This is a genomic window from Blastococcus sp. SYSU DS0533, assembly GCF_054050775.1.
On record NZ_JBJGZZ010000010.1, the window covers coordinates 56,190 to 163,082 of the forward strand.

Sequence of the window (106,893 nt, forward strand, 5' to 3'; positions counted from 1 at the left end):
ACGCCGACGCCGTGCGGCTGCGCGAGGTCGCCGACCGGCTGCTGACCGCGCTGCGCGCACCGGTCCGGGTGGGCATCCGCACCATCGCGGTGACCGCCAGCATCGGTGGCGCACTCGGAGCGGCCGGCTGCACCGCCGAGGAGCTGCTGCACCAGGCCGACACCGCCATGTACGCCGCGAAGCGGACCGGGAAGGACTCGTGCTCCCTGCTGGGGGCGGCGGAGGACGCGCTGCCCTGACGGCGGGGGTGTCTCAGGGCTGCTGCGGCACCCGGCCCAGGCCCACGAGCAGCCGGCGCAGCAGCGCCGCCAGTTGCTCCCGCTCCCCCGACGGCAGCGCCTCCAGCAGCCGCCGCTCGGTCTCCAGGTGGTCGGGCAGCGCCGCGTCCAGGGCCGCGCGGCCCGCGTCGGTGAGCGTGACGACGACGGCCCGCCCGTCGGCCTCGCTGCGCTCACGCGTGATCAGGCCCCGCTCCTCCAGCCGGTCGAGCCGCTGCGTGATGGCGCCGGAGGTGACCAGCGCCGTGCGCATGAGCGCGGTCGGCGTGAGCTGGTAGGGCGCCCCCGCCCGCCGCAGGGCCGCCAGGACGTCGAAGGAGGGCGCGTCGAGCCCGTGCCGCGCGAAGGTGGCCCGCTGGGCGAGGTGGACCTCGCGCTGGAGCTGGGTGATGCGCCCGACGATCCCCATGGGGGAGCAGTCGAGGTCCGGACGCTCCCGGGCCCACTGCTCGAGGATCAGGTCGACGGCGTCCTCCACGTCGCTCACCGTAACGGCCCCGGCGGCCCGGAGAGCCCGGCGCGCATCAGCGCAGGCGCGAGCTGAGCCGGACGGTGAAGCCGGCCGGTCCGTGGAGGAGGTCGACGTGGTCCCACAGCTTGCGGGTCAGCCACAGGCCCATACCGCCCTGGGCGAGGTCGACCCCGTGCGCCGGGCGGTACCCGGGAAACGGGATGTCCGTGCCGCGGCCCTGGTCGGTGATGGCGCACACCATCCGCTCGCCGTCGGCCCACACGCGGGCCGAGACCGGACGGGCCCCGTGCCGGAAGGCGTTGCTGGCGATCTCGCTGGCGGCGAAGTGCAGGTCGGCGGCCTGGTCGGGGTCGGCCACGTGGGCGTGGACGACCCCCCGCAGCAGGCGGCGCAGCTCCGCGAGCGACGGAGCGTCCTCCACCGCCAGCACCGGGACCTGGTCCTCGAGCGGTTCGCGGGGCACCGCGAGCCTGCGCGCGTAGTCGGCGGGCTCCTCGAACGCCCCGCTCGGGACGACCCGGCCACCGGTGAGCACCCACGGGTGCGTGGCGGCCGCGCCGGCGAGCACCTCCGGGGGGAGCACGCGGCGGTCGAACAGGCACAGGCCTTGCACCGGCCGGGCGGCCAGCAGCAGGTTCACGGCGGCCTCGAAGCGCAGCCCCTCACGCCAGTCGCGGGGCGCGGGCCCGAACTGCACCTGGCCGGTGAAGCGCAACCGGCCCGACCCGGTGCTCCGCGCCCGGCGCACCAGCTCCGTGCCGGCGGCGACGGCGTCCGGGACCGTGGTGCCGAGCAGGCACAGGCGGGTGTCCTCCTCCACGGACCCGGCCCGCTCGCCGAGCGCGGCGGTGATCAGCGCCGCCGTCTCGGGTGGGCAGGAGAGGACGACCAGGTCGCCGGCCCGCAGCCCTTCCTCGAGGTAGGGCAGGGCGGCACCCACCAGCTCCTCGTCCGAGCCGACCGGCGCGGCGACGTGCGGCACGCCGCGGCCAGGGACCGCGCCGTGGGCGCGGGCAGGGGCGGGCGCTCCGACCACCGCACCCTCGCCGGGCACCTGCGTCATCCGGTCTCCCGCACCTTCGGACCGCAGTTCCCGGCCGACTGGTTGAGCATTCTGCGACATCGTCGGTCACGTCCCGCAGGAGGGCGCGGCGAGAACCGCCACGTCACCCCTCGGGGCGACCACCGGGCACCCGATGCAACCGGTGGCGGTGGGGTCGGGCCCCACCGCCACCGGCCCCCCAGGTCGCATCCGGTGCCGCGTCTTGCACCGGGACCCCGCGACCGAACGGCGAGCTCGCCGGCGTCGCCGGGGCTCTGCCCACCTCTTCGTCACCACCGTGGAGCGGCTACAGCGGAATCACCCGGACGGTGGACCTCCCTGGTTCCGGATTCCCGGCCGTCCCACCAGCCCCACCGGCACCGCCTCAGCGTCTCCGGGACACCGTCACCGTGAACTTCGGGTCCCGGTCGGCCACCCGCGTGGGCCCGACCACCCGGTTGAGTGCCGGGCGGTAGCGGAGCGCCGAGTTGTAGACCGTCCAGAGCTCGCCGCCGGGACGCAGCAGCCGCGCCGCCGCCACGAAGAGCCGGTCGGCGGCCGTCGTCACCACCGCCGCGCCCACGTGGAAGGGCGGGTTGCAGACCACGAGGTCCACCGAGCGGTCGGGCACGGTCGCGGCGGCGTCGTCCCGCCGCACCTCGATGCGGTCGGCGACGCCGTTGGCGGCCGCCGTCGCCGCGGCCGACGCGACGGCGGCGGCGGACTGGTCCACGGCGAGGACGCGCAGCTCCGGGCGCCCGCGGGCGAGCAGCGCGGCCAGCACGCCGGTGCCGCAGCCGAGGTCCACGGCGGTCCGCGCGTCCGGTGCCATCCCCGGGAGCGCCCGCAGCAGCGCCCGGGTGCCGATGTCGATCCGCGTGCCGGCGAACGCCGCCCCGTGGGCGCACACCGTCAAGCCGAGATCGGGGTGGTCCTGCCGCCGGGGGAACGACGAGGAGCGCGGCCGCGGCCCGCGAGCCACGAGCACCCGGGACTTCTGCCGCGCCAGCGTCGCCCGCACCTCGGTGAACGAGTCGGCGAGGACGTCGTTCATCGCGTGCGTCATGTGCTTGACCCGGCCGCCCACCAGGACGGTGACCTCCGGGGACGCCGACGCGGCCACCACCTCGGCGATCTCGCGCAGCGCGTCCAGCCCCTTGGGCGCCTTCACCAGCACCAGCCGCGCGCCGGCCGCCAGGCCGGGGCCGAGCGGCAGCGACCGGGAGGCGCCGCCGAGTCCCACGCGCTCCGCGTTCGCGGCCAGCGCCCGCTCCCCCACCAGCAGGTCCTGCGCCACCCGCACGCCGATGAGCCCGTGCCGGGCGGCGAGCCCCAGCGCGAGCGCACCGTAGGAGTCGTCGACGACGGCGACCTCACCTGGCCCGCAGCCGGGGACCAGCCCGGCCGCGAGGTCGAGCAGCAGCCGGTCGGTCGCGTCGACGGCGACCAGGTCGGGGGCCTCGACGTCCGGGGCGCGCCGGAGCGCGCCGAGGACCTCGTCGGGGGTCAGCGCCACGCCGGGGTCAGCCGCGCGGTGTCGCGGCGACGAGCTCGGTGACGACGCGGGCGAGCCCGGGGCCGACGTCCTCCTGCAGGAAGTGCCCGCCGCCGGCCAGGGTGGTGTGCGCCATCCCCCGCGCGCCCGGTACGAGCTTCTGGAACACCCGGTCGCCCCCGCCGGTGATCGGGTCGGAGTCGGAGAAGGCCGTGAGGAAGGGCTTCTCCCAGCGCGCCAGCACCTCCCAGGCCGCCCGGTTCGCCGCGGCGGCCGGGTCGTCGGGCGACGTCGGCACCAGCGCGGGGAACTGCCGGGCACCCGCGGTGTACCGGTCGTCGGGGAACGGCGCGTCGTAGGCGGCCACCACCTCGGGGGCGAGCCCGCCTGCGGTGCCGTTGCCGACGATGCGGCCGATGTGGAACTCGGGGCTCTCCTGCGAGAACCGCTGCCAGGCCAGGAACGCCTCGCTCATCCGCTGATCACCGGTGGGCAGGCCGGTGTTGGCGACGACGACCCGGGCGAACCGGCCGGGGTTCTCGGCGACCAGCCGCAGCCCGATGAGCCCGCCCCAGTCCTGCCCGACGAAGGTGATGTCCCGAAGGTCGAGCTCGTCGAGCAGCGCCTGGCGCATCCACCCGACGTGCCGGGCATAGGTGTAGGCGGAGCGCTCGACCGGCTTGTCGGAGCGGCCGAACCCGACGAGGTCGGGCGCGACGACGCGCAGACCGGCGTCGACCAGCACCGGGATCATCCGGCGGTAGAGGAACGACCAGGACGGCTCGCCGTGGAGGAGCAGCACCGTCTCGCCGTCGGCCGGGCCCTCGTCGACGTAGGCCACCCGCAGCCGCCCGCCCTCGCCGTCGTCGACCTCGACGTAGCGCGGTTCGTACGGGAAGCCGGGCAGATCGGTGAAGCGTTCGTCAGGGGTGCGGAGAGTCTCCACGGTCCGGCCTCCATGTCGTGGGCATAGGAAGCTATGCGTGCGTGTGCGGGAGCTGAACCGTATGCATAGCTTCCTAAGCCTGGGGGAGGCGGGCCGGGCTCAGACGCCGGGCAGGCCGATCGGGCAGGAGACGCCGGTCGAGTGCACCGGGCAGTAGCCGTTCGGCACCTTGTAGAGGTACTGCTGGTGGTGGTCCTCCGCGTAGAAGAACTCGCCCAGCGGCGCGATCTCGGTGGTGATCTCGCCATAGCCGGCCGCCGTCAGCCGCTGCTGGTAGGCGTCGCGGGTCGCGCGCGCCGCGGCCTCCTGCTCGGGCGAGGCGTGGTAGATCGCCGAGCGGTACTGGGTGCCGACGTCGTTGCCCTGCCGCATGCCCTGGGTGGGGTCGTGGTCCTCCCAGAACGCCTTGAGCAGCTGCCCGTAGGAGGTCTGCGCCGGGTCGAAGACGACGAGCACCACCTCGGTGTGCCCGGTGCGGGCCGAGCACACCTCCTCGTAGGTGGGGTTCGGCGTGAACCCACCGGCGTAGCCGGCCGCGGTCGAGTGGACGCCGGGCAGCTGCCAGAACACCTTCTCCACGCCCCAGAAGCAGCCGGCCCCGAAGACGGCGGTCCGCAGGCCCTCGGGGAACGGCGGCCGGATGCGGTTGCCGTTCACCGCGTGGACCTCGGGCACGTGCGGCAGCGGGTCGGGACGGCCCGGGAGGGCGTCCTCGGCCGAGACGGGCTGCGCCTTGTACCGGGAGAACAGCATGTCGCCACTCTAGGTCGGTCGTGCCACACCGATCCGCGCTCGTCAGCGGCAGCGGTCTTGCCGCGCACCCCGGCGGGCGGTAGCGTCGACTCCATAAGCTGCAACTTATGAATGGGGAGGAAGGCATGGCCCCGATCGATCCGGTCTCCACGGCCGGCCTGGTCACGCGCGAGGTGCGCACCGGCTCCCGGGACGGCGCACCGACGCGCATCGCCGTCGCCCGCCGCACCTACCGCGCCGACCGGGCGCAGGTCTGGGGAGCGCTCACCGACGCCGAGCGGCTGCCCCGCTGGTTCCTGCCGGTGACCGGCGACCTGCGCATCGGCGGCCGCTACCAGCTCGAGGGCAACGCCGGTGGCGTGGTCGAGCGGTGCGACGAGCCGGAGTCCTTCGCCGTCACGTGGGAGTTCGGCGGCATGGTCTCCTGGCTGCAGGTGCACCTGGCGCCGTCGGACGGCGGGACGGCCCTCGAACTGGTCCACGAGGCGCCCGTCGACCCCGGGTTCTGGGCGCAGTTCGGGCCGGGCGCGGTGGGTGTGGGCTGGGACCTGGCGCTCATGGGTCTGGGGCTGCACCTGGACAGCGGCGCACCGGTCGACCCGGAGATCGCGGCAACGTTCACGCTCACGTCCGACGGGGCAGAGTTCGTCCGCCGGGCGGCCGCCGGGTGGGGCGACGCCGCGGCCGCCGACGGCGACGACCCCACCGCCGCGCGCGAGGCGGCCGACCGTACGGTGGCGTTCTACACGACCCCGCCGTCCGAGGATGCCGCCGGGAGCTGAGTGAACGGGACCTTCGAGGCGCTGGGGGATCGCACCCGCCGGCAGATCCTGGAGCTGCTCTCGTCGGGCGAGCAGCCGGCGGGGGCACTGGTGCAGGCGTTGCAGGGCTCGGCCTCGATCTCGCAGCCCGCGGTCTCCCAGCACCTGCGGGTGCTGCGGGAGGCCGGGCTGGTCACCGTGCGGGCCGAGGGCACCCGCCGGCTGTACGCCCTGGACCCGTCCGGGATCGCGGCCGCCCAGGCCTGGCTCGTGGCCCTGGCCGACCCGCTGGCCGCCTTCGCCCAGTCCCTGGACGCGCTGGCGACCGAGGTGGCCCGGGGGCAGCGGGCCCGGCGCTCGGCGTCGGGGCACCCGGGGGCCGCGGAGCGCGACGGCCGCTCCGCCTGAGCAGGCCGGCCGGGCCGAGGGGCGCCGGCGTCCCTGCGCCCGGCAGGATGGCCGCATGCCGATCACGACCCGCGAATGGCAGCTGGCGGCCCGCCCGCACGGCGAGCCGACCCCCGACGACTTCCGGCTCGTGGATCTCGAACGCCCGGACCCGGCCGAGGGGCAGGTCGTCGTCCGCATGCTGGTGATGTCGGTCGACCCCTACATGCGCGGCCGGATGAACCCGGGGAAGTCCTACGCGGCCCGCTGGGAGATCGGCGAGACCATGAAGGGCGGTGCGGTCGGCCGGGTGGTGGCGTCCCGCTCCCCCGCCGTCCCCGAGGGCGCCCTCGTCCTCGCCGACGCCGCCTGGCGGGACGTCGCCGTCCTGGACGCCGCGCACGTGCGGGTGCTGCCCGAGCTGCCGGGCATCCCGCCCAGCTACCACCTCGGCGTGCTCGGCATGCCCGGGCTCACCGCCTGGGCCGGGCTGTTCCGGCTGGCGGAGTTCCGGGAGGGCGACACCGTGTTCGTCTCCGGAGCCGCGGGCGCGGTCGGCAGCCTGGTCGGCCAGTTCGCGAAGCTGAACGGGGCCGCCGCGGTCGTCGGCAGCGCCGGGACGCCGGAGAAGGTGCGCTGGCTGACCGAGGAGGTCGGCTTCACCCGGGCGTTCGACTACCACGACGGCCCGGTCGCCGACCTGCTCACCGGCGCCGCACCCGAGGGCATCGACGTCTTCTTCGACAACGTCGGCGGCGAGCACCTCGAGGCCGCCATCGGCGCCTTCAAGGAGTTCGGCCGGGGCGCGCTGTGCGGCGCCATCTCCGGCTACAACGCCACCGAGCCCGCGCCGGGGCCGCGCAACATGTTCATGATGGTGACCAAGAAGCTCAGCCTGCGCGGCTTCATCGTCGGTGATCACGCCGACCTGCGGGACGAGTTCACGACGAAGGTCACCCGCATGGTCACCTCCGGAGAGCTCGTCGTCCGGGAGACCGTGCGCGAGGGCCTGGAGAACGCCGTCGACGCGTTCCTCGACCTCCTCCGCGGCGGCAACACCGGGAAGATGGTGGTGAAGCTCGCCGACTGACGCCGGTTCCCGCCGGGCGGGACGGGGCAGAGTCCGGTGCATGTGGCTCTTCCTCACCCGCCGGCTCCGCATGTGGCTGATCCTGACCGTCGTCGTACCACTGGCCACCGGTGTCCTGCGCCGGCTCGGCCGCGCGCTCGAGCGGCGGCGCGGGCCCTCGACGGTCAGCAACGCCCTGTTGAAGGCAGGGGACCTCGGCGACCGGGCCCGGGCGAGCCTGCGCGGCGGTCGCCGGTCCCGCCGGGCGTGACCGGGCCGGTCCTGGAGACCCGAGCGGCGACCGCTCCGCCGCGGGCGGTCGTCCTGTTCTGCCACGGTGGGACGGTGGCCAGCGTGGAGCCGCCCAAGGAACGGGCGCTCTCGCTGGTGCGCATGCGCGCCATCGAGCAGTTCGTCTCCGGGGCCGCGGCCGGGCAGGGGCTCACCACCTGCCTGCTGCGGTACCGGGTCGCCGGCTGGAACGGGGCCGCGGCCGACGCCTACGCCGACGTGCGCTGGGCGTTGGACCGCATCCGGGGCGAGCACGGCGAGCTGCCCGTCGTCCTGGTCGGCCACTCGATGGGCGGGCGGGCCGTCCTCCGCGCGGGCGGGCACGACGGCGTCGCGGCGATCTGCGCGCTGGCGCCCTGGACGCCGCCCGGCGAGCCCGTGGGCCATCTCCGCGACCGCACCGTCGCGATCCTGCACGGCCGGGGCGACCGGTGGGTGCCCGCGCAGCTCTCGGCCGACTTCGCGGTCCGGGCCCAGCGCGCGGGGGCCCGGGTCGCCCGGTTCACGATCCCCGGCGGCCACAGCATGCTGCGCTCGGCGCACCGCTGGCACGCCTTCGCCCGCGACGTCGTCCTCGCCGGGGCGGGGCTGGCGCCGCTGCGGCCCGACCTCGCCGAGGCGCTGGCCCGTCCCGCGCCCGGGGGCCTCGCCGTCCCGCTGTGAGGACGGCAGATCCGCTGCGGTGATCGGCAGCAGCGGCTCTCGTCGCCGGGGCGTGGCCCCCCTACCGTCGGCCCGGTGATGGACTGGAGCACCGAACCGGCCGCCGCCGCGGCCCACTTCGCCCGCCGGCTGGCCGTGGAGACCGACGTGAGCGACGTCCACGCCGCCCTGGAGACCGGCCACCCGGGGTTCGTCCTGCTCGACACCCGCAGCAGTCAGGCATGGCAGCAGGGGCACGTGCCCGGCGCCGTGCACCTGCCGGGTGCCGAGATCCCCCGTCGGGCGGCCGCGGAGCTCGACCCGGCGGTCCCGGTGGTCGCCTACTGCTGGGGGCCGGGCTGCAACGGCGCGACGCGTGCGGCGCTGCGGCTCGCCCGGCTCGGCCACCGGGTGCGCGAGATGATCGGCGGGTTCGAGTACTGGGCGCGGGAGGGGCTGCCCGTGGTGGGGCCGGACGGCGTGCACCGGGCCCCGGCCGACCCGCTCACCGCCCCGGGGGTCAGGTGCGGGTGCTGACCACCGGCACCGGGTCGTCGGCGAGGCGGGCCCACAGCAGCTCGTCGTGCTTCACACCGTCGCCGTAGCGGTAGGAGCGGCGCAGCCGCCCTTCGTGGGTGAAGCCCGCCTTCTCCGCGACCCGGCCGGAGGCGGGATTCTCGACGGCGTGGCACAGCTCGACCCGGTCGACGGGCAGCGCGCCGAAGGCCCAGCGGCAGGCGGCGTCGACCGCGGCCGGTGCCAGCCCCCGTCCGCGCGCCTCCGGGACCGTCCAGTAGCCGATCTGCGCGTTCGCGTGCAGCCGGTCGACGGAGTGCAGGGAGACCGAGCCGAGCAGCTCGCCCGCGGGATCGACCAGGGCCCAGGACGCGTGGTCCCCGGAGGTCCAGTCCATCCGCCGCCCGAGCAGGACCAGGGCGTCGGTCCGGGTGGCCACGCCCCCGCCGTTCCACCGACGGAGCTCGGGGTCCTGGAACGCGGCCCAGAGCGGCTCGATGTCGGTCTCCCGCCACGGTCGCAGCAGGAGGTCGCCCACCGGGAGGTCGACGGGCTGCAGCGGCTCGGTCACGCCTCCGATCGTGCCGCAGGCTCAGCCCTCGGCCGAGCCGGGGGCCGTCATCGGCTTGTGGGTCTTGCCGGCGATCGCGTCGGGCATCAGCGCCGAGAGGCGGCCCATCAGCTTGCTGGTCACCGACCCGGCGAACACCGAGGCCTCGCCCTTCATCAGGCCCTCGAACCCCTGCCGGGCGACCAGTGCCGGGTCGTCCTTGCTGTCGCTGGCGCCCAGCTTGGTGTCGGTGAGGTCGCCGCGGTCGAAGAACTCGGTGTCGGTGGGGCCGGGCAGCAGGGCGGTGACCGTCACGCCGGTGCCCTCGAGCTCCTCGCGGATGCCCAGCGCCAGGAACTGCACGAAGGCCTTGGTCGCGGAGTAGACGGCCTGGAAGGGCTCGGGCGCCTGCGAGGCGACCGACGAGGTGAACAGGATCCGCCCCTCGCCGCGGCCCACCATGTCCTGCGCGACTCGCTTGGCCAGGTGCATCGTCGAGATGCAGTTCAGCTCCACCATCCCGATCTCCCGGTCGAGGTCGGTCTCGACGAAGCGGCCGCCGACGCCGACACCGGCGTTGAGGGCGGCCACATCGAGCGGCCGGCCGGCGCCGCGCACGGCCGCGACCACCTTCTCGACCTCCGCGCGCCGGGTGAGGTCGGCCCGGATCGGCGAGACGGCCGCACCGCGCTGGCGCAGCTGCAGGGCCGCCGCGTCGAGCTCGGCGTCCTCGGCGACGACCACGAGGTCGAACCCGTGCTCGGCGAACTGCTTGGCGAGCTCCAGCCCGATGCCGCTGGACGCACCGGTGACGAGGGCGAGCGGGCGGGGCGTTGCGTCGGACACGGGACCTCCAGCGTGGGACGGCGGGACCGCCTCTCCGTGCCCAGGAAGACCCCGGTGCACTCCTGCCGCGCGTGTCGGCGGCCGTCGCCCCGGGGTAGCCCGCCACCGTGGACGTGCGCGTGCGGCCGGCCCCGGAGCTGCGCTGGCTGCTCGGCCCCCGCTACCGGGCGGCCGGCGAGCGGCCGCTGCGCTTCGACCCCGGGGCGACGGCGGGGCACCTCGTGCAGGCCGCCGGGATCCCGCTGACCGAGGTCGGGGCCATCCGGGTGGACGGCGCACCCGCGCCGGCCGGTGCCCGCCTCCGCCCCGGCGCGGTGCTCGAGGTCGGACCGGCGCCGCGGCCGGTCGCCGTCCCTCCGGGCGGCTTCCTGCTCGACGTCGGGCTGGGCGCCCTCGCCCGGCGGCTCCGGCTGCTCGGGACGGATGCCGCCTGGTCCAACGACGCCGACGACCCGGCGCTGGTCGCCCGCGCGGCCGCGGAGGACCGGGTGCTGCTCACGCAGGACCGGGGCCTGCTCATGCGCCGCGCGCTGCCGCACGGCGCGCTCGTGCGGGGTGCCCGGCCCGAAGAGCAGCTGGACGACGTGCTGGACCGGTTCGCCGTGCCGCTGGCGCCGCTCACCCGCTGCACCGCCTGCGGCGCCGCTCTCGACCCGGTGCCGAAGGAGGCGGTCGCCGACCTGCTGGAACCGGGCACGCGCCGCAGCTACAAGGCGTTCTCCCGCTGCGCCGCCTGCGGGCGGGTGTACTGGCGGGGCGCCCACGGCGCGCGCATCGACGCGCTGGTCGAGCGGGCCCGGCGCGCCGGCCGGGGCAGGAAAGCCTGACCTTGGCCCCGGAGGGCCACCGGTCGGCCCCGGCGTGACACGCGGGGCGGGCAGAGCAGGAGCGACCGCCCACCCGGACACCCTGCGAGGCCGCCGTGTACCTGTCGAAGACCGAGGCCGCCGTCCTGCCGACGACGCTCCGCGCCCCCGCGCACCGCCCGCCGGGGACCGGGCCGGGACGTCGCCGGCTGTGGTCGATGCTCGGCCCGGCCTTCGTCGCCGCCGTCGCCTACGTCGACCCCGGGAACTTCGCGACCAACTTCTCCGGCGGCGCCGCGTTCGGCTACACCCTGCTCTGGGTCATCGTCGCGGCCAACCTCATGGCGATGCTCATCCAGTCGCTGACGGCGAAGCTCGGCCTCGCCACCGGCCGCGACCTGGCCACGCTGTGCCGGGAGAACCTGCCCCGGCCGGTCACCCGGGGGCTGTGGCTGCAGGCCGAGGCGGTCGCCATCGCCACCGACCTCGCCGAGATCGTCGGTGGGGCGGTGGCGCTCCACCTGCTGTTCGGGGTCCCGCTGCCGATCGGTGGCGTCATCACCGCCGTCGTCGCCTTCATCCTGCTGGCCGCCCAGTCCAGGGGGTACCGGCCGTTCGAGCGGGTCATCGCCGGCCTGCTGCTGGTCATCGGGATCGGCTTCGGCTACACCCTGCTCGGCGCCGGCGTCGACCCGGGCGGGCTCGCCGGCGGCATGGTGCCCTCCTTCGACGGCGCCGAGAGCATCGTGCTGGCGACCGGGATCCTGGGGGCCACGGTGATGCCCCACGTGATCTACGTGCACTCCGCGCTGACCCCGGGCCGCTACGGCGACGCCGTCACCGCCGGCCGCACCCGGGAGGGCCGGGGCCGGCTGCTGCGGGCCCAGCGCATCGACATCGTCGTGGCGATGGGGCTGGCCGGTCTGGTGAACGCCGCGATGCTGGTCATCGCCGCCCAGCTGTTCACCAGCGGCAGCGGCGTGGACAGCCTCGAGGGCGTGCACGCCGGGCTCGGTGACCAGCTCGGCACCGGCGCCGCGCTCGCCTTCGCCCTCGCGCTGCTGGCCTCGGGCTTCGCCTCCTCGTCGGTGGGCACGCACGCCGGGCAGGTCGTGATGGCCGGGTTCCTCAAGCGGCACATCCCGGTGCTCGCCCGCCGGCTGATCACCGTGGCCCCGGCCCTGGCCGTGCTCGTGCTGGGCGGGGACCCGACGACCGCGCTGGTCTGGTCGCAGGTCGTGCTCTCGTTCGGCATCCCGTTCGCCCTTGTGCCGCTGCTGTGGCTCACCAGCCGCCGCGACCTGATGGGGAGCTGGGTGAACCGCCGGACCACCACCGTGGTGGGCAGCGTCATCGCCGCCCTGATCGTCGGGCTCAACGCCCACCTGCTCCTCGGCCTCGTCCTCTGACGGCGGTCAGGGCGCAGAACGCAGGACGGAGAGGTGGTCTACGCTCGGCGGGCACAACTGAACGCACATCAACAGCAGGGGAGCGCTTCGGCGCTGAGAGTGCGGGACACCGCAGACCCTCGAACCTGATCCGGGTCATGCCGGCGCAGGGAGTCTGGAGGAAAGACATGGCCGAACCGGCCGTCCGCCCGTCGTCCGCCGCGACCACCGGGGAACAGCCCCGCACCGTCCGCTGGCGCACCGTCGACATCGTCGTCACCGCCGTCCTGGGTGTCGCCTTCGGCGTCGTGTTCTGGGCGTGGAACCTCGTCTTCGGCGTGCTCGCCGAGCCGCTGGACTTCTTCCCGCCGCTGTCGGCGGTGCTCAACGGCGTCTACCTGATGCCGGGGGTCGTCGCCGGGCTGCTGGTGCGCAAGCCCGGCGCCGCGGTCTTCGCCTCGACGCTCGCCGCGGCGGTGAGCCTGCTCATGGGCTCGCCCTACGGCGGGATCATCGTCGTCTACGGCCTGGTGCAGGGCCTGGGTGGCGAGCTCGGCTTCCTGCTCACCCGCTACCGCAGCTTCGGGTGGGGCACCGCCCTGCTGGCCGGCGTCACCGCCGGGCTGTCGACGGCGGTCCTCGACAACTCGCTGTACTACAGCGAGCTGGGCTTCCTGACCTACCAGGTGCCCTACACCGTCTTCACGGTGCTCTCCAGCGTGCTGCTGGCCGGGGTCGTCGGCCTGCTGCTGGTGCGCGCGCTGGCCCGCACCGGGGCGCTGGGCGCCTTCGCCGCCGGCCGCGAGCGCGTCTGACCCCGCGGGTGCCCAGGCGCAGCACCCGGGACGCCCTGCCGCTGTCACCTCCCGGGAGCGGGGGCGGAGCGGCCGGGTCGCCCGGGCCGGCCCGGGTCGTCGCCCGCGGGCTGGGGGTCCGGCACGCCTCCCGGCGGGCCTGGGCGCTCACCGGCGTCGACCTCGTCGTCGAGCCCGGGGAGCGGCTGTTGCTGACCGGTGCCTCCGGAGCGGGCAAGTCCACGCTGCTGGCCGCGCTGGCCGGGATCCTCGACGACGAGGGCACCGAGGTCACCGGTGAGCTGACCGTCGGCGGTCTGCACCCTCGCGCCACCCGCGACCGGCTGGGTCTGCTGGCGCAGGACCCCGACAGCCAGCTGGTCATGACCCGCGCCGGTGACGACGTCGCCTTCGGCCTGGAGAACGCCGGCCTGCCGCCGGAGGAGATCTGGCCGCGGGTCGACGGGGCGCTGGCCGCCGTCGGCTTTCGGTACGGCCGCGACCGGGCGACCCACGCGCTCTCCGGCGGGGAGAAGCAGCGGCTCGTGCTGGCCGGCGCGCTGGCCCGGCGGCCCGGCCTGCTCCTGCTCGACGAGCCCACCGCCCAGCTGGACCCCGACGGCGCGGCCCTGGTCCGCGACGCCGTCGCCCGCGCCACCGCGGACCGCTCGGCCACCGTGCTCGTCGTCGACCACGACGCCGCGCCCTGGCTGCCGCTGGTCGACCGGGTGGTCGAGCTGGTCCCCGGTGGCCTCGTCGCCCACGGCCCCGGCTGGCGGCCCCTCCCCCGGACGGCAGGGCTGCGACTGCCCCCCGCGGCGGACGGACCGGTCCTGCTCGCCGCCGAGGCGGCCGGCTTCGCGTACCGGGGCACCGCCCGTCCGGCGCTGCCGCCCACGGACCTGCAGCTGCACGCCGGCCGGGTCACCGCCGTCACCGGGCCCAACGGCAGCGGGAAGTCCACGCTCGCGCTGCTGCTGGCCGGCCTGCGGGGTCCCACCACCGGGCGGGTGGCCGCCGCCGCCGAGCTCGCCGCGGGCACGCGCCGGGGCGAGCCGGCGCCGCACCGCTGGCGCGCCGCCGAGCTGGTCAGCCGGATCGGCACGGTGTTCCAGCACCCGGAGCAGCAGTTCCTGACCGGTCGGCTGCGCGACGAACTGGCCCTGGGGCCGTTGCGCTCCGGGGAGCACGCCGAGGCGGCCCGGCGCACCGCGGAGGATCTCCTGGAGCGGCTCGGGCTGGCCGCGTTCGCCGACGCCAACCCCTACACCCTGTCCGGCGGGCAGCAGCGCCGGCTGTCCGTGGCCACCGCGCTGGCGACCGCACCCCGGGTGCTGGTGCTCGACGAGCCCACCTTCGGCCAGGACGCCGGCACCTGGCGAGAGGTGGTGACGCTCCTGGCGGAGCAGCGGGCCCGGGGCTGCGCGGTCGCGGCGGTCACCCACGACGCCGACCTCCTGGCCGCGCTCGCCGACGATCGGGTGGCGCTGCGGTGACGGCCTCGCTCGCGCTGGGGCCGGCCCCGGGCACCGCGCTGTCCCGCATCAACCCGGTGGCCCAGCTGACCGCGATGGCCGTCGTCACCCTCGTGCTGCTCACCAGCCTCGACGTGGTCACGCCGGCGGTCGTCGTGCTGTTCGAGCTCGCGCTGTTCCCCGCGGCCGGCCTCACCTCCCCCTACGCCGTGTGGGTGCGCACCTGGCCGATGCTGTTCGGCGCCGCCAGCGTGGGCCTGGTCAACGTCTGGCTGGCCGAGGAGGCCTCCCTGGTCACCGGTGCCGGGCTGGCGCTGCGCGTGGTGGGCCTGGCCCTGCCGGGGGTGCTGCTGGTCGCCAGCACCGACCCGGTGCGCCTCGCCGACGCCCTCACCCTGCACTGGCGGCTCTCGCCGCGGTTCGCCTTCGGTGCGCTCGCCGCACTCCGGCTGGCGCCGCTGCTGGTGGCCGAGTTCGAGGCCCTCCGCCTGGCCCGGCGCACGCGGGGCGTCGAGGCCGGCCGCAACCCCGTGGCGCGGGTGCGGCTGCTGGCCGGCATCGGCTTCGCGCTGCTGGTGGGGGCGGTCCGCCGCGGCTCCCGCCTGGCGACGGCGATGGACGCCCGCGGCTTCGACTCCGGCGCCCCCCGCAGCAACGCACGCGGCTCCACTCTGCACCGGCGCGACGCCTGGTTCGTCGCCGCCGCCCTCGCGGTGTGCGCGCTGGCGGTGACGGCGAGCGTGCAGACGGGCCACTGGTCCCCGGTGTTCGTCGGCTGACCGGGTGTGAGGTGCGCGACATCAGGTTTAGCGGCCGCCGCTCCGGCCGATAGCGAACGGTCAGGCCTCGTGCACCGGGGGGCCGGGAACCGAGGAGAGCAGCGGCGTGACGAGGCAGGCGGCCGGCACGATCTGGCCGTCGGCGTACCCACCCGCCGCCGAGCAGGTCCTCGTCTGGCACCTGCGGGACGTCGCCGAGCTGCCCGGGGTGCGGGCCGAGGTCCGTTCCCGCCTCGCCGGACCCGGCGCCGGGGACCTCCTGGACCGGCTGGTGCTGGCCCTGGACGAGATGGCGTCCAATGCCCTGCGCCACGGGGGCGGGGAGGTCCGGGCGGCGCTGCGCACGACCGGTGACGCCTACCTGCTCGAGGTGACCGACCAGGCCGCCGGGAGCCCGCCGACGCCGGCGGTCGGCCGGGACCCGAGCCTCGGCGGGCTCGGGCTGTACCTGATCGCCGAGCTGGCCGCCGACCACGGCTGGTACGCCGAGGCCGGCGCCAAGCACGTCTGGGCGCTGCTCCGCCGCTGATCGCCGCGGTCGGTCCTGCGGGTGGGGACCGAGCGGGTCAGTCCTGCGGGTGCAGCCGGAGCGCCACGAGGGCGACGTCGTCCTGGAGGCCCTCGGGGCGGAGCCGCTCCAGCAGCCCGTCGCACAGCTCGGGGAGCGGCCGGTCGGCCAGCTCGGCCAACGCCGCCCGCAGCCGGGCGGTGCCCTCGTCGAGCGAGAGGTCGCGCCCCTCGACCAGGCCGTCGGTGTAGAGCAGCAGGGTGCTGCCCCGCGGCACCGCCACCACCGTCTCGGTGCGCCGCGTGGCCGGCTCGACCCCCAGCATGAGCTCGGCCCGCTCGCCGGCCAGCTCCTCGATCCGGCCGTCCGGCCGCAGCACCAGCGGCGGGGGGTGGCCGGCGTTGGACCAGCGCAGCCGGGTCACGCCCGCGGCCCGCTCCTCGTCGCGCTGCTCGACGCGCACCACCGCGGCGGTGGCCAGCGTCCCCACCCCCAGGCCCCCGATGGCGAGGTCGAGGTCGGTGAGCACCCCGGCCGGGCCGATGTCGCGGTACGCGATGCCGCGGAGCATCCCGCGCAGCTGGCCCATGGCCGCCGCCGCCGCGGTGTCGTGCCCGACGACGTCGCCGATGACCAGCACCGTGGCGCCCGAGGGCTGCAGGAAGGCGTCGTACCAGTCACCGCCGACCTCCGCGACCGCCATCGCCGGGTGGTAGCGCACCACGATCTCGGAGTGGTCCGGCTGCGGCGGCTCCGTGAGCAGGCTTCGCTGCAACCCCTCGGCCAGCCGGCGCTGCTGCTCGTAGAGCCGGGCGTTGTCCAGCGCCAGCGCGACCCGGCCGGCGACCTCGCGCACCGTCGCCACGTCCTCCTGGTCGGGCAGCGGCCGGTCGGCGGACCGGTAGACGCTCAGCGCACCGAGCGTCCGGCCGCGCGCCGACAGCGCCAGCGTGATCGCCGACCCCGGCGCCAGCTCCCAGAAGGCGTCGCTGACCTCGCCGGCGGGCAGGGTGCGCCCCACGGCCGTGCCGACGTCGGGCACCACCAGGACCTGCCCGGAGGCGAGCGCCCGGAGGATGGGGGCGTCCGGCGGGAGCGAGGCCAGCCGCAGGGCGGCGTAGCGGCGGACCGCGTCCCGGCGCTCCGGGACGCGGTGCCAGCTGGCGACGTCGCGCACCCGGCCGTCCTCGTCCGTTAGGCTCACGATGGACCAGTCGCCGAGCTCGGGGACGAGCAGCTCGGCGACCCGCTGCAGCGCCTCCTCCTCGCGAGGCCGGGTGCCCAGGGACGCCGCGATCGCGGTGGTGGTGTGCGCGACGAGCGCGAGGCGGGCGGCGCTGCGGCGGGCCTGCTCCTCCGCCGCCCGGCGCTCGGTCACGTCCAGGAAGGAGACCGACAGCCCGTCGGGCGTGGGCCAGCTGCGCACCTCGAACCAGGCGTCCAGCGGCGCCGGGTAGTAGGCCTCGAACAGCTGCTCGCGGCCGCTCTCCACCGCCGCCCGGTAGTGCCGCTCGAAGTCGCTGCCCACGGCGGCCGGGAAGAGCTCCCAGACCACCCCGCCGATCAGGTCGTCGCGGGAGGCACCCAGCACCCGCTCGGCCTCGGCGTTGACGTAGGTGAACCGCCATTCCCGGTCCAGCGAGAAGAAGGAGGCCTTCATCGCGTCCAGCAGGCGCGCGATGCGCACGTCCTCCTGGCGCTGCGGCGTCGTGTCGAAGCCCGCGCCGAGCAAGCGCACCGCGGAGCCGCCGTCGTCCCGCACCGCCCGGCCCCGGCCCCGTACCCAGCGGGTGTCCCCGGACGGGAGGACCACCCGGAACTCGGCGTCGTAGTCGCCGCGCCCGTCGATGGCCGCCTGCAGGGCCTCGACCGTCCGCTCCCGGTCGTCGGGGTGCACCCGGGAGACGAAGGCGTCGATCGTCTCGTCGAACTCCGCCCGCTCGTAGCCGAACAGGGCCAGCAACCGGTCGTCCCACAGCAGCCGGCCGGTCTCCAGGTTCCAGTCGAAGCTGCCGATGCCGGCGGCGTCGATGGCGAGCTCGAAGCGCACCCGGTGCGCCTCGTACTCGGCCGTGAGCGCCATCAGCTGGAGCTCCGTGCTCACCGAGTCGGCGAGCTGCCGCAGCAGGGCGACGTCGCGGTCGGTCCACTGACGCACCTGCTGCTCGACGGCGCAGAGGGCGCCGATCGGCTCGCCGCCCGAGGCGCGGACCGGGATGCCGAGGTAGGCGGCCACCATCCCGGACCGGACGGGCTCGCGGCCGGCCAGGCGCTCGTCGCGGGCCGCGTCGGGCACGACCAGCGGGGCGTCCTCGGTCACCGCTGCGGCGCACAGGGACCGGTCGAGCGGCACCCGGGCCCCGATGCCGCCCGGCGGCAGCCCGGTGCCGGCCACCGCGGTCTGCACCTCGCCGACGAGCGAGACCTGGACGGCGGTGCAGTCCAGCAGCCGGGTGGCGAGGTCGGTGAGGCGCTGGAGGCTGCGGGAGCCGAGGGCCTCGCCGACGAGCGCGCGAACCAGGTCGACGCGGCCGCCCGTACCGGACGCCGTCCCGTGGGCGGCCGGCCCGTCGGGGAGCTCGGCGGCGGTCACGTGGGTTCCCCTCCACAGACGGTCCGCGGGCCGGCGGCACGGTTGTTGCGGCCCCGGCCAGGTGCAGAGCCTGTCACACCGGTGGAGCGGAGGCGTGCACCGCGTCCGCGGGGCCGGCGGCGGGCCCCCGGCCGCCGGGGCGGGCGCCCGGGCCGGGACCGGACCGACCGCGGGTCCGGCCCGCTCCGGCGGGCGCCCGCCGTCCGGCGGGTCGCAGCGGACGGGGCGACCGTCCACCGGCACGTGCGCACGGGCTCCGCGGCGCCGTCGGTCGCCTCGTCCCGGAGCGCCGGCCGGGGACCTCGGGCCCGGCCCGGGCGACGTCCGCATCCCTGCCGGCCGGGGGACCGGTGGCCCGCCACGCCGCAGCCGGCCAGGCGCCGGCCGGTCGGAGACCCGGGCGGTCCCAGGAGGGATCGCGCCGCCGGGTACCGGCAGGGGCCTGTTGTCCACCGTGCCGGACGGTCCGGGGAACCCGCGGTCGCCCGCCGTCCGCGGTCCGTGCCTCCCCGGAGGGTCCGCGCGCTGCATGGCTGGGCAGCAGCCGGGCGGAGGGTCGAGGCCGGATCGGTGGAGCGACGAGGTCTGCGGGTGCCCGGAGGGACACCGTCAGGGGTGGGCCAGGTGCGGCCGAGGTCGGCCGGGGGAGGACGTGCTCGCAGAGCCGGGTCGACGGTCCACGACCACCCGGGGAAGGGGGTGGCCGGTTCCGGCGTGCTCGACGGGAGAGCGGTCGACGGCGGTCCGCGGCTGGGTGCCGTGGTCGCGCAGCAGGATCAGCTCGGCGCCGACGGCGCCGGGCGGTGGTGCGACGAGGGTGCCCGCCCGGTGGTGGGCGCCGGTTCGGTGCCGACCGCGGGCCGGGTTCGTCGCGGCGAGCCGCGGACGGGAGGCGGATCGCCCCGCGCCCCGGCTCCACCGGATCCCTGCGAGGATCGCGGTGCCGGCACCCGAGCGGCCGGTGGCACCGGTGCGAGGACGCGGACCGGGATGGACGGCGGCGTGGACCGCGCCCCGTACCGACCCGGGGACGGCCAGTCCCGCGGAGGACGCCAGCCGACGCGTGGCCGGCTCCGTGCCGCGGGGTCCGTGGGACCCGGGTGGGAGGTGGGACGGCCGGTCGCGTCAGGTGCGGCCGTACCGGTTCGCGACCCCGGCGACGACGCCGGTCCCGCGGGAAGGAGCGCCGCGGCGGGGGAAGACGCCACGGGCTGGACCGAGGGGGTGCTGGGCAGCTCGCGCAGCACCACCGGGGGGTCGAGCTCGCGCAGCACCCGCGAGGCAGGTCTGCCCCAGGCGAGGTGCCGGCCCTGCTCGCCGGCGCCCCACATCGCCATGCGGCGGGTGAAGGCGCGCACCGCGACGCGGCGGCGGCCGGGCATCCGGGCGGGCGGCGGCGCGGTGCGCCAGGCCAGGTGCTGGCCCTGGTCGCCGGCCCCCCACAGCGCCATCCGGCGGGCGATGCCGCGCAGCCCGCCCAGGGGCTCGCGCACCCGCTCGGGCACCACGACGACGCGGGGGGAGTACACCGGCAGCCCAGCCGGGCGGGGAGCGCGGGCCGCCGGTGCGGGCTGGACCGACCGGAGCGGGGCGGGGCGGGCCGCCCGGTGCGCGGCCGACCGGGGACGGGAGCGCGGACGGGTCTGGTCCGCCCGGTCCAGGACGTCGATGAGCCCCGCCAGCGTGCCGGCCGGCTCGTGCGGGGAGCGGTCGACGCGGAGGACGCCGGAGGCCGGCCCGACGGCCTGCCGGCTGCTGCTCATGTCGCCTCCCGAAGTCGTGTCCGCAACCGGGGAAGGTGTCGCGGACAAGGAGAAAGGTAGGGACCGGCGGGCCCGCGGGCCGGTTCTCCGGACACCCCTCCGGAGCCGCGTGACCGAACCGTTGCCCTGGCCCTCCGCACCGCTCGGTGACCCCTCGCCCGGCGCGTGTCCTTGTCGATTCGACGGCGCTCCGCGAGCGTGGGACGGCCACCTCGGGCCGTCGGTCACCTCGGGACGGCGCGGGCGCCCCCGGCGTGTCGGAACCGCACCCGGACGGGGGACCCGTCGAATCGCCGGGTCCGCCGGGGTGGTGTACCTGCTGGTGGGCCCGGCGCCGCCGGTGGTCCTGGGGCCCGAGGACCTGGTGGCCTCCTCGGGCCCGCTGGTGGCCGTCGTGGAGGCCGCCGACGTCGGCGTCCCCGACCGGCTGTTCAGCCTGGTGGCCCTGGTGGCGGTCGCGAACGGCGCGCTGCTGACCATGGTGACCCGCGCCCTCCGGTGGTCCCGGCAGCGCAGCGCCCCGGAGGCCGACCGGGTCGGCTGAGGGGTCCTGGGAGGATGCGCCGGTGACCGACCCGACCCCGCTGGTGATCGACACCGACCCGGGCATCGACGACGCCCTGGCCATCCTGCTCGCCCTGGCCAGCCCGGAGGTCGAGCTCCGGCTGGTGACGACGGTGCACGGCAACGTGGAGCTGGCCCAGGTCACCGAGAACGCCCTCCGGGTGCTGCACCTCGCCGGGCGCTCCGACGTGCCGGTGGCCGCCGGCGCCCAGGCCTCGCTGGTCCACCCGCAGCCCGAGCGGGCCGGGCACGTGCACGGCGCTGCGGGCCTGGGCGGTGTCGAGCTGCGCCCCTCCCCCGCGTCGGTGGACCCCCGCCCAGCGGTCGTCGCCCTCGCCGAGCTGCTGATGGCCTCCCCCACGCCGGTCACCGTGGCCGCCATCGGGCCGCTCACCAACATCGCGCTGCTGCTGGCCGGCCACCCGGGGGCCGCGGAGCGCATCGGCCGGCTGGTCGTGATGGGCGGCTCCGCCGGGCGTGGCGGCAACGTCACCGCCGCCGCCGAGTTCAACATCTGGTCCGACCCGGAGGCCGCCCAGGTCGTCCTCTCCTCCTCGGTGCCGACCGTGCTCGTCGGCCTGGACGTCACCCTGCCCACCGTGCTCACCGAGGAGGGCATCGCCCGTTTCGCCGGCGCGGGCCCGGTCGGCCGCAGCGCGGCGGCGATCCTGCAGCAGTACGTGGACCACGCGCGGGACGCGTACGGCACCGCGGGGGTCGTGGTGCACGACGCCCTCGCCCTCACCGAGGCGATCGCGCCGGGCACCCTGGGCACGGTCCGGCGCGACGTCGTCGTCGACACCACGCCAGGCCCCGGCCGCGGCCAGACCCTGGTCGACCGGCGGGCGATCTCGCGCTCGGCGACGGCGGTCGACGTGGCCGAGACTGTCGACAGCGAGGCCGCCGTGGAGTTCCTCGTCTCCCGGCTGGCCCGGCTGGACGGCTGATCAGCGCGTCCGGGTCCCCTCGACGATCCCGACGGCGATGTCGCGCAGCTTGCGGTTGTAGCGCTGGGACGCCTGCCGCAGGATCTCGAACGCCTGCTCGGCGTCGACGTGCTGCTGGGCCATGAGCACGCCCTTCGCCTGCTCGATGACCGCCCGCGACTCCATCGCCACGCGCATGTTCCGCGCGTGGTCGGCCAGGCGGGCGTGGGCATCGGCGTTGGCGACCGCCACCGCGATCGCCTCCGCCGTCTCCAGCCCTGCAGCCAACGCCTCGGGGGTCGCGAACGCCTCGGGCCGCGTCGAGTAGATGTTGAGCGCGCCGATCCAGGACCCCTGGTAGGGCAGGGGCACCGACAGCGAGCTGCGCACCTCCGTCTCGCGGACGCGGGCGATGTAGCGCGGCCAGCGCTCCTCGGTGCGCATGTCGTCGATGCGCAGCACCACCCCGCCGCGCCCGGCGTCCACGCACGGGCCGCCGTCCTCGGCGTACTGGATCTCGTCGGCCATCAGCGCCATCTCGCCGGTGTAGGCCGCCGTGAACGGCTTGTCCGCGCGGATGAGCGTGGTGGAGACCGCCTCCGCGCCGGGGATCGCGCGGGCCGCGATGGCGGTGATCTCGCCGAGCACGTCGGCCAGTTCCCGGTCGCCCAGGGCCACCCTGCTGAGCTCGCGCAGCACCTCGTCCACCGGCACAGTCTGCCTGGTGGGACCCGCTCGGCTCGCCCCCCTTCGCGCGCCGCGCCCCCATCGGTCAGGATGGGGCGATCCGGGACGCCTCCGGCAGCGCCTTGCGGAGCAGACGCGAGAGGACGAGATGGCCGACGAGCAGGCCCACGACGCGTGGCCGTCCGCGCCCGTCCCCTCCGTCCCCGGCGACGTCTGGCACTGGCAGCTCGAGGCGATGCACGTGGTGTCCCGGGTGCGCACCGACCTCCGCGCGCGGATCGCCCATCCCTCGGTGTCCGCCGCCTCCACCGAGGACGCGCGGGACGGGCTGCTCCTGGTGTTCGAGGAGCTGGCCTCCAACGCGCTGCGGCACGGCGGGGGCGACGTGCGCGCGCTGGTGGTGGCCGGGCCCGCGGGCTGGTTGCTCGACCTCAGCGACGAGGCGCCCGACCGCCCGCCGGTGCCGGCCGTCGACCGGGACCCGGCGCTCGGCGGCATGGGCCTGCACCTCGTGGCGCAGCTCTCGAACGACTACGGCTGGGAGCGGCGGCCCGGCCGCAAGCACGTCTGGGCGCTGCTCCCCTCCGGCAAGGAGCCCGCCGAGCCGCTGCGGGACCGGCTCCCCGAGCAGCGCTCCCCGGGCATCACGCGCGACTAGGGGGACCAGGTCGCTCGTCGAGTCAGTCGCCCTGGCCAGGTACGGGGGGACGGACCCGTCGCGGTCCGGTTGGTGATCGTCGAAGCGCGGCCGGACTGTCCGACGTGGACGGGCTGGACGAAGGGCACCACCGGAGCCGCCGTCTGGACGCAGCCCGACGTGACGAGGACGTAGGGGGGTTGTCGTCGTCATCAGCTTCGACGCCGGAGACGTCGAGCCAGAGACCGGCGCACCACTGCTGCTCGCCGCGACGCCGGCCCACCAGTTCGACGCCGCGGTCGTGGCGGACGAGTTGCGCATCGAGCTCGACGCGGAGGCGGTCGAGGAGTGGGACGGCGAGACCTTCCTCGTCGTCGCGATCGTGGAAGCCGTCGAGTGACCGTGGTTCGCTCGTCCGACGAGACGTCAGCTCCCGCAGCCGGACAACGACCAGCCAAAGAGCTTCTTCGTCCGGATGTCCGGCAGCGAATGGGGCCACGAGGTAGCTGCACGGCGCGCGACGCCCCGGGATGCGCAGGAAGGGCCGTCCCGGTAGGACACCGCACACCGGACGTGCCGCGAGGGGTCCGGTCGGGGGCAGTTCCCCCCTCACCGTGACCGTCTGGCGGCCGCCCCCGCTCCGACCTGCGGGAACTGTCAGTGGTCGGTTCTACGGTGCAGGTGTGTTCATCGGTGAGCCACCCCGTGCGCCGGAGGACGGCGTTCCGATCCCCTGGGTGCCCGACACCGATGGCGGGGGGGTCGAGCGACCTGGAGCTGGTCGCCGACATCTGGGCCGCTGACGCCCGCGAGGCCCGGCACGCCGCCCAGCGCGCCGAGGCGATCGCCGCGCTCGCCCGCCGGCGCTCCATCGAGCGCGACCGCGACTTCGGCCCCCTCGGTGGTCCGGGGCTGGACAGCCGGCTGCGCCGCTCCCAGGTGCTAGCCCAGGTCAGCGAGACCCTCGTGGCCGAGCTGGCGCTGATCCGCAACTGCTCGGAGGCCGAAGCCGAAGCCCTCGCCGTCGAGTCGATCCTGCTCACCACGCTGCTCACCGGCACCTGGGACGCCCTCTACGCCGGGCGCATCGACGTGCGGAAGATGCGCGCCCTGGTCGACCTGCTGTCCACCGCCGCCCCCGAGGTCATCGCCGAGATCGAACGCCGCGTGCTGCCCCACGCCGGTCGGCTGACCGTGCCCCAGTTGCGCGCCCGGGTACGCCGTGCCCTGGCCCGCCTGGACGCCGACGCCCTGGACAAGCGCCGCAAGGAAGCCGCCGCGCGGGCCGACGTCACCGTCCGGCGCACCGGTGACGGCATGAGCCAGCTCGTCACCGACCTGCCCGTGCACCTGGCCGCCGCCTGCGCCGACGCCATCGACCAGTACGCCCAGCTGCTGCGCGCCGACGGCGACACCCGCCCCATCGGCGTGCTCCGCGCCGCCGTCGCCGCCGACCTCATCCTGCGCCCCTGGGACCAGACCCGGCCGGCGCTCACCGCCCAGCTGACCATCCACGCCCCGCTGCCCGCCCTGCACGCCCCCGACAGCCAGGGCGGCAGCCAGCCGGGCGCCGAGGTCGCCGGTGAGGTCGTCACCGCCGCCCAGTGCCGGGAGATCCTCCGCGAACTGGACCTGCTCGGCATCGGGCGCGCACCGGCCGGCGGCCGCGTGCAGGTCGCCATCGGCAACCCCACCGACGGGCGGCTGACCACCGTCGCCACGCACAGCCAGCTCCGCCGCGCCGCCAGCCACCGCCGCCGCTCCCGCAAGCGACACCAGCAGGGCAGGACGGGCACCGCTGCCCCGACGAGCGAGCCAGCATCCGGCCGGGCGACCGCGGCCCAGACGCGTCCGGAAAGCGGGCCAGGCCTCGGACCACCGCCACCGACGACCGCCTACGAACCCACCGCCGCCCAACGCCGGTTCCTGCACGTCCGCGACCGCCACTGCCGCATGCCCGGCTGCCGCCGCCGCCCCGGCCGCTGCGACATCGACCACGGGCAAGCCCACGCCGACGGCGGCCCCACCGACTGCTGGAACCTCTGCTGCCTGTGCCGCCGGCACCACCGCATCAAGACCTTCGCCCGCGGCTGGTCCTTCACCCTGCACCCCGACGGGCAACTGGTCGTCCGCACCCCCTCAGGCGTCTCCCGCACCACCCGCCCACCCGGCTGGTGCCACGACCCCGAACCCGACCCACCCTGGCTCGACGAGCAAGCCCCACCCGACCCGCTGCACCGCTGACCGGCGCCCGTCCACCGGTCAGCGGGCGGCCCGGGTGACCGCCGCGCAGAAGCGGTCGGCGTCGGCCCGCACCTCGGTCATCGGGGCCAGCAGGTCCTCCTCGGCCACCTCCCGCACCGCAGCGTGCAGCCGCCGCTCGGCCGCCCGCCCCCGCCGTCGCGCCCGCAACGCCACGAGCGGGCGGCTGACCAGCGCGAGCAGCAGGCCGGCGAGCAACCCCCCGACCAGCAGCAGCGTGGGCAGCGGGATCCCCTCGACCCGGGGCAGCGGCACGACGTCGTCGAGCTGGAGGAAGCCGAGCGTGACCAGTGCCAGCAGCCACAGTGCGCCCACCAGCGCGGTCGCCAGGAGCAGCCACTGCAGCCCGGCGGCCGCCCGCTGCCAGAGCGGCACGCGGTCGGGCCCGAGATCCGCACCGCCGACCGCCCGGTCCAGCGCGTCGGCGAGCCGCTCCTCGGAGACCTCCGCCGTGCGCCGCAGCTCGTCGCGCCACGCCGGCGCCAGCCCCTCCCCGACGGCGTCGCGCGCCTCCCGGACGGCGGTCGCCATGCGGGCCCGCTCGACCGCGCCCGCCGGCGGGAGGGACGTGCGGGCGCGCTCGTCACCGAGGTGCAGCCGCTCGAGCGGGTCCGCGCGCAGCCGGCGCGTCCAGCGGACCGGTGGCCAGCCGGTGCGCCCGGTCCCCGCCCGGCGGGTCGAGCGCTCCACCGCGGCGACCACGGTCGGGACCCCGGCCGCGGCGGCCAGGGCGTCGGTGAGGTCGTCGGCCGGGTCGCGGGCCGGATCGGCACCGGCCGCCCGCCCCCAACGCCGCGGCCGCCCGGCCGCGGCCTCCGGGCAGTGCGCGGACAGCTCCGTGGCGCTCCCCCGGACGTCGGCGAGCAACCGCTCACCGGCCGCCCGGCGGGCGCGCACCCGCCGGGCCAACTCGCCGCGCAGCTCGGCCAGCCCGTCCCCGGTGCGTCCGGAGACGGCCAGCAACGGCGTCGCGGCCAGCCCCTCCCGGTCCAGCAGGCCGCGCAGGTCGGCCAGGCAGGCCCGGGCGGCGGCCTCGTCGAGGCGGTCGACCTGGTTGAGCACCACGAGCAGCACCCCCGCGTGGCCGGCCAGCGGGGCCAGGTAGCGCTCGTGCACGGCGGCGTCGGCGTACTTCTGCGGGTCCAGCACCCAGACCAGCACGTCGACCAGCTCCACCAGCCGGTCGACCTCCAGCCGGTGCTCCAGCCGGACGCTGTCGTGGTCGGGCAGGTCGAGCAGCACCAGGCCCTCGAGCGCCGGCTCGGGCTCCCGGCGGTGCCGGCGCGGCACCTGCAGCCAGTCCAGCAGCCGGTCGCTGCCGTCGTCGGCCGCACCCCAGACCGTGGCGTGCGCGACCCCGGTCGTGGGCCGGCGCACCCCGGGGGTGCTCACCTCGCCGCCCGAGAGGGCGTTGAACAGCGTGGACTTGCCGCTCCCCGTGGCGCCGGCGAGCGCGACGACGGTCGCGTCCCCCAGCGCCTCCCGGGCACCGGCCTTGGCCAGCACCGCCCGGGCGCGGGCCACCTCCGGGGTCGCCAGCCGCCCGTCGGCCACCTCGACGGCCTCCCGCAGCGCGGCCAGCCGGTCGGCCAGCGCACCATCCGAACGCCTCATGCCCCGCGCGCCTCGACGAGCGCGGCGGCCGCCGCCCGCAGCTCCTCGGCCGCCCGCGCCGGCGGGGCCGCGGCCTCGACCAACGCGTCGAAGCGGTCCTGCTCGTAGCGCAGCAACGCCTCGGACCGCTCGCCCAGGTCGGCCCGGGCCCGCTCGGCCAGCGCGCGCACCGCGGCATCGCCGAACACCGCCTCCAGCACCCGCTGGCCGACGGCGGTGGTGCCGCCCGCGACCGCGACCTCCCCGCCGAGGAGCCCCCCGGTCTGGGCGAACACCGCCACCATGACCACCGCGCCGGTCCCGCTCACGCCCCAGGAGAGCAGCCGCGCGCGCGAGCGCTTGTCGGCGCCCTCGCTGCGCACCAGGTCCAGCACCGTGCCCTGCCAGTCCCGCACCTGCGCCGCGGCGGCCTCGGGGAAGTCGGGCGAGGCGGCGGCGAGCTCGCGCTCCCGGTCGCCCAGCAGGCCCGGCCCGGCCGGCAGCGCGCGCCAGGCGGTGACGGTCCGCTCGGCGGCCCGGTCGGCCTCGGCGCGCAGCAGCTGCTCGACGCTGCTCTCCAGCGCGCCCTGCAGGCTCTCGGCGGGCGCCGGGCGCCCGGTCAGCGCCGCGGCGACGCGGTCGCGCGCCCGCCCGACCCGGTTCTGCAGGCTGCGCATCCACTCCCCCGTGCCCACGAACTCCTGCCAGCGGGCCAGCACCTCACCGCGCAGCAGGCTGCCGCTGCGCACGCCCTGGTCCACCCCGTCGCGCGCAGCGTCGTACGACGCTGCGGCCGCCTCGTGCAGGGCCCCGGCCGCGACCCGCTGCTCCTCCACCGCCGCGGCGACCGCGGCGGTGCGCTGCTGCAGGCTGTCCAGCGCCCCGGCGAGGGTCTGTCGGACGACGGCTGCCCGCTGCTCCTGGTCGGCGGCCAGCCCGTGCAGCCACCCCCGCAGCGGCGCGACCTGGTCCTCCGGCAGCCAGCCGTCCTCCAGCGGGCGTTCCTCGACGACGAACAGGCGGGCGGAGGCGAGGCCGGCGGCCCGCAGCATGGCCGCGAGGTCGGCGGAGATCTCGGCGGCGGCCTCCGGGGGCACCCGGTCCAGCACGACCGCCAGCGCCGTCCCCCGTTGCTCGGCCGTGCGCAGCAGGTCCCAGGGCACCGCGTCGGCGTAGCGGGCCGCGGTCGTGACGAACACCCACAGGTCGGCCGCGGCCAGGAGCTGGCCGGCGAGGTCCCGGTTGGCGGTCACCACCGAGTCGACGTCGGGAGCATCGAGCACCGCCAGACCCGCGGGCAGGTCATCGCGGATCACCAGCTGCAGCGTCCCGGGCCCGCCGTCCCCACCGGTGACCCGCGCGAGGCCCGGCAGCACGCGGTCGCCGGAGAAGCTCCCGGCGTCGGCGCGGGCGCACACCAGCACGGGTGCGCGGGTGGTGGGGCGGAGCACGCCGGCCGTGGTGACCGGGGCGCCGACCAGGCTGTTGACCAGCGTCGACTTGCCGGCCCCGGTGGAGCCGCCGACGACGGTGAGCAGCGGGGCGCCGAGATCCCTCAGCCGGGGCAGCAGGTAGTCGTCGATCTGGTCGGTGACGCCGCGGGCCGTGCGGACGGCGTCGTCGCGGCCCGCCGTCGCCAGGGCCAGCGGGACGGCGGCGACGTGGTCGCGGAGCGCCGAGAGGGCCTCGGCCAGGCGGGGCGGCGACGGGATCACGCCTGCTCCTCTGCCCCGCGACGCGCCCGGCTACCCGCCGTTCCCCGGCCGGGTCGCTCCGCGAGCCGCGCGCGCTCCTCGCGGAGCGCCTGGAACACCCGGCGGCGCACCCGGTCCTGCTCCCGCTCCTCGCTGTCGAGGAAGCGGATGCTCATGACCCAGCGGGCGCCGCGCGCCTGGACGCGGATGACCTCGCCCGGCACACCGGGGGCCCGTCCTCGAAGCGGACGGTCAGCGCCATCGTCGTCCCGACGTCCGGCAGCATGCGGTGGCCGGCCTCGCCGCGCCAGCAGACCTCGACGGCGTCGCCGGGCTTCACGACCGAGCCCTCGACGAACTCGCTCGCGGACGGGCGGACGCAGACCACGCCCTCGTGGACGACCTCGACCCGGGCGCTGACGGCGACGTCGGTGCCGGAGAGCCGCACCTCCGCCTCGGTCTGCTCCGCCGGGTGGTCCACGGCGGGAACGCTGACCGGGGTCAGCCGCCGCGGCGCGCCGTGAACCCGGCCACGAAGTCGCGCAGGCTGCGGGTCGGCCGCAGCCAGGCACCGTCCGGCGGGAGCGCGTCGAGGCGGACCCGGTCGAGGGGCTCGACGAAGGCCCCCGGGACGTCCTCGATGTCGATGAACTCCAGGAGGTCCGACCCGATCGCGTAGCCGGCCACCTCGCTGAAGGCGACGACGACGACCTCGGTGCCCTGCCGGGCGAGGTCCTCGAGCGGCTCGGCGAAGTTCCGCCCGTCGCCGGAGAAGACCACGAGCCGCCGGAGCCGGTGGCTGTGCCGGCGGACGGCGATGTGGTCCAGCATGTCCTGGTCGATGTCGTCGTCCGGCTGGCTCTTCGGCCGGGCGAACACCGAGTAGCCGAAGCCGCGCAGCGCCTCCACCCAGCGCTGCAGCGAGCCCGGCTGCGGTGGGATGTTGGCGAAGACGCAGGCCTCGACGTCGGGCGCGTCGGGGGTGGCCGGGTCCCCGGCGCCCTCCACGAACCAGGCCGCGATGGCGTCGAAGCGCGGCCGGGAGGCCGCCGTCGGCCGGGCGCCGATCACCGTCGACAGGGTCATGTCGATGTTCGGGGCGTCCCAGATGAGCAGGTCCAGGGCGGGACGCGACCGGCCGTCGGCGACGGGGCCGGCGGGCTGCTCGGTGGGCTCGGGCGCGGCCTCGGAGGTGTCCAGCACGGGCACAGTCTGCCCGGGCGCGACGGCGGGTGCGCCCGCGGGCGGCACCGGTGCGGGTGCGGTGGCGCGCGGCGGTCCGGCGGGCGCGGTGGCCCGGCGGCCGGGACGGCGGAGGCTCACCCGCACACGGGCACGGCCCGGCCGGCGATCGCGAGCGCGCAGAGGTCCCCGCCGGCCTGCTGCACCTCGCGGACCCACCCGGGCAACCGCTCGGCGGGCATGGGGTGCCCCAGCAGCCAGCCCTGCGCCAGGTCGCAGCCGGCCTCACGGACCATCCGCAGGTGGTCGGTGGTCTCGATCCCCTCGGCCACCGAGCGGATGCCCAGCGTCCGGGTGAGCCCGACGATCGCCGCCAGGACCGCGCCGCTGTCACCGGCGGCCACCCGCTCGGCGGCGGCGAGCAGCGAGCGGTCGATCTTCAGCGTCCCGATGGGCAGGGCGAACAGCTGCGCCAGCGACGACCACCCGGTGCCGAAGTCGTCGATCGCCACGCGGACGCCGAAACCGCGCAGCACCGAGAGCTGGTCCTCCGCCCGGGTCGGGTCCTCGGCCACGCTGGTCTCGGTGAGCTCGAGCACGAGCTGGTCGGGCGGTAGCCCGGAGTCCTGCAGGGCCAGCCGGACGTCGCGCACCAGTGTCTCGGTGGAGAAGTGCCGGGCGCTGACGTTCACCGACATGCGCAGGGCCAGGCCCTCGGCCGCCCACTCCGCCGCCTTGCGGGTGGTCTCGCGGAGCAGCCAGCGGGTGATCGGGATGATCTGCCCGGTCTCCTCCGCCACCGAGAGGAAGGTGTCCGGCGAGAGCAGCCCGCGCTCGGGGTGCTGCCAGCGAACCAGCGCCTCCACCCCTTCGATCTGACCGGTGTCCAGGCGCACGACCGGCTGGTAGTGGACGACCAGCTGGTCGATGGCGTCGCCGCGCAGGCGGGTGGCCACCTCCAGCCGCCACCGGGCCGCCTCGCGCAGCGCCGGCGAGAACAGGTGCACCCGGTCCCGGCCGGAGCTCTTGGCGGCGAACATGGCGGCGTCGGCGTCGCTGAGCAGGTGGTGGGCGTCGCGGACCTCCGGTCGCGCCACCGCCACGCCGATGCTGGCGCTGAGCGGCACGGAGATCTCGCCGGCGGTGAAGGGACGGCCGAAGGCCGACTGCAGCCGGAACGCCAGGGCCGCGGCCTCGGCGCTGTCACAGCCGTGCGCGAGGACGACGAACTGGTCGGCGCCCAGGCGGGCCACGGCGTCGCCCGGGCGGATCTGCTCGGAGAGCCGGCCGGCGACCAGGCGCAGCAGCTCGTCACCGACCTGGTGGCCCAGCGAGTCGTTGACCGTCTTGAACGCGTCCAGGTCGACGACGAGCAGCGCCACCCCGCCACGGTGGTCGGCGGTGAGCGCCTCGCCGGTGAGCTCGAGCAGCCGGGCCCGGTTCGGCAGCCCGGTCAGGTCGTCGTGCTGCGCCTTCCAGAGAAGGTCCTCCCGGGCCCGCACCTGGTCGGTGACGTCGTTGTGGGTGACGACGACGCGGCCCTCGCGGTCGACCCGGGTCGCCTGGAGGTGGAACCAGCAGACACCCCGCCGCGTCGGGCAGGAGTAGTCGAAGACGAACGTGCGGCCGTCGGAGGTGGCGGTGTCGGCCAGGAGCTCGCGCAGCCCCTCGGCGAGGCGCTCGTGCTCCGCGGGCGCCAGGCCGCGCGTCATGACCGTCAGGTAGTCCTCGCCCGCACGGCCCGGCCAGGAGATCTCCGGCAGCAGCTCCTCGCCGCTGCGGAACCAGGCCCCGTTGGCGGAGATGATCTTCCCGTCGGGGCCGATCAGCACGGTGGGCGAGGGCAGCGCCTCCAGCACCGCCGTGAGCCCGCGGATCTGGTCGTCGCGCTCCTGGTCGGTGCGCCGGCGGACGTCGATGTCGCGGAAGAGCACCGCCGCCCCGGCGGGATCGGGGAACAACCGCACCTCGTACCAGCGCGACCGGGGCTCGTAGAAGAACTGGAACTCGCGCGCCCGGCCGTCGGCGAGCAGCTCGCGGTACTGCTCCTCGGCGAGCGAGCCGCGGAGGGCGGGGAAGGCGTCGCGGGCGTCCCGGCCGAGCAGGTCCTCGGCCCGGTGCCCGAGCAGCCGCTCGGCGGCCGCGTTCAGGTAGGCGAACCGCCCCCGCCCGTCCAGGCGGTACACCGCGTCGGGGACACCGCTCAGCGGGTCGGGCCGGTCCTCCGGGGGCCGGTCGTCGCCTGGTTGCACGCTGCCCGCTCTCGTTTCCAGTGGTTCGTCCGGTCCGCTCGCGCGGAGGCCGGGGGCATGGACCGCTCGCGAGGACGACGGGCAGCACCTGAGCCGTCCCCGAGAGTAGTAGCCCGCGACGTTTCCCTCAGGGGGCGGCGACGACGGACCGCCGGACGATCTCGGCCGCGCCGGTGCCGGTGGGCAGGCTGCCGAGCACGGTCCCGGCCTCCCCGCCCAGGCGAGAAGCGCAGAAGGCTTCGGCGACCGCCGTCGGCGCGTGGCGCAGGAGCAGCGAGCCCTGCAGGCACAGCGCCAGCGATCCGGCGATCCGGCGGGCCCGGAAGGGCAGCTGCTCGGGATCGCCGAGCTCGGCCTGCAGCCGCTTCAGCGCGTCGTCGAACCTCCGGTCGGCGCCCCGCGCCGGCTCGAGCTCGGCGGTGACGGCGGCCAGCGACTCGGAGGCGCGGCCCAGCGCACGGAGGACGTCGAGAGCGATCACGTTGCCCGAACCCTCCCAGATGGAGTTCAGCGGCGCCTGCCGGTAGAGCCGCGGAAGGCCGGACTCCTCGACGTAGCCGTTGCCCCCGAGCACCTCCATCGCCTCCGCGACCACCCCCGGGGTGCGCTTGCAGACCCAGTACTTGGCGGCCGCACCCGCGAGGCGCAGGAAGGCCGCCTCGCCGCCATCCACCGCCGCCGCCAGCCGGATCGCCAGCGCCGTCGCGGCCTCGCTCTCCACGGCCAGGTCGGCCAGCACGTTCTGCATGAGCGGCTGGTCGGCCAGCAGCGCGCCGAACGCGCGCCGGTGCCGGGCGTGGTGGCCGGCCTGCGTCAGCGCCGCCCGCACCGTGGCGGCCGAGCCGAGCACGCAGTCCAGCCGCGTCATGTTGACCATCTCGATGATCGCGGGGACACCCCGCCCGGGCTCGCCGACCAGCCAGCCGGTCGTCCCGTCGAACTCCACCTCGCCGGACGCGTTGGCGCGGTCGCCGAGCTTGTCCTTGAGCCGCTGGAGCCGGAAGACGTTGCGGGTGCCGTCGGGGAGCACGCGGGGGACGAGGAAGCAGGAGACCCCCTCCTCGAGCTGGGCGAGCACCAGGAAGAGGTCGCTCATCGGCGCGGAGGTGAACCACTTGTGACCGGTGAGCCGGTAGCTGCCGTCGGGCCGGGGGACGGCGCGGGTGGTGTTCGCGCGGACGTCGGAACCGCCCTGCTTCTCGGTCATGCCCATGCCCGCCACCAGGCCCGGCTTCGCCGCCGGGTCGGTCAGCCCGAACTCGTAGGCCCGCGCGGTGAGCCCGGGCTCGTACCGGGCGGCCAGCTCGGGTGCGCGCCGCAGGGCGGGAACCACCGCGTAGGTCATCGTGGTCGGGCACCCGTGGCCCATCTCCACCTGGGTCCACCCCAGATAGCCGACGGCGCGGCGGACGTGCGCGTGCGGCGTGGGGTCCGCCCACGGGGCGCCGGCCAGCCCGTGCTCGAACGCCGTGCGCATCAGCTCGTGCCAGGCCGGGTGGAACTCGACCTCGTCGACGCGGTGCCCGTAGCGGTCGTGGGTGCGCAGCCGCGGCGGGTTCTCGTCGGCCAGCCGGCCCCACTCCTGCGCCTGCTCGCTGCCGGCCAGCCGGCCGAGACCGGCCAGCGACGCCAGGGTCGCGTCGTCGGCGTGCCGGCGGCAGGCCTCGGCGAGCGCGGCGTCCCCGGCGATCGGGTCGTGCCCGACCAGCGGCGGGACCTGGTTGGTGACCTCGTGGGTGGCGGGCATGCCGGCACGGTAATCGAGGTCGGCCGGCGTCCCGCCGCTCCGCGGAGCTCAGCCGCGCACGAGGCGGGCCAGGGCGACGCGGGCAGCCGGGGCGTAGGCGAGCACGAGCGGCGCCGGGCCGGAGAGCCGCAGCCCGGTGGTCGTCCCGCCGTCGGGTCCCGCGGTCACCCAGTGCAGCAGGTGCACGCGCAGCGGGCCCACCGACACCGCCCACGACCAGCGGCGGGCGGCCTCGTCGACCTCCTCGACGGTGAACGGCACCGCCCACCCCAGCGGGCCGCGCACCCGCCCGGAGACGCCCGTGGCCAGCCGGTCGGCCGGCAGCTCCACGCCGGTGATCTGCGGTGCCCACCCCGGCCAGCGGGTGGGGACGGCGTAGCGCTCCCAGACCACCGCCGGCGGAGCGGCCCCGGTCGCGTGCAGGGTCAGCGTCGTCACCACCGGGAGGTGCCCGCACCGCGCGGGGCGGACACCTGCCCGTCACGCGGGCGGCCCGCCCAGCAGCAGGGCGCGGAGCAGGTGCATCGCCATCGTGACGGATCGTTCCCGCACGGCTGTCCGGCTGCCCGCGAGCGCGAGCGAGCGCTCCTCGACCCGGTCGGGCCCGGCGACGCAGAGGTGCACCGTCCCCACGGGCTTGGCCTCCGTACCGCCGCCCGGGCCGGCGATGCCCGTGATGCCCACCCCGATGTCGGCGCCGAAGCGCGCGCGGACGCCGTCGGCCAGCGCGCGGGCCACCTGCGGGCTGACCGCGCCGTGCTCGGCCAGCAGCGCGCGGGGCACCCCGACCAGCACCTCCTTGGCCCCGTCGGCGTAGGCGGTGACCCCGCCCAGCACGGCGGCGGAGGAGCCCGGCCGCTCGGTGAGCCGGGCGACCAGGAGCCCGCCGGTGCACGACTCGCCGGTGGCGATCGTCAGCCCCCGCTCCGCGAGCGCGGTGGCGACCAGGTCGTCCAGGGTGGGGCCGGTGGAGAAGAGCGTGGCGGCGTACCGCTCGGCCAGCAGCGCCGCGAAGCGGTCGTAGACCGGCTGCGCCTCCGCCGGGAAGCGGGTGACGATCTCCAGCTCGCCCTCCCGGAGGCAGGTGGTGATCTCCAGGCCGCCGAGGTCCGGCTCCACCTCGCGCAAGGTGGCCGCCAGCTGGGCCTCGAGCGTCCCCCACAGCCGCAGGGTCTCCTGGCGCAGCTCGGCGGCGCCCGCCAGCGCGGCCCGCGTCGGGGCCGCCGCGACGGCCGCCGGCCACATGCCCCGCAGCTCGCCCGGGGGGCCGGGCAGGACGACCACAGGCGGCCCGGTCCGACCGGCACCGGGCGGGACGACGAGGCCGGGAGCGGTGCCGACCGGTTCCAGCACGGTGGCCCCGTCGGGCACCAGGGCCTGCTTGCGCACCCCGGCCGCGGTCGACTCCGGATCCGAGCGCCAGCCGCGGCGGGCCATCAGCCGCTCGACGATCCGGCCGATCCGCTCCTCCAGGTCCGGGTCCACGGCCGGCTCGCGGCCCTGGAACCCGCCCACCACCTGCGCGGTGAGGTCGTCGGCGGTGGGCCCCAGCCCGCCGGTGGTGATCAGCAGGTCGACGCCGGTGCCGGTGAGGAAGGAGAGGGCGGCCAGCAGGTCCTCGGGCCGGTCGCCCACGACCACGACGTGACCGACGTCGACACCCAGACCCCGCAGCTGCTCGGCCAGCCAGGGGCCGTTCCGGTCGGCCACCCGGCCGGTGAGGACCTCGGTCCCGGTGACGACGATTCCGGCGCGCGTGACCACGACCCGACCCTAGGGGCGCCGGGCCGGACCGGCAGGCGCAGCGGCTCCCTCCGGGTGGCGCGCGGACGGCCGGCCCCGGCGCCGCTAGCGTGCGGGGCGCACCGCCGTCGACCGGTGGTCCCGCCGGAGCCCGACCTGGAGGCACCCGTGAGCACGCCGTCCGAACAGCAGACCCCCGTCCCGGGCGCGGGTCCCGCGCAGTCGTCGACCCAGGAGATCCCGATCCCCGCACCGGTCTCCGGCACCCCGACCACGGTGCAGCAGCTCCCGCCGCCGTCGGCGCCGGCGCGACCGCCGGCGCAGGCCGGCCCGGCCACGACCCCCGGCGGCGCCACCGCCGTGCAGCCCGGCCCGGCTCCGACGGGCACCGGGGCCGCCCAACCCACCGGGCCGGTCGACTTCGTGCCCGGCCTACCGGGCCTGGGCGCACCCAAACCTCCCCCGGCCGCTGCGGGCGACGGGCCGCCGGAGCAGCCGCGCACGCCCCGGGACCGCACACCGCTGGTGGGCGCCGGTCTGGTGGCGCTCGCCCTGGTGCTGCTGGAGCTCGGCCTCTCGCTGCGCTTCGGCACCGTGTCCGCGTGGTCGGCGATCCCGCTGTGGTCGGCCTTCGCCACCGCCTGCACCCTGCTGGGGCTGGCCGCGTTCGCCGGGGCGCTCGGCGCCGGCCGGCGGTTGGCCGCCCGGACGGGGTGGCGGATCGCCGCGGGCGGGCTGACCGGTCTCGCGGCCTTCTGGGTGCTGGTCGTGCTGCCCGGGGCCGGGACCGACCGGGGTTTCCTGCTCACCGCCGCGCTCGCTGCCCTGGGCGGGGCGCTGTGGCTCGCCGCCGGCCGCGGGAAGCGCGCGGCGGAGGACGGCGCACCGGCCGGCAGCTGACCGGCCGGTCAGCCGCGCCCCCGGCCGTTCCCGTTCCCGCCGCCGTTCCCGTTCCCGTTCCCGCCGCCGTTCCCGTTCGCGTTCCCGTTCCCGTTCCCGCCGCCGTTCCCGTTCCCGCCGCCGTTCCCGTTCGCGTTGCCGTTGCCGGGCGCGTCGTCCTCGTCCGCCTCGCCCCCGTCCCCGTCGCCGTCCTCCTCCCCGCCGTCGTCCCCGACCGGCAGCGGGACCGGGGCCACCGGCTGCTCGGGCTGCGGGGCGGGCGCGACCGGGGCGGGGACGGGGTCCGGTTCCGGTTCCGGCGGGGCGATCGCGTAGGTGACCGTGACGACGGTGCCGGGGACGACGGCGCCCACCGGCCCCAGCTCCAGCACGTGGTCAGCGGGCACGGCGGCGCTCTCCCGGCCGGCGAGGTGCACACCGAGGCCGGCGGCGGCGAGCTCGGCCTCCACCTCGGCCACCGGGCGTCCGACGAAGTCGCCGGCCGCGAGCACCACCGGCTCGGGGGCCTCGCTGGTGCCGCCACCGGGGTCGGCCGGGGGGGCGCCCCAGACCTGCAGCGCGGCGATGCCCAGCGCCACGCCGACCACGAGCCCGACCAGCGGGGCGAGCAGGCGCCTGCGCAGCGGCCGTGGCCCGGGCGCCGGGACGGCGAGCGGCCGGGTGCCCTCCGGTCGGGGCACGGGCGGGAGCAGCCGGCCGGCGCGGACGTCGTCGACGGCGTCCCGGAAGGCCGCCCCGTCCGGGTAGCGCTCGGCCGGGTCCTTGAGCAGCGCCCGCTCGACGAGCGTGCGGACCTGCTCCGGGACGTCGGCGGGCAGCGGGGGCGGCTCGTCGCGCAGCTGGCGCAGCGCGATCTGCACCGAGTTCTCGCCGTCGAAGGCGCGGTGCCCGGCGAGGCACTCGTAGCCGATCATCCCCAGGGCGTAGACGTCGCTGGCCGGCCCGGCCTTGCTGCCCCCGGCCTGCTCCGGCGAGAGGTAGTGGGCGGTGCCGACCACCTGACCGGTCTGGGTGAGCGGCGCGCTGGCGGCAGACCAGGCGATGCCGAAGTCGGTGATCCTGACCGTGCCGTCGTCACCGACCAGCACGTTGCCCGGCTTCACGTCCCGGTGCACCAGGCCGGCGGCGTGCGCCGCGGCCAGGCCGGCCGCCGCCTGGTGCAGCACGTCGAGGGTGCGGTCGGCACCGAGCCGCGACTCCCGGGCCAGCACCTGGGCGAGCGACTCCCCCTCGACCAGCTCCATGACCAGGTAGGCCAGCGCCTCGCCGTCGACGGCGGTGGACTCGCCGTAGTCGAACAGCGCGGCGATGTTGCGGTGCGTCAGCTGGGCGGTGTGCTGGGCCTCCGCCCGGAATCGCGCGAGGAAGGTGGGGTTGCCGGTGTACTCGCTGCGCAGCACCTTCACCGCGACGGGCCGCTGCAGGACGACGTCGCGACCCCGCCAGACCTGACCCATGCCACCGGTCGCGAGCAGCGCCCGCAGCTCGTAGCGACCACCGAGGAGGGTGGACGACGGCCGGTGGGGAGAGGTCACTGCTCCGTCGCGGGGCTCGACGAGCCCGCCGCGGGGGTGGCGCTGGTCGTGCTGGGCACCGTCGTCGTGGCCGACGGCGTGGCGGTCTCATCCGGGTCCGCGTCGGTGGGGGTGCTCGGGGTGGGGCTGGCGGGCAGGCTCGGCGTCGGGGGCGCCGTGACCGTGCCGGTGCCGGTGCCGGTGTCCACGCCCGTCCCGGGGTCCGTGCCCGTCCCGGGGTCCGTGCCCGTCGCGGTCCCCGGGCCCGTCGTGGGCGCGGGTGCCTCGGTGGTCGGCGCAGGGCCGGGCGTGCCCTCCGGCTCCACGGCGGCGCCCGTCACCGCCGGTGTCCGGGGCCGGTCCTGCTGCTCCGGGGCCGCGGCGTAGCGGATGACCACCTGGTCACCGGCGCGCAGCGGGCGCCCGGCCGGCTCGACGCCCGTGACGCGGTCGGGGACGACGTCGTCGCGCACCTCGGCCCGCACGGTGACGGTCAGGCCCAGGTCGGCCAGCCGCTCGGCCACCTCGCCCACCGGCCGGCCGAGGAAGTCGGCCTCCTCGAGCACGATGCTGCCGTCGATCCGCTCCTCGGCCGCGGCCGCGGTGCTCGGCGTCCCGCCCTGGGTGAGGGCCTGCAGCAGCGTGGCGGTGATCGCGGCACCCGCCAGCAGGCCGATGAGGGGCAGCAGGACGACGGCCAGCCGGCCGCGCCGCCGTGCAGCCGGCGGACGGGCGGACCGCGTGCGGCTGCGCCGCGGCACGGCGTCGACCGCGACCGTGCCCGGGTCGGGACGGCGGCCGGCCCGCACCGCGGCCACGGCGGCCGCGAAGCTGGCGCCGTCGGGGAAGCGCGCGCCGGGGTCCTTGACCAGGGCGCGGCCGATCAGCGTCCGGACGCCGGGGGGCAGCTCCCCGGGTAGCGGCTCGGGCTCCTGCTGGACCTGCTTGAGCGCGATGGTGACGGCGTTGTCGCCCTCGAACGCCGGGTGCCCGGTGAGGCACTCGTACCCGATCAGCCCGAGGGCGTAGACGTCGCTGGCCGGCGTCGCGTGCCGGCCCTCGGCCTGCTCGGGGGAGAGGTACTGCGGCGTGCCGATCACCTGGCCGGTGCGGGTGAGGGCGACACCGCGCGCCGACCAGGCGATGCCGAAGTCGGTGATCTTCACGGTGCCGTCCGGGCGCACCAGGATGTTGCCGGGCTTGACGTCGCGGTGCACCAGCCCGCTGCGGTGCGCCTCGGCCAGGGCGGCGGCGGTCTGCCCGAGCAGCGAGAGCGTCGTCTCGGGGTCCAGCCGGCCCTCCCGGCGCAGCAGCGCCGAGAGCGGCTCGCCCTCCACGAGCTCCATCACCAGGTAGGCGAGGGTCTCCCCGGAGCCGTCGCGGGCGGTCTCCTCGCCGTAGTCGTAGACCGCGGCGATGCCGGGGTGGTTGAGCCCGGCGGCGTGCTGGGCCTCGGCCCGGAAGCGGGCGACGAAGGTGGGGTCCCCGGTGTACTCGCTGCGCAGCACCTTCACCGCGACCGGGCGGTGCAGGGCGGCGTCGAGCCCGCGCCACACCTGCCCCATGCCGCCGGCGGCGATGAGCTGCTGCAGTTCGTAGCGGTCACCCAGGCGCCTGCGTCCTGGTTCCACCACCGGGGTCACTCCTCGTCCGTCCGGCCCGCGCGCACGGCCCGTGGCATCGCCGCCCAGACCCCGCTCACCGCCGCACCCCTCGCTGCCGGCTCCGCGGGCACCGGGCGCCGCAGAACGGGGACCATGGTCCCCCACCCCCGAGGATGCCCCCTCCCGTCCCATCCGTCCCACCCGCCACACCGGCGCGCCGGTTGCAGTTCGTGCACGGCGGGCTACGCCGCGGCCGTGGCCCACGCCCACCTCGTCGACCTCCCGGGGTGCCCGTCGACCCCGCGGCGCACGGCGAGGACGGCGGCTGTGCGGTGAGGCCGGCCCCGTGCGGGCTCCGCGGCCGCCCTCGTCCCGGCACGCCGGGTGCACGGCGGGACCGTCCCCCCACGCGCGGACGCGCGCGCCTGGCAAGGTGATCACCGCCAGGGCCGCGCCGTGCGGCCGACCGCGACCGGAAGGTGGGGCGCCGATGTCCGACACCGTGACCCGGGAGGACGCCGACGGCGTCGCGACCCTCACCCTGCTGCGCCCGGGCCTGACCCACGCCTCCCGCGCCGACCTGCTGGCCGCGGTGCGCGACGTCGCGGCGGACGAGACGGTGCGCGCCGTGCTGCTCACCGGCACCGGGCGCGCGTTCTGCGTCGGGCAGGACCTGGGGGAGCACCTGGCGGAGATGCAGGGCGGTGCGGAGGCACCGCTGTCGGTGGTCGAGCGCGAGTACAACCCGCTGGTGCTGGCGCTGGCCGCCCTGCGGGTGCCGGTCGTCGTGGGCATCAACGGCGCGTGCGTGGGGGCGGGGCTGGGCCTCGCTCTCGCCGGCGACCTGCGGGTGGCCGCGGCCGGCGCGAAGTTCACCACCGCGTTCACCGGCATCGGGCTGTCCAGCGACTCGGCGCTGGCGTCCCGGCTCGTGCACTGCGTCGGCGGCTCGCGCGCCGCCGAGCTGCTGCTGCTGCCCGAGCCCTTCCTGGCCGAGACCGCGGCCGAGTGGGGGCTGGTGCACCGGGTCGTGTCGCCGGAGCAGGTGCTGCCGGAGGCGCAGGCGCTGGCGTCCCGGCTGGCGGCGGGGCCGACCGCCGCCTACCGGGCGGTGAAGACGGTTCTCGCCACCGCGGCCACCGACTCCCTGGAGGAGACGCTGGCGCTGGAGGGGCGGCTGCAGACGGAGGTCGGGCAGTCCGCCGACCACCGAGAGGCCGTCGAGGCGTTCCTCGCCAAGCGCCCGCCGCGGTTCACCGGCCGCTGAGGCGACCGGACCGCGGGGTTCGTGCACCTGCCGCCGGTCGGGCGGGTCCGGTCCGGCGACAGGGCATCAGGGGGTCTCCGTCGTCGGCGACGGCGTCACCGGGCGAGCGTGGCGCACGCCGGGCAGACGTCGGCGGCCTGCGGCGGCCACGGCTGCTCGGGCGTGACCCGGGCCAGGGAACCGCAGACGGTGAGCTCGCAAGCGCTGTCCAGTTCGGCCGCCGGCCGGTGCAGCTCCACGGCGTGCCACAGCGCGGCGGTCGGGCCGTGGGCGCGGCTGCGGGCGGCGGCGAACGCGGTCGTCTGCAGGATCATGGGGACGACGTCGGCAGCGGGGAGGCCGCGGATGACGGGCCGCGGGCGGCAGCTCACCCCGACGGGTGAGGCCTCGGGTGGCGGTGCAGGATCGGGGCATGGAGCTCACCAAGCACGGGCACGCCTGCGTGGTCCTCTCCGACGGCGAGCGCCGGCTGGTCATCGACCCCGGCGCCTTCACCGACCCGGTCGCGCTCGACGGCGCGACGGCGGTGCTGGTCACGCACGAGCACGCCGACCACTTCGTCCCCGACCGGCTGCGGGCGGCGCTGGAGGCCACCCCCTCGCTCGAGGTCTGGACCAACCGCTCGGTGGCGGCCGCGCTGGAGGGGGCCGGGAACCGCGTGCACGTCATCGGGGCCGGCGACGCGCTGACGATCGCGGGGTTCGACGTGCAGGTCCACGGCGAGCTGCACGCGGAGATCCACCCCGAGCTGCCCCGGGTGGCGAACATCGGCTTCCTCGTCGACGAGCAGGTGTTCCACCCCGGCGACGCCTTCACGGTGCCCGGCACGCCCGTACCGACGCTCTTGCTCCCGCTGCACGCGCCGTGGTCGCGCACGGCCGACGTCATCGACTACCTCCGCGAGGTGCACGCCGACCAGGCGTTCGCCGTCCACGACGGGCTGCTCAACGACACCGGGCTCGGCGTCATGAGCGGGCTGCTCGGGGAGCGCGGCCCCGGCACCCCGACGCCCTACGCGCGGCTCGCGCCCGGGGAGTCCGTCGAGCTCTGAGCCCGACGGACCCCCGGGGCAGGCCGGGTCAGCGGCGGACGGAGCGGGTGTTCCGCCCGGTGATCGTCGAGGCGGCCACCACGAGCACGGCCGCGACGATGATCGAGATGATCCACCGGATCCAGTCGATGCCCCTCGTGTCGTCGACACCCAGCGCGCCGGCCAGGTAGTAGCCGATGAGCACACCACCGATGCCGCACAGGAGCGTCAGCCAGAGGGGGGTGTTGTCACGAGCGCTCGGGGCGACGAACTTGCCCAGCAGGCCGATGATGAGACCCGCGATGATCAACCCGATGATTTCCATGCCAACTCCTCGGTAACCGCCCGGCGCGCAGAGGCCCGGCAGGGTGCCGGGTGTGCCGCCGGGGCACGAAGGGCTGCGTACCCGCGCAGTTTGCAGTGATGCGTCATTACCCCGATCGAGGTGGCGATCATGGCCGCACCAGGGGTAGAGACGGTCGCGCCGTCGCGGGTCAGCCGCGCGCGGCCGCCTGGGCCACGTGCGCGGGCACCTTGGCCAGCTCTGCGTCGACGGTGCGCTGCACCAGCCGGCGCACCGCGTTCCGGGTCAGCCGGCGGACCACCCGGCTCCCGCCCGTGGGCTCGTGCCCGATGGTGATCGTCACGCGCGTGCCACCGTCGGCGGTGTCGGCGAGCTCGATCTCCGTCGTCCACGTCTCGGGCGTGAGCACCAGGCGGGTGCCGACCCGCGACCGCGGCTCCCAGGTCACGATCTCACCGCGGGGCGCGCCCGCCCGGGGAGCGGCGCCCGCGAGCTCGCCGGGGGCGCAGACGAAGGTCGTGCCGACGCCGGGCGCCCCGGAGCCCTGCAGGACGTAGGGGACGTCGCAGACGGCGCAGTAGGGCTCGAGCACCGCCAGGGCCCGCCAGACCTCCGCACGGCGCTGCGGCACCTCGCGGGTACCCGTCGCGGTCGTCCGCACGTCAGCGCCCGCCCACGGAGACCTCGAACTCCACCTGGCTGACGTCGGGCCGCAGCCGGGAGAAGCTGTGCACCTGCGGCCGCCCCCCGCTGTCGCGCACCGTCGTCCGCACCACCAGCAGCGGGGAGCCCGCGACCACGCCCAGCGCATCGGCCTCGTCCGGGGCGGCGGTGCCGACGTCCACCACGATGCGGGCGTGGGCGAGGTCCGCGGAGTACTCCCGGCGCAGGTAGTCGTAGAGCGAGCCCTCGCTGAAGTCGGCGTCGACCGCCCCGGGGTAGGTCTCCGCCGGCAGGAAGCTGTGCGCGACGTGGTTGGGTGTGCCGTCGACGCTGCGCAGCCGCACCAGCTCGACGACGTCGGACGCCGGCTCCAGCCTCAGCTCGGTGGCGACGGCTGCCGGCACCGGCACCACCCGCTGGGTGAGCACCGTCGTGCCGACCTGGGCGCCCTGCTCGGTCATCACCGAGTTGAACCCCGCGATCCGGTGCACGAAGCTCTCGCGGTACTCGTGCCGGATGGCCGGACGGGTGACGTAGGTGCCCCGGCCCTGCTCGCGCACGAGGTGCCCGTCGGCGACCAGCCCGTCCACCGCGCGGCGCAGGGTGATGCGGCTGACCCCGTACTCGGCGCACAGCACGGGTTCGGGCGGCAGCAGCGTCAGCTCGGGCAGCGCGGCGACCCGGCGGCGCAGGTGCTCGCGGACCGACAGGTACTTCGGTCCGGCCACGGGGTTCACCACGGGGACAAAGGTACTGCCCGGGGAGACGTCTGGTCGTCATGTCGTATGGGACGTCACATCCGGTCGTGGCCCGGGCGCCCCCGGGTAACGGCCGCATGACAGCTCGGGCCGGTGGCTGGCGACCACCCCACCCGCGGCCGATGATCGCCTGGTGACGGACGCACCGGACTGGCGAAGGCGCAGGTGGGAGGCGACCCACGAACGCATCTTCGAGACGGCCGTGGGGTTGTTCGAGACCCACGGCTTCGACCAGGTGAGCGTCAGCCGCCTCGCCGATGCGGCGGGGGTCTCGGTGCCGACCTTCTACGCGCACTACCCGAGCAAGGAGCACGTGGTGATGCGGCTCATGGCGCCGGAGCAGGTGGCGGCGCTCATCTCGGCGCAGCCGGCCGACCTGCCCCTCGCGGTGCGCATCCGCCAGGCGGCGGTCGACTCGCTCACCGGGATCGGTGCCGAGGTCCGCGACCAGCTGCACGCGCGCTGGCAGATCATCGCCGGGAGCAGCACCCTGCGCAACCGCGCCGGCGAGTTCGACCGGATCACCGCGACGATGGTCGCCCAGGCCTGCTCCGACGGGGGCCGGCCGCGGCCGGCCGACCTGGTCGTCGCCAGCGCCTACCTCGCCGCCTACACGACGGGGCTGCTCACCTGGGCCGACGGCGACGGCGCCGAGACACTGGAGGAGTGCATCGAGGCCGCCTTCGACGCGCTCGACCGGGCTGATCAGGTCAGCGGGAGGGAGAGCGCAGCTCCACCACCGTGACCTCCGGACGTGCCCCGATGCGCATCGGCGGGCCCCAGTAGCCGGCCCCCGAGGTCACGTACAGCTGGGTGTCGCCGTGCCGCGACCAGCCCTCGACCGCCGGCTGGTCCAGCCGCACGGCGTAGTCGAAGGGCCAGAGCTGACCGCCGTGGGTGTGCCCGGAGAGCTGCAGGTCCACGCCGGCCGCCGCGGCCTGCGCCACCTGCACCGGCTGGTGGGCCAGCAGGACCACGGGGGTGCTCTCGTCCCGGCCGTCCAGCGCGGCGTCCAGGTCCGCGCCGTGGCCGGGCAGCCCCGAGGCCGCCGCCGTCCGGTCGTCGATCCCGGCCAGGTCGAAGGACGCGCCGCCGCGGCGGATCGCCACCCGCTCGTTGCGCAGCACGTCCACGCCCAGGGTCGGCAGGTGCCGCATCCAGCCCTGGGTGTCGACGAAGTACTCGTGGTTGCCGGTGACGAAGTAGACGCCCTGCTCGCTGACCAGGTCCGCCAGCGGGGCGACGTCCTCCCGCAGCTCGTCGACCCCGCCGTCGACCAGGTCGCCCACGATGGCCACGACGTCGGGGCGCTGCTCGTTGACCAGCTCCACCACCCGCTCGAAGCGCCGGCCGCCGTAGGTGGCCGAGAGGTGGCCGTCGGAGAAGGTGACGATCCGGAGCCCGTCCAGCGCCGGGTCCAGCCCGCGCAGGGTCACCGGCACCCGCCGCACGACCGGCGCCGAGTTGGCGAGGTACGCGCCCGTCCCCGCGGTGCCGAGCGCGACCGCGCCTGCGGTCACCGCCAGCCCCCGGGCCAGGAAACGCCGCCGGTCGATGCCCGGGTCTGCGCGGTCGTCGAGGAGCACGCCGGCTGCGGCATCGGCTGCGACTCCGCCGTCGTCCCGGACCGCACCGCTCTGCACACCGCCGTCCTCCCCGACGGCAGCGCGGCCAGGTGCCGTCCCCCTGTCGGGCGGAGCCGATGCGTCCTGCCCTCCCGAAGGCCTACGGCGCTCACTCGGCAGGATGGAGCTGCTCTCCCTCCGCCGGATCCACGTGCTGCCCAGCAGGCGGACCGGCTCGAGGACGACGAGCGCCAGGACGGCGTAGAGGGCGATGCCCAGCCAGCTGTAGCCGATCCAGCTCAACGGGGTGGCGGCCTCGAGCGGGAGCGCCCCGCGGGAGAGCACCGCCGCCACCGGCAGCACGGCCAGCACGACGGTGAGCACGGTCAGCCGGCGGCGCAGCCGCCCGGGGCCGGTGGTGCTCCGGACCAGCCGGAACCACAGGTAGGCGTGCAACAGCGCCACGGCCAGCAGGACGACGGTCCCGAAGCCCAGCAGACCGATGAGGGACAGGGGGACCTCCGGCGGACGGCGTGGTGCGGCGGGACCGATCGGTGCGCGCCGGTGCAGAGGATGGACGACGAAGGGCGGTGCGGCGTTCCCGGGTCGGATCAGCCGCCGCTGCCCAGCCGGGACGCGAGCGCGAACGCCAGCTTCGATGCGCGCGGCGACGGGCGGGCGCCGGCGGCCAGCAGCACCTCCCCCACGGCGGCGAGCAGCGGTTCCGGGCCGTCGACGAGCTCGACCTCCAGCTCCCGCCAGCTGCGCACCTCGGGTGCCCCTCCGCCGGTGCCCGCGCCGACCGTCGCCGTGACCGTGTCGTCGGCCAGCTCGGCCAGCACCCGGCCGGCGGCGTCGCGCAGCGCCGTCACCACCCGCCGGGTGCGCATCGTCACGACCGGCGCGGGGACCTCCCCGGCCAGGAGACCGCCGATCACCTCGAGGAGCTCGGCCGGCGCCACGTCGGTGCCGTCGGCCAGCGGCGCGTGGAGCTCGCGGCGGGCCGCGGCGCCGGCGGGCAGCTTGAGGTGCCAGCCCTCGTCCGGCCCGCCGGTACGGCGGCGCAGCGTGACCCGGGCGCGCACCAGCCGGAGGTCCGGGGTGTCGTGGTAGACCGCCGTCAGCTCGTGCACCACCGGGTCGGCGACGGCGGCTACCCCGGGGACCTCGTCGAGGCGGGGCACGGTGAACTCCCCGTCGACGTCGAACTTCCGCTCGATCTCCAGCTGCTCGGCGACCACGCGCCCGACGGTAGGGCACCCCGGCGTGCGGCGGCTGCCCGGCGCCCTGGCTAGCGTGGCGGGCATGGCCCCCACCCGCGACCCCCGGTGGGCCGTCGCGGCGGCGGTGCCGTGGGCGGTGTGGGCGGTGGTGCGCCGCACCGGCAGCGAACGGGGCTTCCCGCTGGTGCCCGCGCTCGCCTTCACCCCCTACGCCGCCGGTACCGCCGTGCTGCCGCTGGCGGTGGCCGTCCGGGCCCGGTCCCGCGCCGCCGTCCTGCTCGCCGCCGGCGCGGGCGCGGTGCTCGCCGGCGCGGTGCGCTCGCACCGGGGCCGCCCGGCGGTCGCGCCCCCGCCGGCGGGCCGGCGGGTGCGGATCGCCACGGTGAGCCTGCGGCGGGGCCTCGTCCCCGCGGAGGCCGTCGTCGACCTGGTCCGCCGGCACGGGATCGACCTCCTGGCGGTGCAGGAGCTCACCCCGCAGGCGGAGCGGCGGCTGCGCGCCGCCGGGCTGGCCGAGGCGCTGCCGCACGCCCACGTCGTCCCGGCCCGCCCGGGGAGCGAGCCGGCGGCGTCCGGAGCGGTCTGGAGCCGCCTGCCCCTCGGCGCCCGGACCGCGGTGCCGGGCGGGTTCGAGCAGCCCGCGGTGCGGGTGCCGGGCGGGCCCGGGCCCGAGCTCGAGGTGACCGCGGTGCACACGCGCCCGCCGGCGACGTCCGCGGCTGCCGTCCGCGGCTGGACGGAGGACCTCGCCGCGCTCCCCGGCCCGGAGCCGGGCGTCCTGCGGGTGCTGGCGGGCGACTTCAACGCCACGCTGGACCACGCGGCGCTGCGCGCGGTCCTGCGCCGCGGGTACCTGGACGCCGCCCGCGCCGTCGGCCGCGGCCACCTGCGCACGTGGAGCCCATTGCGCTCGCCGGTGCCGCGGCTGGGCCTGGACCACGTGCTCGTCGACCCGCGGCTGGCCGTCGCCGGGTGCACCTCCGTCCCCGTGCGGGGCAGCGACCACCGGTCGGTGGTGGTGGACCTGGTGCTGCCCGCCGGCTGAGCGCCGGACCGGCGATGTTCGCCGAGCCCGCCCGGTGGGCAGCCCTGACGGGGTGGCGCGCGGCCGAGCGCGCCCCACGGAGGGGAGCCGACCCATGTTGAGCCAGCACGAGGTCACCGCCGCGATCGGCAGCACCGCCTACGGCGACGGGGGCGACAAGCTGGGCACCGTCGAACACTTCTTCGTCGACGACCGGACCGGGGAGCCGACCTGGGTGGCGGTGACGACCGGGCTGTTCGGCACCCGGCACTCGATCGTCCCGGCCCGCGAGGCGTCCTGGGAGGACGGCCGGCTGCGGCTGCCGGTCACCGCGCAGGCGGTGACGAGCGCCCCGGCCGTGGAAGGCACCCACCTCGACCCACGGGACGAGGAAGAGCTGCGCCGCCACTACGGGCTGGCCGGGGAGCACCCGGGGACGCCGGCGGGCGGCCGCCACCACGAGCGCGACGACGCCGGGTCCCCCGCCCCCGCGGCGACGCAGACCCCCGGCGCCATGACGACGCAGACCTCCGGCGCCATGACCCGGAGCGAGGAGCGGCTCCGGGTCGGCACGGAGCAGGTCGCCGCCCGACGGGTCCGCCTGGTCAAGTACGTCGTCACCGAGGAGGTGCAGGTGACGGTGCCGGTGCGCCGGGAGGAGATCCGGCTGGAGGAGGTGCCGCTGGAGGACGCCGGTACGGCGCGGACCGGCACGGCGGGCACCGGCACGACGCGGGACACCGGCGTCGAGGAGTCGCTGGTGCCCGAGGGGGGCCCCTCCACCGGGCTCCCGGACGAGATCGTGCTCCACGCCGAACGGCCGGTGTTCAGCGTGGAGGTGGTGCCGGTCGAGCGGGTGCGGCTGCGGACCGAGGTGGTCGAGGGCCGCGAGACGGTGACCGAGCAGGTGCTGCGGGAGCAGATCAGCGTCGACCGCGAGGACGCACCCCGCCCCTGACCGGTGGGCGGCTCAGCCGCGCCGGTCGGCGAGGAACCGCAGCCGGTCGCGGGTGGCGGCGACCTCCGCGGCGTCGACGTCGGCGAGCACGATGGTCTCGGTGCCGGCGGCGGTCGCCAGGAGCTCCCCCATCGGGCTGACGATGCGGCTGTCCCCGGTGTGCTCGGTGCCGTCGCCCGCCGTGCCGACGCGGTTCACCCCGACCACGTAGGCCTGGTTCTCGATCGCCCGGGCCTGCAGCAGGGTCTGCCAGTGGTGCCGCCGGGCGGCCGGCCAGTTGGCCACCACCACGTACAGGTCGGTCTCCAGGGCGGCGTGCCAGAAGACGTCGGCGAAGCGCAGGTCGTAGCAGATGAACGGGGTGATCCGCAGACCCCCGATCGTCACCGTGACCGGCCCGTCGCCGGCGCGGAACCGCTCGTGCTCGCCGCCGTGGGTGAACGGGTGCAGCTTGCGGTACCGGTGCGTCGTGCCGTCCGGCCCGGCGAGGACGAAGGAGTTGTAGGGCAGCTCCCCGTCTCCCCCACCCTCCCCGCCGGTACCGGGGGCGATCTCCGGGCAGCTGCCGCCCACCCACACACCGTGCTCGGCGGCCTGGGCGGCGAGGAAGGCCGCCGAGGGACCGTCCTCGGGCTCCCCGATGCCCGGCGTCATGGAGAAGCCGGTGGAGAAGGTCTCGGTGAGCAGGACCAGCTCGGCGCCCGCGCCGGCGGCCCGGGCCACCTGGCGGGACAACCGGGCGAAATTCGCCTCGCGGTCCTCCCAGACGATGTCGTGCTGCACCGCAGCCACCCTCATGCCAGCCTCCTCAGCCGCTGGGCCGCCTCGGCGAGGACGGCGTCGCTCTTGCAGAACGCGAACCGGACCAGGTGCCGCCCCAGGGCGGCGTGCTCCGGCGTGTAGAAGACCACGGTCGGGATGGCGACGACGCCCGCCCGCTCCGGCAGCGCGCGGCAGAAGGCCAGCCCGTCGCCGTCGGGCTGCACGCCGCGGACGTCCACGGTGGCGAAGTAGGTCGCCTGCGGGCTGATCACCGGCAGCCCGGCGTCCTGCAGCCCGGCCACCAGGACGTCCCGCCGGTACTGCAGGTCGCGGGCGATGCCGGCGAAGTACGCCTCCGGCAGCCGCAGCCCGGCGGCCACCGCCGGCTGGAACGGCCCGGCGTTGACGTAGGTGAGGAACTGCTTCGCGGTGCGGACGGCGGCCACGAGCGGTGCCGGGCCGCACACCCAGCCGACCTTCCAGCCGGTGACGTTGAAGGTCTTGCCGGCGCTGGAGACGACGACCGTCCGCTCCCGCATGCCGGGCAGGGTGGCCAGGGAGACGTGCCGGGCGCCGTCGAACACCAGGTGCTCGTAGACCTCGTCGGTGACGACCAGGAGGTCGTGCGCCGTGGCCAGCTCGGCCAGGACCGCGAGCTCCGCGCCGCTGAGCACCGTCCCGGTCGGGTTGTGCGGTGAGTTGACCAGCAGCAGGCGGGTGCGCGGGGTGATCGCCGCGCGCAGCTCGGCCTGGTCGAAGGTCCACGGCCCGGCGCCGTCGTCCGGCGGGTGCAGCGGCACCGGGCGCACCACGCCGCCGGCCATCGCGACCGAGGCGCTGTAGCTGTCGTAGATCGGCTCGAAGAGCACCACCTCGTCGCCGGGCTCGAGCAGCGCGAGCATCGCGGCGGCCAGCGCCTCGGTCGCGCCGGCGGTGACGAGCACCTCGGTGTCGGGGTCGTAGGCCGGGTGGGCGGGGGAGGCGCAGTACCGCTCCCGGTGCTCGGCGACGGCGGCGCGCAGCTCGGGGGTGCCAGGGCCGGGCGGGTACTGGTCGGCGCCGGTGCCGATGGCGGCGCGGGCGGCGTCGAGCACCTCCGGCGGCCCCGGGTAGTCGGGGAAGCCCTGCCCGAGGTTCACCGACCCGGTGGCGACCGCGAGCGCGCTCATCTCGGCGAAGACCGTCGTCCCGAAGCCGCGCAGCCGGGACGCCAGCGGTACGGCCATGCGGCTCCCTCCCGGGGGGTGGTTCCACGTGGAACGGTTACTTGATGCGGACGTCCTCGTGCCCCTCGATCGCGACGACGTCGCCGGAGCGCAGCTGCCGGCCGCGCCGGTCCTCGGGCTCACCGTTGACCGTCACCGCGCCCGAGAGCAGCACGTCCTTCACCTGGGCCCCGGTGGGGACGGCGTCGACGAGCTTGAGCAGCTGGCCCAGCCGGATGCTCTCCTCGCCCGGTCGGAGGTCGACGGTCTGCACGGGCTCAGTCTGCCGCGCCGCGCAGCTCGTCACCGACCCGGACCCGGCCCGGGGCGAGCACGGCGGCCCGCACCGCGAGCAGGCCCTCCCGCTGGCGGTGCACGGTCTTGAGCACCGAGGTGTCGCGCGCGATCCCGCCGGGCTGGGGCCGGGTGGTCATCACGCAGCGCGGGATCCCCGTGCCGAACCGCAGCCTCGCCCCGCCGAGCTCGGCCTCCGTCCCCCGCAACGCGTCCTCGCCCGCGCCGTCGAGGACGACGTTGGCCCGGAAGCGACGCCGGTCCCAGGTGCCGAGGGTGCCGGTCGAGACCAGGGAGAGCCGGATCCGCGGGCTGTCGTGGAAGGGACCCGGCGCCCCCTCCCACTGCAGCCACTCCGCGGGATCGGGCTCGTCGTCGTCCACGGCGGACTCGTACGTCGGGACGTCGGCGCAGTCCTCCGGCGCCGCCCGTAGCTCCACCCGGCGGTCCAGCCAGCGCGACAGCACCGCCTCGTCGCTGGAGACCGTTCCGTCGGGCAGGACCACCTGCACCCCGCCGTCCGGCCGCAGCCGGGCCGCGCCGAAGAGCAGCTCGGGCACCCGGCGGGCGGTCAGCCCGAAGCCGGTGTCCCGGTCGAACAGCGCCCAGCGCCGGTCGCCCTCGAGCCCGAGCGGGCCCACCTCCGCCTCGGTCAGCCGCTCGCCCTGCAGCGACTTCACCGGGTAGCGCCAGAGCTCGAGCACCCGCACGTCAGGCCGCCGGGGTCCAGGTCAGCGACCAGGTGCCGGCCCACTCCCCACCCGGCTCGAGCACGTGCAGGTCGACGCCGTCGGCCAGCGCGTTCGGCGGGCAGGTCATCGGCTCGACCGCCAGGCTGCGCCGCCACTGGCCCTCGGGGAGCGTGTCCCCGGTGTAGACCTGCAGCCACGGCCAGGCGGCGTCCGCGGAGACGGTGAGCTCACCGGCGCTGCCCCGCAGCCGCACGTGCCACCAGCCGTCGTCGTCGCGCTGCAGGTCGGTGAGCGGCGTGTCGAGCGCGCGGTCGCCGATCCGGCCGACGTCGCCGTCGAAGGGCTGCCGCTCCCCCGTCGGCAGCCCGCCGTCCAGGAGCAGCTCCGTGCGGGCCGGCAGCACCAGCTCGGCCTCACCGATCCCGCCGTCCTCCACCGCCCCGACCGAGAGGTAGGGGTGGAACCCGGCGCCGAAGGGCGCCGGCCCGGTCCCGCTGTTGAGGACCCGCAGCGTGCTGGTGAGCCCGCCGGCCGTGAGTGCGTGCTCCACCGCGACGGCGAGCCGGAACGGGTAGCCGGGCTGCGGCTCGACCGTCGTCCCGACCGTGACGGACCCGTGCGCCTCCGCCAGCACCGCCCACGGTTGCCAGGTGACCAGGCCGTGGATGGCGTGCGGCTCCTCGGGCGAGCGGACGTCGAGCTGCAACTCGGTCCCCCGCCAGTTCCAGCGGCCGTGCCGGAGGCGGTTGGGCCAGGGCACCAGGGTGGCGCCGCGCCAGCCGGGCAGCACCTCCCCGGCCGGGTAGCCGTCCAGCACCTCCCAGCCGCCGACGGCGAGCCGGCGCAGCGTGCCGCCGCGCAGGTCGACGGCGAGGGTGGCGTCGCCGGCGGCGAGCTCCACCTCGGTGCGGTCGGGGTCGGGGCCGGGCCAGACGTCGGGCATGGCGTCAGCTCACCACATCCCCGCCCCGCTGCCCCGGCGAGATCTGCACCCGCCCCCATCGAGCCGTCGACGGGGGCGGGTGTGCAGATCTGGCGCGTCAGGGGTTGTAGGCCACCTGCTCGGCGAACTCCAGCACCTGCTCCTGGGTGAAGGCATCGGGCACCTGCAGCGTGAAGGCGGTGCCGTCCGCGAACTGCGCCTGGAGGAACCAGCCGCGGTCCCTCAGGCCGTTGTCGACCCGCACCAGCGCGGCCGGCCGGCCCTGCACCGTCACGTCGAGCTGCGGGCCGACCGGGCCCATGAGGTTCTCGCGCACCTGCGGCAGCGGGGGGACGTCCTCGGGCAGCGGCACGTGCACGGTGATGGTCTGCTGCTCGTAGGAGTCGTTGACCAGCGTGAGGACCCGGCCCATCTTGTAGAACTGCACGGACCAGCCGGCCGGGGCCAGTTCCGCGGTGAGCGTGGCCCGCTGCGGCCGGTCGACCAGCGACCCGGCGACCGCGACGAGGTCGGCCGTCCGGCTGTAGCGGCCCTCGCCGGTCATGACGATCCACTGGTCGTCCCGGCGTTCCCAGAGCAGCTCGGCGAACCGCTCCCGCTGGCAGACCGTCAGGCCGTCGTCGCAGTAGACGTCGCGCACCCCCCGGACGAGGTCGGCGTCCACGCCACCGACGCCGACCTCGGCGCGCTCGGTCACGTCGACGGAGGCGTGGGCGTCCTCGAGCCAGTCCGGCTCCTCCTCGTGGACCCCGACCGTGAACCGGTCGGTCCCGTCGGCAGAGTCGTACTCGGCGAAGCCGGCGGACTCCCCGTCGCCGCTGAACGCCGGGGCCATGCCGGCCGGTGCCGGGTCGAGCGAGAGCGGGAAGGTCGGCATCGCGAAGTCGACCAGGGTCACGCTCGTGGCCGGCGTGCCGGGGCCGTCCGGGGCGGCGATGACGACAGCAGCGGTCCAGGCAGCGGCCACCGCCACGGTCGCCACCCCGGTGCGGACGACGAGCCGCCGGCCCGGGCGCCGCCGGGGGGCCGGACCCTCGATCTCGGCGAGCAGCGCGGCTCGGGCGGCCGAGCGGGCGGCGGGGGAGAGCGGTGGGGCGGCGGGGCCGGCCTCGCGGAGGAGCGTCAGGTCGTTCATCGGTCCTCCTCCTCGGAGGTCGGCGCGAAGGGGGAGACGTCGCCGAGGGCGGCGCGGGTCTGGCGGCGGGCGCGGTGCAGCCGGGAGCGCACCGTGCCGACGGGGACGTCGAGGACGGCGGCGATCTCCTCGTAGCCGAGCTGGCCCCAGGCGAGCAGCAGCAGGGTGTCCCGGTCCCGGGGCTCGAGCCGCGCCAGCGCGGCGGCGAGCGGTCCGTGCAGCGCCTGGGCGTCGAGCCGGTCGGCGGACTCACCCGGGTCCTCGCCGTGCCGCTCGGGCTCGGCGGCGGCCCGGGCCAGCGCCCGGTAGCGGCGCTGCTCGGTGCGCCGGTGACCGTGCACGACGTTGGTCGCGATGCCCAGCAGCCACGGCCGGACCTCGACGTGCTCGGGCCGGTAGGCCGCGCGACGCCGGAAGGCGACGAGGAACGTCTCGCTGAGCAGGTCGTCGGCGAGCTCCCCCACGCGGCGGCCCAGGTAGCGGTGGACGGTGGCGGCGTGCCGGTCGAACAGCGGGGCGAACTCCGCAGGGTCGTCGACCGAGCGGGCGATCAGCTCGGCGTCGCCGGGGAGGGCGTCGGGCAGCGACCGCAGACGCGGGGGGTCCTCGGGTGGACCGGCGGACCGGTGCACCGCCGTGGGGCTCACGGTCGGTGGTGAGCCGGCCGCGATCGGTGAAGTCGTCACACCCGTTGATGTCCGGTGCGCGGGATCCGGTTCACGCCGCCCTGCGCCGCTCCGGACCCCCGGTGCGGCGCGCCCCGTCGCGCCGGGCTCAGGCGCAGTTCTCGTCGCCGTAGCCGGTCACGGTCCCTGCGGCGGCCAGGAACTCCTGGGCGTCGTCCTCGCTCAGCTCTCCGCTGGTCACCGCACCCTCCAGGTCGCCGTCGGCCGGGAACATCTCGGCCATGAGGTCCACGGCCTCCTGCACCTCGTCCCCGGCCTCGTCCGGGACGACGTCGGCCAGCTCCTCCAGCTCGGCCTTGGCCTGGTCGGTCTCGTCCGACTGGATCTGGTCGATCGCGTCGTACTGCGCGCAGAAGTCCTCGACGCCGGCGCCGCCGCAGGCGGAGAGCGAGAAGGGCAGAGCGGCCGCGACGGTGGCCACGGCGAGCGGGCGGAGGCGCATGGGGGTCCCTTCGGCGATTCGATCGGGTTGCCGGTGCCCGACCGCGTCGGGACACCTTCACACACCCTGCCGTCGTTCCTGGTCAGCCCGGAGCAGGAAGGACCGGTCCCGCGACCACCCGCTCGAAGAACAGGGAACCGGCTGCGTCGGGGTCGCCCACGTAGTCACCGAAGGCCGCGGTCGGTCGGTAGCCGGCGCCCGCGTAGAGGCCGACCGCCTCCGGCTGGAGCGGGCCGGTCTCCAGCCGCAGCGTCGTCCAGCCGCAGCCACGGGCGGCGTCCTCCAGCGCGGCCAGCACCGCCTTGGACACCCCGCGCCCCCGCGCGGCCGGCACCACGTACATGCGCTTGACCTCGGCCACGCCGTCCCCGAGCGCCCGGAGGGCTCCGCAGCCCAGCGCCGTCCCGTCGTCGTCACGGGCGAGCAGCACCACCGCGACGTCGGCGGCCGAGGGGTGGGTGCCCGGCTCGTCCTTGCCGCCGTAGCGGGCGCGCACCTCGGTCTGCTGGTCGGTGGTGAGCCGCCGGACGTCGGGGTCGTCCCAGGCTGCCGTCTCGATGATCACGGACGCCGATCCTGCCAACGGCCCGCGCAGCCTGCGGAGGTACCGTCCGCTGGACGCCCCGATGCGAAGGAGCACCGTGCCGGTCGACCGCGAACTGCCCACCGCCGAGGCCGAGGACCTGCTGGACCTCACCCGGGAGATCGCCGACGCCGAGCTGGCCCCGCAGGCGGCGTCGCACGAGCGCGAGGAGCGCTTTCCCCGCCAGGCGTTCCGCCTCCTCGGGGAGGCCGGGCTCATGGGGCTGCCCTTCCCCGAGGAGGTCGGCGGCGGCGGGCAGCCCTACGCCGTCTACCTGCAGGTGCTCGAGGAGCTCGCCGCGCGCTGGGCCACCGTGGCACTGGGCATCAGCGTGCACACGCTGGCCTGCTCCCCCATCGCGAACTTCGGCACCGAGGCGCAGCGCCGCGACCTGCTGCCCGAGATGGTGGGCGGCACCCTGATCGGCGCCTACTCGCTGTCGGAGGCCCACGCCGGCTCGGACGTCGCGGCCATGCGCGCCAGCGCCACCCCCACCGACGACGGCTGGATCGCCCGCGGCGAGAAGGCGTGGGTCACCCACGGCGGGCACGCCGACTTCTACTCGACGTTCCTGCGCACCCCGGCGGACGGGCCACGGGGCATCTCCTGCTTCCACCTCACCCCGGACCTGCCCGGCTTCAGCGCCGCGAAGCCCGAGGAGAAGATGGGGCTGACCGGCTCCACGACCGCGGCGATCCGGCTCGACGACGTGGCCATCCCCGCCGACCGGCTGGTGGGCGAGCCCGGCCGCGGCATGGCCATCGCCCTCGGGGCCCTGGACTCCGGGCGCCTGGGCATCAGCGCCGTCGCCGTCGGCCTGGCCCAGTCGGCCCTCGACGTCGCCGTCGCGTACGCCGTCGAGCGGGAGGCGTTCGGGCGTCCGATCGCCGAGCACCAGGGCGTGCAGTTCCTGCTCGCCGACATGGCTGCGGCGGTGGAGTCCGCCCGGGCCACCTACCTCGTGGCCGCCCGCCGCAAGGACGCGGGCAAGCCGTTCTCCCGCCAGGCCAGCATCGCGAAGCTGGTGGCCACCGACGCCGCCATGAAGGTCACCACCGACGCCGTCCAGGTGCTCGGCGGTGCCGGCTACACCCGCGACCACCCGGCCGAGCGGTACATGCGCGAGGCGAAGGTCATGCAGATCTTCGAGGGCACCAACCAGATCCAGCGGATGGTCATCGGCCGCCACCTGACGGCGGGGGCGGTGCCACCCGCGGGCTGACGGGTTCCACGTGGAACCGGTGACAGCTGTCAGTGGTCCCGGCGGGGTCCCGCGGCCCAGACTGGTGTCCCCGAACGAGGAGCGCACCGTGGCCGAGCCCCACCTCCGCGCCGCCGATTCCGACCGCGCCGCCGTCGCCACCACCCTGGGCCGCGCGATGTCGGAAGGCCGGCTGACCGTCGCCGAGTACGACGAGCGGCTGGCCCGGGCGTACGCGGCCCGCACCTTCGGCGAGCTCGCCGAGCTGACCACCGACCTGCCCGCCGCGGCTCCGCGCCCGGCGGCGGCCCGGTCGGCGCACCCCGCGCCCGCGTGCGGCAGCCGGGGCCACGGGCGCAGCCACCTCCGGGTCCAGTGGGGGTCGTGGTCGAGCACCGCGGTCATCGTCCTGCTCGTCTGGGGCATCACGTCGCTGGCGTCGGGCGAGCTGCTCTACTTCTGGCCGTTCTGGGTGATCGTGCCGTGGGGCGCCGTCCTGCTCATGGGCCGGACGTTCGGCGGCGGTCGTGATGCGGACCCCGACGGTGGGCGGGGCCCGCGGGCCGTGCACGGCCGCTGAGCGGTGGCGCCTTGACCCCGGGCCGACCGCCGGGCAGCCGGCGGCTTGTCCGGATCGCCGCAGCGCCCGGCGAGAACCCCCCCGATCGGGCCGGACCGCTCAAGGTCTCCGCCGGTGGTCCCGACAGCACTCCCGTGTCCGCCCCACCGAGCCCGCTGACGTCCACCGCCGTATCCGCGTCCGTCGCGGACCCGGCGCGCCTGGCGGCGGTCAGCAGCTACCGGCTGGCCGGCCACGACGCGGTTGCCGAGCTCGACGCCCTCGTGGCGCACATGGCCCGGACGCTGGACGTGCCGATCGCGCTCATCAATCTCGTCAGTCCCGACCTCCAGTGCTACCCCGCCGAGCACGGGGTGGGAGTCCCGCGCACCCATGTGCACGACGAGGTCTCCTTCTGCGCCCATGTCGTCACCGAGCGTGCGCCGATGACGGTCGCCGACGCCCGGACCCACCCGGTCTTCGCCGCCAACCCGCTCGTGCGGACCGGCAGCGTCGCCGCCTACGCCGGCGTGCCCCTCATCGACGAGGACGGCTTCGTCCTCGGCGCCCTGAGCGTCTTCGACGGGGCACCACGCACCTTCACCGACGGTGACCAGCAAGTGCTGCACACCCTCGCCGGGCTGGTCCGCGTCGTGCTCTCCCTGCGGCGCCGCGCGGCCGCGCAGGCTTGGACCGGCCGGCTGCTGGCCGCCCAGGGCCGAGCCCTGGAACAGATGGCCACCGGCCGACCCCTCGCCACCACCCTGGACCTGCTGGCGGCCACCGCACGCGATCTCGCCCCGGATGCCGACCAGCCGCAGCTGCAGGTGCTGCGGAGCGCCGTCGACCGGCTCTCCGCCCTGGCCACGGAAGCCGCCCGGTGGCGGAACGACACCGAGCGCATGGCCCGGCAGGACCCGCTGACCGGCCTGGCCAACCGGAGCTGCTTCACCGAGTCAGGCGCCGCAGCACTCGCCGGTGGAGGGGCGGTGCTGTTCATCGACCTGGACCGGTTCAAGGACGTCAACGACCGCGGTGGCCACGCCCTCGGTGACCAGCTGCTCGTCCGTCTGGCGGGTGCGCTCCGCGAGCGAGTGACGACCGTCGTCCCCGGCGCGGTGATCGGCCGCCTCGGCGGGGACGAGTTCGCCGTGGTCCTCCCCGCGACGGACCACGCGACCGCCGCAGAGCTGGGCGAGGACCTCCTCCACGTCCTCACGGACGAAGTCCGGGTCGGACGGAGGACGATCCTGGTCTCGTGCAGCATCGGGGTGGCGTCGGCGCCCCCGCATGCGACGTTCGACGACGTCCTCCGTGCCGCCGACAGCGCCATGTACGCGGCGAAGGACGCGGGCCGAGGACGCGTCCGCACCGTGAGCTGCTGCTGAGAGCAGCTGCGCCGGCCCGGAGGTTCGCGTGCGCGAGCCTGGCCGACAGCGAATGGTCGATGCCTCGAGGGCGCCACCGTCCCCGGCCACGGGTCGCACGCGCGGAGCCGTGCGCATCTCCGGCCCTGGCCGAGACGGACGATCCGCGGGGCGCTGCAGCACTCATGCGGGGGAGGGACGCACTCGGGGCCTCAAGTCGAGACCCGATCGGCCGATACCGGCTGTGAAGACGGGAGCAGGTGGCTGAGCGTCAGCGCCTGGCCGGACAGGACGGGGGCACCGTGGACGAAGCAACAGCACTGGCGGGGACCTCCACGGTGACCACGCGCCTGGTGCTGCGGGTGGTCACCGCGCGGGGCGCCGGGGGCGCCGCCGAGCGCGTGCTCGAGCGCGCAGGTCTGGCGGACCGGCGGACATCGCTGCAGAGCCTCCGGAGCAGGGTGTCCTACACGGAGAAGCTGCGCCTGTTCGACGCGGCAGCCGAGGAGCTCGGTGACCCGCGGATCGGGCTCGCACTGGGCGAGGCCGCCATGTCGGATCCTGCGGTGACGGCGCTGCGGCGCGTGCTGACCACCTTCGGGACCCCAGCCGGACTGCTCCGTCAGGTGTCGCGGATCTCCACCCGCCTGGACACCTCCGCGGTGTTCCGCTGCGAGTCGGCAGCGGACGGGACCGCGCAGCTGACCTGGCGGGTGCTGCCGCCGCACCACCCCGGTCGCGTGGACTGCGACTACAACATCGGCATGCTCAGGGAGGTTCCGGTGCTGTTCGGTTTCCCACCCGCGCTCGTCGAGCACTGGAGCTGCCAGGTCGACGGCGCCCCGCGGTGCCGGTACACGGTCACCTGGCAGGAGGAGCAGCCCTCCCGCTCCCGGTGGCGGGTCCGCGGCCGGCCCCGCCCCACGTCCAAGGGCACGGCGCACGCGGCCGTGGCGGAGACGGCGGAGCGCCTGCACGACCTGCAGGAGGCGGTCACCGACCTGCTCAACGGCGACTCCCTGGAGGAGGTGCTCGACCGCGTCGCCGAGCGCGCGGACCGCGCCGTGCACGCCCCCGGCTACGTCCTCGACGTCCGGCTGCCGCACGGGAAGCGGCACGTGCGCTCGCGCGGCCTCGGGTCCTCGGTGCTGGCCGCGATCGGGGACCGGCCGCTCGAGGTCGGGTGCCGGGAGGTCGGGGGCGCCTCGGTGCTGTCCGTGCCGGTCGCCTCCGCGACGCGGGACTACGGGATCCTGGCCGTCGTCGGCTGGCCCGGCCAGGAGCCCTTCCCCGGCGACGTCGACCTGCTCACCGCCTACGCCCGGCACGCGGCAGCGGCCATCGAGATGACGGCATCGCTCACGGAGGCACGCGAGCAGGAGGAGACCGCACGGCTGCTGCTCACCGTCGCGCGGTCACTGGCCGGACGTCGGGAGGCGCAGCAGATCGCCCAGACCGTCGCCGATGCCGTGCCCGGTCTCTGCGGCGCCGACCGCGCTGCGGTCGCCCTGTGGGATCCCGGGATGCAGGCGGTCTGGATCGCCGGCCTGAGCGGCTGGCCGCCGGGGCCGGCCGAGCACCTGGCCGGGTTCGTGACCACCACGCAGGAGAGCCCCGAGCTGTGCGAGCTGATCGCCGTCGGGGCGCCCATGCTGGTCGACCGGTCGAGCTCGGCCTGGGCCGACGAGGTGCTCGGCCACTTCGGGGTCACCGCGATGGGCGGGGTGCCCATCAAGGTCGACGACCGGCTGGTGGGGATCGTCCTCGCTCACTGGGTCGACAGCACACCGCCGACCACCCTCGGCGAGGGGATCACCGAACGCCTCTGGGGTCTGTCCGGCCTGGCCGGTGTGGCGCTGGACAACACGCAGCTGCTGGACGAGATGCGGCACCGGGCCGCGCACGACGCGCTCACCGGTCTGCCGAACCGCACCCTCCTGCACTCGCGCATGCAGAAGGCGCTGAGCCGTCCCGATGCCCCGGCCGGCCGCACCGCCCTGCTCTTCTGCGACGTCAGCCGGCTCAAGCGCGTCAACGACAGCCTCGGGCACGGCGCCGGCGACGAGGTGCTGACGGAGGTCGCCCGCCGGCTGCGGTCGGCGGTCCGCGACCACGACACCGTGGCCCGGTTCAGCGGTGACGAGTTCGCCGTCCTGCTGCCCGGCACGTCCGAGCCCGACGCCCGAGAGGTGGTCGACCGGATCCACCGGTCCCTGGCCCCTGCGGTGCGGGTGGGGCACGACGAGGTGTTCGTCGACCTGGCCATCGGCCTCGCCGTGGCCGAGGTGCCGGGGCACATGCCCGACGACGCCGTCCTGGACGCGGCCCAGGACCTGCTCCAGCGCGCCGAGGAGGACATGCACCGCTGCAAGACCGGTCCCGCGGGGCTGGAGGAGCACGACCAGCGGGCACGGGAGCGCCTGCGCCTGGAGACCGATCTGCACAGCGCGGTCGGACGAGGAGAGATCGCCCTCCACCTGCAGCCTCAGGTCGACCTCGCGAGCGGCCGCATCGTCGCCGTCGAGGCCCTCGCGCGCTGGCAGCACCCCACCCTCGGCCCCGTCCCGCCCGACATCTTCGTGCCCATCGCCGAGGCGAGCGGTCGCATCCGCGAGATCGGCGACCACGTCCTGCTCGAAGCGTGCCGGACCGTCGCGGCCTGGCGGGCAGACGGGCTGGACCTCGAGGTGGCCGTCAACGTCTCCGCCGTCCAGCTCACCGATCCCGACTTCGCCGGGACCGTGCTCCGCGTCCTCGCCGAGACCGGGCTGCCGGCCCGGTCGTTGACCCTGGAGGTGACCGAGAGCCAGGTGCTCACCGAGGTCGCCACCCGCCACGGCCACCTCGAGCACCTCCGCGCCCTCGGTGTCGGCATCTCCGTGGATGACTTCGGCACCGGCTACTCCTCCCTGGCCCAGCTCCAGCGGCTGCCGGTGAGCGAGCTCAAGGTCGACCGGTCCTTCACCTCTCAGCTGACCGGGTCCGCACCCTCCTCACCGCTCGTCGCCGGGATCATCGGTCTCGCCCACGGCCTCGGCCTTCGTGTCGTGGCCGAAGGCGTGGAGACGCACGCCCAGTCCGAGGCGCTCCACGACATGGCCTGCGACCGCGTGCAGGGCTACCTGTTCGGCCGTCCGGCGCCACCGCCGGTCGTGCGGGATCTCCTCGCCGCGAGGAACGGAGCATCGACGCCCGAGCACCGGTGACGACGGGAGCCGGGGGCCCACGCGACCTGCCGGTGGGTCAGCGGATCCGACCAGGCAGCGGTGGGGGCCCCAGCCGCCCTGGGGCCGTCGCTGCACCGCGGAAAGCCATGGCGGACGACGACGAGCTGGCGATCCGCCAGTCGGCCTCCTTGACGTAGTCGAACCAGACCAGCACCCGTACGTCCCGCTCGGCGACGAGGCCGAACAACCCCGTGATCCACTCGGCCTTGTCGCCGCCCTGCTCCGCCGAACCCACCTCCGTGATCGCCACAGGGCGGTCCGACAGGCGGGCCAACGCATCCAGCGTCCCCCCGAACAGCTGCTCGGGCGTCCGCCAGCCACCCCAGGGCAGCGCCGAGCCTCCGTTGTACCCGTCGACGGCGACCCAGTCGACGACGTGGTCGCCGGGGAACAAGGGTTCGATCGCGGCATATCCCGGCGCGGGGACGTTCACGCACCACACCCAGACGACGCGGCGCGCACCCTCCCGCTCGAAGACCTGCCGGACATGGGTGAAGGCAGCCACCGCGTCGGCGGGTCGGTTGCCGTTCACCCCGGCACCCCAGGGGTAGAAGGGCGCGTTCAGCTCGTGGAGGAACCGCAGTGCCACTGGACGCCCCCAGTCCCGGACCTGCCTCGCGAACGCGGCCACGTACTCGTCGTGCGCCCCTGCAGCGATGCGGTCCAAGGCGTAATCGGGCTGCTCGGCACCCGCACCGGGAGCCCACGGTTCCCAGGTGAGCAGCGGGAGAGCTCCTCGCCGGGTGGCAGCCTCCGCCCGCTCGGCGTCGAACGGCGGCGCCCCCTCCCAGGCCTGGAACCACTGGTAGATCCCGGCGGGCGCCCCGGCCGTCGCCCGGAAGTCGTCCAATGCGCCCGGCTCGTCGGCCGCGACCCCCAGGGTGAGCGGCGCCGGAGCGGAGCAGCCGGCGACGAGGGGCATGGCCACGACGGCCAGCAGGGCCGCCGACAGGAGCGCGCGACACCGTCCCACCGGCCCAGGCTCTCACGCTGCGTCACGACCTCGCCTGATGTCGGCCTCCGCCGACCTGCCGACGAGCGGGAAGCGGCTGGTCGGGGCATCGTGGGACGAACCGCCCTGCAGGACGCCGCGGGTGGAGCGTACGGACGGTGAGGGGAATCCGTGACGATGTCGGCCGCCGGCGGGCCAGCAGCCGCGCACGAGGAGAACCGGGTCCGGGCACTCGAGGACCTCGGGGTGCTGCACGTGGGCCCGGAGGAACGGTTCGACCGCATCACCCGGCTGGCCCGCCGGCTCTTCGGCGTCTCCACCGCCGCGGTCACGTTGGTCGACCAGGAGCGCCAGCACGTCAAGTCGGCCGAGGGCGCTCCCTTGAACGACTCGCCCCGGGCCGACGCCTTCTGCAACGAGACCATCAAGGACCCCGGCATCCTGGTGGTCGAGGACGCCGTCGCGGACGCACGGTTCGCCGGGTCCCCCCTGGTCCTCGGTGATCCGCACATCCGCTTCTACGCCGGGCGCCCGCTGCGGGCCCCGGGCGGCTACCAGGTCGGTGCCCTGTGCCTGATCGACGACCGCCCCCGGCAACTGGCGCCGACCGAGCAGGAACTGCTGGACGAGCTCGCCGGCTGGGTCGAGCAGGAACTCACCCGCTCCGCCGAGATGCGGCAGGCCGGTGCCGTCCAGCGGGCGCTGTTCCCCCGCCACCGCCCGCACGTCACCGGGTACGACGTGCTGGGTGCATGCGTGCCTGCCCGCGCGGTCGGCGGTGACTTCATCGACTGGTACCAGGCTCCCGGTGGGGACCTGGTCCTCACGCTCGGCGACGTGATGGGCAAGGGGTTGTCGGCCGGGATCATCATGGCGACCGTGCGGGCGGCCATGCGGGCGGTCGGGCGGCACACCGAGCCCGCCGCAGCCCTCGCCGAGGCCGCTGAGGCGCTGTACGAGGACCTCGACCGGACCGCCACGCTGGTCACCCTGTGCCACGCGCGCCTCTCACCAGACCAACACGTCCTCCGCTACAGCGATGCCGGCCACGGACTCATGCTCCTGCTGCGCGCCGACGGGACCGTCGAGCGGCCTCCGGCCGGGGGCCTGCCCCTCGGGGTGCTCCCCGGCCAGGAGTGGGTCGACGACAGCGTCGTCCTTGCGCCCGGGGACACGGTGGTGGCCTTCAGCGACGGGGTGCTCGACCTCTTCGACGGCTCGCTGGCCGCCCTCGACGAGATCACCGCCCTGGCGCTCCGGTCGGCCGGAGCTGCCGACATCGTCAACGGCATCGCCCGATGGGCACGGATGGCGGATCCGCTCGCCGACGACGTCGCCGTGCTGGTCGTCCGGCGGATCCGGTGAGACACGCGCGCCCCCGGCACCGGGCCCCCGCGGGGCGGCAGGCCCGGCTCGCGCTGATCCGCGTGCTCGTGGTGCTCACCCTGGTCACCGGGGTGAACTACGTGGCCTGGCGGTGGTTGTTCTCGGTGAACTGGGACAACTGGTGGATCGCCGTGCCGTTGGTGCTCGCCGAGACCTACAGCCTGATCGACGCGTTCCTCTTCGGCGCGACGATGTGGCGGTGGCGGCAACGGGGGGAGCCGGACGCACCGCCACCGGACGCCACCGTCGACGTCTTCATCACCACGTACAACGAACCCCTCGACCTGGTGATGACCACCGCGCGAGCCGCCGACGCCATCCGCTTCCCGCACCGGACCTGGGTGCTCGACGACGGCGACCGGGCCGACCTGCGGGCCGCCGCGCTGGAGGCCGGCATCGGCTACATCACGCGCAGCGCCGACTGGGCCGAGCGGCCCCGCCACGCCAAGGCCGGCAACCTCAACAACGCGCTGTTCACCACCGACGGCGAGTTCCTGCTCATCCTCGACGCCGACCAGGTGCCCGACCCGGCCATCCTCGACCGCACCCTGGGCTACTTCCGCGACCCGCAGGTGGCCCTGGTCCAGACGCCGCAGTGGTTCGTCAACGTCGACGAGGCCGACCCACTGGGCAGCCAGGCACCGCTCTTCTACGGACCCATCCAGCAGGGGAAGGACGGTTGGAACGCCGCCTTCTTCTGCGGTTCGAACGCCGTGCTGCGCCGAGAGGCGCTCATGCAGCTCGGCGTCGTGGGGTACGTGCGCGAGGTCGAACGCGCGGTCGCCTCCGCCCTGCGGACCGCCCAGGACGTCATCGCGCGCGCCCGGCAGGAGGCACGTGACCAGGCCCCCGCCGTCCTGGCCGCGCTCGACGACGTGGCCGCCGCCGTCAGGGAGGCCCGGGGCGCCCTGCGGGCGGGGGAACCGGTCTCCGAGATCACCTACCGCTTCCAGCGGCGGGTCGACGCCGCCGGCCAGGGCGTGGTGGCCGCCGACGTGGCTGCCCTCCAGGACGACCTGGCGGCGATCCGGACGCTCCCGGTCGAGCCGGACAGCGAACTGGGCGCCGTCGTGATCGACGAAGTGGCCCTGCGTCGCCTCGCCCAGCGGGACTGGTCACCGTTGGGGGCGCTGGAGTCGGTCAAGGCGCTGGTCGACGCGGTGGACGTGGGCCTCGGCCACGAGGCCCAGCCGGTGATGCCGCTGGCCACCATCTCGGTGACCGAGGACATGGCGACCGCCATGCGGCTGCACGCGCTCGGCTGGCGCACGGTCTACCACCACGAGGTGCTCGCCCGGGGGCTGGCACCCGAGGACCTCGGCACGATGCTGCAGCAACGGCTGCGCTGGTCGCAGGGCACCCTGCAGGTGATGCTCCGCGAGAACCCCCTGGTCCAGCGCGGGTTGAGCGCCGGGCAGCGGCTGATGTACCTCGCCACCATGTGGAGCTACCTGTCCGGCTTCGCAGCCGTCGTCTACATCGCGGCACCGGTCCTCTACCTGTTCTTCGGGATCCGGCCGGTGGAGAGCTTCGGCGGCGACTTCCTGATCCGGCTCGCGCCCTACCTTCTCGCCACCCAGCTCCTCTTCCTCGTCGTCGGCTACGGGATCAGGACCTGGCGGGGTCAGCAGTACAGCCTGGCGCTGTTCCCCTTGTGGATACGCGCCTGCACGACCGCCGTCGGCAACGTCGTGTTCGGCCGCAGTCTCGGCTTCGTGGTGACGCCGAAGACCCGCCAGGAGAGCAGCGGGTTCCCCTGGCGCCTGGTGCTGCCGCAGCTCATCACGATCGGCCTCCTGGTCACCGCCCTGGTCGTCGGCCTCGTCCGGCTGGCCCTGGGGCTGGCGCCGACAGCGGTCGGGACCTGGGTCAACGTCGTCTGGGTGCTGTACGACCTGGTCGTGCTCAGCGTCATCATCCAGGCCGGTCGCTACCGCGGACCGGCCGCGAACGAGGAGGCAGGGACGTGATCGACGTCGACACCGACACCGCACCGGGAGCGGCCCTGCTCCGGCCCGAAGGCCGGTTGACGATGGTGACCGCCCCTCAGCTGCGCGCAGCCGTGACCCAGGCGCTCGCCGGAGGTAGGACTCGGATCGTCGTGGACCTCAGCGTCTGCGAGTTCATCGACTCGTCCGGGCTGGGCGCCATCATCGGCGGCCTCAAGACCGCCCGGCAGGCGGGTGGCGACCTTCGCATCGCCGCGCCCGGCGAGCAGGTGCGCATGGTGCTCCAGCTGACCAACCTCGACCGGGTGCTGAGGGCCTACCCCAGCGTGGCGGAGGCACTCGATGCGACCTGAGGTGCTCCGCACCCGGACGCTGCCGGTCCAGCCGGCAGCCCTCGAGGCTCTGCACGAGCTCATCACCGACCTGTGGCAGGAGAGCCCGGCCGTTCCCCACGGCGACCGCCTGCGGTTCGAGACCGCGGTCACCGAGATCGCCGGCAACGTCGTCAAGCACGCCGGCACCGCACCCGGCAGGACGTTCACCGTCGAGCTGACGGTGTACCCGGACCGGTTGGAGGCCCACCTCCAGGACCGTGGTCGACCGGCTGCGGTGGACCTCGACGTCGTGACCCTGCCCGACGAGCTCGCCGAGTCCGGGCGGGGCCTGGCCCTGGCCGTGGCTGCGGTCGACGAACTGACCTACCGACGGGATGGCGCGGTCAACCACTGGCGTGTCGTACGCCGCCGCCGGCCGGAGGACGCGTGACCGCGGAGGGAGGCGTGCTCCCCGGCCGCCGCCGGTGCGGCGTCCAGGCGACGACCTCCGTCGACGACGAGAGCGGCCCCCGGGGCATCCCGGGGGCCGCTGTCATCGGTGTGGGCAAGGGGGGAGTTGAACCCCCACGTCCTCTCGGACACACGGACCTGAACCGTGCGCGTCTGCCATTCCGCCACTTGCCCTGGCGAGGGAAGACAGTAGCAGCCGCACGGCACCCCGCCGCCGAGGGGGTCCGACCGCGGCGCGTGAGGACGACGTGCGGGGCGTCGCGCCTTCCTGGGCGGTCAGCCGCGTCCGGCCCGGCTACGATCACGGATGGCAGAGTGGGACGTCCGGCGAGCGCAGAGGAGCGACTGTGGGTGTGCTGCAGCGCTTCGAGCGCCGGCTCGAAGGCATGGTCGGGCTCGCCTTCGCCCGCCTGTTCAAGGGCAAGGTGCACCCGGCCGAGATCGCCAAGGCCCTCCAGCGGGAGGCCGACGAGCAGCGCTCGATACTCGGCGAGGGCCGCGTGCTGGCGCCCAACGTCTACGTCGTCCGCCTCGGGGAGACCGACTACGAGCACCTGGGCCAGTGGTCCGACCAGCTGGCCGGCGAGCTCGCCGACATGGTCACCGAGCACATCGAGGACGAGGGCTACCAGGTCTTCGACAAGGTCACCGTCGCGCTCGAGCGGGACGACGAGCTGACCACCGGCGTCTTCGAGGTCAGCTCCCAGGTCGCCGACCCGGCCCGGCCCCACGCCCGGGCCGACGCACCCCCGATGGCCTCCGCCCCGGTGGCCGGTCACCCGCCGCTGCCCCCGCTGCCCCCGCTGCGCGGGCGGATGGCCACCGACACCGGCAAGCAGAACCCTTCCGTGGTCGGCCGCGCGGGCTCGCGCACGGCGGTGACGCACGTCCTGGTCGTCGACGGCCCGGGGACCCGCCACGAGCTGTCCACCGGGCGCAACGTCATCGGCCGCGGCACCGAGGCCGACATCCGCATCCCCGACACCGGGGTCAGCCGCAAGCACGTCGACGTCGTCCTGGACGGGGACGTCGCCACCGTCGAGGACCTGGGGTCGACCAACGGGACGCTGGTCAACGGCCGGCGGATCACCCGTCAGCCGCTCAGCGACGGCGACGTCATCCGCATCGGCCACTCGGTGCTCGTCTACCGGCAGGACGGGGCGTGACCGGGTCCGTGCGGACGCAGCCGGGCCGGATCCGGGAGCAGGCGCTCCGCCTCGATCCCGGGCAGGTGCAGGGCGGGGTGCGCCCGTGACCGAGCTCGTCGTCCAGATCTTCCGCTTCGGCTTCCTGCTGCTGCTGTGGCTGTTCATCTTCGCCGCGTTCCGCGTGGTGCGGGCCGACCTGTTCGGCGGCCGCCCCGGGCGCGTGGCCACCGTGCCCCCCCGCGCCGCGGCGCCGAAGAAGCGCGGGCACCGCGGCCCCAAGTCGCTGGTGGTCACCGCCGGCCCGCTGACGGGGACCAAGATCACCCTCGGTGACCAGCCCATCCTGATCGGCCGGGCCGACGACTCGACGCTCGTCCTCACCGACGACTTCGCCAGTTCCCGGCACGCCCGCCTGACCAACCGGGGCGGGCAGTGGTACGTCGAGGACCTCGGTTCCACCAACGGCACCTACCTGGACCAGCAGCGCGTCCAGGGACCGCTGCAGGTCGCCCCCGGCCAGCCGATCCGCATCGGCCAGACCGCACTGGAGCTGCGTTCGTGACGTTGGTCCTCCGCTACGCCGCGCGCTCCGACCGCGGCCTCATCCGCGGCAACAACCAGGACTCGGTCTACGCCGGGCCCCGGTTGCTGGCCGTGGCCGACGGCATGGGTGGCCACGCCGCCGGTGACATCGCCAGCAAGGTGGTCATCGCCGCCCTCGAGCACCTCGACGACGACACGCCCAGCGGCGACATGCTCCAGGCGCTGCGCTCGGCGGTGTTCGAGGGCAGCGAGCACCTGCGCGAGGTCATCCGCGAGTCGCCGCAGCTCGAGGGCATGGGCACCACGCTCACCGCGATCCTCTTCGCGGGCGGCCGGCTGGCTCTCTGCCACGTCGGCGACTCCCGGGCCTACCTGGTCCGCGACGGCCAGCTCTCCCAGATCACCCACGACGACACGTTCGTGCAGACGCTGATCGACGACGGCCGGATCACGCCGGAGGAGGCCAACCACCACCCGCAGCGCTCCCTGCTGCTGCGCGCCCTCAACGGGCAGGAGGTGGAACCCGACCTCTCCATGCGGGAAGCGCGCGCGGGCGACCGCTACCTGCTGTGCTCCGACGGCCTCTCCGGCGTCGTGAGCGAGGAAACCCTCGCCGAGGCCCTGCAGAACCCCGACCCGGAGGCGACCGCGGACCGGCTGGTCGAGCTGGCGCTGCGCAGCGGCGGGCCGGACAACATCACCGTGATCGTCGCCGACGTCCTGGAGGACACCGGCAGCAACGGCCGATTCGACCCGGTGGTGGACGGCGCCGCCGGCGACAACATCGGGCAGCGCGAGGTGGACCCTCGCTCGGCCGCCGGCCGCGCGGCGCTCGCCGACCAGGCCTCCGCTCCCCCGCCGACACCCACGCTGCCGACGGGCGGCGGCCCCTCCGCCCGCCGCCGCCCGATGCGCATCCTCCTGGTGGCGGGGGCCCTTCTCACCGTGCTGGTGGCGGGGGCGATCGGCATGTACTTCTGGGCGCTCAACAACTGGTTCGTGGGGGTGAACGGCTCCGGCGACGACCGGCAGGTGGCCGTCTTCCGCGGGCTCGACGTCTCCTTCCTGGGCATGGACCTCTACCGCCTGGACCGCGGCACCGACCTGGCCCTCGGCGACCTGACCCCCGCGGCGCGCAACCGGGTGCTCGGCAGCATCACCGCGGACGACTCCGCCGACGCCGAGCGGATCGTCTCCGCGCTGGCCGACCAGCGGCTGCCGATCTGCCGGCCGACCGGCGGCGGCGCGACGGAGCCCACCAGCACACCGACGCCCCCGGCGGCCGCCCCGACGACCGCTCAGGAGCCCGCCCCCGGCGACGCTGCCCTCCCGGAGGGGCTGGCCCCGGAGGAGACGCCGGCCGCCCCGTCGTCGGCACGGACGACCTCGTCGTCCGTGCCGGGGGTGGACTGCCGGGAGGTCGACTGATGGCCGGGCCCGTCACCGACCCGCGCGCGGCCGCCGCCGGGACGCCCACCCGCCGGGGCACCGAGGCGCTGCTGCTCGCCTTCGCCGTTCTGATCACCGTGGTGGCCCAGATCATCGTCGACCTCACCGTCACCGGTGAGCTGCGCCCGCAGATGGCCGGCTTCAGCGTGTGGATCGCCGCGCTCTGGGTCGTGGCCCACCTCGTCGTCCGCCGGTGGGCGTCCTACGCCGACCCGCTGCTGCTGCCGGCCGTCGCCCTGCTCGTCGGCCTGGGACTGGCCGTGATCCACCGGCTCGACCTCGCCGCCGAGCAGGTGGGCAGCACCGTCACCCGCGAGGACGCCCCCGTGCAGCTGGTGTGGGCCACCCTCGGTGTGGCGCTCTTCGTCGCAGTGCTCGTCGTCATCCGCGACCACCGCACGCTGGCCCGCTTCGCCTACACGCTCGCGCTCGTCGGGCTGGTGCTGCTGGCCGTCCCGGCCGTGCTGCCGGCATCGATCTCCGAGGTCAACGGGGCCAAGATCTGGATCCGGGTCGCCGGCTTCTCCATCCAGCCGGGCGAGTTCGCCAAGATCTGCCTGGTCGTCTTCTTCGCCGCCTACCTGGTGGACAAGCGCGACGTGCTGGCGCTGGCCAGCAAGAAGGTGGCCGGGATCGAGCTCCCGCGCGGCCGCGACCTCGGCCCGGTGCTGCTCGCCTGGATCGTCTCCATCCTGGTGCTGGTCTTCGAGCGCGACCTGGGCAGTTCGCTGCTGCTGTTCGGCATCTTCGTGGTGATGCTGTACGTGGCCACCGAGCGCGCCAGCTGGCTCTTCATCGGCCTGGCCCTCTTCGCCGGCGGCGCCTTCATCGCCTACCAGATCTTCGCCCACGTGCAGGCCCGCGTGAACACCTGGCTGGACCCGTCGGCGTACTACGACGGCGCCGGGTACCAGCTGATGCAGTCGTTGTTCGGCCTCGGGACCGGCGGGCTGTTCGGTGCCGGGCTCGGTGGCGGCCGCCCCGACCAGGTGCCGGTGGCCAAGAGCGACTTCATCGCTGCCGCCGTCGGCGAGGAGCTCGGCCTGTTCGGGCTCGTCGCGGTGATCGTCGTCTACCTGATCCTGGTCGAGCGCGGGCTGCGCACGTCGCTGGTCGTCCGCGACGCCTTCGGCAAGCTGCTGGCCACCGGCCTGGCGTTCGCCATCGCGTGGCAGGTGTTCGTGGTGCTCGGCGGCGTCACCGGGCTGCTCCCGCTGACCGGCCTGACCACGCCGTTCCTGGCGTACGGCGGGTCGTCGCTGGTGGCGAACTTCGTGCTCGTCGCGCTGCTGGTCCGCATCAGCGACGCCGCCCGCCGCCCGACGGCGCCCCACGCCGCACCCGTGCGCCTGGGTGACGCCCCGACCGAGGTGGTGACGCCGTGAACGCCCCGCTGCGCCGGGTCGCGATCAGCGTGCTGGTGCTCTTCACGCTGCTGATCGTCAACGTCAACGTCATCCAGGTCGTCCGGTCGGACGACCTTCGCTCGGACACCCGCAACACCCGCGTGATCGCCGACTCCTACGACCGGGAGCGCGGCTCGATCATCGTCGAGGGGACCGAGGTCGCCCTCTCGGTCCCCACCGACGGCCGCCTCGAGTACCTGCGCACCTACCCGCAGGGGCCGTTGTACGCGCCGGTCACCGGGTACCACTCGCTGGTGTACGGCAACCGGTACCTCGAGGACGTCATGAACGACGTGCTGTCCGGGGACGACGACCGGTTGTTCGTCCGCCGCATCGCCGACCTGTTCACCGGGCGCGACCCGGCCGGTGGGGACGTCGTCCTGACGCTGGACCCGGACGTGCAGGCCGCCGCCATGGCCGGCCTCGACGGCGTGACCGGCGGCGTCGTCGCGCTCGACCCGCGGACCGGCGCCGTCCTCGGCATGGCGAGCACGCCGACCTACGACCCCGGTCTGGTCTCCGGCCACGACCCCTCGGTCATCCGCGAGAACATGGAGCAGCTCACCGGGGCGGACCCCGACCCCCGGGTGAACCGCACGATCGGGGACAACTTCCCCCCCGGGTCGCTGTTCAAGGTGATCGTCGCGGCCGCCGCGCTGGAGGAGGGGCTCACCCCGGAGTCGGTCGTCCCGGCCCCCCGCGAGCTGCCACTGCCGAACAGCAGCCGGGTGATCCCGAACTTCGGCGGCTCGGCCTGCAGCCCCAGCGGCGAGCAGTCGCTCACGGACGCCCTGACGATCTCCTGCAACACCGCCTTCGCCCAGCTCGGCCTCGACCTCGGCGAGGAACAGGTGCGCGAGATGGCGGAGGCGTTCGGGCTGGACGACGGCGGGCTGGAGATCCCCCTGCAGGTCGCGCCGAGCACCGTGGGCGACATCGTGGACGACGCCGCCCTCGCCCAGACCTCGATCGGCCAGCGCGACGTCCGGATGACCGTGCTCCAGGCGGCGATGGTCGCCTCCGCGGTGGCCAACGACGGCGTGCAGATGAAGCCCTACCTCGTCGAGGAGCTGCGCGCCCCCGACCTGACGGTCATCGACTCCGCCGACCCGGAGGTGCTCAACGAGCCCGTCTCCGCCGAGGTCGCCGACCAGCTCACCGAGATGATGGTGAGCGTCGTCGCACGGGGCTCGGGGCGGGCCGCCCGCCTGCCCGGCATCGAGGTGGCCGGCAAGACCGGTACCGCGCAGGTGCGCGAGGGCGTGCCCGACCACAACTGGTTCATGGGCTTCGCGCCGGCCGACGACCCGCAGATCGCCGTCGCCGTGTTCGTGGCCAACGGCGGGGGTACCGGCGGCGACGTCTCGGCACCGATCGCGCGCGACGTCATGGCGGCCTACTTCGACGGGCAGGGCGGCTGATGGCACTGGGGATCGGCAGCATGCTGGCCGGGCGCTACGAGATCACCGCTCCCATCGCCACCGGCGGCATGGGGGAGGTCTGGAAGGCGCGCGACCGGGTGCTGGACCGGATCGTCGCGGCGAAGGTGCTCAAGACCGAGTACACCAACGACCCGAGCTTCCTGGCCCGGTTCCGCAACGAGGCGCGGCACACCGCGGCCCTGTCCCACCCCAACATCGCCTCGGTCTACGACTACGGGGAGACGACCGACGACAGCGGCGTGCAGACCCTGGCCTTCCTGGTCATGGAGTTCGTCGAGGGCCAGCCGCTGGTGACGATCCTGCACGAGGAGGGGCGGCTACCGGTCGACTGGACGCTGCACGTGCTCGGCCAGGCCGCCGACGGCCTCTCCGCCGCGCACCGGGCCGGCGTCGTGCACCGCGACATCAAGCCGGGCAACCTGATCGTCCGCCCCGACGGCGTGGTGAAGCTGACCGACTTCGGCATCGCCCAGGCCCGGGACGCCGCCCCGCTGACCCGCACCGGCATGGTGGTGGGCACCGCGCAGTACCTCTCCCCGGAGCAGGCGCAGGGGATGGAGGTCACGGCCGCCTCCGACGTGTACTCCCTCGGCGTCGTCGGCTTCGAGTGCCTGGCCGGCGTCCGGCCGTTCGACGGCGCCTCGCAGGTGGCCATCGCGCTGGCGCACATCAACCGGCCGCCGCCCCCGCTCCCCGGCGACGTCCCCCCGGCGGTCCGGCTGCTCGTGGAACGAGCCCTGGCCAAGGACCCGGCCGACCGCTTCACCGACGGCGGCGCCTTCGCCGACGCCGTCCGCCGTGTCGCCGCCGGTGACGGCCCGGCCGCCGCCGGCGGCGCCCTGGTGGCGCCCGCCACGGCGCCCACCCAGATCGTGGAGGTCGGGGACGGCCGCACCCAGGTCTTCGCCACCCCGGCCGCCGGCATGCCCGCGGTGTCACCGGCCACCGGCGGCCGCCCCATGCCGCCGCTCCAGGCAGCGTCGGACGACGACGACTGGGTCGGTGCCGACGAGCCACCGGCGCGGCGCACCCGGCGCTGGCTCTGGCCGGCCGCAGCCCTGGTGCTCCTGCTCCTGGTCGCGGGCACCACCTACGTGCTGCTCGGGGACTCCGGTGGGAACACCGACCAGGACGCCTCGTCCACCACCGGCGCGGCCAGCACCAGCGCCGAGGTCGGCGGGATCCTCCTCGACCCGGCGCGGTACATCGGCCGCGACGCCGACGAGGTGGAGGAGGAGCTGCGGGAGGCGGGGTTCACCTCCGTCACGCAGGAGGAGGCGAGCGCGGGGCTGCTCACCGCGCTGGGCCAGACGCTGGACCAGGGCGACGTCGTCGGCATCGAGCCCTCCGGGGTCGAGGCGACGCCGGACACCCCGGTCACGCTGTTCTACGCCCCGGACGACTACGACCCCGCGCCCGTGGAGGACGACGAGGACGAGGGGGACGGCGACGAGGAGCCGCCGCCCCCGGCCACCACGGCGCCGCCGACGACCACCGCTCCGCCCAGCACGACGCAGCCGACCACGACCGCGCCCACGACGACCACGGCGACGACGAGCACGTCGACCTCCGCCGCGGGGACCCCGGCCCCGTCGACGTCGGCCGAGCCGACCACGACGACCGAGCCGGCCGATCCGGGGACCGACCCCGACGCCAACGCGGCGACGACGCTGGGTAACGGTCAGTGAGCAGTCCGACACGGGGATCCCGGGATGCGGGCCGTTCTGCGGTTAGGCTCGCCGACGGCCAGCAGCCCGCGGCACCGACCGTCGCGGGCAGCCTCCGCACCGCCTGGCCGCAGAGGCTGCACGGAACCGCCCGAGAGGACCGTCGATGACCACGCCGCAGGTGCTCGGTGAGCGCTACGAGATCGGCGGAGTCCTGGGCCGCGGTGGCATGGCCGAGGTCCACCACGGACGCGACCTCCGCCTGGGCCGCGAGGTGGCGGTCAAGGTCCTGCGCCACGATCTCGCCCGCGACCCCTCCTTCCAGGTCCGCTTCCGCCGCGAGGCGCAGGCCTCGGCGTCGCTCAACCACCCGGCGATCGTCGCCGTCTACGACACCGGCGAAGACCGCACCCCCAACGGTGCCACCCCGTACATCGTCATGGAGTACGTCGAGGGCGAGACGCTGCGCGACGTGCTGCGGCGCGAGGGCCGGCTGCCGGTCGAGCGGGCGATGAGCCTGGCGGCCGACATCTGCGGCGCCCTGGACTTCAGCCACCGCAACGGCATCGTGCACCGGGACGTGAAGCCGGGGAACGTCATGATCACGCCGCAGGGAACGGTCAAGGTCATGGACTTCGGGATCGCCCGCGCGGTCTCGGACTCCGCGGCCACGATGACCTCCACCGCGGCGGTCATCGGGACCGCCCAGTACCTCTCGCCCGAGCAGGCCCGCGGCGAGGGCGTGGACGCCCGGTCCGACGTCTACTCGCTGGGCTGCCTGCTCTACGAACTGGTCACCGGGGCGCCGCCGTTCACCGGCGACTCCCCCGTGTCGGTGGCCTACCAGCACGTGCGCGAGGACCCGCGGCTCCCGTCGTCCATCAACCCCGACGTGCCGCCGGAGCTGGACGCGATCCTGCTCAAGGCGATGAGCAAGAACCCGGCCAACCGGTACCAGTCGGCCGCGGAGATGCGCAACGACCTCCTCCGGGCGCTGGCCGGGCAGCGGGTCGAGGCGACGCCGGTCATGGGCGACGCCGAGAAGACCGCCATCATCGGCGCCCCGGTCGGCGGCTACGCCAGCGGGTACGGCGACGAGGACTGGGACGACGACGGCGACCGGCGCCGCAAGCGCCGCATCATCGCGATCGTCGCCGTCCTCGGCATCCTGCTGCTCGGTGGCGCCATCGCCGCCGCGGTGGCCCTGAGCAGGGGCGGGGAGACCGACGCCGTCGCGCAGGTCACGGTGCCCCCGTTGCTGAACCTGGACCAGGCGGCGGCCGAGCAGGCCCTCAGCGGGGCCGGGCTGGCCGTCGGCGAGGTGACCCAGGAGGCGAGCACCACCGTGCCCGAGGGCCAGGTGGTCGGCAGCACCCCGCCCAGCGGCAGCCGCGTGGACGAGGGCAGCGACGTCGACCTGGTGGTCAGCGCCGGCCCCGACACCGTCCAGGTGCCCAACGTCGTCGGCCTCACCGAGGACCAGGCGCGCGCCAACCTCGAGCAGGCCGGGTTCACGAACGTCTCGAGCCGGCAGGTCGACTCGATCGAGTACGACGAGGGCCGGGTGGCGGCCGTGAGCCCCGCCGAGGCGAGCCAGGCGGACCCGGACACGGCGATCACGCTGAGCGTCTCCACCGGCACCGTCGAGATGCCCGACGTGGTGAACCGGACCGAGGCGCAGGCACGCGCCGCCCTGCAGGAGGCCGGCTTCGGCGCCGGCCAGATCACCCGCCAGGACGTCGAACGCGACGACGTCGCGCCGGGCACGGTCGTCGAGACCGATCCCTCGGCCGGGCAGGACGTCGGCTCCGGCGACACCATCACGCTCCTGGTCGCCATCCCGACCCCGCCGGAGGAGACGACCGCGCCGACCCCGTCGAGCACGCCCACTCCCACCACGCCGTCGCAGTCGCCGCCGGCGGGCGAGGACGAGGGCGAGGTCGAGGGCGAGGGCTGAGCCGGCCCCGCCCCGTGCAGCAGGGCCCGCTCCCGGTCCGGGAGGGGGCCCTGTTGCGTCTCAGGAGGTCAGGCGATGGCCGAGGAGAGCCGTTGGACGCTCGCGGTGGCTGCGGCCACCAGCTCCTCGTCGGGCGCGAGGTCGCACGCGGCGAGCCAGGTAGCGAGCATCCGGTGGCCACCCTCGGTGAGCACCGACTCGGGGTGGAACTGGACGCCCTCGATCGGCAGCTCGCGGTGCCGGAGCGCCATCACCAGGCCCGACGGGGTGTGCCCGGTGACCTCCAGCTCGTCGGGCACCGTGGCCGCGTCGACGGCCAGCGAGTGGTACCGGGTGGCGGTGAACGGTGACGGGAGCCCCGCGAGCACGCCGTGGCCCTCGTGCACGACCTGGCTGGTCTTGCCGTGCAGGAGCTCCGGGGCGCGCACGACCACCGCACCGAACGCCTGAGCGATCGCCTGGTGCCCCAGGCACACGCCCAGGACGGGCGTTCCCCGCTCGGCCGCGGCACGGACCATCGGCACCGTCACGCCGGCGTCCGCCGGGGCACCGGGGCCGGGCGAGAGGAGGACACCGGCGACGTCGAGATCGGCCAGCTCCTCGACGGTGACGGCGTCGTTGCGCCGCACCTCGCACCGGACACCGAGCTGCCCCAGGTACTGCACCAGGTTGTAGACGAAGCTGTCGAAGTTGTCGACGACGAGGACCGGACGGTCGGTGGCGGTCATCGCGGTCGGGCTCCTCGCGGGGGTCGGGGTGCCGCGCGGGCACCCGTGGACCGCCGGGCGTTCAGCCGGCGATCGCGTGTTGCAGGGTGAGGCCGCCATCGTAGGCGGGCACCGTCACCTGGGTGCGCTCGCGTACCTCGAAGGTGAGACCCCAGGAGGCCACCGCCTGCTCGAAGACCGCCACCTGCGGGGAGGCATCGAGCGCGGCCTCGACCTGCTGGGCGTCCACCACGGCGGTGATCACGAACGGCGGCGAGTAGGTGCGCCCTTGCAGCAGGAGGGTGTTGCCCACGCACCGGACGGCGCTGGTGGAGATGAGCCGCTGGTCCATGACCGCCACACCGTCGGCGCCGGCCGCCCACACGGCGTTGACGACCGCCTGGACGTCGCTCTGGTGGATGACGAGGTCGTCGGGGCGGGCCCCGCTCGGGAGGTTGCCGTCGGACCGCTGGGGCGCGTCGTCGAGGGTGATGACCACCCCGGAGCCCGTGACCGGCGTCAGGCCGGCGGACGGGGCACCGGCCTCGGCGACGGCCTGCTCCTCGGCGACGGCGCCGTCCCGGGTCGCCACCTGGTCGGTGAGCCGCTGCACCTGCTCCTGGAGCTGGGCGAGCTGGCGTTCCTGCCGGGCCACCGCCGAGTCCCGCTCCTCCACCAGCTGGGAGAGCTGGGTGACCTCGCCGGCGCGCAGGTCGCTGCCCTGGGCGGTCCGGCCGGAGGTGGCGAAGAGCAGCCCGGCGGCCAGCGCCACGACGGGGACCAGCGCCCCCCAGGCGGAGGAGGAGCGCCCGGCGAGCGACCAGCGGGCCACCGGGCACCTCCTTCGGGACGGACCGGGTCGGCGCGTACGGGTGAGATACCGCTGCCGACGTCCCCCGGAAGTTTAGTCTGGGGAGCAGTTCCGGCCGGGAGGACGAGCCCGGCCGCCGGGAGGGAGTACGCACGTGCCCAAGTCGAAGGTGCGCAAGAAGTCGGTGTACACGCCGCCGGAGGACGTCGCCCGCTCACGGGGTTCGCAGGCCAAGGCGCTGCAGCCCAGCCCGCGCTGGTACGCGCCGGTGATGGTCACCCTCATGCTGCTCGGCCTGCTGTGGATCGTCGTCTACTACGTCGCCGGCGACCGCATCCCGTTCATGGTCTCCCTGTCGGCCTGGAACTTCGCCGTCGGTTTCGGCGCCATGGTCGCCGGGCTGATCATGTCGATGCGCTGGCGGTAGCACGCGCATCCCCGATCGCCGCACGAGGCCCCTGTCCCTCCCCGGGACGGGGGCCTCGCTCGTTGCCGGGCCGGGGTCCCGCGCGACCGTTCGAGGGTGGGGAGGACCGGGCCCGTGACTGTGCACAGCCGCCGTCGTCGTCCACAGGTCGACATGGCGGCCCACCCCCAGGGTTGTCCACGGAATGTGGAGGAGCGCTTCGGGTCGACACCGTACTGACCTGCGGTTTTCCCAGGGGTGGGGCTCGTGTGACGACGCGGCCAACGGCGTAACTACAGCCGTGTGAGTCTGTCCCCAGCTGTGTACCCAGCTGTGGACGAGTCGACATGTCCGTGCGGCGGGGACGGCGGACGTGGCACGCCTTACCCGCGTTGACCTGCGCATACACCGGACAGCGAGGCAGCTGTGGACGGACCCGTCCGGGTCACCGGAAGCACCGGGATGTGCACGGAGAGGCAGCACGCACCGTCGGTGGACGACGCAGGCCCGGAACGGCACCAGCCCCCGGCCGGGCGACCGGGGGCTGGTGGGCGGTAGAGGGGTCAGGCGTCCAGGAGCTCCAGGATCGTCGCGTTGGCCGTGCCGCCGCCCTCGCACATCGTCTGCAAGCCGTACCGGGTGCCGGTCGCCTGCATGTGGTGGACGAGGGTGGTCATGATCCGCGCGCCCGAGCCGCCCAGCGGGTGACCCAGCGCGATGGCCCCGCCGAGCGGGTTGAGCCGCGCGGCGTCGCCACCCGTGTCCGCCATCCACGCCAGGGGGACCGGGGCGAACGCCTCGTTGACCTCGAAGACGCCGATGTCGTCGATCGAGAGGCCCGAGCGCGCCAGCACCTTCTGGGTCGCGGGGATGGGCGCCGTCAGCATGATCACCGGGTCGTCGCCGGCCATGACCGTGGTGTGGATGCGCACGATCGGTCGGAGGCCGAGCTCGCGGGCCTTCTCGCTCGTGGTCACCAGCAGGGCGGCCGACCCGTCGGAGATCTGGCTGGCGTTGCCGGCGCTGATCACGCCGTCCTCCTTGAAGGGCGTCTTCAGGGAGGCGAGCTTCTCCAGGGTGCCACCCGGGCGGATGCCCTCGTCAGCGCTGATCACCGTGCCGTCGGGCAGGGTGACCGGCGCGATCTCCTCGTCGAAGGCACCGTCGGCCTGGGCCTTGGCCGCCTTCTCGTGCGAGGACAGCGCGAACTCGTCGAGCTGGGTGCGGGAGAACCCCCAGCGCTCCGCGATCATCTCCGCGCCGATGCCCTGGTTCGGGTAGACGCCGTCGTAGCGCTCGAGGAAGCGCGGGCCCAGCGGCTTGCCCGCGATGCCGTCCGCCCGGGCCGAGCCCATGGGCACCCGGCTCATCGACTCGACACCGCCGGCGACGACGACGTCGGCCTGGCCGCTGATGACCGTGGCGGCGGCGAAGGCGACGGCCTGCTGGGACGACCCGCACTGGCGGTCGATCGTCGTGCCCGGGACCGACTCCGGCCAGCCCGCGGCCAGCGGTGCGTTGCGCCCGATGTTGAAGGTCTGCTCCCCGACCTGGCTCACGCAGCCCCAGAAGACGTCCTCGACGACGGCCGGGTCGATACCGGAGCGCTCGGCGAGGGCCTCCAGCACGTGGGCGGAGAGGTCCACCGCGTGCACCCCGGAGAGCCCACCCCCTCGCTTGCCCACCGGCGTACGGACGGCGGCACAGATGACGGCATCACGCATGGACCCACTCCTCGGGGACGACGGTCGGGTGCGCCGGCCGGCCACCCTGCCCGCGATCGTATGTTCCGCGCCACACCTGGCACGCTCCAGGAGTGCAGTGGTCTCCCCCGGCAGCCCGGCCGGCCTGTCTCGCCGCCGGTGCCGTCGCCCTCGGCGCGGTCACCCTGCTCCTGGACCCGGCGGGTCGCATCCTGGTCGGCGGTGCCGCGCTCCTGCTGCTGGTCCTCGCCTTCCGCGAGGCGCTGCTCCGGCCCCGGCTGACCGCCGGACCCGACGGCGTGACGGTGCGGACGCTGACCGGGACCCGGGTGCTGCCGTGGGGGCTGCTGCGGGTGCGCGTCCGCAGCACCCGGCGCTGGGGGACCACGGTGCGCACGCTGGAGCTGGAGGGGCCCGCCGGCGGCGCCGACGACGGGCTGCTCCTCGTCCTGGGCCGCTGGGACCTGGGCGCGGACCCCGCCACCGTGGCCGGCCGCCTGGCGGAGCTCCGCCCCGGGGGCGGCCCCGCACGGTGACGGCGGACGGGCCCCGGTGTCAGACGGCGCCGAGGTGGGAGACGCCGAGGGCGAGCACGAGGAGCAGCACCGCCAGCGCCCCGATGCCGGCCGCCTGGACGGCCCTGCGGCGCCGCGTGCCGATCAGCAGGGCCGCGACCGCGGCTCCGGTGACCAGGCCGCCGAGGTGGCCCAGCAGCGAGATCCCGGGCAGGAAGCTGATGAAGATGTTGATGCCCAGCAGCACCAGGATGCCCCGCACGTCCTGGCGGCGGACCACCATGAGCACGCCGAGCGCGCCCAGGAGGCCGTAGATGGCCGTGGACGCGCCGGCGACGGGCCGCGCGAAGTCACCGAACAGCTGGATGGCGGTGGAGCCGCCCAGCGCCGAGACGACGTAGAGGGCCAGGAACCGCGCTCGGCCCAGCTGCCGCTCCAGCTCGGACCCGAACACCAGCAGCGCCAGCATGTTGAGCACCAGGTGCACGAGGCCGATGTGCAGGAAGGCGGCCGTGAGCAGCCGCCACGGCTCACCCAGCTCGACCAGGAGCGGGTACTGGGCCAGATCGGTGAAGACCTCGGACCGGTAGTTCTCCAGCGGGGCGTTGCCTGCGAGCCCCGCCGACACCGCCGTCACGAGGAACATGACGACGTTGATCGCGATCAGCGTCACCGTGACACCGCCCCAGCGCGTGGCCGCTGCCTTCAGGCCCGAGCTGCGCTTGGGCGCCCGCACCGTCGCCGCCCCCTCCCGGACGCACGCCGGGCACTGGAAGCCGACGGACGCCGGGACCATGCACTCGGGGCAGATGGGACGGCCGCACCGCGCGCACGAGATGCCCGTGGGCCGATCGGGGTGGCGATAGCAGGCCGGAGGCGGGGGCGGCGGCTGCTCGGCCGCGCCCCCGCCGTGCGGATCCGTGGTCAGCTGCGCTGCACCTCGACGGATTCGATCACCACGTCCTCGACGGGGCGGTCGTTGCGGCCGGTGGAGACGGCGGCGATCCGGTCGACGACGTCCCGGCTCCCCTGGTCGGCGACCTCGCCGAAGATGGTGTGCTTGCCGGTCAGCCACGTGGTGGGCGCGACGGTGATGAAGAACTGCGAGCCGTTGGTGCCCGGGCCGGCGTTGGCCATGGCGAGCAGGTACGGCTTGGTGAACGCGAGGTCGGGGTGGATCTCGTCGCCGAACTGGTAGCCGGGGCCGCCGATGCCCTGCCCGAGCGGGTCACCGCCCTGGATCATGAAGCCGGAGATGATCCGGTGGAAGATCGTCCCGTCGTAGAGCTTGTCCGTGGTCTTCTCGCGGGTCGCGGGGTGCGTCCACTCGCGCGCGCCCTCGGCGAGGTCGGCGAAGTTCGCGACCGTCTTGGGGGCGTGGTCGGGGAACAGGTCCACGGTGATGTCGCCGTGGTTGGTGTGCAGGACCGCGCGGCGGGCGGGAGTCGATTCAGTCACCGCTCCACTCTCCCACCGTCCCGCCGACCGCGTGTCGCTGGGCCGGGACCCCCGACCTTCCGCGTGGCACGCGTCGCCGCGGGGGCCACGAACGGCTCACCCGGGGCGGGCTCCGAGCCGGGCCTGTCTGCTCGACGACGTGGCCGATGGGGCGGTCCCCGCCTGCGATCCGCGTCCTGCGGGGGCGGACCTCACGGACCGGAGCCCGCCGGGCGCTCGTACCCGGGCCCCACGGAGGTGGGCCCGCCGGTCGGAGGAGTGGAGACGAGGGGAATCGAACCCCTAACCCCCGCCTTGCAAAGGCGGTGCTCTGCCAATTGAGCTACGTCCCCGGGCGGCCCTGCGCGGGCCGGTGGTTCAGCGGGTGGGCGTGCTGACGGCGCCCGGACCGCTCGTGGCCTCGCGCCAGAGCTCGGCCTCGGTCCGGTCGGTGGACCGCTTCCGGACGGCGACGAGTGCACCGGCCGCAGCGGCGACGAGCGCCAGCTTCTTCAGCACGCGGAGAACCTCCTCGGGCGCTTCGCTCGCCGCGGCGGCGACGTGCGGGGGAACGCGGAACCGCGAGGCTCCGGTACACGGGTGGGCCTGGGAGGACTTGAACCTCCGGCCTCATCCTTATCAGGGATGCGCTCTAACCGCCTGAGCTACAGGCCCGTGAACCTCGAACAGCATACGTGACCCCCAGGCTGCGCCCGCAGGGGGCCCACCACCCCCGCCCGATCGTCCCGGGCGGTCCGCACGGGCGACGAACGCGCTCGGCACCACAGGGGATCGGACAGTGGGCCGCCGACGACGACGGCCACGTCCCGCCCACGTGGGGACGGCACGTGGCCGCGGTGCGATCCGTGCCGCCCCGTCTCTGGGCCCCACCGCGATCGTGCGAGCGGAGGGGCGACGGGGTCCTCGATCTAGTCCCGCTCGGAGAGCGTGACCTCGAGCCCACCGACCAGGTCGGCGCACAGGTTGTAGATGAACGTGCCGACGGTGCAGAGCGCGGTGAGCAGGACGACGTTGATCGCCCCGATGACCGCCGCGCCCCAGAACACCACGCCCAGGGTCACGACGTCGCCGGTGGACTCCGAGCCCGAGGCGCTGCCGATCTGCCCGAACAGGTCGTTCACGGCGTCGAAGACGCCCAGCCCGCCGAGCACCAGGTAGAGCAGGCCGACCGCCACCATCCAGATGAAGAAGAGGGCGATCGACAGCATCAGCGAGATCTTCAGGGCCGACCAGGTGTCGATGTGGCGGACCTGCAGGCGGGCCCGGCGGGGACCGCGGCCGCCCTTGCCGCGGCCGGTCCGGGCGCCGCCCACGCCGGCACCCTTGGGGGCGGCGTCGCCCTCGGGGCTGCCGGCGGTCGCCTCCGCGTCCGCCGACGGCGCCTGCTGGGCCGTCTCCTGGGGGGCCACCCCTGGCTGGACCGCGCCCTGCTGCGCCGGCGTCGCACCCGTCGCCGGGGTCAGCGGCTGCGGGACGACCGGTGCCGCGCCCGTGCCCGGGGACTGCGCCCGCTGGCTGCCGGTGGTGGGGATGGACTGCGTCGGGGCCGGCTTGCCGTCCGTGGGGGTGCCCTCCACCGCGCTCCCGTCCCCTGCCCGGGAGTCGGTGCGCACCGAACCGTGCGTCCGGTCGCTCATGCCAGTCTCCCGTTCCGCAGCGGCGACGCCGCTCCTTCAGTCCCGGGCTCCGCGGCGGCTTCTGGCCACCGCGGAGCCGCAGTCGCTTGCGTGACTAACTACTCACCCTAGGCGGCGGGCTCGTCGTTGTCCGTCGTACGCGCGATCGCCACGATCGACACGTCCTCCGGCAAGTTCATGAGCTTGACGCCCATGGTGGCGCGGTCCTTGTTGTGCCGCACGCCGTTGACCGGCGTCCGGATGACGCCGCCACCGGAGGTGATCGCGTACAGCTCGTCGCCGAGGGTCACGGCGAGCGCCCCGACGAGCGCACCCTTGCGGGCCTTCGGGTCGGCCGTCAGCACGCCCTTCCCGCCGCGCCCCTGGTTCGGGTAGTTCTCGATGCCGGTGCGCTTGGCGAACCCGCGCTCGGTGGCGACGAGGACGTCCACCCCTTCCTGCGCGACGATCATCGACAGCAGGCGGTCGTCCTCGGAGAGCGAGATGCCGCGGACGCCCTCCGTGGCTCGCCCCATGGGGCGCAGTGCGGCGTCGTCGGCCTTGAAGCGGATCGACATCGCCTTGCGCGTCACCAGCAGGAGGTCCTGCTCGGGGAAGATGAGCGAGGCGCCGACGAGTTCGTCGCCGTCACGCAGGTTGATCGCGATGACCCCACCCTGGCGAGGCGAGTCGAAGTCGGTCAGCCTGGTCTTCTTGACCTGCCCCTTGGCGGTGGCCAGCACCAGGTACGGGGCGACCGTGTAGTCCTTGATCTGCATGACCTGGGCGATCTTCTCGTCGCCCTGGAAGGCCAGGATGTTGGCGACGTGGGCGCCGCGAGCGGTGCGGTTGGCCTCGGGCAGCTCGTAGGCCTTGGCCCGGTACACCCGGCCCTTGTTCGTGAAGAACAGGATCCAGTCGTGGGTGGAGCCCACGAAGAAGTGGTCGACGATGTCGTCCTGCTTGAGCTGGGCCCCCATCACGCCCTTGCCGCCGCGGCGCTGCGACCGGTAGAGGTCGCTCTTCGTCCGCTTGGCGTAGCCGGTGCGGGTGATGGTGACGACGACCTCCTCCTCCGCGATGAGGTCCTCCATCGAGACGTCGCCCTCGTTCGGGACGAACTTCGTGCGGCGGTCGTCGCCGTACTTCTCGACGATCTCGGCGAGCTCGTCCTTGACGATCTGCCGCTGCCGCTCCGGCGACGCGAGGATCGCCTGCAGGTCGGCGATCCTCGCCTCGATCTCGGCCAGCTCGTCCATGATGCGCTGGCGCTCGAGGGCGGCCAGCCGGCGCAGCTGGAGGTCGAGGATTGCGACGGCCTGGATCTCGTCGATGTCGAGGAGCTCCATCAGGCCCCCGCGGGCCTCCTCGGCCGAGGGGCTGCGCCGGATGAGGGCGATGACCTCGTCGAGCTGGTCGAGGGCCTTGGCGTAGCCGCGCAGGATGTGCGCGCGCTCCTCGGCCTTGCGCAGGCGGTACCGGGTGCGCCGCTGGATGACCTCGATCTGGTGGTTGACCCAGTTGCGCACCAGCTCGTCCAGGCGCAGCGTGCGCGGCACGCCGTCGACGATGGAGAGCATGTTGCAGCCGAAGGAGGTCTGCAGCTGCGTGTGCTTGTACAGGTTGTTCAGCACGACCTTGGCGACGGCGTCACGGCGCAGCGTGATGACCAGCCGGCGGCCGACGCGATCGCTGGACTCGTCGGCGATCTCGCTGATGCCCTGCAGCCGGCCCTCCTTGACCAGGTCGGCGATGTTCTCGGCGAGGTTGTCGGGGTTGACCTGGTAGGGCAGCTCGGTGACGACGAGCTGCACCCGGCCCCGGGCGTCCTCCTCGACGGTGACGACGGCGCGCATGCGGACCGAGCCGCGGCCGGTCCGGTAGGCGTCCTCGATGCCCTCGCGGCCGACGATGAGGCCGTGGGTCGGGAAGTCGGGGCCCTTGATGCGCTCCATGCACGCGGTGAGGGCCTCCTCGGCCTCCGCGTCCGGGTGGTCGAGCATCCAGAAGACGGCCTCGGCCACCTCGCGCAGGTTGTGCGGCGGCATGTTGGTGGCCATGCCGACCGCGATCCCGGCCGAGCCGTTGATCAGCAGGTTCGGGATGCGCGCGGGGAGGACGACGGGCTCCTGGGTGCGGCCGTCGTAGTTGCCCTGGAAGTCGACGGTCTCCTCGTCGATGCCGGCCAGCATCTCCATCGCCAGCGGCGTCAGGCGGCACTCGGTGTACCGCATGGCGGCCGCCGGGTCGTTGCCCGGGGAGCCGAAGTTCCCCTGGCCGTCGATGAGCGGGTAGCGCATCGACCAGGGCTGGGCCAGGCGGACGAGGGCGTCGTAGATCGCCGAGTCGCCGTGCGGGTGGTAGTTGCCCATGACCTCGGCGACCGGGCGGGCGCACTTGACGTACCCGCGGTCGGGCCGGAAGCCCTGGTCGTACATCGCGAAGAGCACGCGGCGGTGCACCGGCTTGAGACCGTCGCGGACCTCGGGCAGCGCGCGCCCGACGATCACGCTCATGGCGTAGTCGATGTAGCTCCGCTGCATCTCCTGCTGGAGGTCGACCGGTTCGACGCGGTCGCGGGGTGGGGTCTCCGTCACGGTTCAGGTCTCCACAGGTCGGTGCACAGGGGTGGACAAAAGGCCAAGTCGATCGCTGAAGCCGTCCGCCGGCCCCCTCGCCGGGCCGCGACCGCGAGGCTGCGAGCGGTCGGGGGCGAGGGGTCCTCCATCAGACGTCGAGGAAGCGGACGTCCCGGGCGTTGCGGGTGATGAAGCTGCGCCGGGCCTCGACGTCCTCACCCATCAGCACGCTGAAGAGCTCGTCGGCCGCGGCCGCGTCCTCGAGCGTCACCTGGCGCAGGATGCGGGTCTCGGGGTTCATCGTGGTCTCCCAGAGCTCGCTGGCGTTCATCTCGCCGAGCCCCTTGAACCGCTGGATCATCTCGTCCTTGATCTTGCGGCCGCCCTCGACGCCGGCCTTGACGACGGCGTCACGCTCCCGGTCGCTGTAGGCGTACTCGTCACCGACCTTGCCGCCCCACTTGATCTTGTACAGCGGGGGCTTGGCCAGGTAGACGTACTGCCCCTCGACCAGCGGCCGCATGAAGCGGAACAGCAGGGTCAGCAGCAGGGTGCTGATGTGCTGGCCGTCGACGTCGGCGTCGGCCATCAGCACGATCTTGTGGTACCGGAGCTTCGAGATGTCGAACTCGTCGTGGATGCCGGTGCCGAAGGCGGTGATCATGGACTGGACCTCGGTGTTCTTGAGGACCCGGTCGATGCGCGCCTTCTCGACGTTGATGATCTTGCCGCGGATCGGCAGGATCGCCTGGAACATCGAGTCGCGGCCCGACTTCGCCGAACCGCCGGCGGAGTCACCCTCGACGATGTAGATCTCCGAGGCCCGCGGGTCGGTCGAGCGGCAGTCGGCCAGCTTGCCCGGCAGGGAGTTGTTGCTCAGCAGGCTCTTGCGGGCCAGCTTGCGGGCGTCCTGGGCCGCGCGCCGGGCACGGGCCGCCGAGGCGGCCTTGGTGATGATGGTCTTGGCCTCGGCGGGATTGGACTCGAACCAGTGGCCGATCTGCTCGTTGCAGATCCGCTGCACGAAGCCCTTGACCTCGGTGTTGCCCAGCTTGGTCTTCGTCTGGCCCTCGAACTGCGGGTCGCCGATCTTGACCGAGACGATCGCGGCGAGGCCCTCCCGGATGTCGTCGCCGGTGAGCTTCTCGTCCTTCTCCTTGAGCAGCTTCTTCTCGACGGCGTACCGGTTGACGATCGAGGTGAGCGCCGCACGGAAGCCCTCCTCGTGCGTGCCGCCCTCGTGGGTGTTGATGACGTTGGCGAAGGTGTGCACCGACTCCGAGTAGGCATCGGACCACTGCATGGCGATGTCCACGGACATGGCCATGTCGTTCTTGCCGGTGCCCTCGGCGGAGAAGCCGATGACCGACTTGTGGATGGGCGTCCGCCGCCGGTTGATGTGGGCGACGTAGTCGACCAGGCCCCCGTCGTACCGGTAGGTGACCTCGGTGGGCTCGAACGCCTCGTCCTCGGCCTCGGCCGGGGTGGCCGCCTCGGCCAGCGACTCCTCGCCGACACCCGTCTCGGCCTTGGCGTGACCCGGGCGCTCGTCGCGCAGCACGATGGTCAGACCGGCGTTCAGGAACGCCATCTCCTGGAGCCGGCGGTTGATGGTGTCGAACGAGTAGGTCGTCGTCTCGAAGATGTTGCCGTCGGCCCAGAAGGTGATCTGGGTGCCGCGCTTGTCGGTCGGCCCGACCTCCTCGAGCGGCCCCGGCTTGGCCTCCGTGTACTCCTGGTGCCACTCCTTGCCGCGGGTCCAGACACGGACGTCGAGCCTGGTCGAGAGGGCGTTCACGACGGTGACGCCGACGCCGTGCAGGCCGCCGGAGACGCCGTAGCTCTTGCCGTCGAACTTCCCGCCCGCGTGCAGGACGGTCATGATCACCTCGACCGTCGGCCGCTTCTCGACCGGGTGCATGTCCACCGGGATGCCGCGGCCGTTGTCCTCGACCCGGACGCCACCGTCGGCCAGCAAGGTGACCTTCACGGTGTCGCAGTAGCCGGCCAACGCCTCGTCGACGGCGTTGTCCACGACCTCCCACACCATGTGGTGCAGACCGCGCTCACCGGTGGAGCCGATGTACATACCGGGGCGCTTGCGCACCGCCTCGAGACCCTCGAGGACGGTGATGGAGCTGCCGGAGTAGCTGTTGTCGACCTGGGGTGCTGCGACCACGTGGGGCCTTCCTCTCGAGCAACCGGCGCGCCAGGACCCCGAGCACGCGCGGGGGGCCAGGACGGCGCAGGAGGGCGCTCAGCCGGTTGCTGACGGTTTTCGTCTCCCACGATACCGCGAGGTACGACGAGAACCGTGCCGTGCACGCCCTGACGTCGTGTCTGCGCCTCTCCCGGGATGCCCGCCACCATCCTGCTTGGCCCCCGCTCCGACACGCCGTCAGCGACGCCGCTGGCGGTCGCGGTCGTCGTCGGCGCCGTCGGGTTCCACGTGGAACACGGTCGCGCCGACGGCCGGACGGCCCCGCGACCGCGTCCTCCCTCCCCGTACGGCGTCCTCCCTCGGCCCACCGTGAGGGGGGACGCACGACGATCAGGCCACCCGGTCCCGGCCGCAGTCGTCAGACGAGGAGCTGGGCGGCCGCGAGCTCGCGGTACAGAGGGCTGCTCCCGACCAGCTCGTCGTGGGTGCCGCGCGCGACCACCCGTCCCTCGTCCAGGACCACGATCTGGTCGCTGTCCAGCACGGTGGACAGCCGGTGCGCCACGACCAGCAGCGCCCGCCCCGTGGCCGCCGCCGCCAGCGTGTGGCGCAGCAGCCCCTCGTTGCGCGCGTCCAGGCTGGCCGTCGGCTCGTCGAGCAGCAGGAGCTCCGGGCGGGCCAGCAGGGAGCGCGCGATGGCCAGCCGCTGCCGCTCACCCCCGGACAGCAGCACGCCCTCGTCACCGACGAGCACGTCGAGCCCGCGCGGCGAGCGCCGGACGACGTCGGTCAGCCCGACGTCGGCGAGGACCGCCCACAGCTCCGGGTCGGTCGCGTCCGGCCGGGTGAGCAGCAGGTTGTCCCGCACGGTCCCGGCGAGGACGGGGGCCTCCTGCTCGACGTAGCCCAGCCGGGCGCGCAGGGCTGCCCGGGGCAGCTCGCGGACGTCGGTGCCGGCCCACCGGATCGTGCCGCCGGACTGCGGGTAGAAGCCCTCGACCAGCGCCAGGACCGTGGACTTCCCGGCTCCCGACGGGCCGACGAGCGCGACCCGGCTACCGACGGGGACCTGCAGGGACACCCCGTGCAGCACCGGCGTCCCGTCCGGGTAGGCGAACGAGACGTCGTCCAGCTCGAGCAGGGGAGCGCCGGTCACCGGCCCGGCCGGGCGCGCCCGGGCCCGCTGCGGGCGCTGGTCGTCCTCCGCCGCCAGGGCGAGCACCTCCTGGATGCGGCTGAGCGCCCCGAGCCCGGTCTGCAGCTGGGTCCACGCGCCGATCGCCTGACCCAGCGGCATGACCAGCAGGAACAGGTAGAGGATGAACGCCACGAGGGACGCCACGGTGATGGACCCGCTCGCCACCCGATACCCACCGACGCCGAGCACCGCCAGGAAGGCGCCCTGGACGGCGATCGACCCGGCCGGCGAGACCAGCGCCTCCAGCCGGGCGAGCTGGACCCCGGCCGCGTACGCGCGCCGGGCGCTCGCGCCCACCGCCTCCACCTCCCGCTCGGTGGCCCCGCTGGCCCGGATCGTGCGCACCGCCGACAGCGCCCGCTCGACCGCCGCGGTCATCGCGCCGACCTCCTCCTGGGCGCGCTGGGAGAGCCGGCGCACGCCGCGGGAGGCGAGGACGGCGGTGACCGCGCCGAGCGCGACGGCCAGCACCGTGACCAGGAGCAACCAGACGTCCACCACCGCCATCGCCACCAGCGCGCCGACCCCGATGACCACCGAGCCGGCGACGTCGACGACGCCGGAGGTGACCGTGGCCCGCAGCAGGGTGGTGTCCGAGCCGACGCGGGACATCAGGTCACCGGTGCGTCTGCGGTCGTACTCGGCCACCGGCAGCCGGAGCAGGCGGTCGACCAGGCTGAGGCGGGTGGTGAGCACGAAGCCCTCGGCCGTGCGCTGCAGGACGAACTGCTGCAGCGCGGAGAGGGCCGAGGCCGCCAGGAGGACGACGACCAGCAGGCCGACCGCGGGGAGGAGCGGCTCGCCGGCGCCCACCACGTCGATGACGCGGGCCACGAGCGCCGGCTGCGCGAGCGCGGCGGCGGCGCCGACCAGCGACAGCCCCGCGGCCAGCAGCAGCCGGCGGCGGTGCGGCCGCAGCAGCGGGAGCAGGTCGCGCAGCCGCGCGGCCGGGGGCGGCTCGGCACCCCCGGCCGGGGTTGCGCCGTCCGCCGGGGTGGGTGCGGTCACGGGCGGGGGCGTCGTCAGTACCCGGCGGTGAGACCGGCGGTGATCGCGGTGAGCAGGCGCGCGTGGTGCTCCAGCAGCTGCGGCCGGTGCCCGTCGGGCCGGATCGCCGCCACGTGACCCGCGCCCGACCAGAACTCGTCGCCGTCGTCGCTGCCCAGCAGCAGGGCGTGCACGGCCGGGTCCTGCACCAGCCGGCGCAGCCGCGGGTCGTCCTCCGCGGCCAGCAGCAGCCAGCGGGCGTCGAAGGCCTGGTCCCCGCTGGGCATCGGCGCGAGGCCGCCGGTCCGGTGCCGCCAGAACCGCGCCGGGCTCAGCCGGAAGCCGGGCACGGTGCCCAGCATGGGGACGGCGGTGACCGCGTACTCCGGCACCAGGTACCGCCCCGACGCGTAGACGACGTCGAACGCGACGAGCTCCAGCGAGCCCGCCCGCCCGCGGAGGACGTTGCCCGCGCGGTGGTCCTTGGTGGCACGCACCGGTGCGCTCGCGATCAGATCGGCGAGGGGGGCGTCCTGCGGAGCGGTGCCGTCGGACACCGTCCAGCCCTGCTGCAGCGCCCAGCCCTGGGCGCCGACGAGGTCCCCCTCGTACCGGAACACCTGCTCGACGGCCCCCGGCTTGCGTCGGCGACGGCCGAACAGCCCGCGCTGCGCCGGCCGCTCCGGCGGCGGGAAGCCCGGCGGGGGCTGCTCCTGCGGGTACCGAGGGCCCTGCGGCGGGGGATAGGCCGACGGCGAGGCGTCGTCGCGGGGCACCGGGCGGTCGGGCTCCGCGGCGGGCAGGTCCCAGCCCGGGGGCTGCCAGGGCTGGTTCGCCGGCGGCTCGTCGCGCGGCGTCCTCCGACGGTCGGCGAAGTTGGGGCGGTCCTCGTCGTCGTCGGGCCCGCTGCCGCCGAGGTGCGGCGGCTCGCGCCAGCCGCGGCCGTCGCCGTCGTCGAAGCCGTCCCGGTTGCCGTCACGGGGGGTGCTCATGCCTGCATCGTCCTCCCCGGCGCCGGCCCGCCGGGCGGGCGCCTCATCCGTACGTGTCGCGCGGTCCCCGCCCGCGCACGGAACGCGGACCCTTCTTCCAGCTGGGAGCCGTCGGTCCGACAACGCGCAACCTCGTCACGACGTCCCCGCCGACCTGCGCGCGCAGCTTCCCGAGGATCGACGGGGCCAGGAGCCGCAGCTGCGTCGCCCACGCCGTGGACTCGGCCACCACCAGCAGCTCCCCCTCGGTGAGGGTCTGCGGCCGGCAGTGCGACGCGATGTCCGGGCCGACGATGGCGTCCCAGCGGCCGAACACCGACCCCACCTTCGTGCGGGCCGACCAGTCCTGCTGGTTCACGAGTGCGTCGACCAGGTTGCCCAGCGGCTGCGGGTCGTCGGCGCCCGGGCGGGGCCCGGTCCAGGTGCGGCGCGGCCCGGCGATGCGGCGCCGGGTGGGCTGCGGCCGGGACGCCGACGCGGCCCGGGCGGCCTCGAGCGCGGCGCGCGCGATGTCGCTGGGCCGCGCCGGCCGGTCGTCGCTCACGGCATGCCCCCTTCTCCCACCGGGACCGCATCCTTCACCACGAGCGCCATGCCGCCACCCACCTCGACCCGGGTCCCCCGCAGCTCCACGGGCACGTCGTCGACCACGGCCGCCGTGATCAGCGTCTGCTCGGCAGACCGGGCGACGGCGGCCAGCGCGGCGCGCCGCTCGGCGTCCAGGGTGGCGAAGACGTCGTCCAGCACCAGGATCGGGTCCTCGCCCTCGCTGCGCAGCAGCGCGAAGGTGGCCAGCTTCAGGGCCAGGGCGAGGGACCAGGACTCCCCGTGGCTGGCGAAGCCCTTCGCCGGGGCCGGGCCCAGGTGGATCACGAGGTCGTCGCGGTGGGGGCCGACCAGCGTCATCCCGCGGTCGAGCTCGTCGCCCCGGCGCTCGGCGATGCGGGCACGCATCCCCTCCGCGAGCTCCTCCACCGTGGGCAGCGGGGTGCCGGCGGGCAGCGCCGCGCCCTCGCCGGCCAGCGGCACCGTCGAGCTGTAGCCGAGCCCGGCCGCGGCGGCGCCCGCCCCGGCGACCCCCGCGTAGGACTCGGCGACGTGCGGCGCGAGGTCGGCCACCAGCCGCAGGCGCGCGGCGAGGACCTGCGCACCGAGGTCGGTGAGGTGGCCGTCCCAGACGTCGAGGGTCTCGACCGCCTTGCCACGGGCCAGCCGGGCGGTCTTGAGCAGGGCGTTGCGCTGCTTGAGGACGCGGTCGTAGTCGCTGCGCACCCCCGCCAGCCGCGGCGTCCGGGTGGCCAGCAGCTCGTCGAGGAACCGCCGCCGCTCGGTCGGGTCGCCGCGGACCAGCGAGAGGTCCTCCGGCGCGAAGAGCACCGTGCGCACCAGCCCGAGCAGCTCGCGCGGCCGCGGCAGGGCGGCCCGGTTCACCCGCACCCTGTTGGCCTTGCCGGGGTTGATCTCGATCTCGACCAGCAGCTCCCGGTCACCGCGGCGCAGCGCCGCACGGACCACCGCCTGGCCGGCGCCGTGGCGGACCAGCGGCGCGTCGGCCGACACCCGGTGGCTGCTCATGGTGGACAGGTAGCCGACCGCCTCGACGAGGTTGGTCTTGCCCTCCCCGTTGCGGCCGACGAACACCGTCGGCCCCGGGCCCAGGGCCAGGTCGACCCGTTCCCAGCTGCGGAAGTCACCCACCTGCAGGTGCCTCAGGTACAACTCGGCCCTCCGTGGTGACGTGCTGGAACGGCCCCCGTCAGGGACCCGCGCCGAGCGGAGCGAGGCGTGGGGGGACGGGGGTCCTTTCTCAGGCGGGTCGCTCGGCCTCCTGCGCCTGGACGGCGCGCACCGCGTGGCCGCCGAACTGGTTGCGCAGCGCGGCGACGGCCTTCATGGTCGGCGAGTCGTCCTGACGCGAGGAGAACCGGGCGAAGAGCGACGCCGCGATCGTCGGCATGGGGACGGCGTTCTCGATCGCCTGCTCCACCGTCCAGCGGCCCTCGCCCGAGTCCTCCGCGTAGCCGGAGATGCGCTCCAGCGCCGGGTCCTCCTGCAGAGCCCGGACCAGCAGGTCCAGCAGCCAGGACCGGATGACGGTGCCCTGGGTCCACGAGGCGATGACGCCGGGGACGTCCTCGATGAGGTCCACGGCGGCCAGCAGCTCGTACCCCTCGCCGTAGGCCTGCATGAGGGCGTACTCGATGCCGTTGTGGACCATCTTGCTGAAGTGGCCGGCGCCCACGGGGCCGGCGTGCACGTAGCCGGCGCCGGGGATCTCCTGCCCGGACTCGTCGACCGGCGCCGGTGGCTTGAGGGCGTCGAAGATCGGCTGGGCCTTCGCGACGTCCTCCTTCGTGCCGCCGACCATCAGCGCGTAGCCGTTCTCCAGGCCCCACACGCCGCCGGAGACCCCGCAGTCGATGTAGCCGATGCCCTTCTCGCGGCACATCACGTCGTGCACCTGGTCGTCGGTGTACTTGGAGTTGCCGCCGTCGATGATCACGTCACCGGGGCTCAGCAGGCCCGCGAGCTCCTTGACGGTCGCCCGCGTCGGTTCCCCTGCGGGCACCATCACCCAGACGACCCGGGGCTCGGCGAGCGCGCCGACCAGTTCCGGGAGGCTCTCGACGTCCCGCTTCCCCGGTGACCGGTCGTAGCCCACGACCTCGTGACCGGCGCGGCGCAGCCGCTCGGCCATGTTGCCGCCCATCTTCCCCAGCCCGATCAGACCCAGCTGCACGTCGGTCCCTCTTCTCGTCGTGGCGTCTTCGCTCGTCATCGTGCCCCGTGGGCGCCCCTCGTGCAGGGGCCCGCCGCGAGCCTGCGAGCGGTGGGGCCACGAGGGTCCTCCTGCTCAGCCCGGCAGCCGCACCGGCATGATCAGGTACCGGTAGCTGCCGGCGCGCTCGGCGGGCCCCGGCGGCGCGTCGCCGTCGGCCGGCGGCTCGTCGACACCCGAGAGCACGGCCGGCTTGAGCGGGCTGGTGAAGTCCATGCGCGCGCGCTCGGTGTGCACCGCGGCGAGGCCGTCGAGCAGGAACGTCGGGTTGAACCCGATGGTGAGCGGCTCGCCGTCGAAGTCGACGTCGCAGCGCTCCTCGGCCTGCCCCTCGTCGTCGCTGCCGCCGGCCCGCAGCGTCACCTGGCCGGGGCTGAACTCGCAGCGCAGCGGCGTTCCGCGCTCGGCCACCAGGGCCACGCGCTTGGCGGCGTCGGTGAACAGCCCGACCGGCAACGTGGCGTTCGCGAACGACTCCGAGGGCATGATCGCGCGGTACTTCACGAACTCGGCGTCCAGCAGCCGGGTGGTGGTCTGCCGGTCCTTCCCGGAGAGACCGAGGATCCCCTCGCCCGAGCTGCCCGAGGACAGCGAGAGGGTGATCTCCGGACCGCTGGTCAGCGTCTTCGCGGCTTCGGCCAGCGTGCGCGCGGGGACCAGCACGGCTGCCGTCAGGCCCGAGGTCTGCGGCCGCCAGGCGAACTCCCGCACCGCGAGGCGGTAGCGGTCGGTGGCGGCCAGGGTGATCTGGTCGTCGTCGATCTCGAGGCGGACGCCGGTGAGCATCGGGAGCGTGTCGTCCCGCCCGGCCGCGATGGCGACCTGGGCCACGGCCTCGCTGAAGACCTCGCTGTCGACGAGACCGGCCGCCGACGGCATGGCGGGCAAGGACGGGTAGTCCTCGACCGGCAGCGTGGGGAGGCTGAAGCGCGCGTTCCCGCAGGTGATCGCCAGGCGCGGGCCCTCGGCGGTCAGCTCGACCGGGTGCGGCGGCAGCGCACGGGTGATCTCGGCGAGCAGCCGGCCCGGGACCAGCACCCGCCCGCTCCCGCTGGTCTGGACGTCGACCTCGGAGCGCGCCGACACCTCGTAGTCGAAGCCGGAGACCGACAGCTGGTTCCCGTCGGCCTCGAGCAGGATGCCCGCCAGCACCGGCACCGACGGCCGCGGCGGCAGGCTGCGCGCCGTCCAGGCGACGGCGTCGGCGAGCACCTCACGTGCCACCCGGAACTTCATCTCTCGACCCACCCATGCTCGGTCCGCGTCCGCGCTGGCCTCCGAGGAGGGGGCCGGCACGGTCACGGAGCTCGTCGTCCGTCCTGCCGCGGGGCGGAGGCTCCGCTGCGGTGCTCATCGTGCCTGCTGCAGCCCCCGGTGGGGAAACCCCGGTCCCTCGATGGGCTGCTGTTCCCGATGAGGCGTGCCTGAGGGGCGTCCAGGAACCGGCAACCCCACCCAGCGGAGCGTCCCCACCCGGACTGTGGTTCGAGAATTCTCCGGGATAACTCCTTCATCCTCGTCATCACTGGTGTGGAACCTGGGGATCGGGGCCCTTCGTGCAGGTCAGCGCCCGGATCGGGGTGTTGGCCCGTTGTGGGCGGTCACCGCCTCCCTGTTGTCGACACGTGGACAGATCGACGGTTGTGCACCGTGACCGACGGCGGTCCACGACCTGTCCCCTGCATCTCCCCGGTCCGTCCCCAGGTCGTGTGCGAGCGGCGATGGCGGCGGGTGGGGACGGAGCCGGGCCGGACGCTCACCGATGGCCATATCCGCAGGTCAGCGCTGTATCGCAGGGATTGGTCGCCGCACCGGCCGGGCAAGCGGGGGAACCGGGCCGAGGAGCTGCGGAACGACGCCGACCGGACTTTCCCCCAGCTGTGCACATCCCTGGGGACAACTTCTCGACGAGTCGACGCCGATCACGGTCGTCGCGCCGGTCATCGTGCGCAGAACCTGCGGTTCCGTCGTCCCCAGGGATCCACACAGGTGTGGACAACGACTTGTCGACCGCGTCGGGACGGTGGCCGGCAGGCGTCCGGACGGTGACCGTTCCGGGTGCGCACCGTCACCGCCGGCAGCCGTGGGAATGCCCCGCGCGGGGCGGGCGGCGGTCGCCGGCTGCCGCCAGCGCGGCCCGACGTCGGCCGCGGTGATCAGCCAGGAGCGGCCACGTGCCCCTGGAGGCGGCACAGCACGGTCGAGCCGAGCGGGGGCGGAGGCTGCCGGGCCGGCGAGGTGCTCGAACGGCTTCCGTCCCAGGGCCCGGCCGATACCGGGGACGTGGTGAACGGCCCGTTCCAGGGGCCCGCGCCGAGGGTGCGCGGCGTGGCGAGGAACGGGGTCCTTCTACTGCCGGGCGCGGCTCTTGATGCGGGCGGTCAGCTCCGTGACCTGGGTGTAGGTCGCCCGCCGCTCGCTCATCAGGTTGGTGATCTTCTTGACCGCGTGCATGACCGTGGTGTGGTCCTTGCCGCCGAACGAGGCCCCGATGCGCGGCAGCGACAGCTCGGTCAGCTCGCGGCAGAGGTACATCGCGATCTGACGGGCGTTCACCAGCGTGCGGCTGCGGTTGGTGCCCTGCAGCTCCTCCATCGTCACGGAGAAGTACTCGGCGGTGGCGGCCATGATGATCGCCGCGGTGATCTGCGGGCCCTGCTCGTCGCTGATCAGGTCCTTGAGGACGAGCTCGGCCAGCGGCAGGTCGACCTGCTGCTTGTTGAGGGACGCGAAGGCGGTGACCCGGATGAGCGCCCCCTCGAGCTCGCGGATGTTGGTCTGCACCTTCGACGCGATGAACTCCAGGACCTGGTCCGGCACCTGCAGCCGCTCGCCCCACGCCTTCTTGCGGAGGATGGCGATGCGGGTCTCCAGGTCCGGCGCCTGGACGTCGGTGATCAGACCCCACTCGAAGCGGGTGCGCAGCCGGTCCTCCAGCGTCGTCAGCTTCTTCGGCGGCCGGTCGGAGGTGATGACGATCTGCTTGCTGGCGTTGTGCAGCGTGTTGAAGGTGTGGAAGAACTCCTCCTGCGTCCGCTCGGCGCGCTCCAGGAACTGGATGTCGTCGATGAGCAGGAAGTCGATGTCCCGGTACCGGCGCCGGAAGTCCTCGGCCCGGCCCGAGTGCACCAGGTTGATGAACTCGTTGGTGAACTCCTCGGTGCTCACGTAACGCACCTTGACGTTGGGGAACATCCGCGCCGCGTAGTGCCCGATGGCGTGCAGCAGGTGGGTCTTCCCCAGCCCGGACTCGCCGTAGATGAAGAGCGGGTTGTAGGCGCGGGCGGGGGCCTCGGCGACCGCGACCGCCGCGGCGTGGGCGAACCGGTTGCTGTTGCCGATCACGAAGCTGTCGAAGACGTACTTCGGGTTGAGGCCCGGGTCCAGCCCGCCGGGGCGGCCTGCCTCGGGACGGCGGCCGCGCGATCCGGCGCCACCGCCGGACCGGCGCTGCTCCGCCGCCCCCGCCCGCGCGTCGGCGTCGGCGTCGGCGTCGAAGGGCAGCACGTCGGCGGTCGGCGCCGTCCCGGTCCCGCCCCAGTCCTGGTCGCCGGCCGGCGCCGGTGCGCCGCTTCCCCAGGTGGTGGTGCTCCAGTCCTCCGGAGCCCCGCGGTCGGCGGGGGGTCGCGGGGGGCCGTCGGCGGGGTGCAGCTCGCGCACCTCGGGGAACCGCTGACCGATCGGCCGATCGGTTGCCGCGGGCCGGTCCCAGGGCGCGGGGGTGCCCACGACGTCGGTGCGCACGCCGAACGCGCTGCGCCCGTCGTCGGTGCGGTCCCGGGTGGCCTGGTCCTCCTCGGCCCGGTGCGCCTCGACGGCGGACCAGGGCCGGCGGGTCGGCTCCTCGTCCTGGGGGGCGGCCGCCGGCGCGGGCGGCGCGTCCTCCAGCTGGACGGCGACGTGGATGTCCCGCCCGAACTGCTCGGACAGCGCCTCGGCCAGCACCCGGCGCATGCGCGACTCGAGCACCGTCTGGGTGAACTCGTTCGGAGCAGCCAGCACCGCGGTGCCCTCGAACAGGCCGACGGGCCGGGTGAGGTTCAGCATCGCGTTCTGCTGCGGGGAGAGGCTGGTCGCCAGCCGCTCGCGGATCTGGTCCCAGACAGTTGGCAGATCCGGCGTGTCGGCCATCCCGCTTCGTCCTCCCATGCAGTCGACCCCACGGCCGGTTCCGGTGCGCCCGGCGGTCCGCGCCGGTCTCCCCCCGTGATCCGTCCAGCACCCACCCGTGCGCGGGGCTGTGGACGCGCGGGCGCATGTGTTCCACACGGGTGTCCACAGGCTGTGCACGGCCGGCGAGGTGCTGGGCCGGCGCCGCACGGCGATCCGGCCTGAAGAACATCGCTGCAGGTCACGGCCGGTGTTCGGCGGTTGGAGGGGCGGTTCGGCGGTCGGTCGACCGACGGGGTCGGCCCACGCGTCGTGACCCTGACGTCCGACGCGGAGCGACGGCGACGCTAACAGCTCCATCCACAGCCGGGCAACGCCGACAGGGCCGCCGGGGAGCAGCGGTGACGGGCAGCACCCGGCGTGCCGGGCGGCCCGCGCACCGGGTCGGGCGGCAGGCTGGGCGGTCGGTCTGCGACCGGCCGCCGCCCGGCGCCGGTCCTCGGCTATGCTGGCCGGAGTCTGTGGACGGGTGTGCCCGTTCCCGGCCGCCGCAGCGCGCCTGCGCGGTCAGGTCGGGGCGTCGCCGTCCGCAGTGCCAGCTTCTGGGGTGCCGGATGCGGCGGATGCCGCCACCGTCACCCCGCGCGTCCCCGTCCCCCGACGGGGCCGCACCGCCGATGCCGTGTAGTGGGAGTACCTCGTGAGCAAGCGCACCTTCCAGCCGAACAACCGCCGCCGGTCCAAGACCCACGGCTTCCGGCTGCGGATGCGGACCCGCGCGGGCCGGGCGATCCTCGCCACCCGTCGGCGCAAGGGCCGCGAGAAGCTCTCCGCCTGACGTGCTGCCTGCGCAGGCACGCCTGCGCCGGCGCCCGGAGTTCACCGCGGTGGTCCGAACCGGCCGGCGCGCCGGGCGGCCGACCATGGTGCTGCACTACCTCCCCGAACGGCCCGAGCAGCCGGCCGGCGACCCCTCGTCGCCGGTGGCTGCGCGGGCCGGTTTCGTGGTGGGCAAGAGCGTCGGCAACTCGGTGGTCCGCCACCGGGTGACCCGTCGCCTGCGTGCCGTCGTCCGCACCGAGCTCGACCGGCTACCGGCCGGCGCCGACCTCGTGGTCCGCGCGCGCCCGGAAGCTGCCGCGGCCGACTCGGCGGCCCTGCACCGCGACCTGGCCGCCGGCCTCGACCGGTTGCTCGGCGACCGGGGGAACCGGCGATGAGCGCCCTGGTCCCGCAGCGGTCCGCCGCCGCCCGGTTCCTCCTGCGGGCCGTCGGCTTCTACTCCCGCGCGATCAGCCCGGCGTTCCCGCCGCGCTGCCGGTTCCACCCGACCTGCAGCGCCTATGCCGCCGAGGCCGTCGGCCGGCACGGTGCGGCACGCGGCAGCTGGCTCACCCTGGTGCGGCTGGCCAAGTGCGCACCGTGGCACCCGGGCGGGTTCGACCCCGTCCCGCCGCTCCGCGGAACCGGGACGGGCCCCCGCTCGTCCAGCTCAGCGGCACGTCCTCCGGTCGCGCCGTCCGATGACCCCGGCCGCCAGGCCACCCCGCCGGCCGCGTGCCGGGCCCCGCAGGAGGAGTCCTCCGTTGCTTGACTGGCTGTACACCGCCATCTCCTGGGTCATGGCCCGGTGGCACTCGCTGTGGAACCTGGTGTTCGGCGATCCGGCACCGGAGACGGCCCTGGGTGGGCTCAGCTGGGTCCTGGCGATCGTCTTCCTGGTGGTCACGATCCGGCTGATCCTCTTCCCGCTGTTCGTCAAGCAGGTGAAGTCGCAGCGGGCCATGCAGGAGCTCCAGCCGGAGATCGCCAAGCTGCGCAAGCAGTACGGCAGCGACCGCCAGGGCATGGCCGTGGCGATGCAGAAGCTCCAGAAGGAACGCGGCGTCAACCCGCTGGCCGGCTGCCTGCCGATCCTCCCGCAGATCCCGGTCTTCCTGTCGCTCTTCCACGTGCTGCGCCGGCTCGCCCCGGGCAAGCAGGGGCTCTACTCCTGGACCGACCAGCTCACCGACGAGGCCGCGCGGGCGAAGCTGTTCGGGGCGCCGATCTCCGCGTCGTTCAACATGAGCGGCGCGAAGGAGGAGGCGATCCTCGGGATCGCCGGGGTCAACTACACGAACATCCGCATCGTCGCGTTCGCGCTGATCGTGGTCATGTGCTTCACGACCTACTTCACGCAGAAGCAGATCATGGCGCGCTCCGGCCCGGTCGAGGGGCAGGCGGCGATGGTGCAGAAGCTGATGCTCTACGGCGTCCCGATCAGCCTCTTCGTCTCCGGCTTCATCTTCCCGATCGGTGTCCTCATCTACTGGATGACGAACAACCTGTGGACCATGGGCCAGCAGTTCTTCATCCTCCGCAAGATGCCGCCGCCCGGATCGGACGCCGCCAAGGCGAAGGCCGCTGCGGACAAGCCGGCGATCGACCCCAGGACGCTCGCGCCCAAGCCGGGCGCCAAGCCGGTCCGGCCCAAGCAGGCGCGCCCGTCGAGCACGACCGTCGCCCCGGCCAGCACGGTGGACGGCGACGGGCTCGTCGGTGACGGCCCCGCAGGCGGTTCCACGGAGAACGGCCCCACGGGCAACGGCTCGACGGCCAACGGCTCCAGCGGACGCACCGCCGGCTCCGGGTCGGGCCGCAACACCCGTCCGGGAGCGGGCCAGGGACCGGCCAACCGCGGTAAGCGGAAGCGTCGCTGACCTCCGTCCGACCGCTCCCCCGCCGGCCCGTCCGGCACACCGACCACCGGGCACGACCCGGCCGCCGCACCGAACTGGGAGGAACACCCGTGAGTGCTCCGCAGCAGCCCGTGACAGACGACCCGCCCGCCCTGCCGGACGCGGACGCCGCCAGCGACGACGCCGTCGTCGAGCCCGTCGACGTCGTGACGGACGAGGCAGGTGGGACCGGTGACGACCTCCTGGTCCGCGAGGGCGACGTGGCCGGGGACTACCTCGAGCGCCTCCTCGACATCCTGGACGTCGACGGCGACATCGACCTCGACGTGGAGGGCGACCGGGCGTCGGTCGCCATCGTCGGGGGGCGGCTGGGCGACCTCATCGGGCCGGACGGCGCGACGCTGGAGGCGCTCCAGGAGCTCACCCGCCTCGCCGTCGCGCAGTCGACCGGCGTGCGCAGCCGGCTGATGCTCGACATCGGTGGTTACCGGGCCAAGCGCCGGGCCGACCTCACCTCGCTGGCCGCGGAGACCGCGCGCCGGGTGTCCGCGAGCGGGCAGCCCGAGCGGCTGAGCCCGATGAACCCGTTCGAGCGCAAGGTCGTGCACGACGTCATCGCCTCGGTCGGGGGCGTGCGCAGCGAGTCGGAGGGCGAGGAGCCCCGCCGCCGCGTCGTGGTCCTGCCCGACAGGTGAGCGACGCAGGTCCCGGCGCCGGCGCCGCGGGGTTGCCGGAGGTCCCCGAAGCGCCGGCGCAGGCCGGCGACGTCTTCGGCGCCGCCCTGCCGGCCGCCCGGCGGTACGTGGCCCGGCTCGCCTCGGACGGGGTCACCCGGGGCCTCATCGGGCCCCGTGAGGTGCCCCGGCTGTGGGAGCGGCACGTCCTCAACAGCGCCGCGGTGGCCGAGGCGGTCCCGCGGGACGCGCGCGTGGTCGACGTCGGCAGCGGCGCCGGCCTCCCCGGCATCCCGCTCGGCCTGGCGCGCCCGGACATCGCCCTGACGCTCGTCGAGCCGATGGCCCGGCGGGTGGAGTTCCTGGAGGAGGCGGTGGCCGACCTGGCCGAGGCGTCGTCCACCTGGCGGGTGGTCCGCGGCCGGGCCGAGGACCGGTCGGTGGCGGCCACCGTCGGACGGGTCGACGTCGTCACCGCCCGGGCGGTGGCGCCGCTCCCCCGTCTCGTCGGCTGGTGCCGCGGGCTGCTGCGCCCGGGAGCCCAGTTGGTGGCCCTCGTCGGCGCGCGTGCGCTCGCCGAGCTGCCGGCGCTGCGCCCGGATCTGCACGCCGCCGGGATGCGCGACATCGAGGCGCGTGCCGTCGGTGCATCACTGGGAGACGCTGCCACTACCGTGGTGGTCATGACGCGGGGAGACCGGTGACGGTGCCGGGATGCCGAGTCGCGCCCTGTTCCACGTGGAACGGACGCCGCTTACCCGATCCGTTCCACGTGAAACGCCGCCACAGGGAGGACCAGCGATGACCGACCCGGGCGAGCGGCTGCGCAGCAGTCTCGCCGCTGACCAGTCGTCGACGGCGTCGTCCTCGGGTGGACTCGCGGACTTCGACAGCCCCATCGCCATGGAGGCCCTGCGCGCGACCCGCGTGCTGCACGCCGCCGAGCAGGAGCCGTTCCCCGCTCCCGGGCGCATCCGCGTCATCACCATCGCGAACCAGAAGGGCGGGGTCGGGAAGACCACGTCCACGGTGAACCTCGGGGTGGCCCTGGCCCTCTACGGCCTGCGCACCCTCGTCATCGACCTCGACCCGCAGGGCAACGCGAGCACCGCCCTCGGCGTCGAGCACACGGTGGGCACCCCCTCCATCTACGACGCCCTCGTCGGTGACAGCACCCTCTCCGAGGTGGTGCACCCGACCACGGCCAGCCCCAACCTGCTCTGCGTGCCGGCGACCATCGACCTGGCCGGCGCCGAGATCGAGCTGGTCTCCGTCGTTGCCCGCGAGCACCGGCTGCGCCGCGCGATCGAGGCCTACGTCGCCGCGCTGCCGCGGGAACGGCGGCCGCACTACGTACTCATCGACTGCCCGCCCTCCCTGGGGCTGCTGACGCTGAACGCGCTCGTGGCCGGCGACGAGGTGCTCATCCCCATCCAGTGCGAGTACTACGCGCTGGAGGGACTCGGGCAGCTGCTCAACAACATCGACCTGGTCCGCCAGCACCTCAACCCGGGGATCGCCGTGCGGACCATCCTGCTGACCATGTACGACGGGCGGACCAAGCTCGCCGACCAGGTGGCCGACGAAGTGCGCAACCACTTCGGCGAGCTCGTCCTCGACGCCGTGATCCCCCGGAACGTCCGCGTCTCCGAAGCGCCGGGCTACGGGCAGTCGGTGCTCACGTACGACCCGGGTTCGCGCGGCTCCACCAGCTACGTCGAGGCGGCCCGGGAGCTGGCCCAGCGCGGTGTGGCGCTGGAACCGCTCGACGTGGCGGCGGGCAGCAACGGGGCCACCCCGGTCGGTGCGCTCGCCTTCGGGGAGGCGTCGGTGCCGTTCCGCCAGGAGTCTCAGTGACCACCCCTGCCAGCGAGGAGCAGTCATGACGAAGCGAGGCGGCCTGGGACGCGGGCTGGCGGCGCTCATCCCCACGGGCCCGGCGCCCACGCCTCCCCCGGTCCTCCCGGCGGCGCCCGCACCGAGCCCGGAGGGGGACGACCAGGCAGCCGAGCAGCGGCCGGCCTCCCCCGCGTCGGCTGAGGGCTCCGTGCCCGGGACGCCGCCCGCGCCGGTCAGCCTGGTGCCGTCCCCGATGTCGTCACCGGCCGCGGAGGCCGACGCGGTGGGCGTCCCGGGGGCGCAGCTGCGCGAGGTCTCGGTCGAGGACGTCGTGCCCAACCCGAAGCAGCCCCGGCAGGTCTTCGACGACGAGGCCCTGGAGGAGCTGACGCACAGCGTCAAGGAGTTCGGGCTCCTCCAGCCGATCGTCGTCCGCGAGGCCGACGGCGGGCGCTACGAGCTCATCATGGGCGAGCGGCGGCTGCGCGCCGCCCGTGCCGCCGGGCTCGGGACCGTACCCGCGATCGTGCGCGACACGACCGACGACGCGATGCTACGCGACGCCCTGCTGGAGAACATCCACCGCGTCCAGCTGAACCCGCTGGAGGAGGCGGCCGCCTACCAGCAGCTGCTCGAGGAGTTCGGCGCCACGCACGAGGAGCTCGCCCAGCGGATCGGGCGGAGCCGCTCCCAGGTCACCAACACGATCCGGCTGATGAAACTCCCGGTGAAGGTGCAGACCCGCGTCGCGGCCGGCGTCATCTCGGCCGGGCACGCCCGCGCCCTGCTCGGTCTGCAGGACCCGGTGGCCCAGGACGCCCTCGCCACCCGCATCGTGGCGGAGGGGCTCTCGGTGCGCGCGACCGAGGAGGCGGTCGCCCTGGCCGCTGCTGAGGAGCCCGCGGCCAAGCGGCGCACCCGGCGGATCTCCGCGCCGGGCGTGGAGGAGCTCGGGTCCCGGCTGTCGGACATGTTCGAGACGAAGGTGAAGATCCAGATCGGCCGCTCGAAGGGCAAGATCGTCGTCGAGTTCGGCTCGGTGGACGACCTGCAGCGCATCATCGGTGTCATGGCGCCGGACATCACCGGGCGCCGACCCGACGCCTGACAGCACCACCCACAGAGGCCCCCTTCCGTCACTGACGGAAGGGGGCCTCTGTGCACACGGTCCGTGCGGGCGCGCGGGGAGGAGGACGGGGTCCTTCTTCAGCGGCGGCTCTCGGCCCGCCGGGCGAGCAGGCGGCCCAGCACCGTGCCGAGGTCGTAGCCGGCCGCCTCCACCGCCATGGGGAACATCGAGGTCTCGGTGAGCCCCGGGGAGACGTTGACCTCGAGGAAGTGCACCTCGCCGTCGGGCGTGACGATCGCGTCGGTGCGTGAGAGGTCGGCCAGCCCCAGGACCTCGTGCACCCGGATGGCGACCTCGGCGGCGCGGGCGGCGACCTCGTCGGGGATGCGAGCGGGCGCGTGGTACTCGGTGGAGCCCGGGGAGTAGCGGGAGCTGTAGTCGAAGACGCCGGACTCCGGCTCGATCTCGACGGCCGGGAGCGCGACCGGCCCCTCGCCCAGGTCGACGACGGCGAGGGCGACCTCGACGCCCTCCACGAAGCGCTCGACCAGCACGGTGTCGCCGTAGGCGAAGCAGCTCACCATGGCGGCCGGGAGGTCCTCGACGCGGCTGATCCTCTGGACCCCGAGAGCCGATCCACCCGAGGCCGGCTTGACCACCAGCGGGAGACCCAGGCGGGCCACCATCAGGTCGAGCACAGCGCCGGCCCCCAGCTCGCGGAACGTGCTGTGCGGGAGCGCGACCCAGTCCGGCGTCGTCAGCCCCGCGGTGCGGACGACCGACTTGGCGGCCGGCTTGTCCCACGCCAGCCGGCACGCCGCCGCGGGGGAGCCGACGTAGGGCACGCCCGCCAGGTCCAGGACCGCGCGCAGTGCACCGTCCTCACCGGTGGCCCCGTGCAGGGCGATGAAGACGGCGTCGGCCGGCGCCGCGGCGAGCCCGGGGAGCAGTTCGGCGTCGGCGTCCCGCAGCTCGGCGTCGACGCCCGCGCGGGTGAGCTCCTCGACCACCTGCGTGCCCGAGGAGAGGCTGACCTCCCGCTCGAAGGTCAGCCCACCGGCGAGGACGACGGCGCGCAGCGGGTGGCGCTCGTCGGCTGCGACGGGCTCTGCGGTGGGCGCGGTCTCGCTCATCGGCCGTCCTCGTACGTGTCGCTGTTCGCCGGCCCGACCATCGACTCGGCATCGTGGCCGCTGCCGGGGCGGATGGCCCGGAACGTGCCGGTGTCGACCTTGTCGAAGGTGGAGTGCAGGTCCAGCTCGGCCTCGACGACGCGGGAGAGGCGGCGGACGCCCTCCCGGATCTGGTCGGGCTCGGGGTAGCAGTAGGACAGCCGCATGTACTCCTGGCCGCTGCCGTCGGCGTAGAAACCGATGCCGGGCACGTAGGCGACGTGGGCACCGACCGCCCGCGGCTGCATCAGCTTGGCGTCCAACCCGGCGGGCAGCTTGAGCCAGACGTAGAAGCCGCCGTCCGGGCGCGTCCAGGTGGTGCCTGCCGGCATCAGGGCGGCCAGGGACTCCAGCGTGGCGTCCCGGCGCTCCCGGTAGAGCTCGGTGAACAGCTTGATCTGCTCACGCCAGGGCTGGGTGTCCAGGTACCGGGCGACGGCGTACTGGGTCAGCGACGGCGGGCAGAGCACCTGCGCCTCGGTGGCCAGGACGAGCTTCTCGCGGACCGCCAGCGGCGCGAGCACCCAGCCCACCCGCAGGCCGGGGGAGAACGTCTTGGAGAACGAGCCGAGGTAGATGACCCGGCGGGAGTCGCGGGCGCGCAGGGCGCGCATCGGCTCGCGGTCGAACCCGAGCAGGCCGTAGGGGTTGTCCTCGATGACCAGCAGGTCCCAGCGCTCGGCGATCGCCATGATCGCCTCGCGGCGGGGCTCGGAGAGCGTCACGCCGGCCGGGTTGTGGAAGTTGGGCACCGTGTAGAGGAACTTCACCCGGTCGCCGGCGGCGCGGCAGGCGGCGAGCGCCTCCTCCAGCGCCTCGGGGATCAGCCCGTCGTCGTCCATGGCGACATGCCGGACTCGGGCCTCGGCGGACTGGAAGACGCCGAGCGCACCGACGTAGGACGGCGCCTCGGCCAGGATGACGTCACCGGGGTCGACGAAGACACGGGTGACCAGGTCCAGACCCTGCTGCGAGCCGACGGTCACCACCACCTCGCTCGGCGAGGCGTCGGTGATCCCCTCGAGCGCCATGACGTCGCAGATCCGCTCGCGCAGCCGCGGGTCGCCCTGACCCGAGCCGTACTGCAGCGTCTGCGCGCCCATGCCGGAGACGAGGTCCCCGATCATGGAGCCGACGGCGTCCAGCGGCAGCGCGGTCACTGCCGGCATGCCTCCGGCCAGGGAGACGACCTCGGGCCGGCTGACCACGGAGAACAGAGCCCTGATCTCCGACGTCTTCATCCCGTGGGTGCGCGCTGCGTAGCGGTCGGCCAGCGGGTCAAGCCGCGGATGACGCGGCGCGGGGTGGGGGGGGGGGGGGGGGGGGGGGGGGGGGGGGGGGGGGGGGGGGGGGGGGGGGGGGGGGGGGGGGGGGGGGGGGGGGGGGGGGGGGGGGGGGGGGGGGG

103 protein-coding genes, 3 tRNA genes and 1 riboswitch (1 of these 107 cut by a window edge) are annotated in these 106,893 nt (G+C 75.0%); of the genes, 48 read left to right on the forward strand and 58 right to left on the reverse strand.

Translation table 11 applies throughout. The features are described 5' to 3' along the window. Nucleotides 1-239 carry the 3' portion of a diguanylate cyclase domain-containing protein gene (locus ACI79W_RS13240; protein WP_456562548.1) on the forward strand. Its footprint begins 1,609 nt before the window's first position, so only the last 239 of its 1,848 coding nucleotides appear in the window; its start codon lies beyond the left edge, outside the window; the stop codon is at nt 237-239. 13 nt (nt 240-252) lie between these two features. On the opposite strand, the gene ACI79W_RS13245 is transcribed toward ACI79W_RS13240, so the two are convergent. From ACI79W_RS13245 to msrA, 5 genes are all read right to left on the reverse strand, one after another. Then, nucleotides 253-756 (reverse strand): MarR family winged helix-turn-helix transcriptional regulator, encoded by a 504-nt coding sequence (locus tag ACI79W_RS13245; RefSeq protein ID WP_456562549.1) that lies wholly within the window; start codon nt 754-756, stop codon nt 253-255. Nucleotides 757-802: 46 nt separating this feature from the next. Continuing rightward, nucleotides 803-1,813, reverse strand: coding sequence for an anti-sigma factor RsbA family regulatory protein (locus tag ACI79W_RS13250; protein WP_456562550.1), 1,011 nt, complete (start codon nt 1,811-1,813; stop codon nt 803-805). Nucleotides 1,814-2,177: 364 nt separating this feature from the next. Further along, entirely contained in the window at nt 2,178-3,308 is a 1,131-nt protein-coding gene (locus ACI79W_RS13255) for a class I SAM-dependent methyltransferase (protein ID WP_456562551.1), read from the reverse strand. Nucleotides 3,309-3,315: 7 nt separating this feature from the next. Continuing rightward, nucleotides 3,316-4,233, reverse strand: a complete 918-nt coding sequence (locus tag ACI79W_RS13260) for a haloalkane dehalogenase (protein ID WP_456562552.1) — start codon at nt 4,231-4,233, stop codon at nt 3,316-3,318. 99 nt (nt 4,234-4,332) lie between these two features. Continuing rightward, a complete protein-coding gene (gene msrA / locus ACI79W_RS13265; RefSeq protein WP_456562553.1) occupies nt 4,333-4,986 on the reverse strand; it encodes a peptide-methionine (S)-S-oxide reductase MsrA in 654 nt (217 codons plus the stop codon). A gap of 125 nt (nt 4,987-5,111) precedes the next feature. Here msrA and ACI79W_RS13270 point away from each other — a divergent pair, with 125 nt between their 5' ends. The 6 genes from ACI79W_RS13270 (at nt 5,112) to ACI79W_RS13295 (ending at nt 8,673) form a co-directional block, all read left to right on the forward strand. Then, a complete protein-coding gene (locus tag ACI79W_RS13270) occupies nt 5,112-5,768 on the forward strand; it encodes an SRPBCC family protein (protein WP_456562554.1) in 657 nt (218 codons plus the stop codon). Further along, on the forward strand, nt 5,769-6,155 hold the full coding sequence (locus ACI79W_RS13275; protein ID WP_456562555.1) for an ArsR/SmtB family transcription factor: 387 nt from the start codon (nt 5,769-5,771) through the stop codon (nt 6,153-6,155). A gap of 55 nt (nt 6,156-6,210) precedes the next feature. Further along, nucleotides 6,211-7,224: an NADP-dependent oxidoreductase gene (locus ACI79W_RS13280; protein WP_456562556.1), complete on the forward strand. Its 1,014-nt coding sequence runs from the start codon at nt 6,211-6,213 to the stop codon at nt 7,222-7,224. A gap of 40 nt (nt 7,225-7,264) precedes the next feature. Continuing rightward, nucleotides 7,265-7,474, forward strand: a complete 210-nt coding sequence (locus tag ACI79W_RS13285; RefSeq protein ID WP_456562557.1) for a hypothetical protein — start codon at nt 7,265-7,267, stop codon at nt 7,472-7,474. Further along, nucleotides 7,471-8,157 (forward strand): alpha/beta hydrolase, encoded by a 687-nt coding sequence (locus tag ACI79W_RS13290; protein ID WP_456562558.1) that lies wholly within the window; start codon nt 7,471-7,473, stop codon nt 8,155-8,157. The genes ACI79W_RS13285 and ACI79W_RS13290 overlap by 4 nt, the downstream gene beginning before the upstream one ends. Before the next feature lie 78 nt (nt 8,158-8,235). Continuing rightward, a complete protein-coding gene (locus ACI79W_RS13295; RefSeq protein WP_456562559.1) occupies nt 8,236-8,673 on the forward strand; it encodes a rhodanese-like domain-containing protein in 438 nt (145 codons plus the stop codon). On the opposite strand, the gene ACI79W_RS13300 is transcribed toward ACI79W_RS13295, so the two are convergent. Next, nucleotides 8,657-9,223 carry a GNAT family N-acetyltransferase gene (locus ACI79W_RS13300; RefSeq protein WP_456562560.1) on the reverse strand — a complete coding sequence of 189 codons (567 nt, stop codon included), beginning with the start codon at nt 9,221-9,223 and terminating at the stop codon, nt 8,657-8,659. The two genes, ACI79W_RS13295 and ACI79W_RS13300, sit on opposite strands and share 17 nt — an antisense overlap. Nucleotides 9,224-9,244: 21 nt before the next feature. Continuing rightward, on the reverse strand, nt 9,245-10,048 hold the full coding sequence (locus ACI79W_RS13305) for an SDR family NAD(P)-dependent oxidoreductase (RefSeq protein ID WP_456562561.1): 804 nt from the start codon (nt 10,046-10,048) through the stop codon (nt 9,245-9,247). 107 nt (nt 10,049-10,155) lie between these two features. On the opposite strand from ACI79W_RS13305, the gene ACI79W_RS13310 reads away from it, so the two are divergent. The 6 genes from ACI79W_RS13310 (at nt 10,156) to ACI79W_RS13335 (ending at nt 15,819) form a co-directional block, all read left to right on the forward strand. Then, nucleotides 10,156-10,875: a Mut7-C RNAse domain-containing protein gene (locus ACI79W_RS13310; RefSeq protein ID WP_456562562.1), complete on the forward strand. Its 720-nt coding sequence runs from the start codon at nt 10,156-10,158 to the stop codon at nt 10,873-10,875. A gap of 95 nt (nt 10,876-10,970) precedes the next feature. Next, nucleotides 10,971-12,263 carry an Nramp family divalent metal transporter gene (locus tag ACI79W_RS13315; protein WP_456562563.1) on the forward strand — a complete coding sequence of 431 codons (1,293 nt, stop codon included), beginning with the start codon at nt 10,971-10,973 and terminating at the stop codon, nt 12,261-12,263. A gap of 66 nt (nt 12,264-12,329) precedes the next feature. Next, nucleotides 12,330-12,433, forward strand: a riboswitch (TPP riboswitch). After that, nucleotides 12,431-13,057: an ECF transporter S component gene (locus ACI79W_RS13320; RefSeq protein ID WP_456562564.1), complete on the forward strand. Its 627-nt coding sequence runs from the start codon at nt 12,431-12,433 to the stop codon at nt 13,055-13,057. (Overlaps the previous riboswitch by 3 nt.) An 8-nt stretch (nt 13,058-13,065) precedes the next feature. Further along, on the forward strand, nt 13,066-14,532 hold the full coding sequence (locus ACI79W_RS13325) for an ABC transporter ATP-binding protein (RefSeq protein WP_456562565.1): 1,467 nt from the start codon (nt 13,066-13,068) through the stop codon (nt 14,530-14,532). Continuing rightward, a complete protein-coding gene (locus tag ACI79W_RS13330) occupies nt 14,529-15,290 on the forward strand; it encodes an energy-coupling factor transporter transmembrane component T family protein (RefSeq protein WP_456562566.1) in 762 nt (253 codons plus the stop codon). Before ACI79W_RS13325 ends, ACI79W_RS13330 begins: the two co-directional genes overlap by 4 nt. A 106-nt stretch (nt 15,291-15,396) precedes the next feature. Next, nucleotides 15,397-15,819 (forward strand): ATP-binding protein, encoded by a 423-nt coding sequence (locus ACI79W_RS13335; protein ID WP_456562567.1) that lies wholly within the window; start codon nt 15,397-15,399, stop codon nt 15,817-15,819. Between the two features lie 37 nt (nt 15,820-15,856). On the opposite strand, the gene ACI79W_RS13340 is transcribed toward ACI79W_RS13335, so the two are convergent. Both ACI79W_RS13340 and ACI79W_RS13345 read right to left on the reverse strand, forming a co-directional pair. Then, entirely contained in the window at nt 15,857-18,391 is a 2,535-nt protein-coding gene (locus tag ACI79W_RS13340; protein ID WP_456562568.1) for a SpoIIE family protein phosphatase, read from the reverse strand. Nucleotides 18,392-19,167: 776 nt separating this feature from the next. Beyond that, entirely contained in the window at nt 19,168-20,154 is a 987-nt protein-coding gene (locus tag ACI79W_RS13345; RefSeq protein ID WP_456562569.1) for a hypothetical protein, read from the reverse strand. Between the two features lie 307 nt (nt 20,155-20,461). Between ACI79W_RS13345 and ACI79W_RS13350 the strand changes: the two genes are divergently transcribed. Next, entirely contained in the window at nt 20,462-20,698 is a 237-nt protein-coding gene (locus ACI79W_RS13350; RefSeq protein WP_456562570.1) for a hypothetical protein, read from the forward strand. A 22-nt stretch (nt 20,699-20,720) separates the two neighbouring features. Further along, nucleotides 20,721-21,665, forward strand: coding sequence for a nucleoside hydrolase (locus tag ACI79W_RS13355; protein WP_456562571.1), 945 nt, complete (start codon nt 20,721-20,723; stop codon nt 21,663-21,665). Here the strand turns inward: ACI79W_RS13355 and ACI79W_RS13360 are convergent, their stop codons facing one another. Continuing rightward, the gene (locus tag ACI79W_RS13360) at nt 21,666-22,352 is read right to left on the reverse strand and encodes an ANTAR domain-containing protein (RefSeq protein WP_456562572.1); all 687 of its coding nucleotides are present in this window, start codon (nt 22,350-22,352) and stop codon (nt 21,666-21,668) included. It lies immediately after the preceding gene. 127 nt (nt 22,353-22,479) lie between these two features. Between ACI79W_RS13360 and ACI79W_RS13365 the strand changes: the two genes are divergently transcribed. Both ACI79W_RS13365 and ACI79W_RS13370 read left to right on the forward strand, forming a co-directional pair. Next, nucleotides 22,480-22,989 carry an ATP-binding protein gene (locus tag ACI79W_RS13365; RefSeq protein ID WP_456562573.1) on the forward strand — a complete coding sequence of 170 codons (510 nt, stop codon included), beginning with the start codon at nt 22,480-22,482 and terminating at the stop codon, nt 22,987-22,989. Nucleotides 22,990-23,718: 729 nt separating this feature from the next. Further along, on the forward strand, nt 23,719-25,212 hold the full coding sequence (locus ACI79W_RS13370) for a DUF222 domain-containing protein (RefSeq protein ID WP_456562574.1): 1,494 nt from the start codon (nt 23,719-23,721) through the stop codon (nt 25,210-25,212). 18 nt (nt 25,213-25,230) lie between these two features. Here ACI79W_RS13370 and ACI79W_RS13375 read toward each other — a convergent pair whose 3' ends face one another. The 9 genes from ACI79W_RS13375 to ACI79W_RS13415 form a co-directional block, all read right to left on the reverse strand. Continuing rightward, nucleotides 25,231-26,844, reverse strand: a complete 1,614-nt coding sequence (locus ACI79W_RS13375; RefSeq protein WP_456562575.1) for a GTPase — start codon at nt 26,842-26,844, stop codon at nt 25,231-25,233. Then, on the reverse strand, nt 26,841-28,538 hold the full coding sequence (locus ACI79W_RS13380) for an ABC transporter (protein WP_456562576.1): 1,698 nt from the start codon (nt 28,536-28,538) through the stop codon (nt 26,841-26,843). The genes ACI79W_RS13375 and ACI79W_RS13380 overlap by 4 nt, the downstream gene beginning before the upstream one ends. Then, nucleotides 28,535-28,693 (reverse strand): hypothetical protein, encoded by a 159-nt coding sequence (locus tag ACI79W_RS13385; RefSeq protein WP_456562577.1) that lies wholly within the window; start codon nt 28,691-28,693, stop codon nt 28,535-28,537. Before ACI79W_RS13385 ends, ACI79W_RS13380 begins: the two co-directional genes overlap by 4 nt. After that, entirely contained in the window at nt 28,690-28,998 is a 309-nt protein-coding gene (locus tag ACI79W_RS13390) for a hypothetical protein (protein WP_456562578.1), read from the reverse strand. The genes ACI79W_RS13385 and ACI79W_RS13390 overlap by 4 nt, the downstream gene beginning before the upstream one ends. A gap of 20 nt (nt 28,999-29,018) precedes the next feature. Then, nucleotides 29,019-29,720 (reverse strand): NYN domain-containing protein, encoded by a 702-nt coding sequence (locus tag ACI79W_RS13395; RefSeq protein ID WP_456562579.1) that lies wholly within the window; start codon nt 29,718-29,720, stop codon nt 29,019-29,021. Nucleotides 29,721-29,836: 116 nt separating this feature from the next. Continuing rightward, nucleotides 29,837-31,951 (reverse strand): putative bifunctional diguanylate cyclase/phosphodiesterase, encoded by a 2,115-nt coding sequence (locus tag ACI79W_RS13400; protein WP_456562580.1) that lies wholly within the window; start codon nt 31,949-31,951, stop codon nt 29,837-29,839. Nucleotides 31,952-32,078: 127 nt separating this feature from the next. Beyond that, nucleotides 32,079-33,698, reverse strand: a complete 1,620-nt coding sequence (locus ACI79W_RS13405) for an acyl-CoA dehydrogenase family protein (RefSeq protein WP_456562581.1) — start codon at nt 33,696-33,698, stop codon at nt 32,079-32,081. A 48-nt stretch (nt 33,699-33,746) separates the two neighbouring features. Further along, nucleotides 33,747-34,136: an SRPBCC family protein gene (locus ACI79W_RS13410; protein ID WP_456562582.1), complete on the reverse strand. Its 390-nt coding sequence runs from the start codon at nt 34,134-34,136 to the stop codon at nt 33,747-33,749. A 42-nt stretch (nt 34,137-34,178) separates the two neighbouring features. Further along, nucleotides 34,179-35,462: a competence/damage-inducible protein A gene (locus tag ACI79W_RS13415; protein ID WP_456562583.1), complete on the reverse strand. Its 1,284-nt coding sequence runs from the start codon at nt 35,460-35,462 to the stop codon at nt 34,179-34,181. Nucleotides 35,463-35,609: 147 nt separating this feature from the next. Here ACI79W_RS13415 and ACI79W_RS13420 point away from each other — a divergent pair, with 147 nt between their 5' ends. After that, nucleotides 35,610-36,341, forward strand: coding sequence for a hypothetical protein (locus tag ACI79W_RS13420; protein WP_456562584.1), 732 nt, complete (start codon nt 35,610-35,612; stop codon nt 36,339-36,341). A gap of 8 nt (nt 36,342-36,349) precedes the next feature. On the opposite strand, the gene ACI79W_RS13425 is transcribed toward ACI79W_RS13420, so the two are convergent. Both ACI79W_RS13425 and ACI79W_RS13430 read right to left on the reverse strand, forming a co-directional pair. Further along, nucleotides 36,350-37,876, reverse strand: coding sequence for a protein kinase domain-containing protein (locus tag ACI79W_RS13425; protein ID WP_456562585.1), 1,527 nt, complete (start codon nt 37,874-37,876; stop codon nt 36,350-36,352). Further along, nucleotides 37,873-39,489, reverse strand: coding sequence for a protein kinase domain-containing protein (locus ACI79W_RS13430; protein WP_456562586.1), 1,617 nt, complete (start codon nt 39,487-39,489; stop codon nt 37,873-37,875). The genes ACI79W_RS13425 and ACI79W_RS13430 overlap by 4 nt, the downstream gene beginning before the upstream one ends. Before the next feature lie 460 nt (nt 39,490-39,949). On the opposite strand from ACI79W_RS13430, the gene ACI79W_RS13435 reads away from it, so the two are divergent. Beyond that, a complete protein-coding gene (locus ACI79W_RS13435; RefSeq protein ID WP_456562587.1) occupies nt 39,950-40,726 on the forward strand; it encodes an enoyl-CoA hydratase-related protein in 777 nt (258 codons plus the stop codon). A gap of 95 nt (nt 40,727-40,821) precedes the next feature. Here ACI79W_RS13435 and ACI79W_RS13440 read toward each other — a convergent pair whose 3' ends face one another. Next, nucleotides 40,822-41,040 (reverse strand): hypothetical protein, encoded by a 219-nt coding sequence (locus ACI79W_RS13440; protein WP_456562588.1) that lies wholly within the window; start codon nt 41,038-41,040, stop codon nt 40,822-40,824. Between the two features lie 98 nt (nt 41,041-41,138). On the opposite strand from ACI79W_RS13440, the gene ACI79W_RS13445 reads away from it, so the two are divergent. Next, nucleotides 41,139-41,777, forward strand: a complete 639-nt coding sequence (locus ACI79W_RS13445) for an MBL fold metallo-hydrolase (protein ID WP_456562589.1) — start codon at nt 41,139-41,141, stop codon at nt 41,775-41,777. Between the two features lie 28 nt (nt 41,778-41,805). On the opposite strand, the gene ACI79W_RS13450 is transcribed toward ACI79W_RS13445, so the two are convergent. The 3 genes from ACI79W_RS13450 to ACI79W_RS13460 form a co-directional block, all read right to left on the reverse strand. Further along, nucleotides 41,806-42,081: a GlsB/YeaQ/YmgE family stress response membrane protein gene (locus ACI79W_RS13450; protein ID WP_456562590.1), complete on the reverse strand. Its 276-nt coding sequence runs from the start codon at nt 42,079-42,081 to the stop codon at nt 41,806-41,808. A 169-nt stretch (nt 42,082-42,250) separates the two neighbouring features. Further along, nucleotides 42,251-42,721: an SRPBCC family protein gene (locus ACI79W_RS13455; protein ID WP_456562591.1), complete on the reverse strand. Its 471-nt coding sequence runs from the start codon at nt 42,719-42,721 to the stop codon at nt 42,251-42,253. A 1-nt stretch (nt 42,722) separates the two neighbouring features. Continuing rightward, nucleotides 42,723-43,451 (reverse strand): GntR family transcriptional regulator, encoded by a 729-nt coding sequence (locus tag ACI79W_RS13460; protein ID WP_456562592.1) that lies wholly within the window; start codon nt 43,449-43,451, stop codon nt 42,723-42,725. A gap of 163 nt (nt 43,452-43,614) precedes the next feature. On the opposite strand from ACI79W_RS13460, the gene ACI79W_RS13465 reads away from it, so the two are divergent. Continuing rightward, entirely contained in the window at nt 43,615-44,226 is a 612-nt protein-coding gene (locus ACI79W_RS13465; RefSeq protein WP_456562593.1) for a TetR/AcrR family transcriptional regulator, read from the forward strand. On the opposite strand, the gene ACI79W_RS13470 is transcribed toward ACI79W_RS13465, so the two are convergent. Together ACI79W_RS13470 and ACI79W_RS13475 are read right to left on the reverse strand one after the other, a co-directional pair. Next, on the reverse strand, nt 44,192-45,511 hold the full coding sequence (locus tag ACI79W_RS13470; protein WP_456562594.1) for a metallophosphoesterase: 1,320 nt from the start codon (nt 45,509-45,511) through the stop codon (nt 44,192-44,194). The two genes, ACI79W_RS13465 and ACI79W_RS13470, sit on opposite strands and share 35 nt — an antisense overlap. Nucleotides 45,512-45,657: 146 nt before the next feature. Continuing rightward, nucleotides 45,658-46,287, reverse strand: a complete 630-nt coding sequence (locus tag ACI79W_RS13475) for a CYTH domain-containing protein (protein ID WP_456562595.1) — start codon at nt 46,285-46,287, stop codon at nt 45,658-45,660. 64 nt (nt 46,288-46,351) lie between these two features. On the opposite strand from ACI79W_RS13475, the gene ACI79W_RS13480 reads away from it, so the two are divergent. Both ACI79W_RS13480 and ACI79W_RS13485 read left to right on the forward strand, forming a co-directional pair. Continuing rightward, nucleotides 46,352-47,314 (forward strand): endonuclease/exonuclease/phosphatase family protein, encoded by a 963-nt coding sequence (locus ACI79W_RS13480; protein ID WP_456562596.1) that lies wholly within the window; start codon nt 46,352-46,354, stop codon nt 47,312-47,314. A gap of 94 nt (nt 47,315-47,408) precedes the next feature. Next, nucleotides 47,409-48,251, forward strand: a complete 843-nt coding sequence (locus ACI79W_RS13485; RefSeq protein WP_456562597.1) for a DUF2382 domain-containing protein — start codon at nt 47,409-47,411, stop codon at nt 48,249-48,251. A gap of 12 nt (nt 48,252-48,263) precedes the next feature. Here ACI79W_RS13485 and ACI79W_RS13490 read toward each other — a convergent pair whose 3' ends face one another. The 9 genes from ACI79W_RS13490 to ACI79W_RS13530 form a co-directional block, all read right to left on the reverse strand. After that, nucleotides 48,264-49,049, reverse strand: coding sequence for a nitrilase-related carbon-nitrogen hydrolase (locus ACI79W_RS13490; protein WP_456562598.1), 786 nt, complete (start codon nt 49,047-49,049; stop codon nt 48,264-48,266). Further along, nucleotides 49,046-50,239, reverse strand: a complete 1,194-nt coding sequence (locus ACI79W_RS13495; RefSeq protein ID WP_456562599.1) for a pyridoxal phosphate-dependent aminotransferase — start codon at nt 50,237-50,239, stop codon at nt 49,046-49,048. The genes ACI79W_RS13490 and ACI79W_RS13495 overlap by 4 nt, the downstream gene beginning before the upstream one ends. Nucleotides 50,240-50,276: 37 nt before the next feature. Beyond that, a complete protein-coding gene (locus ACI79W_RS13500; protein WP_456562600.1) occupies nt 50,277-50,492 on the reverse strand; it encodes an RNA-binding S4 domain-containing protein in 216 nt (71 codons plus the stop codon). A gap of 4 nt (nt 50,493-50,496) precedes the next feature. Then, entirely contained in the window at nt 50,497-51,216 is a 720-nt protein-coding gene (locus tag ACI79W_RS13505; RefSeq protein WP_456562601.1) for an MOSC domain-containing protein, read from the reverse strand. Nucleotides 51,217-51,223: 7 nt separating this feature from the next. Then, entirely contained in the window at nt 51,224-52,147 is a 924-nt protein-coding gene (locus ACI79W_RS13510) for an aldose 1-epimerase family protein (RefSeq protein ID WP_456562602.1), read from the reverse strand. Nucleotides 52,148-52,244: 97 nt separating this feature from the next. Next, nucleotides 52,245-53,282, reverse strand: a complete 1,038-nt coding sequence (locus ACI79W_RS13515) for a hypothetical protein (protein WP_456562603.1) — start codon at nt 53,280-53,282, stop codon at nt 52,245-52,247. Then, entirely contained in the window at nt 53,279-53,929 is a 651-nt protein-coding gene (locus ACI79W_RS13520) for an RNA polymerase sigma factor (RefSeq protein WP_456562604.1), read from the reverse strand. Before ACI79W_RS13520 ends, ACI79W_RS13515 begins: the two co-directional genes overlap by 4 nt. A gap of 127 nt (nt 53,930-54,056) precedes the next feature. After that, nucleotides 54,057-54,410 (reverse strand): hypothetical protein, encoded by a 354-nt coding sequence (locus ACI79W_RS13525; protein WP_456562605.1) that lies wholly within the window; start codon nt 54,408-54,410, stop codon nt 54,057-54,059. An 82-nt stretch (nt 54,411-54,492) separates the two neighbouring features. Continuing rightward, nucleotides 54,493-54,975 carry a GNAT family N-acetyltransferase gene (locus ACI79W_RS13530; RefSeq protein ID WP_456562606.1) on the reverse strand — a complete coding sequence of 161 codons (483 nt, stop codon included), beginning with the start codon at nt 54,973-54,975 and terminating at the stop codon, nt 54,493-54,495. Nucleotides 54,976-55,051: 76 nt separating this feature from the next. Between ACI79W_RS13530 and ACI79W_RS13535 the strand changes: the two genes are divergently transcribed. The 4 genes from ACI79W_RS13535 to ACI79W_RS13550 all read left to right on the forward strand — a co-directional run bounded on the left by ACI79W_RS13535 (nt 55,052) and on the right by ACI79W_RS13550 (nt 61,326). Then, nucleotides 55,052-56,215, forward strand: a complete 1,164-nt coding sequence (locus ACI79W_RS13535) for an acyl-CoA dehydrogenase family protein (RefSeq protein WP_456562607.1) — start codon at nt 55,052-55,054, stop codon at nt 56,213-56,215. 88 nt (nt 56,216-56,303) lie between these two features. Continuing rightward, nucleotides 56,304-56,774, forward strand: a complete 471-nt coding sequence (locus ACI79W_RS13540) for a DUF1707 SHOCT-like domain-containing protein (protein ID WP_456562608.1) — start codon at nt 56,304-56,306, stop codon at nt 56,772-56,774. 134 nt (nt 56,775-56,908) lie between these two features. Beyond that, a complete protein-coding gene (locus ACI79W_RS13545) occupies nt 56,909-58,141 on the forward strand; it encodes a diguanylate cyclase domain-containing protein (protein WP_456562609.1) in 1,233 nt (410 codons plus the stop codon). Nucleotides 58,142-58,458: 317 nt separating this feature from the next. Next, nucleotides 58,459-61,326 carry an EAL domain-containing protein gene (locus ACI79W_RS13550; RefSeq protein ID WP_456562610.1) on the forward strand — a complete coding sequence of 956 codons (2,868 nt, stop codon included), beginning with the start codon at nt 58,459-58,461 and terminating at the stop codon, nt 61,324-61,326. A gap of 37 nt (nt 61,327-61,363) precedes the next feature. Here ACI79W_RS13550 and ACI79W_RS13555 read toward each other — a convergent pair whose 3' ends face one another. Next, nucleotides 61,364-62,320 carry a glycoside hydrolase family 26 protein gene (locus tag ACI79W_RS13555; protein ID WP_456562611.1) on the reverse strand — a complete coding sequence of 319 codons (957 nt, stop codon included), beginning with the start codon at nt 62,318-62,320 and terminating at the stop codon, nt 61,364-61,366. Between the two features lie 156 nt (nt 62,321-62,476). Here ACI79W_RS13555 and ACI79W_RS13560 point away from each other — a divergent pair, with 156 nt between their 5' ends. The 4 genes from ACI79W_RS13560 to ACI79W_RS13575 are packed head-to-tail and all read left to right on the forward strand — an operon-like array spanning nt 62,477 to nt 66,399. Further along, nucleotides 62,477-63,664, forward strand: a complete 1,188-nt coding sequence (locus ACI79W_RS13560) for a PP2C family protein-serine/threonine phosphatase (protein WP_456562648.1) — start codon at nt 62,477-62,479, stop codon at nt 63,662-63,664. After that, the gene (locus ACI79W_RS13565) at nt 63,661-65,655 is read left to right on the forward strand and encodes a glycosyltransferase (RefSeq protein WP_456562612.1); all 1,995 of its coding nucleotides are present in this window, start codon (nt 63,661-63,663) and stop codon (nt 65,653-65,655) included. Before ACI79W_RS13560 ends, ACI79W_RS13565 begins: the two co-directional genes overlap by 4 nt. Continuing rightward, the gene (locus ACI79W_RS13570) at nt 65,652-65,987 is read left to right on the forward strand and encodes an STAS domain-containing protein (RefSeq protein ID WP_456562613.1); all 336 of its coding nucleotides are present in this window, start codon (nt 65,652-65,654) and stop codon (nt 65,985-65,987) included. Before ACI79W_RS13565 ends, ACI79W_RS13570 begins: the two co-directional genes overlap by 4 nt. Beyond that, the gene (locus ACI79W_RS13575; protein WP_456562614.1) at nt 65,977-66,399 is read left to right on the forward strand and encodes an ATP-binding protein; all 423 of its coding nucleotides are present in this window, start codon (nt 65,977-65,979) and stop codon (nt 66,397-66,399) included. The genes ACI79W_RS13570 and ACI79W_RS13575 overlap by 11 nt, the downstream gene beginning before the upstream one ends. Nucleotides 66,400-66,510: 111 nt before the next feature. On the opposite strand, the gene ACI79W_RS13580 is transcribed toward ACI79W_RS13575, so the two are convergent. After that, nucleotides 66,511-66,593, reverse strand: a tRNA-Leu gene (locus ACI79W_RS13580). Nucleotides 66,594-66,766: 173 nt separating this feature from the next. Between ACI79W_RS13580 and ACI79W_RS13585 the strand changes: the two genes are divergently transcribed. The 7 genes from ACI79W_RS13585 to pknB all read left to right on the forward strand — a co-directional run bounded on the left by ACI79W_RS13585 (nt 66,767) and on the right by pknB (nt 76,031). Further along, nucleotides 66,767-67,585 carry an FhaA domain-containing protein gene (locus tag ACI79W_RS13585; RefSeq protein ID WP_456562615.1) on the forward strand — a complete coding sequence of 273 codons (819 nt, stop codon included), beginning with the start codon at nt 66,767-66,769 and terminating at the stop codon, nt 67,583-67,585. Nucleotides 67,586-67,670: 85 nt separating this feature from the next. Then, nucleotides 67,671-68,129, forward strand: a complete 459-nt coding sequence (locus tag ACI79W_RS13590) for an FHA domain-containing protein FhaB/FipA (protein WP_456562616.1) — start codon at nt 67,671-67,673, stop codon at nt 68,127-68,129. Continuing rightward, nucleotides 68,126-69,538, forward strand: coding sequence for a PP2C family protein-serine/threonine phosphatase (locus ACI79W_RS13595; RefSeq protein WP_456562617.1), 1,413 nt, complete (start codon nt 68,126-68,128; stop codon nt 69,536-69,538). Before ACI79W_RS13590 ends, ACI79W_RS13595 begins: the two co-directional genes overlap by 4 nt. Continuing rightward, on the forward strand, nt 69,538-70,944 hold the full coding sequence (locus ACI79W_RS13600; RefSeq protein ID WP_456562618.1) for an FtsW/RodA/SpoVE family cell cycle protein: 1,407 nt from the start codon (nt 69,538-69,540) through the stop codon (nt 70,942-70,944). The genes ACI79W_RS13595 and ACI79W_RS13600 overlap by 1 nt, the downstream gene beginning before the upstream one ends. Continuing rightward, on the forward strand, nt 70,941-72,386 hold the full coding sequence (locus ACI79W_RS13605) for a peptidoglycan D,D-transpeptidase FtsI family protein (protein ID WP_456562619.1): 1,446 nt from the start codon (nt 70,941-70,943) through the stop codon (nt 72,384-72,386). The genes ACI79W_RS13600 and ACI79W_RS13605 overlap by 4 nt, the downstream gene beginning before the upstream one ends. Next, the gene (locus tag ACI79W_RS13610) at nt 72,386-74,095 is read left to right on the forward strand and encodes a serine/threonine-protein kinase (protein WP_456562620.1); all 1,710 of its coding nucleotides are present in this window, start codon (nt 72,386-72,388) and stop codon (nt 74,093-74,095) included. Before ACI79W_RS13605 ends, ACI79W_RS13610 begins: the two co-directional genes overlap by 1 nt. Before the next feature lie 145 nt (nt 74,096-74,240). Continuing rightward, nucleotides 74,241-76,031, forward strand: a complete 1,791-nt coding sequence (gene pknB / locus ACI79W_RS13615) for a Stk1 family PASTA domain-containing Ser/Thr kinase (protein WP_456562621.1) — start codon at nt 74,241-74,243, stop codon at nt 76,029-76,031. 68 nt (nt 76,032-76,099) lie between these two features. Here pknB and ACI79W_RS13620 read toward each other — a convergent pair whose 3' ends face one another. Together ACI79W_RS13620 and ACI79W_RS13625 are read right to left on the reverse strand one after the other, a co-directional pair. After that, complete coding sequence (locus tag ACI79W_RS13620) at nt 76,100-76,759, reverse strand: aminodeoxychorismate/anthranilate synthase component II (RefSeq protein WP_456562622.1); 660 nt, start codon at nt 76,757-76,759, stop codon at nt 76,100-76,102. Between the two features lie 61 nt (nt 76,760-76,820). Continuing rightward, entirely contained in the window at nt 76,821-77,570 is a 750-nt protein-coding gene (locus ACI79W_RS13625) for a DUF881 domain-containing protein (RefSeq protein WP_456562623.1), read from the reverse strand. 133 nt (nt 77,571-77,703) lie between these two features. Between ACI79W_RS13625 and crgA the strand changes: the two genes are divergently transcribed. After that, a complete protein-coding gene (gene crgA, locus ACI79W_RS13630; protein ID WP_456562624.1) occupies nt 77,704-77,976 on the forward strand; it encodes a cell division protein CrgA in 273 nt (90 codons plus the stop codon). A gap of 542 nt (nt 77,977-78,518) precedes the next feature. On the opposite strand, the gene ACI79W_RS13635 is transcribed toward crgA, so the two are convergent. Beyond that, nucleotides 78,519-79,679 (reverse strand): thiolase family protein, encoded by a 1,161-nt coding sequence (locus ACI79W_RS13635; protein ID WP_456562625.1) that lies wholly within the window; start codon nt 79,677-79,679, stop codon nt 78,519-78,521. 92 nt (nt 79,680-79,771) lie between these two features. Here ACI79W_RS13635 and ACI79W_RS13640 point away from each other — a divergent pair, with 92 nt between their 5' ends. Then, entirely contained in the window at nt 79,772-80,194 is a 423-nt protein-coding gene (locus ACI79W_RS13640) for a PH domain-containing protein (RefSeq protein WP_456562626.1), read from the forward strand. Between the two features lie 19 nt (nt 80,195-80,213). Here the strand turns inward: ACI79W_RS13640 and ACI79W_RS13645 are convergent, their stop codons facing one another. The 15 genes from ACI79W_RS13645 to dnaA form a co-directional block, all read right to left on the reverse strand. Continuing rightward, a complete protein-coding gene (locus tag ACI79W_RS13645; RefSeq protein ID WP_456562627.1) occupies nt 80,214-80,969 on the reverse strand; it encodes a rhomboid family intramembrane serine protease in 756 nt (251 codons plus the stop codon). A 128-nt stretch (nt 80,970-81,097) separates the two neighbouring features. After that, a complete protein-coding gene (locus ACI79W_RS13650; protein WP_456562628.1) occupies nt 81,098-81,631 on the reverse strand; it encodes a peptidylprolyl isomerase in 534 nt (177 codons plus the stop codon). A 259-nt stretch (nt 81,632-81,890) separates the two neighbouring features. After that, nucleotides 81,891-81,963: transfer RNA gene (locus ACI79W_RS13655), tRNA-Ala, on the reverse strand. Between the two features lie 25 nt (nt 81,964-81,988). Beyond that, complete coding sequence (locus ACI79W_RS13660; protein ID WP_456562629.1) at nt 81,989-82,129, reverse strand: DLW-39 family protein; 141 nt, start codon at nt 82,127-82,129, stop codon at nt 81,989-81,991. Nucleotides 82,130-82,211: 82 nt separating this feature from the next. After that, nucleotides 82,212-82,285 (reverse strand) — tRNA-Ile (locus ACI79W_RS13665). 254 nt (nt 82,286-82,539) lie between these two features. After that, nucleotides 82,540-83,268, reverse strand: coding sequence for a DUF3566 domain-containing protein (locus ACI79W_RS13670; RefSeq protein ID WP_456562630.1), 729 nt, complete (start codon nt 83,266-83,268; stop codon nt 82,540-82,542). A 107-nt stretch (nt 83,269-83,375) separates the two neighbouring features. Then, on the reverse strand, nt 83,376-85,844 hold the full coding sequence (gyrA, locus tag ACI79W_RS13675; protein ID WP_456562631.1) for a DNA gyrase subunit A: 2,469 nt from the start codon (nt 85,842-85,844) through the stop codon (nt 83,376-83,378). Between the two features lie 130 nt (nt 85,845-85,974). After that, entirely contained in the window at nt 85,975-88,005 is a 2,031-nt protein-coding gene (gyrB, locus tag ACI79W_RS13680; protein WP_456562632.1) for a DNA topoisomerase (ATP-hydrolyzing) subunit B, read from the reverse strand. 400 nt (nt 88,006-88,405) lie between these two features. Further along, nucleotides 88,406-90,193 (reverse strand): ABC transporter ATP-binding protein, encoded by a 1,788-nt coding sequence (locus ACI79W_RS13685; protein WP_456562633.1) that lies wholly within the window; start codon nt 90,191-90,193, stop codon nt 88,406-88,408. Nucleotides 90,194-90,207: 14 nt separating this feature from the next. Beyond that, nucleotides 90,208-91,164: a hypothetical protein gene (locus ACI79W_RS13690; RefSeq protein WP_456562634.1), complete on the reverse strand. Its 957-nt coding sequence runs from the start codon at nt 91,162-91,164 to the stop codon at nt 90,208-90,210. A gap of 43 nt (nt 91,165-91,207) precedes the next feature. Further along, nucleotides 91,208-91,708 (reverse strand): DUF721 domain-containing protein, encoded by a 501-nt coding sequence (locus tag ACI79W_RS13695; protein ID WP_236826814.1) that lies wholly within the window; start codon nt 91,706-91,708, stop codon nt 91,208-91,210. Next, nucleotides 91,705-92,883 carry a DNA replication/repair protein RecF gene (recF, locus tag ACI79W_RS13700; RefSeq protein WP_456562635.1) on the reverse strand — a complete coding sequence of 393 codons (1,179 nt, stop codon included), beginning with the start codon at nt 92,881-92,883 and terminating at the stop codon, nt 91,705-91,707. Before recF ends, ACI79W_RS13695 begins: the two co-directional genes overlap by 4 nt. Nucleotides 92,884-92,971: 88 nt before the next feature. After that, the gene (gene gnd, locus ACI79W_RS13705) at nt 92,972-93,943 is read right to left on the reverse strand and encodes a phosphogluconate dehydrogenase (NAD(+)-dependent, decarboxylating) (protein ID WP_456562636.1); all 972 of its coding nucleotides are present in this window, start codon (nt 93,941-93,943) and stop codon (nt 92,972-92,974) included. A gap of 75 nt (nt 93,944-94,018) precedes the next feature. After that, a complete protein-coding gene (gene dnaN / locus ACI79W_RS13710) occupies nt 94,019-95,179 on the reverse strand; it encodes a DNA polymerase III subunit beta (protein ID WP_456562637.1) in 1,161 nt (386 codons plus the stop codon). A 1,113-nt stretch (nt 95,180-96,292) separates the two neighbouring features. Then, entirely contained in the window at nt 96,293-98,074 is a 1,782-nt protein-coding gene (dnaA, locus tag ACI79W_RS13715) for a chromosomal replication initiator protein DnaA (protein ID WP_456562638.1), read from the reverse strand. Nucleotides 98,075-98,753: 679 nt separating this feature from the next. On the opposite strand from dnaA, the gene rpmH reads away from it, so the two are divergent. The 8 genes from rpmH (at nt 98,754) to ACI79W_RS13755 (ending at nt 104,355) form a co-directional block, all read left to right on the forward strand. Then, complete coding sequence (gene rpmH / locus ACI79W_RS13720) at nt 98,754-98,891, forward strand: 50S ribosomal protein L34 (protein WP_091930872.1); 138 nt, start codon at nt 98,754-98,756, stop codon at nt 98,889-98,891. Nucleotide 98,892: 1 nt separating this feature from the next. Then, complete coding sequence (gene rnpA, locus ACI79W_RS13725; RefSeq protein ID WP_456562639.1) at nt 98,893-99,273, forward strand: ribonuclease P protein component; 381 nt, start codon at nt 98,893-98,895, stop codon at nt 99,271-99,273. Beyond that, on the forward strand, nt 99,270-99,647 hold the full coding sequence (gene yidD, locus ACI79W_RS13730; RefSeq protein ID WP_456562640.1) for a membrane protein insertion efficiency factor YidD: 378 nt from the start codon (nt 99,270-99,272) through the stop codon (nt 99,645-99,647). Before rnpA ends, yidD begins: the two co-directional genes overlap by 4 nt. After that, a complete protein-coding gene (yidC, locus tag ACI79W_RS13735) occupies nt 99,640-100,755 on the forward strand; it encodes a membrane protein insertase YidC (RefSeq protein WP_456562641.1) in 1,116 nt (371 codons plus the stop codon). Before yidD ends, yidC begins: the two co-directional genes overlap by 8 nt. An 89-nt stretch (nt 100,756-100,844) precedes the next feature. Continuing rightward, nucleotides 100,845-101,429: a Jag family protein gene (locus ACI79W_RS13740; RefSeq protein ID WP_456562642.1), complete on the forward strand. Its 585-nt coding sequence runs from the start codon at nt 100,845-100,847 to the stop codon at nt 101,427-101,429. Then, nucleotides 101,426-102,112 carry a 16S rRNA (guanine(527)-N(7))-methyltransferase RsmG gene (gene rsmG, locus ACI79W_RS13745; protein WP_456562643.1) on the forward strand — a complete coding sequence of 229 codons (687 nt, stop codon included), beginning with the start codon at nt 101,426-101,428 and terminating at the stop codon, nt 102,110-102,112. The genes ACI79W_RS13740 and rsmG overlap by 4 nt, the downstream gene beginning before the upstream one ends. Nucleotides 102,113-102,209: 97 nt before the next feature. After that, nucleotides 102,210-103,265, forward strand: a complete 1,056-nt coding sequence (locus ACI79W_RS13750) for a ParA family protein (protein ID WP_456562644.1) — start codon at nt 102,210-102,212, stop codon at nt 103,263-103,265. Between the two features lie 25 nt (nt 103,266-103,290). Continuing rightward, entirely contained in the window at nt 103,291-104,355 is a 1,065-nt protein-coding gene (locus ACI79W_RS13755; protein WP_456562645.1) for a ParB/RepB/Spo0J family partition protein, read from the forward strand. Nucleotides 104,356-104,453: 98 nt separating this feature from the next. Here ACI79W_RS13755 and ACI79W_RS13760 read toward each other — a convergent pair whose 3' ends face one another. Both ACI79W_RS13760 and ACI79W_RS13765 read right to left on the reverse strand, forming a co-directional pair. Continuing rightward, on the reverse strand, nt 104,454-105,449 hold the full coding sequence (locus tag ACI79W_RS13760) for a D-alanine--D-alanine ligase family protein (RefSeq protein WP_456562646.1): 996 nt from the start codon (nt 105,447-105,449) through the stop codon (nt 104,454-104,456). Beyond that, the gene (locus tag ACI79W_RS13765; RefSeq protein WP_456562647.1) at nt 105,446-106,729 is read right to left on the reverse strand and encodes an aminotransferase-like domain-containing protein; all 1,284 of its coding nucleotides are present in this window, start codon (nt 106,727-106,729) and stop codon (nt 105,446-105,448) included. The genes ACI79W_RS13760 and ACI79W_RS13765 overlap by 4 nt, the downstream gene beginning before the upstream one ends. Nucleotides 106,730-106,893: the final 164 nt, after the last annotated feature.

Coding starts and splice junctions, on each gene's coding strand:
- ACI79W_RS13250 (WP_456562550.1), bottom strand. CDS start 1,813: ATGACGCAGGTGCCCGGCGAGGGTGCGGTGGTCGGAGCGCCCGCCCCT.
- msrA (WP_456562553.1), bottom strand. CDS start 4,986: ATGCTGTTCTCCCGGTACAAGGCGCAGCCCGTCTCGGCCGAGGACGCC.
- ACI79W_RS13270 (WP_456562554.1), top strand. CDS start 5,112: ATGGCCCCGATCGATCCGGTCTCCACGGCCGGCCTGGTCACGCGCGAG.
- ACI79W_RS13280 (WP_456562556.1), top strand. CDS start 6,211: ATGCCGATCACGACCCGCGAATGGCAGCTGGCGGCCCGCCCGCACGGC.
- ACI79W_RS13285 (WP_456562557.1), top strand. CDS start 7,265: ATGTGGCTCTTCCTCACCCGCCGGCTCCGCATGTGGCTGATCCTGACC.
- ACI79W_RS13295 (WP_456562559.1), top strand. CDS start 8,236: ATGGACTGGAGCACCGAACCGGCCGCCGCCGCGGCCCACTTCGCCCGC.
- ACI79W_RS13320 (WP_456562564.1), top strand. CDS start 12,431: ATGGCCGAACCGGCCGTCCGCCCGTCGTCCGCCGCGACCACCGGGGAA.
- ACI79W_RS13345 (WP_456562569.1), bottom strand. CDS start 20,154: ATGAGCAGCAGCCGGCAGGCCGTCGGGCCGGCCTCCGGCGTCCTCCGC.
- ACI79W_RS13365 (WP_456562573.1), top strand. CDS start 22,480: ATGGCCGACGAGCAGGCCCACGACGCGTGGCCGTCCGCGCCCGTCCCC.
- ACI79W_RS13370 (WP_456562574.1), top strand. CDS start 23,719: ATGGCGGGGGGGTCGAGCGACCTGGAGCTGGTCGCCGACATCTGGGCC.
- ACI79W_RS13375 (WP_456562575.1), bottom strand. CDS start 26,844: ATGAGGCGTTCGGATGGTGCGCTGGCCGACCGGCTGGCCGCGCTGCGG.
- ACI79W_RS13385 (WP_456562577.1), bottom strand. CDS start 28,693: ATGAGCATCCGCTTCCTCGACAGCGAGGAGCGGGAGCAGGACCGGGTG.
- ACI79W_RS13405 (WP_456562581.1), bottom strand. CDS start 33,698: ATGCCCGCCACCCACGAGGTCACCAACCAGGTCCCGCCGCTGGTCGGG.
- ACI79W_RS13435 (WP_456562587.1), top strand. CDS start 39,950: ATGTCCGACACCGTGACCCGGGAGGACGCCGACGGCGTCGCGACCCTC.
- ACI79W_RS13440 (WP_456562588.1), bottom strand. CDS start 41,040: ATGATCCTGCAGACGACCGCGTTCGCCGCCGCCCGCAGCCGCGCCCAC.
- ACI79W_RS13445 (WP_456562589.1), top strand. CDS start 41,139: ATGGAGCTCACCAAGCACGGGCACGCCTGCGTGGTCCTCTCCGACGGC.
- ACI79W_RS13450 (WP_456562590.1), bottom strand. CDS start 42,081: ATGGAAATCATCGGGTTGATCATCGCGGGTCTCATCATCGGCCTGCTG.
- ACI79W_RS13480 (WP_456562596.1), top strand. CDS start 46,352: ATGGCCCCCACCCGCGACCCCCGGTGGGCCGTCGCGGCGGCGGTGCCG.
- ACI79W_RS13485 (WP_456562597.1), top strand. CDS start 47,409: ATGTTGAGCCAGCACGAGGTCACCGCCGCGATCGGCAGCACCGCCTAC.
- ACI79W_RS13490 (WP_456562598.1), bottom strand. CDS start 49,049: ATGAGGGTGGCTGCGGTGCAGCACGACATCGTCTGGGAGGACCGCGAG.
- ACI79W_RS13495 (WP_456562599.1), bottom strand. CDS start 50,239: ATGGCCGTACCGCTGGCGTCCCGGCTGCGCGGCTTCGGGACGACGGTC.
- ACI79W_RS13510 (WP_456562602.1), bottom strand. CDS start 52,147: ATGCCCGACGTCTGGCCCGGCCCCGACCCCGACCGCACCGAGGTGGAG.
- ACI79W_RS13515 (WP_456562603.1), bottom strand. CDS start 53,282: ATGAACGACCTGACGCTCCTCCGCGAGGCCGGCCCCGCCGCCCCACCG.
- ACI79W_RS13525 (WP_456562605.1), bottom strand. CDS start 54,410: ATGCGCCTCCGCCCGCTCGCCGTGGCCACCGTCGCGGCCGCTCTGCCC.
- ACI79W_RS13560 (WP_456562648.1), top strand. CDS start 62,477: ATGTCGGCCGCCGGCGGGCCAGCAGCCGCGCACGAGGAGAACCGGGTC.
- ACI79W_RS13575 (WP_456562614.1), top strand. CDS start 65,977: ATGCGACCTGAGGTGCTCCGCACCCGGACGCTGCCGGTCCAGCCGGCA.
- ACI79W_RS13600 (WP_456562618.1), top strand. CDS start 69,538: ATGGCCGGGCCCGTCACCGACCCGCGCGCGGCCGCCGCCGGGACGCCC.
- ACI79W_RS13610 (WP_456562620.1), top strand. CDS start 72,386: ATGGCACTGGGGATCGGCAGCATGCTGGCCGGGCGCTACGAGATCACC.
- pknB (WP_456562621.1), top strand. CDS start 74,241: ATGACCACGCCGCAGGTGCTCGGTGAGCGCTACGAGATCGGCGGAGTC.
- ACI79W_RS13620 (WP_456562622.1), bottom strand. CDS start 76,759: ATGACCGCCACCGACCGTCCGGTCCTCGTCGTCGACAACTTCGACAGC.
- ACI79W_RS13635 (WP_456562625.1), bottom strand. CDS start 79,679: ATGCGTGATGCCGTCATCTGTGCCGCCGTCCGTACGCCGGTGGGCAAG.
- ACI79W_RS13645 (WP_456562627.1), bottom strand. CDS start 80,969: ATGGTCCCGGCGTCCGTCGGCTTCCAGTGCCCGGCGTGCGTCCGGGAG.
- ACI79W_RS13670 (WP_456562630.1), bottom strand. CDS start 83,268: ATGAGCGACCGGACGCACGGTTCGGTGCGCACCGACTCCCGGGCAGGG.
- ACI79W_RS13690 (WP_456562634.1), bottom strand. CDS start 91,164: ATGAGCACCCCCCGTGACGGCAACCGGGACGGCTTCGACGACGGCGAC.
- gnd (WP_456562636.1), bottom strand. CDS start 93,943: ATGACGAGCGAAGACGCCACGACGAGAAGAGGGACCGACGTGCAGCTG.
- dnaN (WP_456562637.1), bottom strand. CDS start 95,179: ATGAAGTTCCGGGTGGCACGTGAGGTGCTCGCCGACGCCGTCGCCTGG.
- dnaA (WP_456562638.1), bottom strand. CDS start 98,074: ATGGCCGACACGCCGGATCTGCCAACTGTCTGGGACCAGATCCGCGAG.
- yidD (WP_456562640.1), top strand. CDS start 99,270: ATGAGCGCCCTGGTCCCGCAGCGGTCCGCCGCCGCCCGGTTCCTCCTG.
- ACI79W_RS13750 (WP_456562644.1), top strand. CDS start 102,210: ATGACCGACCCGGGCGAGCGGCTGCGCAGCAGTCTCGCCGCTGACCAG.
- ACI79W_RS13755 (WP_456562645.1), top strand. CDS start 103,291: ATGACGAAGCGAGGCGGCCTGGGACGCGGGCTGGCGGCGCTCATCCCC.
- ACI79W_RS13760 (WP_456562646.1), bottom strand. CDS start 105,449: ATGAGCGAGACCGCGCCCACCGCAGAGCCCGTCGCAGCCGACGAGCGC.
- ACI79W_RS13765 (WP_456562647.1), bottom strand. CDS start 106,729: ATGAAGACGTCGGAGATCAGGGCTCTGTTCTCCGTGGTCAGCCGGCCC.